The following is a 115,343-nucleotide window of genomic DNA, read 5'->3' as shown; positions in this document are numbered from 1 at the left end:
AACGTGTACCCGAACGAGGTCGAAGACGTCATCGCGATGATGCCGGGCGTGCTGGAAGTCGCTGCCGTCGGTGTCCCGGACGAGAAGTCCGGCGAAGTGGTCAAGGTCGTGATCGTGAAGAAGGACCCGAACCTGACCGCGGAAATGGTCAAGGAACATGCGCGGGCAAACCTGACCGGTTACAAGCACCCCAGAATCGTAGAATTCCGAAAAGAGCTGCCGAAGACCAACGTCGGCAAGATTCTCCGTCGCGAGCTGCGTGATACGCCCGCCCAGTAAGGGTTTCCGGGCAAGCGAGCAGGACAGGGACCCCGCCGGAGACGACGGGGTCTTTTTTTTTGCCGGAACATGGCCGGTTCAGTGCTTGCGGGCGGTTCACGACGGGTGCATAGAATCAGTCGCCGCCGCACGTTCAGCTCGCCCCCTCCACTCCTCTCCGTCCGCTCTGCGGTTGGCCGGACGGTCACACGGAGAACTCCCATGTCCGCAGTACGCCCCATCATCACCCGCCCCTCGCAGCACCCTACCCTGCGCATCACCGAAGAGCCCGAGCGGGATGTCTACTGGATCCACATGCACGCCAACCTGGTCAACCAGCCGGGCCGCCCGTGCTTCGCCTCGCGCCTGGTCGATGACATCGTCGACTACCAGCACGAACTGGGCGATCGCCTCAGCGCCTCGCACGCTCTGTCACCCCATGTCGTTCTTGCCTCGGACAGTGACGTATTCAACTTGGGCGGCGACCTGGAACTGTTCTGCCGCCTGATCCGCGAAGGCGACCGCGCCCGCCTGCTCGACTATGCCCAGCGCTGCGTGCGCGGCGTGCATGCCTTCCATGCCGGCCTGGGAACCCGTGCCCACAGCATCGCCCTGGTCCAGGGCAATGCACTGGGTGGCGGCTTCGAGGCTGCACTCAGCTGCCACACCATCGTCGCCGAGGAAGGCGTGCTGATGGGCCTGCCGGAGGTGCTGTTCGACCTGTTCCCGGGCATGGGCGCCTACTCCTTCCTGTGCCAGCGGATCAGCCCACGACTGGCCGAGAAGATCATGCTGGAAGGCAACCTTTACACCGCCAGCCAGCTGAAGGAAATGGGCCTGGTCGACATCGTGGTGCCGGTGGGCGAAGGCGTTGCCGCAGTCGAACAGGTGATCAAGGAAAGCCGGCGCATTCCGCACGCGTGGGCGGCGATGCGTGAGGTCAACGAGATCGCCACCATGGTGCCGCTGCATGAAATGATGCGGATCACCGAGATCTGGGTGGACACCGCCATGCAGCTGGGCGAGAAGTCCCTGCGCACCATGGATCGGCTGGTACGGGCGCAGGCCCGGCGCAATGGCGACCCGGCCTGATCGTCTGGCGGGTCAGGACGGGCTGCGCTCGCTGTCGTCGCGGTGTGGTGCCCCCGCACTACGGGCGGCCAACGCATTCCTGCCGTTGCGCAGCGCGGTCGCCAGGTTGCCGAGGCGGGAGCTCCATTCACCCTTAAGCTGCCAGTCCGCCATGCGCATGATTTCGCCACTGGAGGCGGCAACCTGGACAAGCCCCAGGTTGCTCGCCACGCCACGCAGCGCGTGGGCGTGCTCGCGGAAATCCTCCCACGCCTGGCGCTCGCCGCAGCCCTGCAGCTGGCCCATGCTCGCGTCCACGTCCGCCAGGCACTGGTCGATGAACTTGCGTTCGAAGCCATCGCCCATGCCCAGTGATGCCAACTCATCCAGTACAGCGGTATCGAGCACGCCATCGCCGACCGGCAGTGCCGGCACCGACTGGATGCCGGACTCGGCGCGGGTGTTGGCGGCAACATCGGCCAGCACTTCCAGCAGGCGGGTGGCCACCACGGGCTTGGCAAGGAAGGCGCGGGCACCGGCCTGCTCGCAACGCAGGATCGATTCGGGGGTGACGTCCGCGCTCAGCACCATGACCGGCACGTAAGGCATGCCACTGGCCTGCATCACCCGCAGCTGCTTGAGCAGGTCGAGTCCGCTCATGCCGGGCATGTGCAGATCGACGATCGCGGCGTCGTAACTGGCCTGCTCCAACGCATCGAGCACTTCGGCACCGCCATTGACGCAGGTAACCTTGTGGCCGGCCTTCTCCAGCAACCGCTGCAGCACCATGCGGTTGGCTTCATGGTCGTCGGCCACCAGAACCCGCAGGCTGCGCACCCGTGCGCGATGGCGCAGGAAGGGGTTGGAAAACGCGATGACATTGCCGGCTTCAGCCACCTCGGACGGAACCGTCGGGGCTGAAGAGGTGTCTGCGACGTCCAGTGTGATCTCGACCCAGAACACGCTGCCGCGCGGGCTGTTCGGCGCATAGCCGACCTGCCCGCCCATCGATTCCACCAGGCCCTTGGCAATGGCGGTGCCCAGACCGGTGCCTTCATGGCGTCGGGCAAGGCCGACATCGCCCTGTTCGAAGGCATTGAACAGGCGCCCGCGCAACGCCACAGGTACGCCGATGCCGGTATCGACGATCTCGAATCGCAGCCGCATCCGCTCGCTGCCCAGCGCATCGGGGCTGGACACGCGCAGATGCACGTAACCGCTGTCGGTGAACTTGACCGCATTGCCCATCAGGTTCAGCAGGATCTGCTGCAGATGCCCGGCATCACCCAGCAGGCGCGGCGGCACGTTGTCGTCCACCTGCACGCGATAATCGAGCGACTTGGAACGGGTCTGCGGGGTCAGGATCAGGTTGATTGCCTGCAGCACGTCGGCCAGCGCGAACTCGTGCCACTCCACGCGCACCTTGCCGGCTTCGATCGCGGAGATGTCCAGCACCTCTTCCACCAGCGCCAGCAGGCTGCGGGTCGAAGCCTGGATGGTGTTCAGGCACTCGCGCTGTTCGTCGTCCAGGCGGGTGGTGGCCAGCACTTCGGTCATGCCGGCCAGCCCGTTCAACGGCGTGCGGAACTCATGGCTCATGTTGGCCAGGAAGCGGCTCTTGGCTTCGTTGGCTTGGCGTGCCTCGGCCACCGCCCGGGTCAAGGCATGCAGCAGCGAATCGAAGTACAGCGGAATCGCGCCCAGGCCCAGCAGCAGGCCCCAGCCCAGATAATCGTGGCTACGCCAGTACGGCGACAGCATCACCGTACACAGGAAGGCGAGGCAGCCCATGGCCGTGGCCACACGCAGGTAGGTGCTGCCGTAGCGCATGCCGTTGCCGATCGTCACCCACAGCATCACCGCATACAGCGGCGCGGCCGGCTCGCCCTGGATCGTCATGATCCAGGCCATGCAGGTGTAGTCGGTCAGCATGCCGATCACCCGGCGCACATGCGACACGCCCGGATTGACCAGGATCGCGGTCAGCAGGCCGGCGGAGATGGTCAGCTCGAAAGCGAGGATCAGCCAGGTCGCCGTCAGCGCCTCACCGCCACCACTCAGCGAGCGCCAGCCGAGATAGCTGATGAACAGCGCCGTGATGATGATGCGGATCAGGTTCTGCGCGTGCTCGCTGTCCTCGCGCCCGGACAGGCGCTGCTTGAAGCGGGCCAGCAGCGAGCGCTTGTCGGAGCCAGCGGCGGGAGTCGTATCCATGGTCGGATGTCGCATCCTTCGGCGCAGCAGGGAGGAGCAGCACAACGGTACTGCCAGCAACCCCAACCACAGGGAAATGGCCAGGCCCAGGTTGGCCTGCCAGTAAGGGGTCAACAGCACGGTAGTGCCGAAACTGACCATCGCCAGCACGATGGCAGCGGCCAGGTAACGCGACCCGAAGCGCAGGCCGTTGCCCACCGTGACCCACATCACCACCGCATACACCCACGCCAGCGGTTCGCCCATCTGGATCATGCCGACTGCGATCAGGCCATAGTCGGCCAGCATCCCGATGGCCCGCCGTGGATCGGAGCGGTCAGGCTTCCACAGCAGCCAGCCGAACAGCAGCAGCGACAGGCCCATCCCGGTCAACACCGTTGCCAGCACGCCCTGGTACTGCTCCAGGCGGTGCAGTCGAGCGCCCGACAGGAGCACATAGACCAGGATCAGCGAGATCAGCGCCACTCGCACGATCGCCTGGCCATGCTCCGAATCCGGACGCTGCGCCAACCGGCGCTTCACGCGTGCGAACAGGTCCTGCACGTCACCCACCCGGTCGCGTCGATGCCGTCGAGTGCTGGGCGCAGATATCCATCAACTGCTGGTGGCCGCGCATCAGCGCATCCACGCAACGTGGATCGAACAGGCGGCCACGCTGGGCGTACAGATAAGCCAGTGTGGCTTCCATGGTCCATGCTTCCTTGTACGGACGGGGCGAAATCAGGGCATCAAAAACGTCGGCGACGGCGACGATGCGCGCTTCCAGCGGGATCGCCTCACCGACCAGGCCATCAGGATAGCCACTGCCGTCATAGCGCTCGTGGTGGCGCAGCGCGATCAGCGCACCGACCTGGATGAAACGGTTCTGGCTGCCACTGAGCAGCTCATGGCCAATCCGCGGGTGCCGGCGCATGATCGCCAGCTCCTCGTCGTTGAGCTTGCCCTGCTTGAGCAGCACCGCATCGGGAATGGCGATCTTGCCCATGTCGTGCAGCGGCGCCGCCATCTCGATCAGGCGGACGTCGTCTTCGGGCAGGCCGAGCTGTTCGGCAATCAACCCCGCCACGCGTGCCATGCGCTCAAGGTAGGCGCTGGTGCCGGCATCACGGAACTCGATCGCCCGCGCCAATCGCGACAGGGTCTCGCGTTCGCGTTCCTCGACCTCGTGCATGCTCGCCAGCAGGCGCTGCTCCAGCGACAACGCCCGCTGCTTCACGTTCTCGGTCTGCTGGCGCAGCTGCAGCAGGTTGTAGCAGCGCGCACGCAGTTCGCGTGGGCGGATCGGCTTGACCAGAAAATCAATGACGCCCGCTTCCAGCGCGGCCTGCCGGATCGGCTCATCGCCGACCACGGTGATCAGGATCACCGGAATGTCCCGGTGCTTGGGCAGACGGCGGAAACGACGGGCAAATTCCAGCCCGTCCATCTCCGGCATGCGGTAATCGAGCAGCAGCAGGTCGACCGGATGCGCCTCGCACCAGGCCAATGCGGTCAGCGGATCACCGAAGTCATACACGCTCAGTTCGGGCGCGATGTCCTCGATGACGTGACGCAGCATCGTCCGGGCGGACGTCTGGTCGTCAACAATGACGATGTTCAACGCGTACTCTGCCTGGTTTCTCGACCATGCTGGATCATCAGCAGGCGAGGATACCCTGCCGCTGCGAACGCTCGCACCCTGCATCGGCCTGACTCCCGTGTCATGCGTCCCGGTTCATGATCGTCATCACATTGTGAAGCGGACTCTCCACAGTGCGCACTCCCCCTGACGCCGATCAAGCCACAACAGACGTCAAGGTAGTGCATTAACGATACGCCGAGTGCGGGAGGCGTCAATCGCGCCGTCTCATTTCGCGACGGCGCGCACAAACAGGAGTCAAAAAGACGACTTACTGCTCCGGACGCATGTACGGGAACAGCAGCACGTCACGGATCGAGCTGCTACCGGTCAGCAGCATCACCAGGCGATCGACACCGATGCCGAGGCCGCCGGTCGGAGCCATGCCGTACTCCAGCGCACGGATGTAGTCGGCGTCGTAGTGCATGGCCTCGTCGTCGCCACCTTCCTTCGCGGCCACCTGGGCCTGGAAGCGCTGGGCCTGGTCTTCCGGGTCATTCAGCTCGGAGAAGCCGTTGGCCAGTTCCTTGCCGTTGACGAACAGCTCGAAGCGGTCGGTGTAACCCGGATCATTGTCGTTGGCGCGGGCCAGCGGCGAGACTTCCACCGGATGATCGGTGATGAAGGTCGGCTGGATCAGGGTGTGCTCGACAGTGGCCTCGAAGATCTCCAGCAGCAGCTTGCCCCAGCCGTAAGACGGCTTGACGCGGATCTTCAAGCGCTCGCAATGGCGCAGCAGCGCGTCACGGTCGGTGCAGTCCGCGGCGGAGATTTCCGGATTGTGATGGCGCACCGCCTCGTCCATGCGCCAGCGGCGGAATGCCGGGCCCAGGTCGATCTTCGAGCCGTCCCATTCGACCTCGGTGCCACCGTTGACGGCCTTGGCAACGTCACGGATCACGCCTTCGGTCAGGTCCATGATCTCGTTGTACGTGGCGTAGGCCTCGTACAGCTCCATCATGGTGAATTCCGGGTTGTGGCGGGTGCTGACGCCTTCATTGCGGAAGTTGCGGTTGATCTCGTACACGCGCTCCAGGCCACCCACGGTCAGGCGCTTGAGGTAAAGCTCAGGCGCCACGCGCAGGTACAGGTCCAGGTCCAGCGCGTTGTGGTGGGTGGTGAACGGCTTGGCCGCCGCGCCGCCGGGGATGTAATGCATCATCGGCGTCTCGACTTCCAGGAAGTCGCGGTTGTCCAGCCACGCGCGCATGGCGCGGATGATCTTCGAGCGCTTGATGAAGACCGCGCGCGACTCCGGGGTCACGATCAGGTCGACGTAACGCTGGCGGTAACGCTGCTCGACGTCGGCCAGGCCATGCCACTTGTCCGGCAGCGGGCGCAGCGACTTGGTCAGCAGGCGGATCGATTCGGCCTTGACCGACAGCTCGCCGGTCTTGGTACGGGTCAGGCCGCCTTCGACGGCGATGATGTCGCCCACGTCCCAGCCCTTGAAGGCGGTATAGGCATCGCCCAGCACCGTGCCCTGCAGGAACAGCTGGATGCGGCCGGACTCGTCCTGGATCTGCGCGAAGCTGGCCTTGCCCATGATGCGCTTGGCCATCAGGCGGCCCGCCATTTTCACCTGGCGGCCGTTGCCTTCCAGGGCCTCGGCGGTCCACTGTTCGGCATCGGCGAATTCATCCTGCAGGCGGCCGGCGAAGTCCTCGCGACGGAAGTCGTTCGGGTACGCGATGCCCTGCCCACGCAGCGCTTTGAGTTTCTCACGGCGCTCGGCGATCAACTTGTTTTCGTCGACGGGGGGGGGTATCGGTAGCTTCGCTCATGGATCTGCGGGAATCGTGTAGTGAGGGGGGATGCTGCGCCCGGCACAGCCGGTTGCCCAGCATACCAAAACCGCCCTGCCCCGGCCCTGGGCCGGACCCGCCCAGATGGCCGCCAACCTTGGTTGGCGGTCCGTGGGTCGACCAAGGTCGACACCTACCGGATTCCGGGGAACCGATGCCCCGGCAGGCGCCTGCCTTGGCCGGCGGTCCGTCGACCAAGGTCGGCACCCACAGGAGCACCTGGTCCGGCGTCAGCCGTTGCCGGGAAACGCCTGCCGCAGCTCGTCCACCAGCACCCGCTGGTTTTCCGAGTAATCGACCGGCACCGACACCAGGTGCACCCCTCCCTCGTTGAAGGCCGCCTCCAGCGTCGGGATGAACTGCTCGATGGCCGTCACCTCATGCCCCTTGCAGCCATAGGCCTCGGCATACTTCACGAAATCGGGATTGCTGAAGGTCATGCCGTAGTCGGTGAAGCCATCCACCGCCTGCTTCCAGCGGATCATGCCGTAGGCGCCGTCGTTGAGGATCAGCACCACCAGGTTCAGACCCAGCCGACGCGCCGTTTCCAGCTCCTGACTGTTCATCATGAAACCGCCATCACCGCACACCGCCAGCACCCGCCGCTGCGGATACAGGATCGAGGCCATGATCGCCGACGGCAGGCCCGCACCCATGGTCGCCAGCGCGTTGTCCAGCAGCAGCGTGTTGGCCACCTGGGTGCGGTAATTGCGCGCAAACCAGATCTTGTACATGCCGTTGTCCAGCGCCACGATGCCGTCCGGCGGCATCACCTGGCGCACGTCGTGCACCAGCCGCTGCGGGGTGAATCCAGCTTCCTCGGCACGGTCAGCCAGGTGTTCCAGAATGGTCGCGCGCAGCGGCAGCAGCGCGTCAGCATTCGGCACCGCGCCTTCGATACGGTCGGCCAGCTGGGTCAGCGCGCGGCCGATATCACCGATCACTTCCACCTGCGGGAAGTACACCTGCTCCACCGCCGCCTGCGAATAGCCGATATGGATCACGGTCGGCCCCCCCGGGCGCATCACGAACGGCGGCTTCTCGGTGACCTCATGGCCGATGGTCACGATCACGTCGGCCTGGTCGATGGCCATGTGCACGTAGTCGCGCTCGGTCAGCGCCGCAGTGCCCATGTACAGGCCCGATCCACCGGCCACCGCGCCCTTGCCCATCTGCGTGGTGAAGAACGGAATACCGGCACGCAGCACGAACGCCGACAGCGCTTCGCTGGACTGCGGCCGCGACGCCGCAGAAGCGATCATCAACAACGGTCGCTTGGCGTTGCGGATGATCTCCGCCGCGCGGTCCAGCGCCTCCGGACTGGCAATGGGACGATCCACCGCGTGCGGCGGAATCAGCGCTACGTCCCCGACCTCATCGGCCGCGATGTCTTCGGGCAGCTCCAGCAGCACCGGGCCCGGGCGCTCTTCCAGCGCGGTACGGAATGCCTCGCGGACGATCGTCGGGATGGTGCGCGCGGAGACGATCTGCCGCGCCTGCTTGGTCAGCGGCTTCATGGTGCTGACGATGTCGACGATCTGGAAGCGCGCCTGCTTGCTGGCGACGATGCCCTTCTGGCCGGTGATCATGATGACCGGCCATGCACCGAGCAGCGCATAGGCCGCGCCCGTGGTGAAGTTGAGCGCGCCCGGGCCGAGCGTGGCCAGGCACACGCCGGGCTTGCCGGTCAGGCGGCCATAGGTGGCTGCCATGAACACCGCCGCCTGTTCGTGGCGGGTGATGACCAGCTCGATGCTGGAATGGCGCAGCGACTCGACCACGTCGAGATTCTCTTCGCCGGGAATGCCGAAAATGCGCTCGACGCCTTCGTTCTCAAGCGCGGCGACAAGCAGATCTGAACCCTTGGACATTGGAATGCCGTCCTTTTCGCTGGACTGGTGATGGATCGTTGCAGGAAGGATGGAAGCTGCGCGTCAACGCTTGTCGAACCACACCGTCTGCGCGTTGACGAATTCGCGGACGCCGAAGTGCGAGAGTTCGCGGCCGAAGCCGCTCTTCTTCACGCCGCCGATCGGCACGCGCGGGTCGGAGGCGGAGAAACCGTTGACGAACACGCCACCGGTCTGCAGCCGGCGCGCCAGCTGCATCGCACGGGCGCGGTCGCCGGTCCACAGGTTGCCGCTGAGGCCGAACTCACTCTGGTTGGCCAGCTCCACCGCATGGTCGGCATCGCGTGCGCGGCTGATCGAGGCCACCGGACCGAACGTTTCGGTGTCGAAGGCCTGCATGCCCGGCTCCACGTCCGCCAGCACGGTGGGGGCATAGAAAGCGCCCGGGCGATCCAGCTGATGGCCACCGACCAGCAGCTTCGCGCCCGCGTCCACCGAAGCGCGCACCTGCGCGTCCAGCTGTTCCAGCAGGTCCTGGCGGGCCATCGGGCCAATGCGGTTGCCCGCTTCACGGCCATCACCGATGGTCAGCGCCTGCACCTTCTGGCAGAACTGCGCCACGAAACGGTCGTATATCGCGTCTTCAACGATGATGCGCTTGCCGGCGATGCACACCTGCCCGGTGTTCTGGAAGCGCGAAGCCACGGCCGCATCGACGGCAGCGTCCAGATCGGCGTCGGCCAGCACGATGAACGGGTCCGAGCCGCCCAGTTCCAGCACCACCTTCTTCAGCGCCTGCCCGGCCTGGGCGGCGATGCTGCGGCCGGCAACCACGCTGCCCGTCAGGGTCACCGCCGCGATGCGGTCATCGGCAATGGCACGGCTGGTGCCCTCGCGGCTGATGTTCGCGGCGATGAAGGTACCTTCCGGCAACCCAGCGTCGCGCCAGGCGGCGTCGAGCAGCTGCGCGGTACCGACGATGTTCTCGGCCGGCTTCAACAGGAAGCCGTTGCCCCCCATCAGGATCGGCACCGCCGCGCGCATCACCTGCCAGTACGGGAAGTTCCACGGCATGATGCCCAGCACTACGCCCAGCGGCAGGTAGGACACATAAGCCTTGTCGTCGGGCACCTGGGCCGGTTCGTCGCGCAGGAACTGGGCACCGTTGTCGGCGTACCAGTCGCACAGCACGGCGCATTTCTCGATTTCGGCCAGGGATTCGGCCTGGACCTTGCCCATTTCGGCGGTAGCCAGCGCAGCCAGCTTTTCACGGTCGCGGCGCAGTACCGCCGCCATCGCACGCAGTACATCTGCGCGCTGTTCGAGGCTCTTGGCACTCCAGGCCGCGAAACCGACCTGGCCGCGGTCGAGGATTGTTTCCAGTTCGGCGTCGGTGACGAAGGGATGGCTGGCGATCTGTTCACCGGTGGCCGGATCGCGCGAAATGGCAGTGCTGGGGGCAGCGGACATGCAGGGCTCCTGTTGTCTCGACAACGGGCGGTGGCCCGTCTCCTGCACAGGAATGTGGACCCGATTGGCGGAGGCAACAAGGCGTCTGCTTATCCTGTGACCTGCACTTACCTGCCTGAATGGGGTTTTCGGCAGGGCTGCGCCCTGCACCCGCTACGGTCCAGAGCAACAGCAACAGCAACAGCAGAAGCTGGTTCCCTGAGGGATGGCGGGGTGGGTCCGGTTGCGGGAGACGCCGTAAACCCTTCCATGGGGGCTTGGCCGCGGCATCCATGCCGCGGACACTCCCGCAACCGGACCCACCCCGCCTTCGACAGAGTTCTGCGATCTGTCGGGACGGCGCTCTGCGTTGCTGTTGGTGGGTGTCGACCTTGGTCGACACAGTAGACCCACGCCATGCGTGGATGACTCATTCGATATCTGAGAGAAAAATCGTGTCGACCAAGGTCGACACCTACCAACAGCCGCGCGGAACAAAGCCGCAGTTGCCAACAGCCGCGTGAACCTGTCGAAGGTGGGGCGGTGTCGGCGTGCGGGGTGTCAGCCGCATGGATGCGGCTGCCAAGCCTACACGGACGTACTTGCGGCGTCCCCGCACTCCGACACCGCCCCGCCAAACCACGGAACCTAGCTCTGGCTCTGGCTCTGGCCGTTGCATTGAGCAGGTGCAGGGCTGCAAGCCCTGCCGAACACCCCCTACTTCCGCGGCAGGTAGGTCACCAGGGAAAGATCGTGCCGGCTCTCCGGCACCAGCGCCACGTACTGCAGGTCCAGCAGCCCGCGCGTGGGGTGGTTGAGCTTCTTCGCCCCTTCGTCGAACCGCCGCACATCGTGCTCCGGCCACCATTGGCGGAACTCTTCGCTGTGCGCGGCGATGTCTTCCACCAGCGCCAGGAACGGCGCCTTGTCCGGCGCCTGCGCCATCGCCGCACGGAAACCCGCCAGCAGGCCGCGGGTCATTTCTTCCCAGTTGAGAATCAGCGTGCGGTACGGCGGGTACAGGAACATCAGCCGCAGCGTATTGCGCTCATGCGGCGCCAGCCGGCTGTAGTCCACGAACAGCTCGGCGATGGCCGGGTTCCAGGCCAGGATGTCGAAGCGGGTATTGCGCACGTAGGCCGGGATCGGCTGCATCGCCTCCACCAGCTGGCGCAGGCCGTCGGTCACGCTCTCGTCCGGCGATTCCAGAGGCACGCCGTAGCCGGACAGCGCGAATGCATAGGCGCGCTCGTCGTCGCTCATGCGCAACACCTGCGCAAGGCGCTCCAGCACTTCGGGCGAGGCGCGCACTTCGCGGCCCTGCTCGATCCAGGTGTACCAGCTGACGCTGACCCCGATCGCCAACGCCACTTCCTCGCGCTTCAGGCCCGGGGTGCGCCGGCGCCCGCCCGGCAGGCCGAGCGTGGCGGGGTCGACACGGGCGCGGCAGGCCTTGAGGAAGCCGCCGAGTTCCTTGCGTTCACTTTCGCTGCGCATCATCGCTAACGCCGTACCCGTTCTAGCGTCGAGCCATGCTCGACGCATCTGCTACTGCGCCAACAGCAGCCGAGCATGGGCTCGGCTCTACCGGAAGCGTGATCAGCCACCCTCGGCGTTGCGCACGAGGGTGACGATATCCGCGCAGGCGCGTCGATCAGGCATCGACGCGCTTGGAGCCCACGGCCAGGCCGGCCTTCAGGCTGGCTTCGACGAATTCGTCGAGGTCGCCGTCGAGCACCTTCTGCGTATCCGAACGTTCGATGCCGGTGCGCAGGTCCTTGATACGGCTCTGGTCGAGCACGTAGTTGCGGATCTGGCTGCCCCAGCCGATATCGGACTTGGTGGCTTCCACCGCGTCCTTCTCGGCGTTGCGCTTCTGGATCTCCAGCTCGTACAGCTTGGCGGCCAGCATCTTCATCGCGTTGTCGCGGTTCTGGTGCTGGCTGCGGCCGGTCTGGCAGGCCACAACGATGTTGGTCGGGATGTGGGTGATTCGCACCGCCGACTCGGTCTTGTTCACGTGCTGGCCACCGGCGCCGGACGAACGGTACACGTCGGTGCGCAGGTCGGCCGGGTTGATGGTGATGTCGATGTTGTCATCGATCTCCGGCGACACGAACACCGAGGTGAAGCTGGTGTGGCGGCGGTTGTCCGAGTCGAACGGCGACTTGCGCACCAGGCGGTGCACGCCGGTCTCGGTCTTCAGCCAGCCGTAGGCATAGTCGCCTTCCACGCGCAGCGTGGCCGACTTGATACCGGCGACGTCGCCACCGGAGACTTCCATCAGCTCGGTCTTCCAGCCGCGCGATTCACACCAGCGCAGGTACATGCGCAGCAGGATCTCGGCCCAGTCCTGGGCTTCGGTGCCACCAGCACCGGCCTGGATGTCGACGAACGCGGCGGCATTGTCCATCTCGCCGGAGAACATGCGCTGGAATTCCAGCTTCTCGACGTGCGCCTGGTGCTTGTCCAGGTCGGCGACCACCGCCAGTGCGGTGTCCTCGTCCTGCTCGGACTCGGCCAGCTCGAGCAGTTCGGTGGCGTCGTTCAGGCCATCCAGCACCGAGGCGATGCCGCCCACGGTCTTTTCCAGGCTGGAACGCTCGCGGCCCAGGTTCTGGGCATACTCGGCGTTGTTCCAGACGTCGGGGCTTTCCAGCTCCCGCGTTACTTCTTCAAGACGCTCTTTCTTGGCGTCGTAGTCAAAGATACCCCCGAAGCGACAGCACGCGATCGGTCAGATCGGTGATGCGCTGGCGGACAGGATTCAGTTCGATCATGTCGGCGGTTATGCATTCAAAAGATGACTGGTAATGATACCGCAGGCGGGCGACTCCCGGCATGAGGCCCGCCCCCCGCCCGCCCGCGCCTCGGTAGAGTCGACTGTCAGTCGACTATCGCGCGCAGCGCAGGCTTCACCAGAATCTGAACGAACAGCAGTCGACTGACAGTCGACGCTACCCTCCGCCCAGCGCCTGCCGCAGCAGCGGCAGCTGCCGCCGGCTGCAGGGCACCTTCGCCCCGTCGGCCATGTGCAGCAGGGCCTCGCCCCCGTCCAGCGGCTCGATCGAGCGCAGCTGGTCACGGTGGATCAGCCAGCTGCGGTGCGGGCGCAGGAACACTGCCGGATCGAGCCGCTGCTCCAGCACCGCCATGGTGATCCGCAACGGGTAATCGTGGCCGCGCACCCGCAGGTTCACGTAGTTGCCCGCCGCCTGCGCGTATTCCACGTCGGCCGTGGCAACCAGGAACTCCTTGCCCAGCTTGCGCACCAGAAAGTGCTGGGGGCGCTCGACCGGCTCCACTGGCGGGCCAACGTCGGGCTCGGCCAGCAGGCTCGCCTCACCCTGCCTGCGCCGGCCGAACCAGCTGGCAAAGTGCTCCAGTGCCACGAACATCGCAAACGTGCGCACATCCTTCAGGTATTCGTAGGCAAAACGCTCCAGCCAGCCGGCATCGTCCTGGTAGCGGTGGCCCAGCGACGCATAGGCCAGGTGCCGCAGCAGCATCATCCCCACCACATGCAACAGCGACCAGCCGACGCTGGCCAGCAGGTACAGCGGCAATCGCCGCTTCCAGGTATCGGCATGCAGCGGCCAGCGCTCGCAGCCCCACCACAGCAGCGGCAGGGTCAACAGGATCAGACCGAGGCTGCTGAACTCCCAGATCATCGGCTCCCACAAGCCGAGATCGGCGCCGCGGCGACTGGCATCCATCACTTCCACCAGCGCATTGGTCACCGCTGAAGCCGACAGGATCGCCGCCCATACCAGCAGGCGGGTCGAAGTACGCCAGCGCGGTGGTCGGCCCTGGGTCATTGCTGCATCCATGTCGTTGCGGTGCTCCAGCCTGCCTCAAGGGACCAAGGGTAGCGGCTCCATTGGTCCCGCCACCCCCGCCATTGGTCACTGCGCGGGTTCCGGCGGCCCCTCGGCAGTGGCTGCACGGGCCGGGCGGCGTCACGTTGGCTCGACCTTCCGGCACACCACCACCATGACCCGACGCCACGACATCGACGCCCTGCGCGTGTTCGCCTTCGCCCTGCTGATCCTCTACCACACCGGCATGGCCTATGTGGACGACTGGGATTTCCACCTCAAGAGCGTGCATACCGCCGAATGGCTGCAGTGGCCGATGCTGTTCGTCAACCGCTGGCGGATGTCGCTGCTGTTCCTGATCTCGGGTATCGCCATCGCCCTGATGCGGCCGGAAGGCAGGCTGCTGCGCTTTGCCGGCCTGCGCACGTGGCGGCTGCTGCTGCCGCTGCTGTTCGGCATGTTCGTGATCGTGCCGATCCAGCCCTACTGCGAAGGGGTGGCCAACGGCCACGTGGCACCCGGCTTCGGCCACTTCCTGCTGCGCTATTGGCAGGTGCGGCCGTGGCCGGAAGGGAGTTTCGCCGGCTGGCAGTACGGCATCACCTGGAACCACTTGTGGTACCTGGCCTATCTGTGGAATTACACGCTGGCCCTGGCCCTGTTAATGCCATTGCTGGGAAGGCCGGTGGTGCGCCGCGCGGTGGCGTTCTGCGCTGCATCGCCGATGCTGCTGATCGGCCTGCCGTCCGCCCTGCTGCTGGCCTGGGTGATCTGGCTGGAGCCGATCTATCCGTCCACCAATGCCCTGCTTGGCGACTGGTACCAGCACGCCAAATACCCAACGGTGTTCCTGGCAGGCTACCTGCTCGGTCGCGAGCCGGTGTTCTGGCAGCGTGTGGTCGCCCTGCGCCGCACCACGCTATGGCTGGCGCTGGCCGCGATCGCCTGGTATCTGGGGTTGCGCATCCTCGGCCAGGTACTGCCGGCTGACTCCTCGCTGCGGCAATGGCCCGAAGCGTTCTGGGATCTGCAGGGCAGGACCAGCCAGTCGCTGTACGTCTGGACCGCGCTGCTGACCATCCTGGGCTGGGGCAAGGTCGTCCTCGACCGCCCGTTCCGCTGGCTGCCGTACTGCACCGAGGCGATCTATCCCTGGTACATGCTGCACCAAAGCCTGATCATCGTGCTGTTGTTCTGGCTCAAGCCGCTACAGCTGGGGCCGTGGGCCGAACCGGCCCTGCTGCTCGGCGGTACCGTCGGCGGCTGCCTGCTGATCCATGAACTGCTGATCCGTCGTTCGCGCTGGCTGCGGCCCCTGTTCGGCCTGCGTGCCGATCCACCTGCGGCGCCGATCGCGCGCGCCGCGGTAGTGTAGAGCCGAGCCCACGCTCGGCTGCCTCTGCCATGAGCCGAGCATGGGCCCGGCTCTGCATCAAGGCAGTCGAGCCAGCTCGACTCTACACGGGTGTCCGAGCGTTCAACGCACCTCGAACTCGCCCACCAGCACGGTTTCGGCGCGATCCTTCAACCGCATCGTCACCATCTGGTCCTTCTGCTTTGCCGTGCCCCAATGGGTGGTCAGGCGCAGCATCAGGGTCGTGGCACCGGTCACCAACTGCTGGCGGCTGCCGAAGTAATTCGCTTCCACCTTGTACTTGCCGGGCTTGGCGTTGCGCAGCGAGAACTGCTCGGGACCATAACCGCCGGTGAAGTCCTGCGACATCTGCCCGCCCTGGTAAGTCAGGCGGTTGCCGTAATACGCGCGCTCGCCGTTCGGGTCGGTCACCCACAGGTCCATGTCACTGTTGTCGGCATCCCACGACAGCACCACGCGCAGGTCCAGCGGCATCGCCTGCAGCAGGCGCGGGTCGATGCCGGTGGTATCCAGCCGGGGCGTGCTGCGGGCCACCAGGTTGGTCAGCTCATCCAGTGCGATCAGGGCGATGCCATCGAAGCGGCTGTCCCACGGCCGCACCACCACCTGGTACAGCGGCGCAAGCGCCTGCTGCGGCTTGCCGGCCGCCGCCAGCGCCAGGCCAAGATCGCGGAAGCTCTGCGGCTCTTCCTGGCCCATCACCAGCACCTGCTCGAACACCGGCACCGCCAATGCGGGGGCATGAGCCTGCATCAGGCGGTAGCCGAGCACGCGCAGCAGGTGACGATTGTCCAGGTCCATCTCTGCCAGATTCGACAACACGCGCAGCGCCAGGTCGCGTTGGCCCTGCTCCAGCAGCAGGTCGGCCACATCGAGGAAGAATGCGCTGCTGTCGGCGTGGGCATCGCGCTCGGCCAGATAGCGGTCATACAACTGCGACGGCGGCCCCTCGCGCAGGCGCTTGGCGATGGCCGAGTCCGGCTGCCAGGCCGCCAACTGGATGCCGAGCTCGCCCTCGTTGGCGGCAGCGGGCGCAGCGACACGGCCACCAGTGACCGTGATTGAATCGAGGGCCATGTTCGATGCAGGTGCTGAGCGACGCGCACGCGCGCTGCTGGCTTCCATGCGCTGCTCGGCGGCGGCGGCCATCGGTGCCGGGGCGGGTGGTGCCGCCGGGGCCGGTGCGGCGAGCATCGCCACCGGCGCTGATTCCATCGCGTGGTCCGCGGAGGCCACTTCCAGTGCCCCGCCCTTTGCCTGCGGCGGCATTCCCTTCGGCCAGCTGCGGTTCCACCACTGCTGGCGCTCCTTCCAGCGTGCCGCCACCTCATCCAGGCGCTGGCGATCAGCAGCGGCGCGATCTCTTACCTGCACTGCGAACCTGGCGTCGTACTCGGCGCGCAGCGTGCCCGAAGGGCGGATCGCATAGCGCAGGTAGTCCTCCAGTGTCTCCAGCACGATCAGCGAGGTATCCGGCCCGACCAGGCCAAACTGTTGAGACAGGCGCTGCATCGCCTCGCGGTTGCCACGGCGATCGGCGGCCAGCTGCTGCAGGCGCGCCTGCGCCCACAAGCCCGCCAGCAGTTCTCCGTCGTTGCTCTTCTGCGTGGCGGGCAGCGCCTGCCATTCGCCGCCACCCACGCGCACCCGCATCGGCACACCGTCGGCCGCCAGTCGTGCATGCAGCCACAACCAGCCCTGGGCTTCACTGCGACGATCGATCACCACGTCCTGCACGCCGCGTCCTGCATCGACCTGCACATCCAGCGGCGACGACAGCAGCTCACGGGCGGCCAATTCGACATCCTTCCCCAGCGCGACGAAGCGACCACCATGCGCTTGGCTCCAGCCACGCAGTCGCACGGCATCGGTGCGCGCACCGGCGCAGCTGACCGCGAACAGGCGTTGGTCCGGCGCCATCGCCGGCAGCTGTTCCGGCCCATAGGTCAGCAGGCCATCGCTGACCAGCAGGTATTCCTTCACGCCCGGCTGCGGCTGCCACTGCGCCAGCGCGCTGGCACCGTCCGGGCGTACGGCCTGCAATGCCGCACGCAGCTCACTCCAGTTACCGGCGCGGATGCGGAAGCGCCTTACCGGCTCGGCGCGATCGCGCAGCACGGTCAAGGCCACGGTGCCGTCGCCCATCGCGGCGAAGTAGTGATCCAGCAGTGCGAACTCACGCGTGCGATCGCGCTGCCCCGCCGAACCGGAGCCGTCCCACAGCAGGCCGATCTCGCTGGGCAGCGTACGGGGCCTGCTGCTGGCCGCCACCGGCAGTTGCGCCAGCAGGTAATGGCCATCCTCCCAGGGCGCCACCTGCACCTGCGCCTGGCGGGCTGCCGGCAGGCTCCACTGCAGCTGCTTCGGCAACTGCGCGCCCTTGCCCTGCCACTGCATCTGGCCCGCGCTGATGCGGAATGGCGCGGTACCTGCAGTGGTCGCGCCGGGCGCCTGCAGCTTCAGTTCAACCGAGGCTGCACCGGCGGCGAACTGCAGCGGCAGCGTCCACTGCCAGCCTTGGCCGGTGAAGGCCAACGGCTCGCGAATCACCAGCTGTACACGCCGGCTGCCACCGGCCGGCAGCGGGTAGATGCGCAGCCGGAACTGGTTGCCGGCGGTCTGTTCCAGCAGGCCCGGGTCGACGCCGCGGCGGGCGATCTCCTCGAACACCTGGCGGCCGCGGTCCTTGGGCACCGGCACCGCGTCACGCATCTCGCCGTTGATATCCAGCGCGAAGCCGCTGATCTGCTGGCCGTCGCCCAGCGGGAACTGCAACTCGCCCTCCAGCACGCGCCGGTTCGGATTGTGGAATTCCAGGGTGATCCGGGTCTGGGCGACGCCGGCCTGGACTTCGCCCTCGATGCGGGCACGCTGCAGTTGCACCGGTTGTTCGGCAGCGTGCGCGATCAGGAGAGGCGTGGCGGCCTGCGGCCGGGAGATCGGCGGCGACTGCGCGCCAGCGGGCCAGGCCGCGAGGGCCAGCAACAACACGGTGCAGCTACGGGCGAAGACCATGACCGGACTCCAGTGGGATCGTGAACCGTTGAACGCACGAGCTACCGGAACGGGGTTGGCGGGACCCCAAAAAGGGGACGGAGGGGATTAAGTCGCAATTGGCAAACAAGGCAGAAACGGCTTAATCCCCTCCGTCCCCCTTTTCTAGGCGGGCAGGCAGTGCTCGACTATCAGCTGGATGGCGCTGCCACCACGATAGTCGTCGCAGGCGAGACGATAGGCGAGATGCACGTGGCGACCCGGCGCGTTGCCATGCCAGCCGCCGAAGTGGATCGCGTTGATGGTGCCGGGCACGCCCGGCAGGCGCAGTTCCAGCTTGAGGTGGCGCTCCTTCAGCACGCGCCAGTTGGCCACTTCGAAGTGGCCGTCGAACAGCGGCTCGGGGAAGCCCTGGCCCCATGGGCCTGCCAGACGCAGCGCATCAGCGTGGCGATGGTCGAGTTCGTCCGCGGCCAGTTCGCCGTCGCTGAGGACCTGCTGCTGCAGTGCCGCCGGGTCGAGCATTTCCAGTACCACGGCGACGAAGGCGGCCTTGAAGTCATCGACGTGATCCAGCCGCAGGCTCAGTCCAGCCGCCATGGCATGGCCACCGAAACGTTCGATCAAGCCCGGATGACGCGCGTCGACCAGCGCCAGTGCGTCACGGATGTGCAGGCCGGGAATCGAGCGGGCTGAGCCACGCAGGGTGTCGGCGCCGGGTTCGGCCGGGGCGAAGGCGATCACCGGGCGATGCAGGCGATCCTTCATCTTCGACGCGACCAGGCCGACCACGCCCGGATGCCAGTCCGCATCGAACAGGCAGGCCGCCACCGGGCGCTGGCCGGCCATGTCCAGCACCACGCGGGTCAATGCCTGCTCGGCGTCGTCGGTCATCGACTGCTGCACGGCGCGCCGTTCCGAATTGATCTGCTCCAGCGTCTGCGCGATCTCGCGCGCCTGGCGCGGGTCTTCGGTCAGCAGCAGCGCAATGCCCAGCGCCATGTCTTCCAGCCGGCCCGCCGCGTTCAGGCGTGGGCCGAGTGCGAAGCCGATATCGGTGGCCGTCAGCCGCGCGGCATCACGGCCGCTGGCTTCGATCAGTGCACGCAGGCCGACGCAGCCCTGCCCTGCACGCAGCCGGCGCAGGCCCGCGCTGACCAGCGCCCGATTGTTCGGGTCCAGCGCTACCAGGTCGGCGACGGTGCCAACCGCCACCAGGTCCAGCAGCGTGGTCAGGTCCGGCCCCTTGCCATCGGCAAAAACGCCGGCCTCGCGCATCTGCCGGCGCAGCGCCATCAACACGTAGAAGATCACACCGACGCCTGCCAGCGACTTGCTGGGGAAGGCATCGCCGTCCAGATTGGGATCGACGATGACATCGGCCGGCGGCAACTGCGGACCGGGAAGATGGTGATCGGTGACCAGCACCTGCCAGCCACGCGCCTTGGCCGCGATGACACCGGCGTGGCAGGCAATGCCGTGGTCAACCGTGACCAGCAGGTCCGGCTTCAGCGCGGCCAGCTCGTCCACGAGTGACGGCGACAGGCCGTAGCCGTGCACCATGCGGTTGGGCACCGCGTGGAAGACATGCCGTGCGCCGAGCATGCGCAGGCCGCGCACGCCGACCGCACAGGCGGTGGCGCCATCGCAGTCGAAATCGCCAACCACCAGGATGCGCTTGTCGTTGACGATGGCCTCAACCAACAGGCCCACCGCATCGTCGATGCCGGTCAGCAGCTCAGGGGCATGCAGATTGCCCAGCTTCGGCTGCGCCAACTCCGGTGTACCTGCGCCACGGCTGGCATAGAGACGCGCCAGCAACGGCAGCGTGCCCTCCGGCCAGCTGCCGGGCGCGACCGCATCGCGGCGGCGGATCGTCGGCGTATCAGAGGCGGGCTGCACAGCATCGGCGGCAAGGGACATCGGCATCGCCGGGTTACGGAAGACCCGGGCATGATACCCCGCCCGGCTGGTCCGGCTCTTCCCGGGCTTGGCGCAGAGGTGGCGATCGCCCATGCTTGTTCGCTTCTGAAACGGAACTCGCCATGCATCGCCCGCTGTCCGCACTGATTGTCGGCCTGTTGCTGCCACTCGCCTCCCACGCTGGAAACACGCTGGTCACCCCCGGTATCGAGTTCGCGCACCACGACTGGTTCCTGGCCTGCGACAACACCGGCACCTGCCGAGCCGCGGGTTATGGCCCGGAAAACGCAGACAGCCTGCTGGGCCTCATGCTGGAACGTGCAGGCGGCCCCGGTACGGCAGTGAAGGCGCGGCTGCGGGTGGGCGAGGGTGGCGAAAGCGCGATGCCTGAAGGCGCGCTGCGCCTGCAGGTGAACGGCCGTGATCTGGGCCCGGTGCAGGACACCGGTGCTGACGAGGCCGTGACGCTGCGGCCGGCGCAGGTTGAAGCACTGCTTGCCGCCCTGCCCGGCCAGGCCCGCATCGAGGTCATCGACAGCAACGGCACGCGCTGGCCGATTTCCGACCGTGGGGCTGCCGCCGTACTGCTGAAGATGGACGAGGCACAAGGGCGGATCGGAACACCCGGCGCCCTGGTGCGGCCTGGCACGCGTGCCGAAACGACTGTGCCGGCTGCGCGTGCCAAGCCGGTGATCGTGAGCGCGGCGCTGGCGACGCCACGTTCCGGAGACAGCGAACTGGGAAGCAGCGAAGCGCTGCGCGACGCCCTGATCGCCACGCTCGGCGACAGTGACGACTGTCCGCGCCTGATCGAGTACACGGGCACCCCGGAAATGGTGATCGAGCGGCTGGACGAGCACCACGTACTGGTGCAGGCGCTGTGCCAGATGGGCGCGTACAACTACAGCAATGGCTTCTGGATCGCACGCGACCGGCCCCCGTTCGCCCCGCAGACGGTCACGATGGAAGCAGAGGGCTTCTCGCGCGTCGAACGCACGCTCTACGCGCGCTACAAGGGCCGCGGCATCGGCGACTGCGTTTCCGGCTCGGACTGGGCATGGGATGGCCAGAGATTCCAGCCCAGCAGTGCGTTCAGTACCGGCCTGTGCCGTGGCATGCCGGGCGGGCACTGGATGCTGCCAACCCTGCTCAGTGAGGTGCGCTGAATGCATGCATCTTCACTGTCATGCACGCCGCTGCTGCTTGCGTCGCTGACGATGGCCTCGGTTGCCCCGGCTGCCGAACCGGCTGGCACGTCGTTGGTGGAGGGCGACGGCGTGATGGCCTGCGACAACACCCGCACCTGCCGGCTGGCAGCCTACGGTCCACTGGCGCCGTTGATGCTGAGCGCGCTGATCGAACGCAGCGGCGGGCCGCGCACGGCGGTCACCGCCCGGCTGTCCATGGCCGAGGGCGGAGAGGACGCGCCTGCGACCCCTGCGGCGGTGGCCCCTGAAGGAACGTTGCGACTGCACGTGGACGGAAAGGACCTCGGTGCCATCGGCCACAGCGAAGCGCTCGACCCTGCCCTGGAGCTGCCCACCCGCTACGTGACCGCCATGATTGAAGCACTGCTGGCGGGCAAGCGCGTCGAGATGAGCGATGCCTCGGGCCACGCGTGGCCGCTGTCCGATCGCGGTATCCGTACGCTGCTGCTGAAGATGGACGAAGCCCAAGGTCGGCTGGATACGCCCGGCGCACTAGTGCGCAAGGGCTCACAGCCGGAGTCGAAGGTCCCGGCTGCGGTTGCCGCGCCGCCCCTGAAGGCACCGCCGCTTCTGGTCGAAGCACAGGAAAGCGATGCGCAACTGGCCGAGCGGGCGGATCTGCTGCAGCAGTTGCAACCGGTGGCCGCTGCGGGAAACGCGTGCGACCGGATGTCGTCACACCAACTCTGCATCGAACGGGTGGATGCCAGCCATGTCCTGGCCCTGTTGAACTGCGCAACCGACCGCAACATCGTGCCGGCGGGCACCTGATTGATCCGCGATCGTCCACCGTTTGCGCCCACGCTGATCACCCCAAGCACGCTGTTTCCGCTCTACCCGCATGCCGTATTTCTTGAAGAAGGCGTTGTGACCGCTACCAATGCGTGCGGCACGAACCGGCATTGGGCGTGGGACGGCTCGCGCCTGGTCCTGAGCGCGACGTATCTGGGTGATGACTGCTCAACCCGGAGCCGCAGGCACTGGGCGTTGCCGACCTACGTTACGGACGTCCAGTAGTGATGAAGCCGAGCGTGGGCTCGGCTCTACAGGGAAATCACTCGTGAAGCTGGCGCGGCTTCTTCCAGAACTGCCAGCGCTGGCCACGGTCCAGCTGGAATTGCAGGCCGTCTTCGAAATCCAGCACCAGCCGTTGCAGCTCGCCACGCTTGAGCGCGGCCAGCAGCGGACGGATCGCATCAGTGCCGAGCTGCTGCAGGGAGCGCAGCTGGCGCAGGTCGACCAGTGCATCCACCGCCTGCTCGCCATCCACGGCTACGCCAGCCGCCAGAGCCAGGCCCTGCAGCAAGGCATCGCGGCTGCGCACCTGTGCGTGCGGCGTGCTGACCGACACCGGCATCACGCCACCGCCCCAGAACCACAGCGAATTGATCGGCTGCTGTCCCTGCGAGGCGCGCTGCTGGTTCCAGGAATGGTTGTGCAGCAGCACCTGCGCCTCGGTCATCAGCGCCCGCCAACGACGGCCGCCCTCGCCTTCCGGCAGGTGCGAGAACAGATCATCGCCGAGAACCTCGTCCGGACTGTCGAAGTCCGGCAGGGCCAGGTCGATCGGCAGGCGCAGGTACCAGCGCGAAGGATCGGGTGCATCGAGCACGAACCCGGCATCGGCGAACAGCGGCTGCAGCACCGGCAACAGGGCCAGGCAGTCCGCCAAGGTCGGCCGCAGCGTTTCGCCGTAGGCCATCATCCTCGCGCCGTGCATGTCCGGCACCATGCAGGCCGGATCGGCACGCAGCCAGCTGGCGCCGGCGGCATCGCCGACGTCGCGCTGGCGGGTCAACGCGGCCACCGGCCAGTGCGGCGCGGCAACCGTGAAATGGCGCTGCAGCTGTGCCCGCTCTCCGGCTTCAAACTGCGAGGCGCTGGCACGGCCCAGGGCACGCGCCACGTCATCAGGCAGCGCAGCCGCGGCAAGGCGGCTGCGTGCCGGCAACAGCAGGGTCGCCGTTGCCACCGGGTCAGTCCACGTAGCTGACGCTGACGATCTCGTACTCGCGCTGGCCGGCCGGGGCATCGATCACGATCGAATCGCCTTCCAGCTTGCCGATCATCGCGCGTGCCACCGGCGAGGAAATCGCGATCAGGCCCAGCTTGATGTCCGCTTCCAGGTCACCGACGATCTGGTACTTCTTCTCCTCGTCGGTTTCCACGTCGGCCAGCGTCACGCTGGCGCCGAACACTACCTTGGAGCCTGCGTTGAGCTTGCTCACGTCGATGATCTCGGCGTGCGACAGCTCGCCTTCCAGCTGCTTGATGCGGCCTTCGATGAAGCCCTGCTCCTCGCGCGCGGCGTGGTACTCGGCGTTCTCCTTCAGGTCGCCGTGCTCACGCGCTTCGGCGATCGCGGCGATCACCTTCGGGCGCTTGACCGACTTCAGGTGATCCAGTTCATCGCGCAGACGCTGCGCGCCCTTCATCGTGATGGGGGCTCTCATGCATTCAACTCCTTGTGCAGCTCCTGCAGCGACCAGACGGGGCCGGTGCCGCGGAATTCCAGTGAATCCACCAGCGCCTTGGCGCCGGCAATGGTGGTCGAGTAGGTGACGCGATGCTGCAGCGCCTCGCGGCGGATCGAGAACGAGTCGTTGATCGCCGAACGACCTTCGGTCGTATTGACGATGTAGACGATCTCGCCGTTCTTGATCGAGTCGACGATGTGCGGACGGCCTTCGACCACCTTGTTGATGATCTCGCAGTCCATGCCGTGCTGCTGCAGCCACGCGGCGGTGCCACGGGTGGCGACCAGGCTGTAGCCTCGCGCCAGCAGCGCCTTGGCCACCGGCAGCACGCGCTTCTTGTCCGGATCACGCACCGAGACGAAGGCCTTGCCGACCGGCGGGGCCTTGATGCCACCGGCTTCCTGCGCACGCGCAAAGGCGGCGTTGAAGGTGCGGCCCACGCCCATCACCTCACCGGTGGAGCGCATCTCCGGCCCGAGGATCGGATCGACGCCCTGGAACTTGGCAAACGGGAAGATCGCTTCCTTCACCGAGTAATAGTCCGGCACGATTTCCTTGGTTGCGCCCTGCTCGGCCAGGCTCTTGCCAGCCATGCAACGGGCGGCGATCTTGGCCAGCGGCATGCCGGTGGCCTTGGACACGAACGGCACGGTGCGCGAGGCACGCGGGTTCACTTCCAGCAGGTAGATGGTGTCGGCACCTTCGTCACTGGTCTGGATCGCGAACTGGGTGTTCATCAGGCCGACCACGTTCAGGGCCTTGGCCAGTTCCACCACCTGACGACGCAGTTCGGCCTGGGTCTCAGCCGACAGCGAGTACGGCGGCAGCGAGCAGGAGGAATCGCCCGAGTGCACGCCGGCTTCTTCGATGTGCTCCATCACGCCACCGATCAGGACGTTGCCCTCCTTGTCGGCGATGATGTCGACGTCGCACTCGACGGCGTTGTCGAGGAAGCGGTCCAGCAGCACCGGCGAGTCGTTGGACACCTTCACCGCGTCGCGCACGTAGCGGGCCAGGTCGGCTTCGCCGTAGACGATTTCCATCGCACGGCCGCCCAGCACGTAGCTCGGGCGCACCACCAGCGGGTAGCCGATCTCGCGGGCCAGCAGCAGGGCTTCCTGGTCGTTGCGGGCGATGCGGTTCGGCGGCTGCTTCAGGCCGAGCTTGTCGACCAGCTGCTGGAAGCGCTCGCGGTCTTCGGCCAGGTCGATCGAGTCCGGGCTGGTGCCGATCACCGGCACGCCATTGGCTTCCAGCGCGCGCGCCAGCTTCAGCGGGGTCTGGCCGCCGTACTGCACGATCACGCCCTTCGGCTGTTCCAGTTCGACGATTTCCAGCACGTCTTCCAGGGTCAGCGGTTCGAAGTACAGGCGGTCGGAGGTATCGTAGTCGGTCGACACGGTTTCCGGGTTGCAGTTGACCATGATGGTTTCATAGCCATCCTCGCGCAGCGCCAGTGCCGCGTGCACGCAGCAGTAGTCGAACTCGATGCCCTGGCCGATGCGGTTCGGGCCACCACCCAGGATCATGATCTTGTCGCGGTTGCTCGGTGCAGCCTCGCACTCGTCCTCGTAGGTCGAGTACAGGTAGGCGGTACCGGTGGAGAATTCACCGGCACAGGAGTCCACGCGCTTGTAGACCGGACGCACCTTGTGCGCACGGCGCAGCGCGCGGATGGCGGCTTCGTTGGTGCCGGTCAGCTGTGCCAGGCGCGCGTCGGAGAAGCCAGCGCGCTTCAGCTTGCGCAGGCGTGCGGCGTCCAGCGCGTCGATGCCACCGGCAGCGACTTCGCCTTCTGCAGCGATGATTTCCTCGATCTGGTCCAGGAACCAGTGGTCGATGAACGACAGTGCGTAGATCTCTTCCACGCTCATGCCGGCGCGGAACGCGTCGGCGACGAAGAACAGGCGCTCCGGGCCCGGCGCCTTCAGCTCGCGACGCAGGGTCTGCAGGTCTTCTTCGTTGGCCAGGTCCAGGCCGGTCGGGTCGAAGCCGACCTTGCCGGTTTCCAGACCACGCAGGGCCTTCTGCACCGACTCCTGGAAAGTGCGGCCCATCGCCATCACCTCGCCCACCGACTTCATCTGGGTGGTCAGGCGGGCATCGGCGGCCGGGAACTTCTCGAAGGCGAAGCGCGGGATCTTGGTGACGACGTAATCGATGGACGGCTCGAACGAGGCCGGGGTCAGGCCACCGGTGATCTCGTTCTTCAGTTCGTCCAGGGTGTAGCCCACGGCCAGCTTGGCGGCGACCTTGGCGATCGGGAAGCCAGTGGCCTTGGAAGCCAGCGCCGAGGAACGCGACACGCGCGGATTCATCTCGATGACGACCACGCGGCCGGTCTTCGGGTTGATGCCGAACTGCACGTTCGAGCCACCGGTATCGACGCCGATCTTGCGCAGCACGGCGATGGAGGCATCGCGCAGGCGCTGGTATTCCTTGTCGGTCAGGGTCTGCGCCGGGGCCACGGTGATCGAGTCACCGGTGTGCACGCCCATCGGGTCAAGGTTTTCGATCGAGCAGACGATGATGCAGTTGTCCGCGGTATCGCGGACCACTTCCATCTCGAATTCCTTCCAGCCCAGCACCGACTCTTCCACCAGCACTTCGGTGGTCGGCGACAGTTCCAGGCCGCGGCTGACGATGTCGACCAGCTCTTCGCGGTTGTAGGCGATGCCGCCACCGCTGCCGCCCAGGGTGAAGCTGGGGCGGATGATGGTCGGGTAGCCGACGCGGGTCTGGATCTCCAGCGCTTCGTCCAGGGTGTGGGCGACGGCGGCGGTCGGGCATTCCAGGCCGATCTCACCCATGGCGACGCGGAACAGCTCGCGGTCTTCGGCCATGCGGATCGCTTCGCGCTTGGCGCCGATCAGTTCGACGTTGTACTTCTCCAGCACGCCGTGGTCGGCCAGGTCCAGCGCGCAGTTCAGCGCGGTCTGGCCACCCATGGTCGGCAGCAGCGCATCGGGCTTTTCCTTGGCGATGATCTTCTCGACCGTCTGCCAGTTGATCGGCTCGATGTAGACGGCGTCGGCCATCTCCGGGTCGGTCATGATCGTGGCCGGGTTGCTGTTGACCAGCACCACGCGGTAACCCTCGTCACGCAGGGCCTTGCAGGCCTGGGCGCCGGAGTAGTCGAACTCGCAGGCCTGGCCGATGACGATCGGGCCAGCACCGATGATGAGGATGGTCTTGAGGTCAGTGCGCTTGGGCATTTTCTTCTCTAAGTCAGTACAGCGTGACAAGGGGGGTGATCGCACGCTGTCGATCAGGAATCTTGATCCGCAGCGCCGCGCCAGAGGCAGCAGCGTTGCGGCGGTTTACGGTCCATCGCGACGCCACCGGGGGGCCGGCGGCGTACTGATCACGCCTTGGCCTGCTCCATCAGCACCACGAAGCGGTCGAACAGCGGACCGACATCGGTCGGGCCCGGCGACGCTTCCGGGTGGCCCTGGAACGAGAACGCCGGCACGTCGGTGCGGGCCACGCCCTGGTTGGTGCCATCGAACAGCGAACGGTGGGTCACGCGCAGGGTCGGCGGCAGGGTCGCTTCATCGATCGCGAAGCCGTGGTTCTGCGAGGTGATCATCACCCGGCCGCTGTCCAGGTCCTGCACCGGGTGGTTGGCACCGTGGTGGCCGTGGCCCATCTTCATGGTCTGCGCGCCCGAGGCCAGGCCCAGCAGCTGGTGGCCCAGGCAGATGCCGAAGGTCGGGATCTTCACGTCGATGAAGGTCTTGATCGCTTCGATGGCGTAGTCGCACGGTTCCGGGTCACCCGGGCCGTTGGACAGGAACACCCCATCCGGCTTCAGCGCCAGTACTTCGGCGGCCGGGGTCTGCGCCGGCACCACGGTCACTTCGCAACCACGCTCGGCCAGCATGCGCAGGATGTTGGTCTTCACGCCGAAGTCGTAGGCCACGACCTTGAACCGGGCCGGCACGCTGACGAAGGCGTTGGCATCCAGGTCCAGCTGGCCCTCGGTCCAGGTGTAGGTCTTCTCGGTAGTGACGACCTTGGCCAGATCCATGCCCTTCAGCCCCGGGAACTTGCGGGCGGCTTCCAGTGCCTTTTCCACGTCGATGTCACCGGCCATCAGCGCACCGTTCTGCGCGCCCTTCTCGCGCAGGATGCGGGTCAGCTTGCGGGTGTCGATGCCGGCGATGGCGACCACGCCACGCTGGATCAGCCAATCCTGCAGCGACACCTGGCTGCGCCAGTTGCTGGGACGACGGGGAACGTCGCGCACGATCAGACCGGCCGACCACACCTTGGACGCTTCATTGTCCTGGTCGGTCATGCCGGTGTTACCGATATGCGGATAGGTCAGCGTGACCATCTGCCGGGCGTAGGACGGGTCGGTCAGCACTTCCTGGTAGCCGGTCATGGCGGTGTTGAACACCACCTCACCGACGGACAGGCCGGGCGCGCCTACGGATTCGCCCTCGAATACGGTGCCGTCTTCGAGGACGAGGATTGCGGCTTGGGTCACGGGAATCTCACTTTGGCTACCGAGGGGGCTGCCGAAGTCACGCCTGCGCTTCACGGAAATCCGGTTGCAAAAAAGCGCGGACGTACGGTCTGGGACCGGTCCGGCTTTCGTGATTCGGCGAGTGCGAATTGTAGCGCTGCCGGGCCGCTCGCGCCAGCGGTTATCGCACTTGATGAACGGGCGATTGCGCATTCATTTCAATCCGGCGGCGTATGCGGGGTACGCCACCCGGTAGTGCCGGCCGCTGGCCGGCACTACCGACTTACTGCAGCAGGTCCCTTACCCGATAGCTGCCCGGGGCCCGGCCCTGCAGCTGGCGGGCGGCGAACAGGGCGCCGCGGGCGAAGATGTCGCGGTTGGTGGCCCGATGCACCAGTTCAATGCGCTCGCCCAGCCCGGTGAACTGCACCAGGTGCTCGCCGACGATGTCACCGGCACGCAGGCTGGCGTAATGCGGTTCCGCCCCGCCCCGCTGCGCGGCCGCACCCAGGGTCAGTGCGGTACCCGACGGCGCGTCCTTCTTCTGGGTGTGGTGAGACTCGACGATGTCGCAGCCCCAGCCTGGCAGCGCCTGCGCCGCGCGCTCGACCAGTTCGTCCAGCACCGCCACGCCCAGACTGAAGTTCGAGGCCCAGACCAGCGGGATCTTCGCCGCCGCAGCCTCCAGCGCCTGGCGCTGCGTGCTGGAGATGCCGGTGGTCCCCGACACAAGTCCTGCCCCCCGCTCCACGCACAACGCCAGCAGCGGGTCGAAGCCCTCCGGCAGGCTGAAGTCGATCGCCACATCGAACACCGGCGCGCCGGGCAGCTCGCTGGCACCGAAGAACGGCACGCCGTCGACCACGCGCTGCGCCGGCGCACGGCCGGTCACTGCGGCCACGATCTGCAGGGTTTCGGGATGTTCGGCGGCCAGCCGCAGCAGGGCCTGGCCCATGCGCCCGGAGGCACCGTGAATGAGCAATCGCAGGGGAGTCTGGTTCATGCCTGCAGGCTAGCGGCAGCACGCCCGCTCCGGCAAGCGCCATCGCTGCTACGCTGCATGCCCTTTCATGCAATGGATGGCAGCTCCCTCATGCAGATCAGCGAACAGCTGGTGCTGGTCACCGGCGCCGGCCGCGGCCTTGGCCAGCACATCGCCCGCGCGTTCGCTGCGCAGGGTGCGCGCGTCATCGTCAACTATCACCGCAGCGAAGGCGCCGCACGGGCGCTGGCCACCGAGCTGGGCGGACAGGCAATCGCACTGCCGGCCGACGTCACTGATCGCAGCCAGGTCGATGCGATGCTGCAGCATGCCCTGGCCCACTTCGGCCAGGGCGTCACCACGGTGGTCAACAACGCACTCGCTGCGTTCTCGTTCAATGGTGATGCCCGCGACGGCGCCGCCGCTATCGGCTGGCCGGCCTTCCAGGCGCAGTTCGAGGGCAGCGTGCGCGGCGCGCTGAACACCGTGCAGGCCGCACTGCCCGGCATGCAGGCCCGCCGCTTCGGCCGCGTGATCAACATCGGCACCAACCTGTTCCAGAACCCGGTGGTGCCCTACCACGACTACACCGCGGCCAAAGCCGCCCTGTTGGCACTGACCCGCACGCTGGCCGGTGACCTCGGCCCGCATGGCATCACCGTGAACATGCTGTCCGGCGGCCTGCTGCGTACCACCGATGCCAGTGCTGCCACGCCGGAAGCGGTGTTCGACTACATCGCCGCCAACACCCCGCTGCGCAGCGTCACCACCCCGGCCGAGTTCGCCGATACCGCACTGTTCTTCGCCAGCCCCTGGTCGCGCGCGGTGACCGGCCAGAATCTGGTGGTCGATGGCGGACTGGTGCGGGACTGAGCCGATGCGCATCTCCGAAGTCAGCCGCCTGACCGGCGCCAGTGCCAAGGCCATCCGCCTGTACGAAGCACGCGGCCTGCTTCCGCCGGTGCCGCGCCTGAACCGATATCGCGACTACAGCGAACAGGACGTGGCCTGGGTGCAGCTGATCCGCCAGGCGCTGGGGCTGGGTATCACGCTTGCGTCGATCTCACGCCTGCAGGGCCGCGACGGGCGGCTCGACTGGCCAGCGGTGCTGGCCTTGCTGGAGCAGCAGCGCGGCCGCGTTGCCAGCGAACGGGCACGGCTTGCACAGGTCGAGCGCGATCTGCAGCAGGTCAGCGACGAACTTCAGCGGTGGCTGCACTCCGGCAGCGGCGACTGCGTACTGGAACCCGGCGGCTGCACCACCGGGGTTTGACTCTGCCCCAGGGGCAGACCGCAGTCTCGCGCACTTTCCATTGCCCGAGGTTGCGCGTGTCCCGTTCCATCCTGATCCTGCTCGGCCATCCTGACCGTGACAGCCTGTGCGGCGCCCTCGCCCAGCGCTATGCCACGGCCGCCGAGAACGCCGGCCACCGAGTGCGCCTGATCGCACTGGGAGATCTCGAATTCGATCCGGTTCTGCGCCACGGCTACCGCCAGATCCAGCCGCTGGAGGCCGATCTGCAGGACGCCGCCGAGGCGATTCAAGCCTGCGATCACCTGGTCCTGGTCTATCCCACCTGGTGGGGCGCGATGCCGGCGCTGCTGAAGGGCTTCTTCGATCGCGTGCTGTTGCCGGGATACGCCTTCCGCTACCGGCGCGATTCGGTGTGGTGGGACCGCCTGCTCGCCGGGCGCAGCGCGCGGGTGATCACCACGCTGGACACGCCGCCCTGGTACTACCGCTGGATCTACCGCGACCCGGGCATCACCCAGATCCGCGCCACCATCCTGGAGTTCTGCGGCATCCGCCCGGTGCGGGTCAGCCGCGTGGGCGCGGTGCGCAGCAGCACCCCGGCGCAGCGCAGCAAGTGGCTGGCGCTGGCAGCGGAGCTGGGAGCGCGGGCCGGCTAGATCCAGGCCACGGGCAAGGCGTGCGAACCAAGGTTCGCACCCACTTGGGGCGCTCGTTGCGCGTGTCGCATTTGCCAATTGACCTGAAATCACTGCGCCTCAAGGCTGTGGACCCTTCGTCCGGCCCAGGCAGAACGCATGAAATCCGCGACAGTCTTCAGCAGATGTGCCAGGAAAACAGGCTTTGCCGGAACAACGACCACACGCTACCGGTTGCTGGACGGCGCTTCGCTTGTCGTAAATCACCAGGCCGCCAGTCACGGCAGGGGCTTCTATGTAAATGCCGGGCTCTACTTTGCGGAGCTGCTTGAGCACCCGCTTGAACCGTGCGACCTCGAGAAGGCCTTCAGGTACCGCACCATCATTCCCACCCCCCATGTGGACTGGCGGATCGAAGAGACGCCAGGGCTGCGCCGGGTCTTCACCCAACAGGACCTTCATGACCTGCTCGAAGCTGGCGATCGCAACGCGATGAAGCGCCTGCTGCTCAATGCCCTTGCCGACGTGGCGGGCTTCGCGGCAATCCATGGGAACCGCGCTTCGGTACGGCGGATGCAGCAGGAGGGACGCTTTCGCGCGATCATCCGCAAAGAGGTCTGAACCCCGGGATCGTGCGAATCAAGGTTCGCACCCACCGGACGGCCGCGGTCGAGCATGGCTCGACGCTACTTCTTCGTCGGCCCGCAGCTGTCGCAACCGCCACAGGCGCCACCACCCCCGCTCGCCGGCGGCGCGACCTTCCGCCCCAGCGCCTGCAGCCAGGCAGCGCGGCCCGGCTTAAGCAGCGCCAGCGCCAATACCCCACGCAGCTTGCGCACGGTGCCGGGAAACTGCTTCTTCAGCACCACCCAGACACTGACCAGCACGGCCACCGCGATGATCAGGTACTGGATCAGCAGGCCGGTATCCATCAGCCGCCTCCCAGCGCCTTGGTCACCTGGTAGGTGATCAGCGCCGCCACGTAGGCTGCGGCAAACAGGTAGAACGCAGCAAAGCCCATCTGCTTCCACGAGTTGGTCTCGCGCTTGATGGTGGCCAGCGTCGAGATGCACATCGGGGCGTAGATGTACCAGACCAGCAGCGAAAGAGCCGTCGCCAGCGACCAGCCATCGCTGATCAACGGGGTCAGCGCCTGGCTGGCCGCATCGTCATCGGCGGCCGACAGTGCATACACGGTGGCCAGCGAAGACACCGCCACCTCGCGCGCGGCCAGGCCCGGAATCAACGCGATGCAGATCTGCCAGTTGAAGCCCAGCGGCGCGAAGAACACCGCCATCGCATGGCCGATCTGGCCGGCGTAACTGTAATCAATGGCTGGCATCGTGGCGTCGGCCGGTGCCGCCGGGAACGACAGCAGCACCCACAACAGGATGGTCAGCGCCAGGATGATGCCACCGACGCGCTTGAGGAAGATCATGCCGCGCTCGTACAGCCCCACCGCCAGGTCGCGCACGTGCGGCAACCGGTACGACGGCAGCTCCAGCATCAGCGGATGCTCGCTCTTGTCGCGGCGCCACTTCTTCATGATCCACGACATCGCCAGCGCGCTGAGGATGCCCGCCGCGTACAAGCCGAACAGGACCAGGCCCTGCTGGTTGAACACGCCCCACACCGTCTTCTGCGGGATGAACGCACCGATCAGCAGCGCGTACACCGGCAGGCGTGCGGAACAGGTCATCAGCGGCGCCACCAGGATCGTGGCCAGGCGGTCACGCGGGTCCTGGATGCTGCGCGTGGACATGATGCCCGGCACCGCGCAGGCGAAGCTGGACAGCAGCGGGATGAACGAGCGGCCGGACAGGCCGGCGGCCGCCATCATGCGGTCGAGCAGGAACGCCGCACGCGGCAGATAGCCGGATTCCTCCAGCACCAGAATGAAGAAGAACAGGATCAGGATCTGCGGCAGGAACACCACAACGCCACCGACACCGGCGATGATGCCGTCGGTCAGCAGGCTGGCCAGCGGGCCTTCCGGCAGCACGCTGCCAACGAAGGTGCCCAACCAGGCAAAGCCGGCCTCGATGCCATCCATCAACGGCGTCGCCCAGGCGTACACCGCCTGGAAGATCAGGAACATCACCACCGCCAGGCTGACCAGGCCGAACACCGGATGCAGCAGCCAGCGGTCCAGCGCGTCGTCGATCTTCGCGGTCCGCGCCGGCATGCGCACGGCCACCGACAGGATCTCGCGCACCTTGGCGTGGTAGTCGATGCCACCTTCCGGGCCCGGCACCGGCGCATCCAGGTGCGGCACCATCGCATCGAGGCGTTCGACCAGGGCCTTGGCGCCCTGCTTGCGCACCGCCACGGTTTCCACTACCGGGACGCCCAGCTCGCGCTCCAGCGCGGCCACATCCACCTGGATGCCACGGCGCTGGGCCGCATCAACCATGTTCAGCGCCACCACCATCGGCTTGCCCAGCTCGCGCAGTTCCAGCGCGAAACGCAGGTGCAAGCGCAGGTTGGTGGCGTCGATCACGCACAGCAGCACGTCCGGCGCGGCTTCGCCCGGGTAGAAGCCCCGGCACAGGTCACGGGTGATCGCCTCGTCCAGGCTGGCCGGATGCAGGCTGTAGGCGCCCGGCAGGTCGAGCACCGCGAATTCACGGCCGGACGGCGCACGCAGGCGGCCTTCCTTGCGCTCGACGGTGACGCCGGTGTAGTTGGCAACCTTCTGCCGGCTGCCGGTCAGCTGGTTGAACAATGCGGTCTTGCCGCTGTTGGGGTTACCGACCAGCGCAACGCGCAGCGGGGCGGTAGTGGCAGTAGCAGTCATGCGCGTCGTTCCTGGCTGGCGGCGTCGACCACGATCCGCTTGGCTTCACTGATCCGCAGCGCGAAACGGGTGAACCCGACCTGCACCAGCAGCGGCTCGCCCCCCACCGGACCCTTGGCCACCAGGCGTACTTCCTCGCCCTTCACGAAGCCCAGCTCGCGCAGGCGACGGGCAATGGCATCGTTGGCATGCAGGTCCTGCACGGACTCGACCACGGCCGAGGTGTGCAGCGGCAGTTCGGACAGCGTCATCTAGCGTGTTCTCTGCTGGATGTAAATGGTTCTCGATTCTAACATTCCCGCGTCGCGTCATGGCCCATGACCAATGGCCCGCTATGATCCATACAGGTATGGAGTGACCCTGGAATCCCATGAACGATGCTTTGCAGATCGAGCGCAGCGGCGCCGTCCTCACCCTCTGGCTGAACCGGCCGGAGCTGCACAACGCCTTTGACGCCGGGCTGATCGCCCGGCTGACCGCCGCACTGGAGGCCGCCGGCCACGATGATTCGGTGCGCGCGGTGGTAGTGGCCGGCCACGGCGCCTCCTTCTCGGCCGGCGCCGACATGCAGTGGATGCGCGGCATGGCTGCGGCCAGCGAGGCCGACAACCGCGAGGACTCACTGGCGCTGGCGCGGCTGATGCGCACCCTGGACGAGCTGCCCAAGCCGACCCTGGCCCGGGTCCACGGTGCGGCCTTCGGCGGCGGCGTCGGCCTGGTCGCCTGCTGCGACATCGCCATCGCCAGCACCTCGGCCCGCTTCGGCCTGACCGAAAGCCGCCTCGGCCTGCTGCCGGCGGTGATCTCGCCCTATGTGATCGAGGCCATCGGCCCGCGCCAGGCCCGCCGCTGGTTCGCCACCGGCGAGCATTTCGACGCCGACACCGCGCTGCGCATCGGCCTGGTCCACCAGCTGGTCGAGCCCGAACGCCTGGACGAGGCACTGCAACGCCAGCTGGCCCTGCTCGACAAGGCCGGCCCGATCGCCTCGTCCAGCGCCAAGCAACTGGTGCGGCAGGTCCGCGACAGCCATGACCGCGACACGCTGGATCGCGATAATGCCGCCCTGATCGCGCGCCTGCGGGTGTCCGCCGAGGGCCAGGAAGGCCTCGGCGCCTTCCTTGACAAGCGCGCCCCCCATTGGGTCACGGAAGCCTGAACATGCTCGATCATCTTGGTTTGACCAGCGCCGACCTGGCGCGCAGCAAGACCTTCTTTCTGCAGGCGCTGGCGCCGCTGCAGATCGGCGTGGTGATGGAAGTGACCGCCGAACAGACCGGCGCCCACGACCACATCGGCTTCGGCAGCGATGGCAAGCCATTCTTCTGGCTCGGCAATGGCGGCACCGCCAGCCACGGCGTGCACGTGGCCTTCGCCTGCACCAGCCGCGACCAGGTGGACGCCTTCCATGCCGCCGCCCTCGCCGCCGGCGGCCGCGACAACGGCGCGCCGGGCCTGCGCCCGTGGTACCACCCCGACTACTACGCCGCCTTCGTGCTCGATCCGGACGGCAACAACATCGAGGCGGTCTGCCACCACCCCGCCGCCGGGGTGGCCGCATGAGCGACTACGTCCGCATCGTCGAGGTCGGCCCGCGTGACGGCCTGCAGAACGAAAAGCAGTCGGTCTCCACCGCCGACAAGGTCGAACTGATCAACCGCCTGTCGGCTACCGGCCTGCGCAGCATCGAAGCGACCAGTTTCGTCAGCCCGAAGTGGATCCCGCAGCTGGCCGACGCCGCCGAGGTCTATGCCGGCATCCAGCGCCGGCCCGGCATCCATTACCCGGTACTGGTGCCGAACGAACAGGGCTACGACCGCGCCCGTGCGGTGGGCGTGGAGGAAGTAGCGGTGTTCACCGCCGCGTCCGAGGCGTTCAACCGCACCAACACCAATGCCGGCATCGACGAGTCGCTGGCCCGCTTTGAACCGATCCTGCGCCGCGCCGCCGCCGATGGCGTGCGCGTGCGCGGCTACGTCTCGACCGTGCTCGGCTGCCCCTACCAGGGCGAAGTGCCGCTGGCCGACGTGGTGCGTGTTGCACGCGCCCTGCACCAGATGGGCTGTTACGAAATCTCGCTGGGCGACACCATCGGTGTCGGCACCCCGCGCAAGGCACGCGCGATGCTGCAGGCGGTGGCGGCCGAGATTCCGATGGCGGCGTTGGCCGTGCACTTCCACGACACTTACGGCCAGGCCATCGCCAACATCGCCACCTGCCTGGAGGAAGGCGTGCGCGTGGTCGACAGCGCCGTCTCCGGCGCCGGTGGCTGCCCGTATGCCAAGGGCGCCAGCGGCAATGTGGCCAGCGAAGACGTGGTCTACCTGCTGCAGGGCCTGGGGCTGGACAGCGGCGTGGACCTGCTGGCACTGGCCGAGACCGGCCGTTGGCTGGCCGGCCTGCTCGGACGCGCCACCGCCAGCCGTACCGGGCAGGCGCTGGCCGCGGCCGGTTGACCACCGCACTGCGCCGCCCCGCAAAGGCGGCGCAGTGCACAACAGCGGCGGTCGCGGCTTCCGTTAGAATCGGCGGTTCTCGAACCTGCAGGACCGTTCAATGCAGCTGTCTTCCGTACGTGCCGTGATCACTGGCGGCGTCTCCGGCCTCGGCCTGGCCGTGGCCCAGCACCTCGTCGCCCAGGGCGGCAAGGTAGCCCTGTTCGACCTCAACGACGACAAGGGCGCAGCCGCCGTTGCCGGGCTGGGTGCCGACAAGGCCCGCTATTTCAACGTCAACGTCAGCGATGAGGCGGCCGTGGCTGCGGCCATCGACCAGGCCCACGATTTCCTCGGCGGCCTGAACGTGGCGATGAACTGCGCCGGCATCCTCGGCGCCGGCCGCGTGCTCGGCAAGGAAGGCCCGATGCCGCTGGCCGGCTTCCAGGGCACGGTGATGGTCAACCTGGTCGGCAGCTTCAACGTCGCCAAGGCTGCGGCCAACCGCATGCAGCACAACGAAGCCGGCACCGACGGCGAGCGCGGCGTGATCATCAACACCGCCAGCATCGCCGCCTATGAAGGCCAGATCGGCCAGGCCGCATATGCCGCCAGCAAGGGCGGCGTGGTGTCGATGACGCTGCCGATGGCACGCGAACTGTCGCGGTTCGGCATCCGCGTCAATACCATCGCTCCGGGCGTGTTCTGGACACCGATGGTCGACGGCATGCCCGAAGCCGTGCAGCAGTCGCTGGCCGCCTCGATTCCGTTCCCGTCGCGCCTGGGCAAGCCGGAAGACTTCGCCAGCCTGGTCGGCTTCATCCTCGGCAACACCTACCTCAACGGCGAGACCATCCGCCTGGACGGCGCTACCCGCCTCGCTCCGAAGTGATTCCCCACGGGCGCCGGGACGGCGCCCTCCCCCAACGACCTAGATCACCATGAAAGCCAACGACATCAAGAAGGGCAACGTCGTCGAGTACAACAACGGCGTGTACCAGATCCGCGACATCGAGCGCAGCTCGCCGCAGGGTCGCGGCGGCAACGTCCGCTTCCGCTTCATCATGTACAGCGTGCCGGGCGGCAACAAGCTCGACGCCAGCTTCGATGCCGACGACAACCTGGTCGAGGTCGAACTGCTGCGCCGCCAGTCCACCTATTCGTACAAGGACGGCGACGCGTTCGTGTTCCTCGATGACGAGGACTACACCCCCTACACCCTGGACGCAGACGTGATCGGCGACGACGCCGGCTACATCACCGACGGCCTGACCGGCATCTACGTGCAGGTGATCGACGAGCAGCCGGTGGCGATCCAGCTGCCGGCCTCGGTGGTGCTGGAAGTGATCGAAACGCCGCCGGAACTGAAGGGTGGCACCGCCACCAAGCGCCCGAAGCCGGCCAAGCTCAACACCGGCATCGAGATCATGGTGCCGGAGTACATCGTCAACGGCGAGCGCGTGCTGGTGAACACCGCGACCGGTGAATTCGCGGGCCGTGCCGACTAAGCGCCTCGCGCTGATCGGCTGGCTGTCCCTGCTTGCGGCGTGTTCGCCGCAGGCAGCGGACAGCGCATCGGATGCAGCGATCGTGTAGAGCCGAGCGTGGGCTCGGCTCTACAGAAGGCTTACGGCTGCTTCGCGCCGAAATTGCCACAACCGTGGTACTGGCGGGTGCCGATGGTCAGATTCACCTTGGCTTCGAATGCCTCGCCGCTCATGTCATCCTGGCAGGTGGTGCGTTGGAAGCTGAGCTTGACGTCGGTGCCATCGGACGCCTTGCCACTCCAACCGTCAGCACCTTCGGTGGGCGTGGCGACGTCGAAGCGACGCTCGCCATAGTCAACTTCCACCTGCAGGCCCGGCGCGTCGCCATCGACAACCGCCAGCCAGCCGGGCTCATTGCCGGTGGCACGGAACGCGGCCTTGCCGGCACTGCCATCGCCTTCGGTGGGTTCGACCGCGTGGCACTCGCGATCGGCCTCGCCCTTCAGGCTCAACAGGCCGTCATCGCTGCCCTTGGTCCAGAAGCTGTTGCCCTGGCCATCGCCATACTTGGCGCCGGATGCCGCGCGTTCGGAAGTCATGGCGAAGGTACGCTCGCCGATCACCACCGTGGCTGCATCCTCGCCATTGAAGGTCGCGCGCACGCTCAGATCACCACACTGGTAGGCGGTCTCGCTGCCACCTTCGGTGCCGGCCCTCGGCGGCGGCGTGGCACGCGGGGCATCATTGCCACCCGCGGCGGGCGGCTGGGCTGGCTGGCACGCGGCGAGCACCAAGCCGAGGGAGGCTGCCAACAGACTGGGAACTACACGCATGGCTCGACTCCTTGTCGACACTACTGAGACCATCGACCCTACCACCTGCCGGTGAGTGGGGCCTGAAAGGGGCCTGACCGCGCTCACGCGGCCAGCACCGCCATCGACAGCAGCTGTGCGCCACCGTCGCCGGAACTGCAGGTCCATACCCGCAGCAGGCGCAGCTTCACCATGCGCTCCTGGCCCTGCTGCAACACTGACAGCCGCACATCGCTGGACAGCAGTGCCAGGCGGCCACACAACAGCGTTTCAACCACGTGCAGCTGCAGGCTTCGTACCTGCAGACCACCAGCCAGCCAATCGCCCAGCCACGGCAGATCGAGCATGCGGCCGCCGTGGCCATCCATCATGAACAAGGCCGGCGATACCAGCGCGGTCAGCGCATCGTGATCATTTTCCAGCAGGGCCGCGCACAGGCGCTGCTCCAGCACCATCAACTGTTGCTCGTGCAGATCTTCAACGATGTTCCGTTCCATCCACGGTTCCTCCCGGCATCGGCCGGCGCCTGCGCAGGCGTTGCGCGATCCACTGCCGCGCGCCCTGCACCACTACATAGAAAACCGGTACGAAGAACACCGCCAGCACGGTCGCACTGACCATGCCGCCGAACACACCGGTTCCAATCGCCTGCTGGGTTTCCTTCGACGCGCCCTGCGCCAGCATCAGTGGCACCACGCCCAGCGCGAACGCCAGCGAGGTCATCACGATCGGCCGCAGGCGCAGCCGCGCGGCCTCCAGCGCCGCTTCAACCAGGCCGCGACCCTGCTGCTGCAGCTGGCGCGCGAACTCGACGATGAGGATCGCGTTCTTCGCCGACAACCCGATCACGGTGATCATGCCGACCTTGAAGAACACATCGTTGGGCATGCCACGCAACAACACCGCCGCAACCGCACCGAGCAGGCCGAGTGGCACCACCAGCATCACCGCCAGCGGGATCGACCAGCTCTCGTACAGCGCCGCCAGCACCAGGAACACCACCAGCATCGACAGCAGCAACAGCCACGGTGCCTGCGCGCCCGATTCGCGTTCCTGCAGCGACTGGCTGGTCCACTGCAGGGCAAACCCAGATGGCAGCTTCCCGGCCAACCGCTCCATCTCCGCCATGGCCTGACCGGTCGACACGCCGGTGGCCGGCGCGCCGGACAGGTTCAGCGCCGGGAAGCCGAGATAACGCTGCAGCTGCAGTGGCGCCTCGGTCCAGTGCGGGGTAACCAGCTCGGACAGCGCCACCATGCCGCCTTCGCTGTTGCGCACGTACAGCTTCAGCACGTCCTCCAGCTCCATACGGTACGGCGCATCTGCCTGCAGGATCACCTGCTGCAACCGGCCCTTGTTGGGGAAGTCGTTGACGTACTGCGAGCCCATCGCCGCTGACAGCGTGCTGCTGATCTGCTCGAAGCCCACGCCCATTGCCTCGGCCTTGGCGCGGTCGATGTCCAGCCGCACGCTGGTGCCTGCCGGCAGGCCATCGGCGTGCACCTCGGACAGCAGCGGGCTGGCCTCGGCCAGCTTCAGCAGCTGCTGCAGGGCCGCGCGCAGTTCGGCCTGGCTCTGCCCGGTACGCGCCTGCAGCGCCAGCGAGAAACCGGAAGAACGGCCCAGGCTGTCGATGGCCGGCGGCATCACGCTCATCACCTCGCCCTCGGCAACCGTGGCCATCGCCTTCTGCGCGGCCTCCACTTCGCCGGCTGCGGTGGCGCCTGCACGCTCGCCCCAGTCCTTCAGCATGGTGTAGGTCAGCGCCGCACTCGGGCCCGAACCGGAGAAGCTGTAGCCGAGGATGGCCTGGTTGGAACCGATGCCCGGGCGCGAGGCCACATGCCGCTCGTACGCTTCCACCACCGCCAGTGTGCGTTCGGCGGTGGCTTCGGCCGGCAGCTGGATCGAGGTCATGAAGTAGCCCTGGTCCTCTTCCGGCAGGAAGGCGCCCGGCAGCCAGTGCAGGCCCAGCAGCAGCGCCGCCACCAGCGCGGCAAACACGCCCATGACCCGCCCGCTCCGCTGCAGCACCGACGCCACACCACGCTGGTAACGCCCGGTCATCCGCTCGAAGCCACGGTTGAAGGCGCCGAACAGCCCGCCACGACCATGATGGCCATGGGTGTTCGGGCGCAGCAGGGTCGCGCACAGCGCCGGGGTGAGGCTCAATGCCAGCAGCGCCGAGAACAGGATCGACACCGCCATCGCCACGGTGAACTGGCGGTAGATCGCGCCCACCGAGCCGCTGGCCAAGGCCATCGGGATGAACACCGCGGTCAGCACCAGGGTGATGCCGATCACTGCGCCGGTCAGCTCACGCATCGCCTTGATGGTCGCCTCCCGCGGTGGCAGCCCTTCTTCGGCCATGATCCGTTCCACGCCTTCGACCACCACGATCGCGTCGTCGACGATGATGCCGATTGCCAGCACCATGCCGAACATGGTCAGCACGTTGATCGAGAAGCCCAGCGCCAGCATCACCGCGAAGGTGCCCAGCAGCGCGATCGGTGCGACCAGCGCCGGAATCAGCGTGTAGCGCCAGTTCTGCAGGAACAGGTACATCACCGCGAACACCAGCAGCATCGCTTCCAGCAGCGTCTGCACCACCTTCTGGATCGAGATCTTCACAAACGGCGCGGTGTCGAACGGAATGCTCGATTCCACACCGCGCGGCAGCAGCGGCGCCAACTCAGCCATGCGCTCACGCACTGCCGACGCGGTACGCACCGCATTCGCGCCCGGGCGCAGCTGCACACCGGCGGCGGTGGCCGGATGGCCATCCTCACGGGTGCCCCAGGCATAGCTCTGCGCGCCCAGCTCGACGCGGGCGACGTCGCCCAGCAGCACCCGCGAACCGTCGACCCCGGCACGCAGCACAATGGCGGCGAACTGTTCCGGCGTGGACAGCTGGCCATCGGCGCTCAACGGCACGGTGATGCGCTGGCCCGGCACACCTGGCGAATCGCCGATGCGCCCTGGTGAGATCTCCAGGTTCTGCTGCTCGATGGCAGCCGCCACGTCACCCATGGTCAGCCCGTAGCCGGTCAACCGGGTCGGGTCCAGCCACACGCGCATCGCCTGCTCGGCACCGAACAGCTGCACGCGGCCGACGCCATCGATGCGGCGCAGCTCCTCGATGATGTTGCGCGCCATGAAGTCGCCTAGTGCGGCCTCGCTGACGCTGGCGTCCGGCGAACGCAGGCCGACCAGCATCAGGAAACCCGAATCAGCGGCCTCCACAAACAGGCCGTTCTGGCGCACGCTGCGCGGCAGGCGCGGCTCGATCGCCTTGATCCGGTTCTGCACGTCCACCTGCGCCAGCTCCGGGTTGGTACCCGGCTTGAAGGTCGCAGTAATCGAGGCTTCGCCGGAGGTGTCCACCGACGACTCGAAGTACAGCAGGTGCTTGACGCTGGACAGCTCGCGCTCGATCAGGCCGACCACCGCGTCATTCAGCGTCTGCGGGCTGGCGCCCGGGTAGCTGGCGTAGATGCTGACGCTGGGCGGCGCGACCGCCGGATAGCGCTCCACCGCCAGCCGCGGGATCGCCAGCACGCCGGCCAGAATGATGAAGATCGCCAGCACCCAGGCGAACACCGGGCGATCGATGAAGAAACGTGCCATGTTGGATTTTCCTGGAGGGACCGGCCCGGGAAAGGCTCAGCCCTTGCTGCCGGCCTGCACTGCACCGGCGCTGGCGACCGGCATCTGCCAGTCGCGCGCATCGACCACCACGCCTTCCTGCAGGCGTTCCTGGCCCTCGACCACCACCTTCTCGCCCACCTTCAGGCCCGTACGCACCAGCCACTGGCGATCAACGCTGCCATCGACCTCCAGCGTGCGGATCACCGCCTTGCCATCGCCACCGATCACCCAGGCATAGGCCTGGCCACCGGCGCTGCGCAGCACGGCCTGCTGCGGCACGGTCAGTGCACTGGCCGGCGCGCCACGCGGCACCTTCGCGCGCACGTACATGCCGGGCAGCAGCTGGCGCTGCGGGTTGTCGACCAGGATGCGCAGGATCACATCACCAGTACGCGCATCGACGTTGATGCCGGAGAACAGCATCTGGCCTCGCTCGGACAACGGCTTGCCGCCCGCACCGATGATCGTCACCGGCAGCTCGCCGCCGCCGGCAGCACTGCGCTGCAGCGACTCCAGCTGCGCGGCCGGCTGGCGCACATCGACGTAGACCTGGTCGATCTGCTGCACCACCGCCATCGGCTCGGCATCGGCCACGCCGACCAGTGCGCCTTCGGTCACCAGCGCCTGGTCGATGCGGCCGGCAATCGGTGCACTGACCGTGGCATAGCGCAGGTCGAGCTGTCGGCGGGCCAGGATCGCGCGCGCCTCGTTCACTGCCGCACGGGCCTGTTCGTACTCGGCACTGGCATCGTCGCGATGCTGCTGGCTGACGGCCTGTGCGGCGGCCAGTGCATGCAGGCGCTGCGACTGCACGCGGCTGCGGCCCAAGGCTGCCTCACTGCGCTGCAGCGCGGCCAGTGCCGAATCAACATCGGCACGGAAGGCCGCCGGATCGATCTGGAACAGGGCCTGGCCGGCACTCACTTCCGCACCCTGGTCAAACAGGCGGCGCTGCACGATGCCTCCCACCTGGGCACGGATCTGTGCGGTGCGCACGGCGGCCACGCGGCCGGGCAGTTCGTCATCGCGCTGCACCACCTGCGGGCCGACGGTGATCACGCTGACGCGTGGCGTGGCTTCGGGGGTGGCCTCGGGGGCGGAGCAGGCCGTCATGGCCAGGGCGAGGGTCGCGATCAGCGCGGCCGGAGTCCTGAAGGTTCTCATTGCTGTGCACAATGCCGCGCAAGCGGCTGATAGGTTCTGAAGCGTGGAGTGTGCGTGGCGATGATGGGGTTTCGATGGAGGAACTGTGGAGATACGATGGAGGCAAGCACCTTAAGGCCCCGCCCCTGCATGCATGCCGCCCCTGCCCTCGCCGCCCTCGTCCTGATCGTCGAGGATGAGGCCGAGATCGCCGATATTCTCACCGCCTATCTGGAACGCGAAGGACTGCGTACGCTGCGCGCCGCCGACGGCCACAGCGCCCTGGACCTGCACCGCAGCGCCCGCCCCGACCTGGTCCTGCTGGATGTGCAGCTGCCCCGCCTGGATGGCTGGAGCGTGCTGACCCAGCTGCGCCAGCGCGGTGAAACACCGGTGATCATGCTGACCGCACTGGACCAGGACCTGGACAAACTGACCGCGCTGCGCATGGGCGCCGACGACTACGTGGTCAAGCCGTTCAATCCAGCGGAGGTGGCAGCACGCGTGCGCGCCGTGCTGCGGCGCACGTTGCGCGCATCACGCGTGGACGCACCGACCGCGCTGCGGGCGGGCCCGCTGCTGATCGACTCGGCTACCCATGCCGTGCATGTGGAGGGCGAAGGCTACAGCCACGAAGTGCTGCTCACGCTCACCGAGTTCAAGCTGCTGCACTGCATGGCGCTGGCGCCGACGCGCATCTTCAGCCGCAGCGAACTGATGCACGAATGCCTGCCGGAAAGCGAAGCGCTGGAACGCACCGTCGACAGCCACGTCAGCAAGCTGCGCCGCAAGCTGGACGAAGTGGGCATGGTCAATGTTCCGGCCAGCGTGCGCGGTGTCGGCTACCGGCTGATGGCCGACCGCTGATGGCCCGCCTGCGCCGCTCCGGGCTCAGCCGCCACATCATCGTCTCGATGTCGCTGATGGTGATCGGCGTCATCGTGATGATGATCCTGTCGTCGTGGCTGCTGTACGCGGTGCTGGTCGAGTTCTTCCCCGGCAGTGCCGAAGAGCCGGAAAGCTGGCTGCCGACCGGGCCGGAGCTGGCGTGGATGGTCGGGGTGATCCTGACCGGCCTGGCCTTGGCCATCGCCGCCTCGTTCCGCCTTGCCCATCGCATCCTGTCGCCCTTGAATTCACTGGTGGACAGCGTGCGCGCACTCGCCGGCGGCGACCTCGGTGCGCGCGCCAGCGTCGAGGAAAACTCACCGGGCGAAGTGGCAACCCTGGTCGAGGATTTCAATGCGATGGCGCGGCGCCTGCAGCACATGGAGAGCGAGCGCGCGATGTGGCATGCGGCCATCGCCCATGAACTGCGTACTCCAGTGACCATCCTGCGCGGGCGCCTGCAGGGGCTGGCCGAGGGCGTGTTCCAGCCGGACGAATCCCAGTTCCGCAGCCTGCTGGCGCAGGTCGAGGGCCTGTCGCGCCTGATCGAGGATCTGCGCGTGCTGAGCCTGTCCGACAACGCGCGGTTGGATGTACGCCGGGCCCGCACCGATGTAGTTGCCGAGGTGCATTCGGTGATGACGTTGGTCGACCCGCAGTTCCGCGCCGCCGGCTTCGTGCTGGAACTGGAGACCAGCCGCGAGGAACACAACGCGCACTGCGACCCGACCCGCCTGCGCCAGGCCCTGCTGGCGCTGCTGGAGAACGCGCGGCGCTATGCCAGCCCCGGCAAGGTGCGGATCGCCGTGCACGACACACCCGGCCACGTACAGGTGTCGATCGAGGACGAAGGTCCGGGCATCGACCCGGAACTGCACGCGGATATCTTCACCCCGTTCATGCGCGCCGATGGTTCGCGTTCGCGCCAGGGCGGTGGCAGCGGGCTCGGCCTGGCGGTGGTCAAGGCCATTGCCGATGCGCACGGCGGTCGCGTCTACTGCATCCCGGGCAGCACCGGCGGCAGCCGCTTCGTCATCGAACTGCCGCGCCAGTAGCCGGGCTGGCTGCCTGCGTGCGCAGGTGTGCACCCAGTGCGGCCAGATTGGCATCGATCGCATCCATTTCGTTGCGCTGCTTCACCGGCAGCTGCTTACGCAGCTGCACGCGCAGCGCCTGCCACGCCGGGACCGCCTGCGCACTGGCCGTGGCCACGGCTTCAGACAACAGCGACCGCTCGTCGGCCAGCGGCAGCCCATAGCCCCCCTCCCGCAGCAGCGTGCCTGGGCGCAACCATTGCCCGCTCTGTTCCAGCAACCCACGCAGGCTGCGCGTTTCAGCGCTGTCCGGTGCGCCCAGCAGCTGCCGCTTGAGCACATCGCGCGCACGCAGCTCGGCGCGCCGCTGCGCGGCCTGTTCCAGCAGCAACAGGCCGGCGCTGGCGCGCAGGTCGCCCTTCAGCAGCCACGGTGCCCGTTGCTCTGCAGGCAGCTTCAACCAGCCGCGCACATCGCGTGCGGGCAATGCCAGCTGGGCTGCGGCCACGCCGAACAACTGCTGGTAGTGGTCGCGTGCCGAGGCGAAGTAATACCCCTGTGCCTGCGCTGCGCTGCGGTCGGCCAGCACCTGCTGGTCGAGCGCGTCCAGCCGCACCAGTCGCCGCTTCAGGCCGCGCGGGCTCAGCTGGGCCAACCCGGCCTCGCCCAGCCGCGGCACCCCCGCCTGCAGCAGCTTTGCGGTTTCCACCGCGCAGTTGTTGCTGACGAAGTAATAGCGCCCGTCATAGCTCCAGTGCACTTGTGCAGTGCGCTCGAGCAGGCTGGCGATCTCGTCGCGTTGCAGCCGCAACGGCAGTGACTGCAACCCGCGCAGTTCTACCTTGGTGTATTCGTCCACCACCTGCTGCAGCGGAAGCACGAACAGGCGTGACGGGTAGCCGCCGGTCAGGCCGCGCCAGTTGGAAATCTGCACGTCGCCGACGAACGCGCGGAACGACAGCACTCGGTGATACTCAAGGTCCAGGCGACAGTCCGGCCCTGGTGCGCGGCCCGGCCGGCAGATCACCAGCCGCAGCATGCTGTGCCCCCAGCGACTCATCGGCTGCGCACTGCCTTCGGCGAACAGGTAGTCCACGGCGTAGACGCGCGCCGGGTCGAGTTGCAGCAGCGATGCTGCGCCTTCTTCCGATTCGGCCTGAAGCAAGGGCAGCGTCGTAGCGCACTGCGGCTGTGGCAGCGACGGCGGTGCTCCGAAATGGGCCTGGTACCACTGCGCCAGCGCCGGGCGCCGGCAGGCAAACTCGCCATCGAGCACGAAATGCTCAGCGTTCACCGCCAGGTACTCGGCCGGGTCCTTCAGCTCATAGGCATCCGGGCTGCGGTCATGGAAGTCATTGCCGCCGCGACCGAGATGCCAGGGCTTGCGCTGCCATCCGGCCAGGTCGCGCCAGCGCGCACTGCGCGACCAGTTCGCCCCCGTACGGTCGGCAACATGGGTCAGTTCGTGCACCAGCGCACTGCGGCGTGCCCGGCGTGCACCGGGCACGTCATCATCCAGAAGATCGCGGCGCAACGTGATGCGACCGGCGAAGGCGCGGCCATGCACATCAGCCGGCAGGTCATCACTCCAGTGCACCTGAACCTGTGCCGGCAACGCGCGCCGCAGGCCCTCAGGAAGCAGTGACTGCACGTCGGCCAGGGTCTGGCTGGCGAGCTGCTGCTGCGCCGGATCGAGACCGGCGGGATCGAGCTGCAGGCGATCAGCCGCGTGGGCGGAAGGGATGAGCAGCCACGCCAATGCGGCGATCCACCCGCACCGCCCGCTGTGCCTCTGTGGAGCCGAGCCATGCTCGGCTGCTGTTGCGATCCGCATGCGCCGGGCATCCAGCCGAGCATGGCTCGGCTCTATAGAAAGCGATGACGCCGAGGTCATGCAGCCCGGATCAACGTGCGAGCAGCGCGCGAGCCAGTTCCAGATCGCTCTGCTGCTGTGCGGCAGCGCTTTGCTCACGCAGGTGGACCAGCGCGGCCTGCAGGCGGGCGCCACGGATCTGGCCGTCGCTGGCAACGAACGCAGCGGCATCGTCGCGTGCAGCCAGCACCACCTTGTCATCACCCGAGCTGCTGCCCGAGGAACCGGAGGAAGCACCCGTGGCCGAACCGGCCGACGTGCCGGCGAAGCTGGAAGCGAAGCCGGCCAGCGGCAGGGACAGCAGGGCGAGCAGCAGAAGCGGACGGGTCATCGGTTCGAAGCCGGTTGTGAGGATCCGTGGAGCGTAACGGGTGCGTGAAGGTTTTGCCCGGCTCAAACGTCGAACAGCTTGCCGGGATTCAGCCGCGCTTGGGGATCGAACGCGCGTTTGACCGACTTCATCAGGGCAATCTCGGCCGGGCCACGGGTGCTGTCCAGGTAGCCCTTCTTGACCAGGCCGATGCCGTGCTCGGCCGAGATGCTGCCGTCGAAGCGCGCCAGCACCTGCGCCAGCAGCTTGGTCACCTGCTCGCACTGCGACACGAAATCGGCGTCGCTGGTGTCATCGGGCTTGAGCACGTTGATGTGCAGGTTGCCGTCGCCGATATGGCCGAACCAGACCACGTCGAAGTGCGGATAGGCCTGCCCGATCAGTGCCTGGGTCTCGGCCAGGAACGCCGGCATCGCGGAGATCCGCACCGAGACGTCGTTCTTGTAGGGCTTGTAGCGCGCCAGCGATTCGGTGATGCCTTCGCGCAGGCGCCACAACTGGGCCGCCTGGGCATCGCTGGCACTGATCACGCCATCGCTGACCCAGCCGTTGCCCATGCAGTCTTCAAAGGCGGCCATCGCCGCCGCTTCCTGCGCTTCGTCGTTGGCGGCGAACTCGGTGACCACGTAATACGGATGCACCTCGTCGAACGGCGCCTGCGCACCGTGCGCCAGCACATGTTCCAGCGCGCGGTCGGTGAAGAACTCGAAGGCCTGCAGCTGCAGGCGCGCGCGGAACGCAGCAAACACCTGCATCAGCACTTCGAAACTGGGCAGTGCCAGCAGCATCACGTTGCTGGCCGGCGGCGGATCGGTCAGCTTCACCGTGGCTTCGACGATCACGCCCAGCGTGCCCTCCGAGCCGATCAGCAGCTGGCGGAAGTCATAGCCGCTGGAATTCTTGATCAGGCCCTTGTTGAGCTCCAGCAGCTCGCCGCTGGCGGTGACCACCTTCAGCCCGGCGATCCATTCGCGGGTATTGCCGTAGCGGATCACACGGATGCCACCGGCATTGGTGGCGATGTTGCCGCCGATCGTGCACGACCCGCGCGCGGCGAAATCCACCGGGTAGATCAGGCCGTGGTCCAGCGCAGCGTTGTGCACGGCTTCCAGCGGCATGCCGGCCTGCACCACCAACGTGCGATCGACCGCATCGTAGGCCAGTGCCTTGTTCATCCGTTCCAGGCTGAGCACCAGCTCGCCGTTGGCAGCCACCGCGCCACCGGAAAGGCCGGTACGGCCGCCGGATGGCACTACGGCCACGCCCTCGCCGGCGCTCCAGCGCATCACCGCCTGCACCTCCTCGACCGTGGCCGGCAGTGCGATCGCCAGCGGCGCCGGCGTCCAGCGCCGGGTCCAGTCGCGCCCGTAATGCTCCAGGTCGGCCGGGTCGGTCTTCAGCTTCAGGCCGGGACAGGCCTGCTGCAGCGAGGCAATGCGGGAATCGGTCATGACGGTCCAGCGCGGTGCGTGAAGAACGGGCAAGCGTGCCAGCGGCACGCGTCAGCGTCCAGCCCCCGCAGCCGTACAGATAGCTACGGATGCAACCAATTGCGCACTGCACCATGGCCGCTGCGATCTGGCATAGTGGTCAGCCCCTGTCCCACTGGCCGTGTCGCCCCATGTCGCCGAAGAAGACCTCGTTCCCGAAGCAGGATATCCGCGTGCTGTTGCTGGAGGGGGTCAGCCAGACCGCCGTGGAGGTGTTCAGCGCCGCCGGCTACAGCCAGATCGAAGCGCACACCAAGGCACTGCCCGAGGACGAACTGAAGGCGCGCATCGCCGAGGCGCACATCGTCGGCATCCGTTCGCGCACCCAGCTCAGCGCCGAGGTGCTGGCCGAGGCCAAGCGCCTGATCGCGGTGGGCTGCTTCTGCATCGGCACCAACCAGGTCGATCTGGACGCGGCCGAGCTGGCCGGCATCCCGGTGTTCAACGCGCCCTATTCCAACACCCGCAGCGTGGCCGAGCTGGTCATCGCCGAAGCGATCATGCTGACCCGTGGCATTCCGCAGAAAAATGCCGAATGCCATCGCGGCGGCTGGTCGAAGTCGGCCAGCGGCAGCCATGAAGTGCGCGGCAAGACCCTGGGCATCATCGGTTACGGCCACATCGGCACCCAGGTCGGCGTGCTGGCCGAATCGCTGGGCATGCAGGTGATCTTCCACGACGTGGAAACCAAGCTGGCGCTGGGCAATGCCCGTGCAGCGGCCAGCCTGGACGACCTGCTGGCGCGGGCCGACATCGTCACCCTGCACGTGCCGGAGACCCCGTCCACGCAGTGGATGATCGGCAGCACCGAGCTGGCGAAGATGCGCAAGGGCGCGCACCTGATCAACGCCGCGCGCGGCACCGTGGTCGACATCGATGCACTGGACGCGGCCCTGGCCAGCGGCCACGTCGGTGGCGCCGCGCTGGACGTGTTCCCGGTCGAACCGAAGGGCAACGGCGATATCTTCGAATCGCCGCTGACCCGCCACGACAACGTGATCCTGACCCCGCACGTGGGCGGCAGCACCCTGGAAGCACAGGACAACATCGGCATCGAAGTGGCGGCCAAGCTGGTGCGCTACAGCGACAACGGCAGCACCCTGTCGGCAGTCAACTTCCCGGAAGTGACCCTGCCCGAACACGCAGACAGCCTGCGCCTGCTGCACATCCACCAGAACGTGCCGGGCGTGCTGTCCAGGGTCAACGAGATCTTCTCGCGCCACAACGTCAACATCGACGGCCAGTTCCTGCGCACCGACCCGAAGGTGGGCTACGTGGTGATCGACATCACCGCCAGCGAGGCCCAGGCCGCCGCCGTGCGCGACGAGCTGGCCGCGATTGCGGGCACGCTGCGCACGCGCATTCTGTATTGACGCGGATCCCGCCATGCACTTGTAGAGCCGAGCCCATGCTCGGCTGCGGTTCCGGCCCGCAGTGAGCCGAGCATCGGCTCGGCTCCACAGGTTGCTAGCGCGCCAACCACCGGCGCGCCATGCGCTGCATCGATTCATCCGATTCCGGATCGGCGGCGACCTCGGCCACCGGCCGCCAGGCCAGGTCAAGTGACTCCTCGCTGAGCACGAAGGCCTCGCCCCCCAGCGCCCGGATCACGAAACGCACGTCGTAGTGCCAGTGCCCCGGCACGTCCTTGCGCTCCGGAATCCAATGCTTGTCCAGATCGAAGATGGCCGGGTCTTCCAGCACCAGGCCGGTCAGGCCAGACTCTTCCTCGGCTTCCTTCAGCGCCACCCGGGCCAGGTCGCGGTCGCCGTCGGCGTGGCCGCCCAGCTGCAGCCAGCGCTGCAGCTTGCGGTGGTGGGTCAGCAGCAGGCGCTGGCCGTCGGCACTGACCAGCCAGCAGCTGGCGGTGAAGTGCCCGGCCAGCCTTTCGCGCCGGAACGGATCCTCCGGATCGTCCAGCAATGTGCCGAATTCGGCAGCCAGTGCGTCGTGGGCGGGCTCGCGGCGGGCGTAGTCCCGCAGCAGGCCGCGCAGGCGATCGTCAAGCACGGCAAGGGTTTCGGCGGTCTGGCTCATGAATGGGCGGCGTTTGAAAAAATACTGCTCATTATCGCCGTTCATTGTTGCGATTGCGCTTGTGCGTTGGCTTCAGCTTTGGCTAAGGTACAGCGGGCCGTTCGCGCGGCCTTCACCATTCCAGGGTTACCGGCAACGTATCGGCGGCCCACCCAATCCGATCACTAGGAAGTACTGCATGCTGAAAGCTCTGTTGAGGGTCAAGCCGGTCCAGCCGGCCGGGCACGTCGATGCCGGCGAACCCATCGAAGGCAGCCTGGACGGCGAAGCCACGTTGAAACGGACCCTCACGGCTAAACACCTCATCCTGCTTGGCGTGGGTGCGGTGATCGGCGCTGGTATCTTCGTGCTGACCGGCCAGGCCGCAGCCAACCACGCGGGCCCGGCAGTGATGCTGTCGTTCGTCATCGCTGGTTTCGCCTGCGCCCTGGCGGGCCTGTGCTACGCCGAGTTCGCAGCGATGATGCCGGTCTCCGGCAGTGCCTACTCCTACTCCTACGCCACTCTCGGCGAAGGCATGGCCTGGTTCATCGGCTGGTGCCTGGTGCTGGAATACCTGTTCGCCTCGGCCTCGGTCGCGGTGGGCTGGTCGGCGTACCTGATCAGCTTCATCACCACCACGCTGCACATGCCGTTCCCGGATGCACTCAGCGCAGCTCCCATTGCCTGGACCGGCAGCGAGTTCATCGCCTCCGGCAAGCTGTTCAACCTGCCGGCGGTGCTGATCGTGGCGGCGGTGTCCGGCCTGCTGTACGTGGGCGTGACCCAGTCGGCCTTCGTCAACGCGATCATCGTGGCGATCAAGGTCACCGTGATCTGCCTGTTCATCGGCATCGGCGCGGCCCACATCGACCCGGCCAACTGGCAGCCGTTCATTCCGGAAAACACCGGCGTGCCGGGTGAATTCGGCTGGAGCGGCGTGTTCCGCGCGGCCACCATCGTGTTCTTCGCCTACATCGGCTTCGATGCGGTCTCCACCGCCGCCGGCGAAACCAAGGACCCGCAGCGCAACATGCCGATTGGCCTGCTCGGTTCGCTGGCGGTGTGCACCATCGTCTACATCATCGTCTGTGCGGTGCTGACCGGCATGATGCCGTACCACCTGCTGGGCACCGACAAGCCGGTGGCCACCGCGCTGGAGCCCTACCCGACCCTGTCCTGGCTGAAGACCCTGGTCGAGATCGGCGCCATCGCCGGCCTGTCCTCGGTGGTGCTGGTGATGATGATGGGCCAGACCCGCATCGCCTACACCATCTCCCGCGACGGCCTGCTGCCGAAGTTCTTCGGCAAGGTCCACGCGCGATTCCGCACCCCGTACGTCGCCACCATCGTGGTCGGCGTGATCGCCGCCGCGCTGGCCGGCCTGGTGCCGCTGAACGTGCTGGGCGAACTGGTCTCGATGGGCACCCTGCTGGCGTTCGCCACGGTCTGCATCGGCGTGCTGGTGCTGCGCTACTCCAAGCCGGAGATCCATCGCCCGTTCCGCGTACCAGCAGTGTGGATCATCTGCCCGCTGGGCGCGGCCACCTGCCTGTTCCTGTTCTGGCAGGCGTTCGTGGTCCACTGGCACCTGTTCGTGGGCTGGACGCTGCTCGGCCTGTTGATCTACCTGGGCTACGGCATCCGCAACAGCAAGCTGGCCAAGTCGCCCTGATCCGCCTACGGGCCGGCCTCGCGCCGGCCCGTCCGTTTTCCCCGCGCGCCGCCCGTGGCGCGCTTCGACAAGACCACCACACATGTTCAAGCAACTGTGGGCCACCAAGCACCCGCATGCCGCCCATGAAGACGCCAACGGCCTCAGCCTGCGCCGCCACCTCGGCCCCTGGGGCCTGACCGCCCTGGGTATCGGCGCGGTGATCGGCGGCGGCATCTTCGTCATCACCGGCCAGGCCGCCGCCAACCACGCCGGCCCGGCGATCATGCTGTCCTTCGTACTGGCCGCCATCTGCTGCGCCTTCTGCGCGCTGGCCTACGCCGAATTTGCCTCGATGGTGCCGGTCTCCGGCAGCGCCTACACCTACACCTACGCCACCTTCGGTGAGCTCTCGGCCTGGTTCATCGGCTGGATGCTGGTGCTCGAATACGGCGTCTCCGCCTCGGCGGTGGCGGTCAGCTGGACCGGCTACTTCCTCAGCCTGCTCAGCCAGTTCGACATCCATCTACCGGCCGCGCTGGTCAGTGCCCCGCTCGACGCACAGCTGCGCCCGACCGGCGCGATCGCCAACCTGCCTGCTGCGGCCCTGGTGCTGCTGCTGACCTGGCTGTGCTACGTCGGCATCAGCAAGTCCTCGGCGATGAACATGGCGATGGTCGTGCTCAAGACCGGCCTGATCGTGCTGGTCATCGTGGTCGGCTGGAAGTACGTGGACACCAGCAACTGGACGCCCTTCATCCCGGCCAACGAAGGTCCCGGCAAGTACGGCATGGAAGGCGTACTGCGCGGCGCGGCGATGGTGTTCTTCGCCTACATCGGTTTCGAGGCGGTGTCGGTGGCGGCACAGGAGTCGAAGAATCCGCAGCGCGATATGCCGTTCGGCATGATGCTGTCGCTGGTGATCTGCACCGTGCTGTACATCGCGATGGCCGCGGTGATGACCGGCCTGGTGCCGTTCCAGCTGCTGGGCACCGATGAGCCGGTGGTGACTGCCGTGGCGGCGCACCCGCAGCTGGACTGGCTGCGCTGGGTGGTCGAGGTCGGCGCGCTGGTCGGCCTGTCCTCGGTGGTGCTGGTGATGATCATCGGCCAGCCGCGCATCTTCATGATCATGGGTCGCGACGGCCTGCTGCCGCCGGTGTTCACCAAGATTCATCCGAAGTACCGCACCCCGCACATCAACACCGTGATCACCGGCATCGGCATCGCCTTGCTGGCGGCGCTGTTCCCGCTGGACATCCTCGGCGAGCTGACCTCGATGGGCACGCTGATCGCATTCGCGGCGGTGTGCGCCGGCGTGCTGATCCTGCGCCGCACCCAGCCCGACCTGCCGCGGCCGTTCCGCATGCCGATGGCGTGGCTGATCTGCAGCCTGGGCGTGCTGAGCTGCCTGGCGCTGTTGTCGGCGATGACGATGCACAACTGGATGCTGATGGGTGTATGGACGTTCGTCGGCTTCGTGATCTATTTCTGCTACGGGTTCCGGCACAGCCGCCTGCGCGCGAAATAAAGGGATTGCAGGGCCTGCGGCCCTGCACCCGCCGGAGCCGGAGCAACTTCCAGAGCAACAGCTGGGTTGAGGGTTTGGCGGGGAGGCATGGGTTAGCGGGGGACGCCGTGAATCCATCCCTGGAGGCTTGGCCGCGGCATCCATGCCGCGGACACCCCCGCGAACCCATGCCTCCCCGCCCCTGACACTTTCCCGGCACGTCCGGTAGATCCACGCCATGCGTGGATGATGGTCATTCCCAGCGACCAAGGCGCCCGACGATGATCATCTGCGGCCAAACCAGATGGTCTTCTGTATCCAGCCTGCGCCGCCCATGCAGCCCATGAAGTGCTCGTGATTCTCCTTGGCGTTGACGTCCACGGTGTAGCGCTCGGCCTTTGGCATCAGCATCTTCTTGCATTTGCCATCCACGTCGCATGTCTCGCCTTCCTTGCAGACGGTCAGCACCTCGATCTCCTCGGTGCGCTCGACAACCTCCATCTTCTCCGGCCACTTCTCGTTGGCCTCTGCCCTGCAGCGCCAACGCGACTCATCCAGCGGATCGGCATGGTCGCTGAAGCGTGCCCATTCGGTCGCACAACCGCCGGTCAACAGCGCAAGCCCCGCAGCCACGGCCATTCGCATATACCCATCTCCATCATCCTTTCCCTGCCATATCGCGGTGTTAACGCGCCGCTTCCGGTTCCGGTTGCCCCGGCCAGCGCTCCTGTTACGACCGGTTCCCAGTTCCACATGCTGCAGGTGCGTGCGCCACGGTAGCGGCCCTGGTTCACGTCCAGGACGCCGCTCTCGATTTCCGGCCGCTGCACGCGCTCATACTTTCCATCCACGTCGTACGTGTTCTTGTCCTGCTCCCTGCTCGTCTCCAGCCTCAACGCCTAAACGGTTCGCACAGCCACGTCATTCTCCGCTGGCCACTGTTGCCTCGAGTCCGTTGAGCAGCAACCTGTCGAGCAGCCGTCGTCCGCTGCGCCGGCCCCGCCTAGCGGCGATTGAACCAGATGAGCTGCTGCTGCCAGCCGGCACCGGCCATGCAGGCATTGAACTCGCTGCTGCGGTCGGACGCATTGACGTCCACGATGTAACTCTCCTCTTTCGGCATGGGTACCATGTTGTACTTGCCGTCAATGGCGCAGACTTCATCAAGCCTGCAGGGCACCCGCTGGTCCTCGTAGACCGTGCGCGTGGCCACTTCGTTCCGCACCGGCCAGTGCTCGCCGGCCTGGGCCCGGCAGCCCGCGTGGGTGGCACCGAACGGCGGCGCCGCTGCATCCATCCTCACCCATTCCATCGCGCAGCCACTGCTGGCCAGCACGACACTGATCACCCCCAGAAACACCATCGCGCGCGTGATCATCGTAGTTCACCTGTCCTTGATGCTCGCCCGGAACTCCTGCGGCACTCCGATGGTGTTTGCCGACAGCAAGACTGTCCACGACCGGAATCGCTTCCAGCGCGAACGCTAACCTCCCCATTCAGCCAGCGCTTGGCCTGCCTCGATCCAAACCCAACCCGCTCCCTTCCAGCACACTGCGCGGCCTCGCGCGTGCAGCAGACCAACAGCTTTCGAGCAGGCCCAGCTACGGGCCGGATCACGTAAAATGGCGGCCATGGACACCCCCACCTTCCCGTACGACACCGCGCGCCTGAGCGAACTGGCCCAGCTGCTGATCGACAACGTCCGCGAACTGGCCCACGCCGGCTGGACCCCGGCCACAAGCAGCAACTTCTCCCACCGCCTGGACGACCGCCACGCGGCGATCACCGTCTCGGGCAAGGACAAGGGCCGCCTGATCGAGGACGACATCATGGTGGTGGACTTCGACGGCCAGGCCGTCGGCCGCCCGCTGCGCCCGTCCGCCGAAACCCTGCTGCACACCCAGCTGTACCGCCGCTTCCCCGAAGTGGGTTGCGTGCTGCACACCCATTCGCCGGTGCAGACCATCGCCTCGCGCCTGTATGCGCCGCAGGGCCACATCCGCCTGGAAGGCTATGAACTGCTGAAGGCCTTTGCCGGCAACAGCACCCATGAGATGGCCATCGACGTGCCGGTGTTCGCCAACACCCAGGACATGAACGCGCTCTCGGCGCAGGTCGATGACCTGCTCGATCGCCAGCCGCTCTGGGGCTACCTGATCGACGGCCACGGCCTGTACGCCTGGGGCCGTGACATGGCCGAAGCACGCCGCCACCTGGAAGCGTTCGAGTTCCTGTTCCACTGCGAACTGGAACTGCGCAAGCTGCGCGGCTGAACCCGCGCGCATGCGCAGATGCCGATCCGGAATCTGCGCCTCGCCCCCACCCTGCTACCCTGTCTTCCCCCCGAGACGTTCAAGCTGCCGCCATGAGCCGACTGCGCATCTACGACGACACCCGCCCCGAATCGCCGCTGCTGGACACCCAGGACGGCGCGGTCATCGCTGCCGAACTGCAGAAGATCGGCGTCACCTTCGAGCGCTGGCAGGCCACCGCGCCGGTTGCGCCGGGCGCCAGCCAGGATGAAGTGTTCGCTGCCTACCGTGCGGACATCGACCGTCTGGTCGCCGAGCGCGGCTTCAAGAGCGTGGACGTCGCCTCGATCGCGCCGGACAACCCCAACCGCGCCGAACTGCGCAAGAAGTTCCTCGACGAGCACTTCCACAAGGAAGACGAGGTGCGCTTCTTCGTCGCAGGCTCCGGCCTGTTCACCCTGCACGTAGGCGACAAGGTCTATGAGATCGAGTGTGTGAAGGACGATCTGATCGCGGTGCCCGACGGCACCACCCACTGGTTTGACATGGGCGATGAGCCGAGCTTCGTGGCGATCCGCTTCTTCACCGAGCCGGACGGCTGGGTCGGCCATTTCACTGGCACCGACATCGCGCAGAAATTCCCCCGTTACGTACCTACCCAGGCGTCCTGATCCATGCAGCCCCGCGTCATCCTGACCGACATCGAAGGCACCACCAGCAGCATCTCATTCGTCAAGAACGTGCTGTTCCCCTATGCCCGCAAGGCCTTGCCGGCGTTCGTCTCCGAACATGGCCAGCAGCCGGAGGTCCGCCGCTGGCTGGATGCGGTGGCTACCGAGATCGGCGGCGCCTGCCAGGACAGCCTGGTCGCCGAGACGCTGCAGGGCTGGATCGACCAGGACCGCAAGCACACCGCACTGAAGGCACTGCAGGGCCTGATCTGGGACGAAGGCTACCGTCGCGGCGATTACACCGCGCACTTCTACCCGGAAGTGGCGCCGGTGCTGAAGGGCTGGCACGCTGCCGGCCTGCCGCTATACGTGTACTCCTCCGGCTCGGTGCCGGCGCAGAAGCTGTTCTTCGGTTTCAGCGATGCCGGTGACCTCAGCCCGCTGGTGTCGGGCTGGTTCGATACCGAGATCGGCGGCAAGCGAGAGGCCGACAGCTACCGCCGCATCGTGCGGGCAATCGGCGTGCCGGCCGGCGAGATCCTGTTCCTGTCCGATGTGGTGGAGGAATTGGACGCCGCCCGCGAAGCCGGCCTGCAGACCCGCCTGATCGATCGCCTGGATGATTACCCGATGCCGCGCATCGGCCAGGCCGCCAACGGCCATGAGCGGGTCGAGAATTTCCAGCAGATCCAGTTGTAAAGCGACGGGTAGATGCCAACCTTGGTTGGCATGTTCCGGGTGTGCCAACCAAGGTTGGCACCCACCAATGCGGGATGCGCCGCCCTCAACGATCGTTGAGGGTCTTCAGCTTCATTGCTTCGCGCAGGGTCGTAAGGTCCACCGGGCCACGCACCGCGATATCGCGGGTTTCGCCGGGCAACAGGTCCAGCAGGTTGTCTTCGACCTGCACATCCAGCGCACCAAAATCGATCCACGTCGCGCGCACGTAGGCCGCGCTTTCCAGCCGCAGTCGATAGTGGTCGCCTTCGGTGGACAAGGTGGCCTTGAGCTTCTGCCGCAGCAGCACCTGGTCCTTGGCCTCGACGAAACCGACCACCTGGCGCGCACTGACCTTGCCATCCTGCAGCAACTCGAATACCGCCACGGTGCGCTTCGGATCGGCACCGGCCAGCAGCTCGGCATCGCGGAAATCACCGATGGAGGTGACGCCCTCCGCTTTCAACGTCACCGCTTGCTCGCGACGGCGCAGCACCTTGCCGTCCACGTCCAGCACCTGCAGCCGCCAGCGTGCATCCAGCGCGGCACCGTCGTTGAGCAACCGCACCCGTGTGCTGCCCTCGTCGCGCAGCACGGCCACCGTCACCGGCGCAAAGAAGCGCCGGGCCGCGAAGTGCAACGCCTTCCAGCGACCGAAGTAGTCCACGCTGGACCATGAAGCACCCGGCCAGACGTCGTTGAGCTGCCAGTACAGCGAGCCCATCGTGTACGGCCGCGAGGCACGATGATGCAGCGCGGCCAACGCGATGCCATCGGCCTGCATCACCTGGCTGAGGTAGACGAAGTCCTCGAAGTCCTTCGGCGTGCCGTACCCCAGCTCGATGTAGTGCAGCAGGCGGCTGTTGCCCTCGCCGGCCATGAACTTCTGGTGCGCACGGATCACCGGGCTGTCGATGCGCTGCTCGGCGCGGGTGGCGATCTGGTCCACCGTCGCCACCGACGGCCACGCCTGCAGCCCGTACTCGGACATGAAGCGCGGCGTCTCACGCAGGTAGGCCTGCACCGGCAGTGCCGGATTGCCCCAGACCTGCCAGTAATGCTTGTCGCCGCGGGTGGAATCGTTGGCCTTCTCATCCAGATCATTGCTGGGCGAGCTGGACCAGTACGGCACGCCCAGCGCCTCCTCACCCACCACCTGGCGCAGGTCGTTGCCGAACAGGTCGACATAGCCCTGCCACACCTTCGCTGCAAACGCCGGGTCGGCCGCCTTCAGGTCGCGACCGTGGCCCCAGTCCTTCCAGGCGGTTTCTTCCTCGTTGTTGCCACACCACAGCACGATGCTGGGGTGATGGCGCAGGCGGCGCACGTTGTCGCGCGCCTCGGCCACCACGCTGGCACGGAAGGCTGGATCGTAACCCGGCTGCATGCCGCCGCCGAACATGAAGTCCTGCCAGACCAGCAGGCCCAGCTCGTCGGCGATGTCGAAGAACGCATCGTCCTCGTAGTAGCCACCGCCCCAGTTGCGCAGCATGTTCATGTTGGCGTCGCGTGCGGCGGTCAGCACCTGGCGCAGGCGTGCGGCATCGACGCGTGCGGGGAACGCATCGAACGGAATGACGTTGGCGCCCTTGGCGAAGATCTCCACACCGTTGATGACGAAGGCGAAGCCCTGTCCACCCTTGCCGTCTTCCTCACGGCGCAGCTCAACCGTGCGCAGGCCGATGCGCTGCTCGCGCACCCGCGTTGCATCGGCGCCATCATCCAGGCGGGCCTGCACGGTGTAGCGGTCCTGTGCACCGTGGCCGACCGGCCACCAGCGCTGCGGCTTGACCAGTTCGACCGGTACTTCGACAGCATTCTGGCCGGGCTTCAGCAGCACCGTGCGCTGCACCTGGGCCACGCTGCGGCCTTGCGGATCGCGCACGTCCACGTTCACCACGTTCACCACGGCCGAGCCGGCCGCCGCGCCCTGCTCCACCTGCAGCAGCACCGTCAGCTTCGCCTGTTCCGCGCTTAATGCATCGGTGCGCACGGCAAGATCGGTCAAGCGGTGCGTATCCCAGGCCTGCAGGTCGACCCCGCGCCACACGCCGGCGGTGACATAGCGCGGGCCCCAGTCCCAGCCGAAGTGATAGGCCGGCTTGCGCGCGAAGTTGCCGACCATCGCGTCTTTGGGCTCATCCCCATAGGGCGAAGGATAGTTGCCGGCGATCTTGTGCGGCATCGCCTGCACGCCCGGCAGCAGGGAGCGGATGGGCGATCGGAACACGATCTGCAGTTCGTTGTCGTTCGCGCGCAGACGCCCTTCTACGCGCGCACGCCACGTGCGGTGCGCGTTGTCTGCACGCAGCAGCGGCTTGCCGTTGAGGCTGACCTCGGCATAGGTATCCAGCCCGTCGAAGCGAAGCTCGGCATTCGGCTTGGCCAGCGTCGCCGCATCCACGTCGAAGCGGGCCCGGTATTCCCAGGCCGCCAGGCCGATCCACTGCAGCTCGGCCTCGGGCGCACCGACATACGGGTCGCGGATCAGTGCATGCGCCAGCAGGTCGGTGTGCACGCTGCCCGGCACCTTCGCCGCACGCCATTGCTGCAGGCCCGGATGGGCAGCACCCTGGGAATCGCCAGGCAGCATGCGGAATTGCCATTGCGCCTGCAAAGGCGCCGCCGTTGCCGGAAAAGCGGACGCTGCAATCAGCAGCAGGAGCAGACGGACAACGAGGGAAAGACGATGCACGCGGAGCTCCTGTTTTTCCGCCGGGTGTCGCCCGGCGCTACCGATTTCGGATTGCCAGGCATGGCCTGGCACTACTGCATTCGAACGATCTTCAGCGCACCACGTTCAACACTTCGTAGCACGCGCCCATGGTGTGGTAATCCACCTTGCCGGCCGGGCTCTTCTCGTCGCTGTACTTGCGGTTGTCGGCATCGAGGATGCGGAACCAGGCGCCGTACTGGTGATCGACGAAGTGTTCCCACGAATACGCCCAGATGCGTTCGTACCACTGCCAGTAGCGGTCATCGCCGGTGCGCTTGGCCATCAGTGCGGCGGTCGCCAGCGTCTCCGCCTGCACCCAGAAGTACTTGTCGTCGTCGCAGACGAAGCTGTCGCCGCCGATCGGGGCGCCATCCATGCCCGGCTGCCGGCGCGATTCCGGCGCGAAACCGTAGTACAAGCCGCCCCGGGCGTCGTCCCAGCTGCGCGCCACGGCCACATCGAACAAGTGCTGCGCGGTCGGCACCAGCCAGTCCGCCTGCACGTGGCGATCGAGGATCAGCAACAGCTTGGCCCATTCGGTCTGATGGCCCGGCTGGAAGCCCCACGGGCGGAACAGGTGCTTGGGGTCGTCCAGGTTGTAGTCCCAGTCGATCTCCCAGTTCACATCGTAGTGTTCCCAGACCAGGCCACCGGCCTTGGCGGCCTGGCGGCGGGTCATGTTGTCAGCCAGCTGCAACGCGCGCTCGACATAGCGCTGCTCGCCACTGGCCTCGAACGCCGCCAGCATCGCCTCGCACATGTGCATGTTGGCGTTCTGACCGCGGTAGCCGGTGAAGTTCCACTGGCCATCGGCCTCGTCCTTGTACAGGCCGTACTGTGGCTCCCAGAAGCGCGCTTCCAGCAGCTGCCAGGTCTCGTCCATCCACACACGCGCCTGTTCGATACCGGCCTTCAGCGCGCAACTGTAGGCCAGCAGCACGAACGCCATGCCGTAGCAGTGGTTCATGTCGTCCTCGACCTTGCCATCGCGCAGGGTCCAGGCATAGCCGCCGGTGGCCGGGTTGCGGTGCACCTCGCGCAGGTAGCGCACGCCGTGCTCGACGGCCTCGCGGTATTCGGCATTGCCGAACTCGCGGTAGGCCATCGCGTAGTTGAAGACGAAACGGGTGCTGCTCACCAGGTGGCGGTGGCTGGCATCGTAGATGCTGCCGTCATCACGGAAGTAGTGGAAGAAGCCACCGTCCGGATCGATGCAGCGCGGGTGGTAGAACGCCATCGTGTCGGCGATATGAGCGCGCAGGAACGCGGGCGAACGGAAATCGGGCGAGGTGCTCATGCGGTAATGTCCTGGGCCTGCAGCAGCTGCTGCACTTCATCGAGCGAGGGCATCGCGGCGAACGCGCCCTTGCGGGTAACAGCCAGCGCTCCCACGGCGGCGCCGAAGCGCAGCGTGGCGGTGATCGCCTCCGGGTCCTGGCAGAACGCGGCGAAACCAGCGCCCGCCCCACCGCGCTCCAGCAGGCCGACCAGCACGCCACCGACGAAGGCATCGCCAGCAGCCGTGGTGTCGACCGTGGCCACGCGGAAACTGGTGACCGTGCCGTGGTTGTCGCGGGTGTACCAATGCAGCGTAGCCGCACCGTCGGTAACGATGACCCAGCGCGCCTGCGCGGCCAGCAGGCGCCGCAGCACCGTCGCCTCGCCATCAGCGCCCAGCGGCGCGGCCAGGTAGTCCAGCTCCTCGCGCGACAGTTTGACCAGGTCCGCGCGCTCCAGCGCCTGCCACAGGCGCGGCGTCGGGTCCTCGTTGGCCGGCCACAGGGCGGGACGCAGGTTGAGGTCCAGGCTGACCACCGCACCGGCCGCACGGGCACGATCCATGCCGGCGAAGGTCGCCTCGGCGATGGCCGGCTCGGTCAGGCTGTTGGAGCAGACGTGGAAGCACTGCGCGCTGTCGAGGCAGGCAGCCTGGAAATCGCTGTCACGGAACAGCAGGTCTGCCGCTGGCGGGCGGTAGAAGCTGAAGCTGCGCTCGCCACTGGCGTCAAGGGCGACGAAGGCCAGCGCGGTCTTCGCCTCATCGGTACGCACGATGTAATCCGTGCCCACGCCGTGCTCGACCAGGCTGTCGGCCAGGAAGTCACCGAACATGTCACGGCCGAGCATGCCGACGAACTGGGTCTTGGCGCCCAGTCGCGCTGCCGCCACGGCAACGTTGGCCGGCGCCCCGCCGGCGTACTGCAGGAACGCGCGCGGCGTATCGTCCGAGGCCGGCGGCTGCGCTAGTAGATCGATCAAAATTTCGCCGAAGCAAACGATGGAACCCATTCCGGACTCAGCCTCCCTGCGTGCGGACAGCCGGCGGGCGCGAGCCCACAAGACCGTAGAAAATGATGTAGACGTAGCAGATCACCGGCAGCACGAAGCTCAGGTGCAGGCCGATGCGGTCGGCCAGCATGCCCTGTAGCAGCGGGATGATCGCGCCGCCGACGATGGCCATGATCAAGAGGCTGGAGGCCTTGTTGGTCAACGGTCCCAGGCGTTCGATGGCCAGCGAGAAGATGGTCGGGAACATGATGGAGTTGAACAGACCGGTCGCCACGATGCCGTACAGCGCGACTTTGCCGCCCGACGTCAGGGTGACGACCAGCAGCACCACGTTGGCAGCGGCGAAACCGGCCAGCAGGCGGCGCGGCGAGAATTTGGCCAGCAGCCACGCGCCGGCGAAACGGCCGACCATGGCGCAGCCCCAGTAGGCCGACACGTAGTTCGTGGCCTGCTGTTCGGTCATGCCGCCAATCTCCGGCAGCGCCAGGTAGTTCACCATCAGGCTGCCGATGGACACTTCGGCGCCGACGTAGAAGAAGATGGCCAGCACGCCGAACAGCACGTGCGGGTGCTTGAGGGCATCCAGCAGCGTGTGGTGGCCGCTGTCGGCCTGCTCGGTCGACTCAGTCAGGCTGGGCAGGCGGAACAGGTAGACGAAGACCGCCAGCAGCACCAGCGCGATGGCCAGGCCCACGTACGGGCCCTGCACCGACTGCGCCTCGGCGGCACGGTAGGCCATCTGCTCGGCCACCGGCATCGCGTCGATCTCATCGCCGCTCTTCACTGCGGTGCTGAGGATCAGGAAGCCACCAAACAGCGGTGCCAGCGTGGTGCCCAGCGAATTGAGCGCCTGCGCCAGGGTCAGACGGCTCGATGCGGTCTGTTCCGGGCCAAGCAGCGCGACGTAAGGATTGGCAGCGACCTGCAGCACGGTGATGCCGCTGGCCAGCACGAACAGCGATGCAAGGAAGGCTTCGTAGGTGCGCAGCGCGGCCGACGGCCAGAAGCCCAGCGCGCCCACGCCTGCGATCAGCAGGCCCGCGATGATGCCCTTCTTGTAGCCCAGACGGGCCACCAGCCGACCGGCCGGCACCGACATCAGGAAGTACGCGCCGAAGAAGGTGAACTGCACCAGCATCGCGCGGGTGTAGTTCAGCTCGAACACCGCCTTCAGATGCGGGATCAGCACGTCGTTGAGGCTTGTCAGGAAGCCCCACATGAAGAAGATGGTGGTGGCGACCGCCAGAGCAGCACGGGCATTCATGACCGGTGCCTGGCTGCTGGAGGAACCCGGTGGACGGGGCGTTGCGGAGATCGGCATGCGGTACGCGCCTCGATGCGCGGAAGGTCGTTGTTGCGTGGAAGGGGTGTATGGAAGGAATCAGTTCGGCCGTGCGGCACTGCTTTCGCGGATGCGCAGCTGCACCGGTGCGACCGTGCGCCGTGGCGGCGCGTCCGGTTCGTCCAGTCGTTGCAGCAGCAGCGCCGCGGCTTGGCGGCCACGCTCGCGCGGATCGGCGGTGAGCGTGGTCAACGGCGGCACCGCCACCGCAGCCTCGGAAATATCGTCGAAACCGGTAACGGCAAAATCGCCGCCCGGACGGATGCCACGTGAATTCAGGCCCAGCATCAGGCCCAGCGCGACGGTGTCGTTGTAGCAGACCGCCGCACTCGGGCGATGGCCGTCGGCAAACAACTCATCGGTGCGCGCGGCGGCTTCCAGACGGTTCGGTGCAGATTCGATCATCCAGCCCGGCGGCAGCGACAGACCGGCCTCGGCCAGCGCCTGCTGGAAACCGGCACGGCGCTGGTGGCACGAACTCGATGCGGCGTGGCCGCCGAAGAAAGCAATCTGGCGATGGCCGCGCTCGATCAGGTGGCGCGTGGCGAGATAGGCGCCGTGCTGGTTGTCGAGGGTGAGGAAATCCCAGTCAGCCCCTTCAAGCTCGCGGTTGAACAGCAGCACGTTGGCATTGGCGCCCAACGCCTGCCGCAACTGCGCGGTATCGCTGCCCTCGGCCGGTGACAGGATCAGGCCGGCCGGGGTGTGCTCCATCAGCGTGGACAGCACCGCCTGCTGGCGCTCCGGCGATTCACCGGTACTGCCCAGCAGGGTCACGTAACCGCGTCCACCCAGCGCCTCGTCCACACCGGAGGCGAACTCGGCGAAGAACGGGTTGGACAGATCGTTGATCACCAGCGCGATGCTTGATGACGTGCGCCGGCGCAGGTTGGCCGCCGCGCGGTTGTAGACATAACGCTGGCGGCGCAGTTCGGCCTCGACCTTGGCGCGGGTATCGACGTTGACCAGTGGGCTGCCGCGCAGCACCAGCGACACGGTTGCCCGTGACACGCCGATGGCACGCGCGATGTCGGTCACCGTCACCGCCTTGCCGGCGCGCTTGCTGGGACTGCTGCCGTTGTCGTTCATCGTCTTCCCGGACTCCGCTGGATGCTCAAGCCTAATGGATCAGGGCCCTGTCATGCCGTGCCGTTCGCTGGGTCACCGCGAACGGCACAGTCCGTCTCAGCGCAGCTGGCTGCCCGGTGCCGCGCACCAGGACACCGGCAGGTCCTTCACCGCCGTGCCCCAGCCCTGCTCCGGCGCCTTCGCGTCGAGCGCGAACTGCAGCCGCGGGCCCTGCTGCAGCCGGTTCCAGTCCAGCCACACCGGTGCATGCGCCTGGCCATCGACCTGCACGCCCTGTACGTACTGCAGGCGGCGGCCATCGGCACCCGGCGCATCGATGCGCAGCGTGCGGCCATTGCCCATGTCCACTTCCACCTTGCTGAAGCGCGGGGTGTGCAGCAGGAACTGGCCGCTGCCCGGCACCGCCGGGTACACGCCGATGGCGCTGAACAGGTACCAGGCCGACATCGTGCCGAGGTCATCGTTGCCGGTTACGCCGTTGGGCGCATTGGTGAACAACTGCTGCGCGGCGCGCACCACGGCCGCGGTCTTCCACGGCTGGCCGATCAGCGTGTACAGCCACGGCGAGTGCAGGTCCGGCTCGTTGTTCGGGTTGTAGCGGAACTGGTTGTAATAGCTGTACGGCCCGACCACCCACTCCTTGCGGGCGGCATTGAGCGGGTCGGCCTGCAGCGCGTCCATCGCGAAGAAGGCATCGAGGCGGCGGCCGGCCTGTTCGCGGCCGTCCATCGCTTCGACCAGGCCCGGCACGTCCTGCTGCGCCAGCCACTGGTACTGCCACGCCGTGCCTTCATGGAAACCGTGATGCGAGCGCGGGCTGTAGTGGCCATCGGCCGGCGTGTACCACTGGCCATCTTCGGTGCGCGGGCGCGGGAAACCGGTGAAGCCGGTCTCGGCGTCGCGCACCTGAGGGTCCCACACCTTGCGCCAGTTGCGGCCGCGCTCACGCAGCGTCGCCGCGTCCTGCGCGTGGCCGAGGCCATCGGCCATCTGCGAGAGCGCGCAATCCGCCAGCGCGTATTCCAGCGTCGCCGAACCGCCGTGATGCGGATCGACGTCCATGCCCTTGGACGGGAACGCGCGGTCGTAGACCACGTAGCCCTTGTCCAGATAGGTCGGGTTGCCGGAGCGGCCAGCCATGCGCGAGTTCAGCGGCGGCGTGCCGAACGCGTTGCGGCGCAGCGCATCCCAGGCCTGCGATTCACGGCCCTTGAGCGCGCCGAAGCGCCACAGATCGACCATGAACGGCGTAACCGGATCGCCGGTCATGATGTTGGTCTCGAAATTGGCATAGCCCCAGCGCGGCAGCCAACCGCCCTGCTCGTCGATCGCCAGCAGGGTACGGCCGATGTCACGCGCCACGTCCGGGCGGGTCAGTGCCAGCCACTGGTTCTGCGCGCGGTAGGTATCCCACAGCGAGAAGTACTCGTAGTAGGTCCAGCCGTCGGCACGATGGATGCCATCGTCATAGCCACGGTAGCGGCCGTCGGCGTCGTTGCCGGTCATCGGCTGCAGCAGCGCGTGGTAGACCGCGCTGTAGAACACGGCGCGGTCGTCGGCGTTGCCGCCCTGCACACGCACCCGGCCCAGCTGCTCACGCCACGACTGCTGCGACAACGCACGCATGCGGTCGAAACCGAGCAGCGCTCCACCCTGCATGCCATCTGCGCGCAGATTGATGCGCGCGCCTTCGGCATCCACGTGCGAGATTGCGCTGACCGCCGTCACCGACTGGCCCTTGGCCAGGTCGAAGGTCAGCCAGGCACCGTTCGGCTTCTGCTCGCCTTCCATGCTGTGCCGCGCACCCGGCAGGCCACCGCCCTCGCCCCAGGTGCCATGCGCCTTGAACGGACGGTCGAACTCGATGCGGAACCAGGTGGTGTACTGGTGCCCGCCACAGAAGCTCTTGGTGACCAGCTTGCCTTCCACCACGCGGTCGCCGACCACATCGACCACGCTGCCGATCACCGAGTGGCGTTCGTTGGCTTGGCCGACATTGACCAGCACGTGGCCATCGCCTTGGCGCTGGCTGAAGGTGTAGCGCTCGGCTGCGGCGCGCGTACGCGCGGTGGTCTCAGCATCGATGCCGCCGTAGCTGGTCAGCCGCACCTTGTAATAGCCCGCTTGGCCGATCTCGCCGTCGTGGGTGTACGACGAGGCATACGCCTTGTGGTCGAACTGCTTGGCGTTGCCGGTATCGAAATCACCGCCCGGACCGATCAAGCCGGTCACCGGCAGCACCGACACTTGGCCGCCTTGCTCCCAGCAGCCTGCGCCGGAGATGAAGGAGTGGCCGAAACCGCGGATCTTCTCATCGTCATAGCGCCAGCCCGAGTAGTGGCTGCCGATCGGGCTGACCTGGATCAGGCCGAACGGCGCCGACGCGCCCGGGAACGTATTGCCATCGTCCTTGCTGCCGATGAAGGTATTGACCTCCCGCTCCAACGCTGCCGGTGCGGCCTGCAGCAGCATCGGCGACGCCGACAGTGCGAGCAGGCAGGCCAGGCGCGCCAGCGGACGCGAAGACAATGGGACGGCGGGAGCGGACGGCACTGGACGCATGTCGGGTTCCTGTAGTCGATGACGCGGAGGCAGACGGCGCGGATCGCCCGGCGTCGTTCCGCTGAGCTCCACCATGACTGGCAGAAAGCTCCCCCTGGAATGACGCCCGACCCACCAGACCGTGAATTTAGATCGATTCAAGTAGAGCATGCAGGTTCAGCCGAATGCATTCTGCGGCGCAGCATGAGAGGGGTGTTCGCAGGGCTGCGCCCTGCACCTGCCGATGCCGATGCCGAAGCCGAATCCGAAGCAACAGCAAAAGCCGGCTATCCGTGGGATGGCGGGGTGGGTCCGGTTGCGGGGGACGCCGTAAACCCGTCCATGGGGGCTTGGCCGCGGCATCCATGCCGCGGACACCACCGCAACCGGACCCACCCCGCCTTCGACAGATTTCCGCGATCTGTGGATCCACGCCATGCGTGGATGAATCTCTGTCAGATAACGAAATCGATTGGGGTCAGATCCGTTTTCCAAAGGAAAACGGATCTGACCCCACGCCCCCATGTCGTTCCAGGATCAGTCCAACCGTCACCGGGAAACTGTCGAAGGCGGGGCGGTGTCGGATTGCGGGGTGTCCGCGGCATGGATGCCGCGGCCAAGCCCCCATGGACGGGTTTACGGCGTCCCCGCAATCCGACAACGCCCCGCCCAACCCACAGAAAACCAGAGCCGTTCTGGCTTTGGCCTTGGCGTCGAGCAGGTGCAGGGCGCAGCCCTGCCGCCCCCCCCTCCCCTGCGCACGAAAACGATTTCACTGTTTTCAGCAAACCGTCATCCCTTCGCCACGCCAGTACCATATTGCGGAGCAGCATGCGCCCGCGGGCGACCCATGCTAAAAAAACGCCCGCCCATCGCTTAGATCGATCCAAGACGACGCTGCGATGGCCGGGAGTTGGGGGAGCGGCAACAGGACGTACCAGGCCACGTGCACGGTGCAACTGCCACTGCATGGCGATAGCGACAATGTCACTTCAAATTAGATCGATTCAAGTTGTCCGTGCCACGTCACCGGATCAATCCAGGAGAGAGGGAGAGATGGGAATGAAGCATTCAACACGTACGCATGGCCAGGACGCATTGTCGTTGGCCGTCGCGCTGGCCCTGGCCGCCGCCGTCGCTCCGGCCGGCGCCGCCGCGCAGCAGGCAACCACCACCGGCTCGCAGGACGCCACCAACCTGGACAGCGTCCAGGTCACCGGCTACCGCTACGCCATCGAAAAGAGCCTTGAGCAGAAGCGCGACGCCAACGCCGTTGTCGAAGTGATCACCGCCGAGGACGTCGGCAAGTTCCCCGACAAGAACGTGGCCGACGCACTGCAGCGCGTGCCCGGCGTGGTCATCACCCGCAGCGGTGGTGAAGGCAAGAGTGTCAGCGTGCGCGGCCTTGCGCCGGACCTGACCCTGACCCAGTTGAATGGCAACTACGTGGCCACGTCGGAAACCAACGACGAAGCCACCCGTTCGTTCAACTACACCCTGCTGCCGTCGAACATGCTGTCCAGCGCCGAGCTATTCAAGTCGCCGGAAGCACGCATCGACGAAGGCGGCATCGGCGGCACGGTCATCCTGCACACCCGTCGTCCGCTGGACATGGAGTCCAACTCGGGCTTCGTCACGCTCGAGGGTACCTCTTCCGATACCCACCACGATATCGACCCGCAGGCCTCGGCCCTGTATTCGTGGCACAGCAAGGATGAGCGTTTCGGCGTGCTGGTCGGCGTGACCCAGCAGAAGCGCACCACCCGCACCATGGAAGCCAGCACCGAGGACTACCAGTGGTACGGCGCCGGCAGGGCACGCGACGCCTATGGCAACGTGCAGCAGCAGGATGGCATCCACTACTGGTGGGGCAAGTCCGGTTTCAACAACCAGACCGGCGGCAACTACAGCGACTTCTTCATGCCGACCTCGGTCAACTTCGCGGTGAAGGAAGAAAAGCGCGAGCGCAAGGGCGGCCAGCTGACCTTCCAGTTCAAGCCGGTCGACAACGTCACGATGACCGCCAACTACTTCCGCTTCGAGCTGCAGGGTGACTACACCCAGAACATGCTGAAGATTCCGGAATGGAGCATGGCGCGCTACAACCAGGACGGCAACTGGGCCGGAGGCCGCCTGCTCAATGGCCTGGACTTCGATGCCAGCGGCAACACCGTCACCGGTGCCCAGTTCGAAAAGCTGGCTGGAAAGACCTACTACTGCAGCGAAGACCAGGCCAAGGCCGCCGGCCTCAAGCCCGGCGGCTGGGGCCCGGACGACTGCACGATTCCGACACCGCAGCTGACCGGTGGCTACAGCAAGGAAAAGGCGCTGTCGCAGACCGCCGACCTGACCATCGACTGGGACATCAGCCCGCTGTGGAAGGCCTCGTTCACCGGTGGCCGCACCTGGTCCGAAGGTGGTCCGTCGATGAATTTCCGCATGTCGGCCAAGCCGCGCCGCAAGGTCGGCAACGACTACCTGTCCGGTAACCAGTACAGCGCATGGGACCTGACTGGCACGCCGTCTGCCACCTTCTCGCCCGACCTGCAGCAGCAGTTGATGAACGGCATCGCCGAAGTCGACACCGGCTCGACCGATTCGTCGTGGAAGCGCACCGAGGTCAAGCAGAACTACTTCCAGGCCGACGTGACCAAGCTGTTTGAGTCCGGTTGGCTGGATTCGATCCAGTTCGGTGCCAAGTACCGTGACGGCAAGGTCCACCGCAACACCGGCAACACCTACTGGGTGTGCCCCGGCCGTGACCCGGCCGACTATGACAACAGCCGCTACCAGAGTGGCTGCGATCCGACTGCCGGCGATGCGCAGCCCGGCTTCTTCCTGTCCAATCCGATCAGCAACATTGCCGGTGGCTTCAATGCCAACGTGTTCCCGGGCATCAACTACCCGGCGTACATCGACTATCTGAACAAGACCTACGGTGGTTCGCACAACCGTACCGAGGAAGACTTCGTCTACAACGTCAACGAGAAGATCTACTCCGGCTACTTCCAGGCCAACTTCCGCACCGAGCGCGTGCGCGGCAATGTCGGCGTGCGCGTGGTGCGCACCAAGCAGTTCGCGCAGTCTTCCGACTCGATCGAGAAGTTCAACGACTACTTCCTGGACAACGCATCCGGTGCGCCGATGGCGTGCACCGATCCAGCTGCTGCGGCCTACCCGACCTACAGCTGCGAGAGCGGCTTCGTGCGCCTGCCGCATGACCTGGCGCAGAGCAAGACCTACAGCCTGATCGGCGTGGACCGCACCTACACCGACGTGCTGCCGAGTTTCAACATTGCATGGGACATCACCGACACGCTGGTGCTGCGTGGTGCCGCATCGAAGGTGATCGCCCGCCCTGGCTACACCGACATCGCAGCACCGGGCGCACTGAGCTACTACAGCGAGGAGTACGTCAATGATCGCCGCGTTGCCGGCGGCGCATCGACGGCAGGCTGGGTCGGCCAGGGCAGCAACAAGCAGCTGGAGCCGTTCAAGGCCACCCAGTTCGACCTGGGCCTGGAGTGGTACTTCCAGCCGGGCGCGGTGGCCGGCGTCGGCCTGTTCCGCAAGAACGTGGACAACTTCACCCTGCCGGTGGTGCGCGACACGCCGATGGTCATCAACGGTGAAGCGGTGAACGTGCAGCGCTACGAGACCCAGGCCAATGGCCGCGATGGTGTGTCGCAGGGCGTCGAGCTGTATGGCCAGTACACGTTCGGTTTCGGCTTTGGCGTGCAGGCCAACTACACCTACAACGACACCAACCTGGCTTCCATTGTTCTGGACGGGCAGGAAATCGGCTCCTCGCCGCTGGTCGGCAGCGCCAAGAACCAGGCCAACGTGACGGTCTTCTACGAGAACGAGAAGTTCCTCGCACGCGCCTCGTTCAACCGTCGCGGGCAGGTAGTCGGCGGGCTCAACAATGGCCTCACCGTCTACACCGAGCCGTATGACCAGCTGGATCTGAACGTGGCCTACAACCTGACCCCGGACTGGACGCTGACCGCCTCGGTGATCAATGCCACCAAGTCCGAGCAGCGCGTGCACCTGGGCAGCGACACCAAGGCACGCCTGATCTCCAATACCTATGCGGGCCGCCAGCTGTACTTCGGCGCTACCTGGAAGTTCTAAGGCAACACCGGGTTGCCCGGGCGCGCCCCGGTGCAACCCACGCCCCGCCCTGGCGGGGACGTTCCTCCACGGCAGCCACGCTGGTACAGGTGGCTGCCGTTTTTTGTCGGCGCCTTGCCTGTCGTTCAGCCCGGCGCTTGACCCTGCCATCGTTGGAAGGTGCACACTGACTCCACCCCAAGAGCACCGAAGGAGCTACAGATGGAATTCCATGTTGAAGGCATGACCTGCGGCGGCTGCGCGCGCAGCGTGACCAAGGCGATTGAAGGCGTGGACCCGCAGGCCAGCGTGCAGGCTGACCCCGCCAGCCGTCGCGTGCAGGTACAGACCTCGGCCAGCGAAGCGCAGATCGTGGCAGCGCTGAACGACGCAGGTTTCCCACCGCGCACGGCCTGATCCCCTGCCCTGTCTCACACTGAAAAGCCCGCCCGGTGCTGCTGCATCCGGCGGGCTTTTCAATGCATGCGATATCGAGTCAATGCTTGTGCGTACGCCGCCGCACCGCACCGGTCTTCGCGGCATCGAACGGCGCCGGCGCCTCATCGTCCTCCCCCAGCCGCTGCAGGATCGGGCACTCCGGGCGCTCATCGCCCGCGCAGCAGCTGATCAGCGACTTCAGCGTGTCGGCCATCTGCCGCATGTGCTCGATGCGTTGCTCCAGATCGGCGATGTGCTGCTCGGCCAGGTGCTTGACGTCGGCACTGTGCCGCGAGGTGTCATTCCAGAGGCCCAGAAGATCAGTGATCTCGGCCACCTGGAAGCCCAGATCGCGTGCGCGGCGGATGAAACGCAGGCGGTGGATGTCCGCCTGCGAATACGCCCGGTAGCCCGACTCGGTTCTATCAGCGGCGGGAATCAGGCCGATCTGTTCGTAGTAGCGGATCATCTTCGCCGAAACGCTGGAGGCCTTGGCAGCTTCACCGATGTTCATGCGGATCTCCTTCAGTGGGTGGCCGCGGTGGCATCCGCCATCGGCGGCTGGAAGCGACGCAGACGCAGCGCGTTGCCCAGCACGAACACGCTGGACAGGGCCATCGCACCGGCCGCGAACACCGGCGACAGCAGCACGCCCCAGACCGGGTACAGCACGCCGGCCGCTACCGGAATCAACGCGGTGTTGTAGGCGAAGGCCCAGAACAGGTTCTGCCGGATGTTGCCCAGCGTCGCCTTCGACAACGCAATGGCATTCGGCACGCCCTGCAGGTTGCCCGACATCAGCACCACATCGGCCGATTCCACCGCAATATCGGTACCGGTTCCGATCGCCAGGCCGACATCGGCCTCGGCCAGTGCCGGCGCATCGTTGATGCCGTCGCCGACGAAGGCGACATGGCCATGTGTGGTCTTCAAGCGGCGCACCGCCTCGACCTTGCCTTCCGGCAGCACCTCGGCCACCACTTCGTCGATGCCGAGCTGGCGCGCGATCGCCTGCGCGGTACCAGCGTTGTCACCGGTGATCATCGCCACCTTCAGGCCAAGCTGATGCAGTGCCGCGATTGCGGCCGGCGTGCTCGGCTTGATCGGATCGGATACCGCGATGATTGCGGCCAGGCGACCGTCAATGGCGGCATACAGCGGCGACTTGCCCTGGGTGCCCAGCTCTGCCGCCAGCGTCGCAAACAAAGTGATGTCCACGCCCAGATCGCGCATGAAGCGATCGGCACCGACCTCCACCCGCGCACCATCAACGCTGGCACGCACGCCCATGCCGGTGACCGATTCGAAATCGACCATCGACGGCAGTGCAATGCCCTGTTCAGTGGCTGCATCGACGATGGCGCGGGCGATCGGATGTTCAGAGCGCGATTCCACTGCGGCAACCGCCGCCAGCACGGTGCTGCGATTGAAACCGTCCGTGATCTCGAAGTCGGTCAGGCGCGGGCGGCCTTCGGTCAGCGTGCCGGTCTTGTCCACCGCCACCACCTTCGCGTCCTTCAGCAGCTGCAGTGCTTCGCCCTTGCGGAACAGCACGCCCATTTCGGCGCCGCGGCCGGTACCGACCATGATCGAGGTCGGCGTGGCCAGCCCCATCGCGCAGGGGCAGGCAATGATCAGCACCGCTACCGCGTTGACCAGCGCGAAGCTCAGGGCTGGCGACGGGCCGAAGATCAGCCAGACTGCGAAGGTCGCCAGCGCGGCCAGCATCACTGCCGGCACGAACCACAGCGTGACCTTGTCAACCACCGCCTGGATCGGCAGCTTCGAGCCCTGTGCCTGTTCGACCATGCGGATGATCTGCGCCAGCATGGTCTGCGCGCCCACCGCCGTCGCACGTACCGTCAGTGCGCCCTTCTGGTTGACCGTACCGCCCACCACGCTGCTGCCCGGCTGCTTCTCAACCGGGATCGGCTCGCCGCTGATCATCGATTCGTCGATGTAGCTGCGGCCTTCAACCACCTCGCCATCGACCGGCACACGCTCGCCTGGCCGCACTTCCACCACGTCGCCGCTCTGCACTTCATTGACCGGGATATCGACGGTGCGGCCGTCACGGATCACGTGGGCGACCTTGGCCTGCAGGTTGACCAGACGCTTGATCGCCTCCGAGGTGCGGCCCTTGGCGCGCGCTTCGAGGAAGCGGCCGAGCAGGATCAGCGCAACGATCACCGCGGCCGCTTCGTAGTAGACGTTCACCGTGCCCGGCGGCAGCAGCCGCGGTGCAAAGGTCGCCACCACCGAATAACCGAACGCTGCGGCGGTGCCCACCGCCACCAGCGAATTCATGTCCGGCGCCAACCGCAGCAGCGCCGGGAAGCCCTTCTGGTAGAAACGACGACCGGGGATGGCCAGCACCAGGAGGGTCAGTGCGAACTGCAGATACCAGCTGGTCTGCATGCCGATGTGGGCCATCACCCATTCGTGCATGCCGGGAATCAGGTGCGAACCCATCTCCAGCACGAACACCGGCAGCGCCAGCGCGGACGCCACGATCAGGTCGCGCTTCAGCTCAGCGCGCTCGGCATCCTTCTTTTCTGCGGCCTCCTCATCGGACTGCACGCCGGCCTCGATCGGGTGTGCGGCGTAGCCGACCTTGTCGATGGCCGCAACCAAGGCGGCCGTATCAGCCACGCCGCGCACGGTCGCACGCTCCGTGGCCAGGTTCACGCTGGCCTGGCTCACGCCTGGCACCGCCAGCAGCGCGCGCTCCACGCGGCCCACGCAGGAGGCGCAGGTCATGCCTTCCACGGCCAGTTCAACGGTGGCGGGGGGCACGTCGTAGCCCACCCGCTCCACCGCCTGGATCAACGCGGCCCGATCGACCGGACCGGACGGGCGGATATCCGCGCGCTCGGTGGCCAGATTGACCGAAACACTGCCCACACCTTCGACCTTGGACAGTGCCGCCTCGACCCGGCCCACACAGCTGGCGCAGGTCATGCCCTCGATGGGTAGACTGATGGTGGAGGGGCTGGCGGAGACAGCAGCGGCGCGCGGCGTGCTCATGATCGGATTCCCGGGATTCCTTCTGGATGCGGACAGGCTAAACCTTGCCATCGTGGGAAGGTCAAATCCAGCCTGTCCGCATTTCCTGAATGGGCACCCGGCGTCCACGTCCACGCATGGCGCGGATCTACCGCCAGAGGTAGGTCTCCTCAGAAGGTGAATACATACTCCAACGCGAACTCGCGGCCGACCGCGCCCAGCAACCGGGTCGGGGCGAAATCGTAGTCCAGCTTGTACGGGTCCTTGTGGTTCCAGCTGGCGGAGTTGAAGGCGTTGTTGACGTACACGTTTACCTTCGCGTGTTCGGTCACCTGGTAGCCCACGTTGAAGTTCCAGGTGATGAACGGCCCGACCCGGCCGAAATAGCGCGCAGTCTGCTGGCCTGCATTCGGGTTCGGGTTCGGCGAGCCATCCGGACGTGTTGCCGGCTCCAGGCAGTTCAGCGACGGGCTGTCGCTGGGCACGTAGCCATCGGCGAACGGCAGGCAGCCACCGGGGTTGTCCAGGCGGTCGGTGCCCCAGTGGTAGCGCACGCCCGGCACCGAGCCCACGCGGTCGGCATAGACATTGGCGTTCCAGTTGCCGCGCTGCCAGGCCAGGCTCGCGCGCAGCTTGCTGCGCAGGTCGCGGTCGCGGCGTTCCGGGTTCGGGTCGTTGGCGTAGCGCTGTTCCTTGGTGGAGATCTGGTTGGTGTAGTTCACACCCAGCTGGAAGCTGCCCCACTGCGCGGTTTCCAGGCGATAGCGTGCGGTCAGATCGATGCCGCGCACTTCCCGGCTGGCCAGGTTGAACGGGCCACGCTCGATCGATACCAGGCGGCCGTTGCTGTCACGGTTCACGCGGGCCAGGATGCCGGCGCAGTATTCGCCACCGGCCGGGTTGGCCCATGGCGTGCCATCGATGTTCTTCCCGGTCAGGCAACCGGCCTCGCTGGCCAGCACCTCATCGGCGCCGACGTCGACGATCATGTCTTCCAGCTTGATCGCCCAGTAGTCGGCACTGACCGACAGGTTCGGCATCACGTCCCAGACGAAACCGACCGTCCACGAATCGCCGGTTTCCGAGCGCAGCAGCGGCGTGCCACGGCGGTTCACGTCGAACGTGTACCAGACATCGGTGTTGCCCACACCGCAGTTGTTGACCAGGTACGCGCCACTCTGGATGCAGCGCAGGCGGTCATAGGTCTGCACTTCCGAACTGCTCGGCTGGCCCAGCAGGTAATGCATGTCCGGCGCATGGAAGCTGGTGGCGTACGAGCCACGCACCAGCAGCGATTCGACCGGGCGCCATTCCAGACCGACGTTCCAGGTGGTTTCCTTCTGGCTGCCGATGTCCAGCGCTTCGCTGCTGTCGTCGGCCTTGTAGTTGCCATAGCGGTCATAGCGCGCGGCCGCAGTGGCGGTCACGCTGTCCAGCAGCGGGATCTTGAACTCGACGCCGGCCGAATAGCGGGTGCGCTCGCCGCCACCGCGATCGACGTTCTGCAGGTCAAAGTCGATGCCGGCGCGTGGGTCGGGGCTGAGGTGATAACCCTGCTGCGCGACTTCAGCTACCGCGGCGAACGAGATCGGGCCGGCCCAGCCCTGGAACAGTTCGCCGGTGATATCCGCCGAGGCCTGGTTGACCCATGAGGACGCACGGTTCTTCGCCACCGTGCCCATCTGCCAGTACTCGTCCGGCGTGAGCGGGTTCCACCAGCGCGATTCGTTCAAGGCGTAGATCGCCTCGCCATCGGCCGTGGTACCCAGCTTCGGGCCGAGGAAGTAGTCGTACGACTTCTGCTTGTCGACCACGTTCTGCCGCTCTTCCACGCGGTAGTAGGAACGCCCCACCGTGGCGCTCCAGTCGAAGCGGTCGGCCAAGCGCCCTCGCAGGCCCGCGCTCCAATCCCAGGACAGTTCGCGGTTGGTATTGCGCAGCGTATCCAGGCCGCCCACCTCGTTCGGGGTGAACTGGCGCACGCCCAGGATCGGACGGTTGCGGTTGGCATCCCAGTAGTAGCCGTTGTCATCGTCGATCAGCGACACGCTGGGCGGATTGGTGCCCCAGATCGCTTCGGAGCGGTACACCGCCAGGTTGGTCCAGGCCTGCAGGTCGTTGCTGAAGTCGAAGGTGGCATACAGGTTGCCGGACACGTTCTCGGCACCGCCGGTGAGCAGCCAGTTGGCGTAGTCGGCGCTCATACCGCACAGGCGGCCGGTGTTGGTGATGGTGTTGGCGGCGTAGTTGTAGACCAGTCGATCAGCGGTGTAGTACTCGCCGTTGAACTTCTCGCAGGTGCCGGTGGGCGGTGCCAGACGCTGGCCCGTGGTCGGATCGATCAGCGCCAGACCAGCGGTGGGTCGGAAGCCGACCTTGCGTTGCTCCATGTTCCAGGACGGATACGGTGCATCATCGGCGTCGTCCATCTGCGGACGATCACGCCCGAACAGCGGATCACGCTTGGTGTACTGCAGCGCGTAGGTCACGCTCCAGTTGTCGCCGGTCTTGCCGCCGGCCCAGGACAAGTCCCAGGTATCGCGGCCACCCTCGGTGGAGGTACCACCACGCACGCGCACTTCGTCGCCGTCGTAGTTGGTTTTCAGGATGACGTTGACCACGCCGGCAATCGCATCCGAACCATAGATGGCCGAGGCGCCACCGGTCAGCACTTCGATGCGCTCCACCGCCGCGGCCGGAATGTTGCCGTAGTTGGAGAAGTTGGTTTCACCGCCATACGGCAGCGGGTAGTCCGCCACGCGACGGCCGTTGACCAGCAGCAGCGAGCGGTTCGGGCCCATCCCGCGCAGGTTCAGGCCGCTGGCATTGGGCGTATGCGAGCCCCACTGCGAAGCGGCTTCAACAGTGCCGGTGGCCTCGGTGAGGGTCTTCAGCGCGTCGTACACGCTGACAAAGCCTTCTTTCTGGATCTGCGCAGCGGTGATCACGTTGACCGGTGCCGGGCCTTCGACGGCGGCGCGCTTGATGCGTGAACCGGTGACGGTGACTGCGTCCAGATCCTTGGTGGACGCACTGGCAGCTTCCTGTGCACTGGCAGCCAGCGGCAAGAGGGCGAGGATCAGGGCCTGGGACAGCAGGTGACGGCGCTTGCGAACGGACTGAGCCATGGGTGGTTGCTCTTCGAAAGTGTGGACGCACGGACGGGTGATGGCGCGGCACTACGGCTGATCCGGGCTCCTGGATCGGTTCAGGACCGACGCGGCGCCCCCTCCTGTGGATCGATCCAAACTAAAGCACAGCTGAACCACGCCCGGCATGCGGCAACGCAGCAACACCCGAGGGAATGCTGCTATCGGCTGCCGGCATCCAGAAAAATCAAAAGGTTGCGAAACATCGCTGAGAGAACGGCGCACGAAGCAGTGACACGATCACGACAACCGCGCGCGGAACGGTTTTGTCCGCGTGGTCGCGTTCGGCCGGTAGCGGGTCGTTGTAGAGCCGAGCCTGTGCTCGGCTGCTGTTGTTCGTCGCGAAGAGCAGCCGAGCGAGGGCTCGGCTCTACAGAAGAAGCGGGTTACTGCGCGCCGTCCAGCGCCTGCCGCAGCGCGGCCACAGTGGCGGTGGCGGTCTGGCTCCAGTCCGGGTCCAGCCCTCGCAAGGCCGGGTTCTGGAACTGCATCGCCGAGCGGCGCAGGCCCTTGGCCGAGGCGTGCAGTTCGGTACAGCCGCTCCGCCGTGCGACGACGGCGATATTGGCTGGGCCCAGCCCCGCGCCGGCCATCACACTGATGCGCCCCGCCGCTTGTGTGACCAGACCCGTCAGCATATCGGCACCGGCCTCGGCGCTGACCTGGCCGCCCGAGGTCAGCACGCGCTGGCAGCCCAGTCCGATCACCTGTTCCAGTGCTGCTGGCAGGTCGCGGGCCGCATCAAAGGCGCGATGGAAGGTCACCTGCAACGGCCCGGCGGCCTGCACCAGTTCACGGCACAGCGCCAGGTCGATACCGCCCTGCACATCCAGCGCACCGATCACCACGCCATCGCAGCCGAGCGCGCGGCACTGCGCGATGTCACGCAGCATCAGTTCGGTTTCCAGCGCGTCGTAGTGGAAGTCGCCCGGGCGTGGCCGCACCAGCACGAACAGCGGAATCGACAGGCGCTCGCGGGCCATCGCGATGCTGGCGAACGACGGCGTGGTGCCGCCCTCGGCCAGGTTGTCGAACAGCTCGATGCGGTCGGCACCGCCGGCTTGGGCGGCCAGCGCCGAGGCCAGCGAGTTGCTGGCGATTTCCAGAGTCAGCCGCGTGCTCACGTTTGGGTGCTCGTGTAGATCGACGGCGAGTCGCGCAGGTCATCCTGGCGCTGTCCATCGCACACGGCGTAGACGAAGCCGCGATGCAACGCGTAGGCACCCACCTCACCCCGCTTGTTCATGGCCAGGAAGCACACCTGCAATGTTCTGCTCGCTTCGGGGCGCTTGCGCACCACGCGGTCGATGGCTTCGCGGCAGGCCTGCGCCGGCGAGCGCCCCTGGCGCATCAGCTCGACCACCAGGAACGAAGCGGCGTTGCGGATCATCTCCTCACCCACGCCCGACGCGGTGGCCGCACCCACGTCGTTGTCGACATACAGGCCGGCACCGATGATTGGGCTGTCGCCAACCCGGCCGTGCAGTTTCCAGGCCATCCCGCTGGTTGTGCAGGCACCGGCCAGATGGCCCTTGGCATCCAGCGCCAGCATGCCGATGGTGTCGTGGTTGTCGCTGTTGCCGGGAATACCACGGCGCTCGGCATTGATCTGCGGCTGGTACTTCTCGGTCTTCAGCCACTCGCGCCAGGCCGCTTCGGCCTGCGGCGTCAGCAGGTGCTTGCGCTCGAAGCCCTGCTGCACCGCGAACTGCTGCGCGCCGTGGCCCACCAGGAGCACGTGCGGGCTGTTTTCCATCACTTTGCGGGCCACCGACACCGGATGCAGGATGTCGACCAGCGCGGCCACTGCACCGCAACGGCCATCACCATCCATGATGCTCGCGTCCAGGCTCAGCACGCCGTCGCGATCCGGATTGCCACAATGGCCGACGGTGGGGTTGCACAGCTCGCTCTCGGCCCAGCGTGCGCCTGCTTCCACCGCATCCAGCGCGCTGCCGCCCTGGGCCAGCACCTTCCATGCGGCCTGGTTGGCCGGCACGCCGAAGTCCCAGGTCGAAACCACTTTGGCCCCACCCTGCGTGCGCGCCTGCACGCCCGGTAATGCTGCGATGCCAGCGGCCAGTGCGCCGGCCTGCAGGAACTGCCTGCGATCCACCATCTTCCCCTCCCAGTCTGCAATGTGCGGCCGGCCCGATGCCGGCCGTGCCGATCAGTCGTGCGTGGGCTGTCGTGCGGCGTGCCAGACCGCTGCACCGAGCACGCCCAGCTGGCCATGCTCCACGCGCCACACCGGTACCTGGCGGAGCACCTCGGTCAGCACGCCCTTGTTGAGGAAGCGCTCGCGGAAGCGGCCATCGGCCAGGAAATCCTGCACATGCGCGGAAATGCCACCGGCCAGGTACACCGAGCGCGCGCCGACGGCGATGGCGGCGTCGCCGGCCAGGCTGCCCAGCCAGGCACAGAACACCTGCAGCGTTTCCACCGCCAGCACGTCTTCACCGCTGCGCGCGGCACCGATCAACGCTTCGGTGCTGGTCCACACCGGGGTGGCACCGCGCAGCTCGCACAGGCACGGGTACAGGTTCATCAGGCCACTACCGGACAGCACGCGCTCGTTGTCCACGTGCGCCCAGCGCTGCAGCAGCTTGCCCAGCACCTGCAGTTCCAGCGTGTTGCCGGCGCCGAGCGCGGCATGGCCGATCTCGCTGGCCAGCACCGGGCGCTCGCCATCGGCAAAGCGCAGCGCGGCGCCCAGGCCGGTGCCGGCGCCCAGCACCAGTGCCGGGAACGCCTGCGCCGGATCGGCATCGCCGTTCAAAGGCACCAGCGTGTCGGGCTGCAGGTACGGGATGGCCAGCGCCACCGCTTCGAAATCGTTGATCAGCTGCAGTTCGCCCAACCCGGACTGCGCGCGGGTGGCCGACAGCGAGACCGTCCATGGCAGGTTGGAATTGATCAGCACATCGCCATCGAGCAGGCCGGCAATGGCCACCACCGCGGTCTGCACCGGCTGGCCAAGGCCTGCGGTGAAATCGGCCAGGATCGCCGCCAGGCTGGGGTGCTCGGCGCAGGCGTAGATGCGATGGCTGCCCAGCAGCGGCGCCTGGCCAGGTTGGGTTTCAGCCAGCGCGAGGCGGGCAAAGGTGCCGCCGACATCGGCGACCACCAGACGGCGCGGAAGACCGCCGCGGGCGGAGTCGGAGGAAACCGGGGACGCTGCTGCGATGGTCACGCTGGCCTGCTTGGATCGATTGAATCGCCCCGATTCTCAGGCATCGGGGCGGCTTTGCCTAGCACGCCGGTGGTTCAGGTTGGCCTACATGCCTTCCTGTTCGGCCACCTGCACGCCGTCCACCAGCACGCGCAGGCGCTGCGGGCGGAAGCCGGCGAACAGCAGCGGCCGGGTGCGTTCTACCAGCACTTCATGGCCAGCAATGTGGCGCAGCCACGACTGTACCAGCGAGAACGAGAAGTGGGTGCCGGGATGCAGCGGATGCTGCACCCAGACCTTCTCGGTGGCGCTCTGCAGCAGCATCGCGCCGGTGAACCAGTGGCGGCTGAGGGTCACCGGCGTGGTGCCGGCCATGAAGCGGATATCCATGCGGGGTCCTTTCGCGTTGGGCAGCGGCGCCCTGGATCAGGGCTGGGCAGTCTGCAGGCTGTAGCTGGTGGTGGCGGTGAAAACCGCGCCATCGGGCTGGGTCGAACGCACTTCAACCTTGTGGCTGCCCACCGCCAGATCGGTCGGCAACGCGCCGCGCCACAGGTGCGGCGATGCGGTGGCCTCCGGCGAGCGATCGTAGCCACGCAGGTTGTTTGCAAGATCGTCGGCCACGTTCTCCACCATCAGGCGCGGATCGGGCTGGCTGACCTGCTTCATCGGCTGCCAGGCGCCGCCATCCACGCGGTACTCGACCACGCTGGCATCCTCACCCATGTAGACATTGGCGTAGACACCCCACGCCGGGTAGGCGCCCTGGCGCAGCACCTTGGGGGCATGCAGGCCGATCTGCTGGCTGGCCGGTTGGCCGGCCACGCGATACTGCAGCTTGTAGCTGCCATTGCCAGCCACGTCGAGCAGCGCATAACCCTTCGGGGTGCCATCGCTCATGGTGCTGTCCGGCACGCCGGCGGCGTCCTTCACCCCCGACCAGAACGCACCGCAGTTGGCACCCACGTTGTACTCGTGCAGCGGCTTTTCGCCGTTCCAGCCCTCGGCCTTGCCGTGGTAGACGTGCTGCTGGGTGTGGCTGTGGCCGCTGAGCACCAGCACGTTGCGGAAGTCCTTCAACAGGTCGAACAGGCGCTGGCGATCGGCATGCCGGAAGGTCTCGCGTCCCGGCGCCGCGTCGAACAGCGGGATGTGCATGCCCAGCACCAGCAGGCGATCCTTGTGCAGCCCCTTCAGGTAGCTGGCGAGGAAGGCGAACTGGTTTTCGCGCAGGCCGCCGACGTACTTCGGCCTGGCCTTGGGGTCGTACACCACGTCGTCCAGGAACACGAAACTGGCGCCGCCCTCTTCCACCGCGTAGGTGTCCGGGCCGTAGATGTTGCGCCAGCTGTCCAGCGAGTGCTCATCGCTGGCGGCATCGAAATCGAGGTCGTGGTTGCCCGGCACATGGAACCACGGCACGCCAAGTTCGGCGGTGACCTTGTTGATCGCCGGATACAGGGCCAGGTCATCGTTGACGATGTCACCGAGGGTGGTGCCCATGCGCGCCCTGGTCTGGCCGACCAGCGGCGCCACGATCGACTGCTGGTAGTAGCCGATGTCCTTCAGGCTGGCGGTCTGCGAATCGGTGAACACCAGCATCTGGAAACCACGGCGGCTGTCATGGCGGTCCGACTGCAGAGCGAAATCCCAGTTGCGGGTGACATCGCTGGTGGCGGCGATGCCGCCGTACTTCAGCGCCGGCGAGCCGTTCGGGCGGTAGTGGCGCCAGAACGACGGCAGGCCGTCGGTCGCCTTCGGGAAGGCGTAGGCATCGGGCTTGATCACGAATACGGTCTGGCCGTCGCGCACCGGCAGGCTGTAGCTGCCATCGGCGGCGGTCTTGACGAGGGTCTCGCCGTTGGAAACCTGCACCCCGGCCAGGCCCGGATCGGTCGCACCGCGACCCGGCCGGCCGTCGCGTTCCAGATAGACCTTGCCGGTGACCACGGTGTCCCCGGCCCAGGCCGGCGAGGTCAGCAACAGGCAGCACAGCCAGGCGGCAGGCAGTTTCATGGGCGGTCCGGGAAAGAAGAAGACCGCCTATTGTAGAGCCGAGCCACGCTCGGCTGCATTGCAGAGGCAGGTGCGGACCATTGGTCCCACGCCTCCCTCAACGATGGCGCTTTTCCAGCACCGCCCGCGCATCCTCCAGCGACATCCCGCGCGCGCGCAGCAGCACCAGCAGGTGGAACAACAGGTCCGACGCCTCGCCCAGCAACGCTTCATCATCCTGCGCCACGGCGGCCAATGCGGTCTCCACACCCTCCTCGCCCACCTTCTGCGCGATGCGGCGGATACCACCCTCGAACAGGCTCGTGGTGTAGCTGCCCGGTGGTCGCTGCGCCTCACGCATCGCCACCAGTTGGCCCAGCCCGCCCAGGAAGTCCTTCGGCGCGCCATCGAAGCAGCTCTCCGCACCGGTGTGACAGGTCGGCCCGGCCGGGCGCGCGATCACCAGCAGCGTGTCGGCATCGCAGTCGACACTGATCGACTGCACCACCAGCACGTTGCCGGACTGCTCGCCCTTGGTCCACAACCGCTGCTTGCTGCGACTGAAAAAGGTCATATGGCCGATGGCGAGCGTGGCCGCCAGCGATTCGGCGCTGACATAGCCCAGCATCAGCACCTGCAGGGTATCGGCATGCTGCACTACCGCCGGCAGCAGGCCTTCGCCCTTGCCCCAGTCCAGCGCCTGCAGCGCGTCCGGTGACGGCCTCACTTCAATAGACATCCCGCACCTCGATCTGCTGTCCGCGCAGGTAGCGCTTCAATTCCGGAATGGCGATGGCGCCGCTGTGGAACACGCTGGCGGCCAGCGCGCCATCGACGTCCGCCTGATCGAAAGCCTCGGCGAAGTGTTCCATCGCACCGGCGCCACCGGAAGCGATCAGCGGCACCTGGCACAGTGCCCGCGCCTGCTGCAGCTGCACGACATCGTAGCCACGGCGCACGCCATCGCTGTCCATGCAGTTCAACACGATCTCGCCAGCGCCACGCCGTTGTGCCTCGACAATCCAGTCCAGGGTGCGCAGCGGCACCGCTTGGGTCTTGTCCGGGTCGCCACTGAAACGGCGCACCCGCCACTGGCCATCGGTCTCGCGTACCGAATCGACACCGACCACCACGCACTGCACGCCGAACTCGTCGGCCAGTTCAGTGATCAGTTCGGGACGGCCCAACGCGGGCGAGTTGATCGACACCTTGTCGGCACCGGCGAACAACACGCGACGCGCGGTTTCCACGCTGTCGATGCCACCGGCCACGCAGAACGGAATGTCGATCAGCCGCGCGATGCGCTCGATCCAGGCGACGTCCACCGAGCGCGCCTCGGGGCTGGCGCCGATGTCGTAGAACACCAGCTCGTCGGCACCCTGGTCGCGGTAGCGCTGCGCCAGCTCGGCGATGTCGCCCATGTCGACATGGTCGCGGAAGCGCACACCCTTGACCACGCGACCATCGCGCACATCCAGGCACGGAATGATGCGACGGCTCAACATGCCAGCGCCTCCGCCAGGTCCATGCGCTGCTCCAGCAGCGCCTTGCCGAGGATCGCGCCGCCGCAGCCCACACGTCGCGCTTCGGCCACATCGGCCACGTCGCGGATGCCGCCGGAGGCCTGCACCGCCACGCCCGGCAGCAGCGCCGACAGGTGCTGGTAGAGACTGATGTTGGGCCCGGCCAGCATGCCGTCGCGGGCGATGTCGGTGCACAACAGATGGCGCATGCCGGCGCGCGCGTAGCGCCGGGCCAGGTCATCCAGGGTCACCCCGGCGTTCTCGGTCCAGCCGTGCACCGGCAGCTGCCACTGCCCCTGTGCGTCCTGGCGAGCGTCCAGCGCAATCGTGATGCGCTCGGCGCCGAATTCCTCAAGCCAGCCGACCACTTCATCGGGACGGCGCACCGCCAGCGAGCCCACCACCACGCGGTTGGCACCAGCATCGAGAATGCGCGACACATCATCACGACCGCGCACGCCGCCACCGGTCTGCACCCGCAATGGCGTCTGCCCGCGGATATCCGCCAGCAGCGGCGCGAGCGTGTAGCCACCGGCGCGCGCAGCGTCCAGGTCGACCAGATGCATCCACTGCGCACCCTGCGCGGCAAAGGCCTGCGCGCGCGGCAGAGGGTCATCCCCATAGGAGGTTTCCTGCGCGTAGTCGCCCTGGCGCAGCCGCACCACGCGGCCATCGCGGATATCCAGCGCGGGGTAGACAATGAAACTCATGCAGCAGTGCCCTCGAGGAAGTTGCGCAGCATCAGCGAACCGGTCTCGCCGGAGCGCTCCGGATGGAACTGTGCGCCGTAGTAACGCCCCTGCTCCACCACGGCGGTGAACAGGCCACCGTGGTCGCAGGCAGCGACGGTGTGGGTATTGAGCGGCGCCGCATAGCTGTGCACGAAGTAGGCGCTGGCGCGTTCCGGCACGCCTTGCAGCAACAGCGATTCGCGTAGCGGCAGCAGGCGGTTCCAGCCCATGTGCGGCACGCGGATGCCGCAGGCCGGTACCAGCTTGCGCACCACGCCGGGAATCAGCCCCAGCGTTTCCACGCCGGCTTCCTCGGAGCGTTCGAACAGCAGCTGCATGCCGAGGCAGATACCCATCAGCGGCACTTCCAGCCGCTGCAACGGCTCGACCAGGCCCTGCGCATGCAGGCGCTGCATGCCGGGACCGGCAGCGCCGACGCCGGGCAGGATCACCCGCTGCGCACCGGTCAGCCCATCCGCATCGCGCACCAGCCGCACCGTCGCACCCAGGCGCTCCAATGCGTAGCGCACCGAGCCCAGGTTGGCGCCGCCGGCATCGATCAGCGCAACGTCGCTCACAGCGCCCCCTTGGTGGAAGGCAGCGCCGTGCCCTGGCGGGCCAGCGCCGGACGCAGTGCGCGGGCCAAGGCCTTGAAGCAGGCTTCCACCTTGTGGTGATCGTTGTCGCCGCGTACCTGCAGGTTGAGGTTCAACCCGCTGGCGTCGCACAGCGAACGGAAGAAGTGCGGCACCAGTTCGGTCGGCATATCGCCCACGCGCTCGCGCTTGAACTCGCCCTCGAACACGAAGTACGGGCGGCCACTGAAGTCCAGCGCAGCGCTGGCCAGCGCCTCGTCCATCGGCAGGGTGAAGCCGTAGCGGCCGATGCCGCGCTTGTCGCCCAGCGCCTCGCGCAGCGCCTGGCCCAATGCGAGGCCGGTGTCCTCGATGGTGTGGTGCTCGTCGATGTGCAGGTCGCCGTCGGCCTGGATGTCCAGCGCGAACCCGCCGTGCTTGCCGATCTGTTCCAGCATGTGGTCGAAGAACGGCAGTCCGGTGGCGATGCGCGCATCACCGGCGCGGTCCAGATCCAGTTCGACGCGGATCTTCGTCTCTTTCGTGTTGCGCTGGACCACTGCGGTACGCGGCGCATCGGCCAGCACATGGGCGATGCCCGGCCAGTCCCACTCGCCTCCGAACTGTTCGGTGCGCAGCTGGAAGCCTCGGATGTTGAGGTTGTCAGCGAACTGCAGGTCGGTGATGCGGTCACCGACCATGCCCGAGCGCGCCCAGTCGATGCTGCGGTCCTGCAGGTAGGCGGTCATTAGACCGATGCCCGGCTTGCGGGTCGGCGCGTTGTCCTGCGGCCAGCTGCAGTCGATCAGCACGTCACGGAAAGTGATGCCCTGGCTTTCGAAGATCTGCAGCATCAGGTTGTTGGGGCCATCGAAGCTGGCGCGCGGGTAGCTGTCGCTGCCGAGGCCATCCTGATTGGTGACGATCACGAACTGATAGCCGGCGTCGCGCAGCTTCAGCAGCGCCGGGATCACCTGCGGCACGAAGCGCAGCTTTTCGTAGGCGTCGATCTGGAAGTCGGACGGCTCCTCGATGAGGGTACCGTCGCGGTCGATGAACAGGATCGGGGTCATGCTGCGGCCCTCCGCGCCGACAGGGCCGCAAGCACGCGGTCATTCTCTTCGGGGCTGCCGATACTGATGCGCAGTGCATCACCCAGCTGCGGCGCGGCGCGCTGGTCGCGTACCACCACGCCGGCATCCAGCAAGGTGTCGAACGCTGCCTGCGCATCAGTGAACCGGACCAGCAGGTAGTTGCCGGCCGAGGCATACACCCGGCGCACGCCAGGCAGGCCCGGCAGCGCAGCGAACAGGCGTTCGCGCTCGGCGATGACCGTCGCCACGCGCTCGGCGGTACGTGCCAGTGCGGCCGGCTGCAGCGCCTGCACGGCCAGTTCCGCGCACGGGGTCGGCACCGGGTACGGCGCCTGGCAACGGCGCAGTACGGCAATCAGTTCCGGCGCGGCGATCAGGGTGCCGATGCGCGCGGCCGCAAGCGCGTGCGCCTTCGACAGCGTGCGCAGCACTGCCAGATTGGCGTGCGCGGCCAGCAACGTGGTCGCCGACGCACGCTGCGCGTACTCGACATAGGCCTCGTCCACCACCACCAGTGCCTGCCCGCGCAACGCAACCGCCACCCGTTCGACCTCGTCCAGGGCGATATCACTGCCGGCCGGGTTCGACGGTGCGCACAGGAACACCAGCTTGGCATTGCGCGCCCTGGCGGTGTCGATCACGGCATCCAGATCAGCGCGCAGGCCGTCCTCGCTGTCCACCAGGGGCACTTCAATCAATGCGGCGCCCTGCAGGCGCGCGCAGACCGCATACATGCCGAACACCGGCGGCGTGACCAGCACGGCATCGCGGCCCGGCACGCACAGGGCGCGCACCAGCAGATCAATGGCTTCGTCGCTGCCGCGGCCGACCAGCAGCTGCGGCGGCGTCACGCCGTACAGCGCCGCCAGCCCCTCACGCAACGCCAACGGCTGCGGTTCCGGATAGCGCCGGCTGTTGCCCGTCACATCAGCCGGATTGGCCCAGGCCGACTCATTGGCGTTCAACCAGACCTCGCCCTGCACCGCCGCACTGCGCGCCGAGCTGTAGCCGGCGAACGCCCGCAGATCCGGACGCACCAGTGCCAGCACATCATCGATAGCCGCGCTCATGCAGCCACCTCCATGCGCACTGCGACCGCACGTTCATGTGCATCCAGGCCTTCGGCGCTGGCGATGATGCGCGCGCAGCCGCCGATCGCTGCCAGGCCGGCGGCGCTGGCGCTCTGCACGCTGATCAGGTTCTGGAAGCTGGCCACGCTGACACCGCTGTAGGCACGTGCGGCACCGGCGGTAGGCAGCACGTGGTTGGTGCCGCTGCAGTAGTCGCCCAGTGCCTCGGGGGTGTAATCACCCAGGAACACCGAGCCGGCCGCCTGCACCTTTTCCAGCCACGCACGCGGAACACGCAGCGCCAGGATCAGGTGCTCCGGCGCATAACGGTTGCTGATCGCGAAGGCTTCGTCCAACGAATCGACCTGGATCAGCCGCGAGGCCGACAGCGCCTGGCGTGCGATCTGCTGGCGCGGCAGCAAGGCCACCTGGCGCTCCACTTCGGCCTCGACCGCCGCCAGCATCGCGGCATCGTCGGTCAGCAGCAGAACCTGAGAATCCGGACCGTGCTCGGCCTGCGACAGCAGGTCGGCGGCGACGAACGCCGGATTGGCGCCGGCATCGGCAATTACCAGCACTTCGGAGGGGCCGGCGGGCATGTCGATGGCGGCGGCGCCGTCCTGTGCGACCTGCTGCTTGGCTTCGGTGACGAAGCTGTTGCCGGGCCCGAACAGTTTGTCGCAGGCCGGAATGCTGGCGGTGCCATAGGCCATCGCGGCGATCGCCTGCGCGCCGCCCAGCTTGAACACACGCTGCACGCCGGTCAGCCGCGCGGCCACCAGCACCGCCGGATCCGCGCTGCCATCGGCACGCGGCGGCGTGCACAGCACCACCTGCGGGCAGCCGGCCAGCCGTGCGGGAACACCCAGCATCAGCGCGGTGGACGGCAGCGGTGCGCTGCCCGCCGGCACATACAGGCCCACCCGGCCGATCGGGCGCAGCATGCGCTCGCAGACCACGCCCGGGGCGGTTTCCACCGCATAGCCCGTGCCCATGCCAGCGGCGTGGAAACGCGCGATGCGTTCGGCAGCTTCCACCATGGCTTGGCGCAACTCAGCCGGCACCGCAGCTTCGGCCGCGGCAAACTCGGCTTCGCTCACTTCAAAGGACGACAGCTCGACACCGTCGAAGCGTGCGGTGATCGCGCGCAGCGCGTCGTCGCCCTGTGTGCGCACCTGTGCAATCAGCGTCGCCACCGCGTCGCGGGTCTGCTGCGCCACGGTCTGCACCGGGCGGGTCAGCGCCGCGCTGCGCGCGGTTTCATCAAGTCGGGACCAGATCAGACGGTTCATGCCAGCGACCGCTCCACGCTCAACACCATCAGGCCCTGCGCGCCAGCGCGCTCGAGTTCTTCCATGCGCTGCCAGCTCAGCGGGCCGGGGCACATGGTCTGCAGGCGCAGCGCGCCGCCATCGGCCGGCAGCCGCACCAGCGGCTCGGCATCGGCCAGCAGCTGCGACAGCGCGTCGACGCGATCCTCGCTGGCACGGAACATCAGCAGCTTGCGGTCCTGCCGCTGTACCACGCCATCGAGGCGGCGCAGCAGCATCGCGCGCAGCGATGCACGCGCATCATCCGGCACGCGCACCGCACCGGCCAGCACCGCCTCGCTGTCGAGCAGGTTGTGCACCGGGGTCAACTGGTTGGCACGCAGGGTGGCGCCGCTGGAGACCAGGTCGCAGATCAGGTCGGCGGTACCCAGTCGCGGGGCGATTTCCACCGAACCGGACAGCTCGACCACCTGTGCATCCACACCCTGCTCGGCCAACCACTGCTTGAGGATGGCCGGGTAGCTGGTGGCGATGCGGGTGCCGGCCAGCTGCGCCGGACCCTGCCATTGCCACTCCTCCGGCACCGCCAGCATCAGCCGGCACTGTCCGAAGCCCAGCCCGCGCAGCGCCTGGTAGGCATCCGGCAGGCCGACCTGGCGACGTGCCGCGGCCTGCTCGTCCAGCTCGTTGCGACCGACGATGCCGAGGTCGCAGACGCCGTCGGCGATCAGACCGGGGATGTCGTCGTCGCGCACCAGCAGCAGGTCCACCGGAAGCGACTCGCCGTAGCAGAACAATTTGTCGCGGCTTTCGCGCCAGCTCAGGCCACAGGCGCTGAGCAGGTTGCGGGCGGGCTCGGCCAACCGGCCACTCTTCTGGATGGCGATACGCAGCCGGTCTCGTGCCGGCGCTGCCTGGGTTGCACTCATGGGGGAGGTCTCGAAGTTCGGAACGGGGCGCGGATCAGCGCGAAGCAAGGCGGTCGATGGCGGCGGCATAGCCTCGATGGCCATGCTCAAGCGTTCGCGCCACCCGTCCGGTGGTGGTCACGCTGACGCCGGTGCGCTCGTGGATCTCGCGGTACGGCACACCCTGCTGCAGCAGCGGCACCACCTTCCAGCGGTCGGCCATGGCTTCCAGTTCGGCCGGCGTGCACAGGTCGCGCAGGAAGGCGACCACCTGCTCCGGCTCGCGCAGAGCAGCAAAGGCCTCGGCGAGGGCGTCCAGGTCGGCCTTCGGGTCTTTGGCGGCAATTTCGGGGCGGGCTTTCACGGGGTCGGTTCCATGCATCAATGTAATAGCGCGTTAGTACATTAGCGCATTCTTGCGCAGTGCGTCAAATCGAGGGTTGGGTTGGGATACGGCAGGGCTGCTGCCCTGCACCCGCAGAGGCAAGAGCCAGAGCAACAGCAAAAGCTGGCTTCCCGAGGGTTGGCGGGGTGGGTCCGGTTGAGGGGGACGCTGCAAGTACGTCCATGTAAGCTCGGTCGCCGCATCCATGCGGCTCACGCCCCCTCAACCGGACCCACCCCGCCTTCGACAGTTGGCCGCGATCTGCTGGATCACGCCGGGAAAGTGATCGAGTACGGCTTTTGTAGAGTCGAGCCATGCTCGACTGCTCTTTCCCCACAAACGCAAAACGCCCACCAAGGGGCGGGCGTTCTGCTTTCAAATCAACAACCTTGCCCGACTCAGGGCGCGCAGCGCACCTCGGCCTGCAGCGCGCCGCGGCGCAGGCATTCGCCGAACAGGCTGCCCTGGTGGCTCGGCAGGGACTGGATGTTCTGCAACGCCCCTGCGCCCGCCGGGCACTTCCGCGCGGCCAGGGCCTGCAGGTCACTCTCCAGCTGCGCTCGGTCGATCACATGGCAACGATCAACCTGCAGCCGGTACTGGTCCGGACCGATGCGCGTGCTGTGCAGCGACGGGTCACTCTGGCAGCCCGCCAGCAGGAGCACGCACAGCGCCCCTGCGGCGGCCCGCATTACGCCATCGCCCTGGACTGCTCCAGCTCCACCAGCAGGGTGCTGGCCAGCTCGTCACGGGAGACTTCGAACTGCTGCTCGCGCAGCAGGTCCTTCACCGCCACCACGCCGCGCGCCAGCTCGTCTTCACCGGCCAGCACCACGAAGCGGATGCCGGCCTTGGCCGCGTACTGGAACTGCTTGCCGATCTTCTTCGGCTCCATCTGCACTTCGGTGTTGATGCCACCGGCGCGCAGGCGGCGCGCGATGTCCAGCGACTGCGGCATGCCCTGCTCGTCCATCAGGGCCACCAGCGCCTGCACGCTGCTGGCTTCGATGCCATCGATCAGGCCGGCTTCGCGCAACTGCCAGAACAGGCGCGACAGGCCGATGGAGATGCCCACGCCCGGCAGCTTCGACTTGCTGTAGTGGCTGGCCAGGTCTTCGTAGCGGCCGCCCGAGCAGATCGAGCCGATCTGCGGGTGGTCGGTCAGCGTGGTCTCGTAGACGGTGCCGGTGTAGTAGTCCAGGCCGCGCGCAATGGAGAAGTTCAGGCAATACGCGGTTTCCGGCACGCCCAGCGCCTGCACCAGCTGCAGCACTTCGCGCAGTTCAGCAACACCGGTACGCAGGATCTCCGAAGAACCGGCGTCGGCTTCCAGCGCGTCCAGCTGCACCAGCGCATCGGCATGCCCCTGCGAACGCACGGCCACGAACGCCAGGATCTTCTCGACCTGTTCGGCCGGAATGTTGAAGCCCTCGCCCACCAGCGTCTCGCGCACGTAATCGGCGCCGCGCTTGTCCAGCTTGTCCACTTCGCGCAGCACCGCCAGCTGGCGCTCACCTTCGGCCACGCCCAGGCTTTCGAAGAAGCCGCGCATCAGCTTGCGGTTGTTCAGCTGGATACTGAAGTCACCGATGCGCAGTTCCGAGAACACGGCGTGGATGACCGCCAGCACTTCGGCGTCGTATCGCACGCTCAGGCTGTCCTTGCCGATCACGTCGATGTCGCACTGGTAGAACTCGCGGAAGCGACCGCGCTGGGCGCGCTCGCCGCGATACACGCGCTGCATCTGGTAGCGGCGGAACGGGAAGGTCAGTTCGTGTTCGTGCTCGGCCACGTAGCGTGCCAGCGGCACGGTCAGGTCGAAGCGCAGCGCCATTTCCGGCAACGAACGGTCGCCCGACTCGGCCGCGTTGGCCAGCGCGCCGGTGGACTGCACGAAATACACCTGGCGCTCGGTCTCGCCACCGGACTTGGTCAGCAGCACATCGGACAGCTCGAACACCGGCGTCTCCACCGGCAGGAACCCGAAGCGCTCGTAGTTGCGGCGGATGACGTCCAGCATGCGCTGGAACGCAATCTGCTCGCGCGGCAGCAGCTCAAGGGTGCCGGGCGGGGTACGGGGCTTGATCACGGGCGGAACTCCTGCTGGAACGGGACGTGGGAGGGGGCAACATTCTAGCGCCCCCGCCTCGGGCAGGGTCGAACGGCCGCTTGAAGTATCATAAGGCCCTCCCCCGCCCGCGATACGCCCCCCGCAACATGTCACGGCCTTCCGGCGCTCCGCCCGCCACCAACGATCCCGCCGCGCCGTCCTGCATCACGCTGGACTGCCTGCACTGCTCGGTTCGCCACCTTGCGGTGTGCTCGGCGTTGTCGCCCGATGAAGTGCAGGCGCTGGAACAAGTCACGGTCTCGCAGCAGGTCAGCATGGGCAGCACGCTGGCCCGCACCGGCGAGGAACGCCAGCATGTCTATACATTGACCGCCGGCGCACTGCGCCTGGTGCGCACCCTGGCGGATGGTCGCCGCCAGATCAACGGCTTCGTGCTGCCTGGCGACTATCTGGGCCTGAGCGGCAGCGACCACCATCGTTACGACATCGAGGCGATTGCCGACAGCCGCGTGTGCCGCGTCGCACTGCCGCAGATGAAGGCGCTTCGCAGCCGCTTCCCGCATCTGGAGCGCAAGCTGCTGCAGCGGGCCTGCCAGGAACTGGATGCCGCACAGGATGCCGCGCTGGCGCTCGCACGCCTGCAGCCGGCCGAGAAGCTGGCCGATTTCCTGCTGCGCCTGGCCGCACGCGAGGCCAAGCTGGGCGGCGACGGCCTGCGCGTGTCGCTGCCGATGGGTCGTGGCGACATCGCCGATCATCTGGGCCTGACCATGGAAACGGTCAGCCGTACCTTCACCAAGCTGCGCCAGCAGGGGTTGATCGCCCTGCCCCACCTGAACGTTGTGGAGATCCTCGACGAGGACGGGCTGCGCACGCTGGCCGGTGAAGGGTTGATCTGACCGCATTGCGGTTTAGGGGGGGGGTGCCGGCCTGCGGCCGGCACTACCCGTGTTGCATCCTCCCGGTAGTGCCGGCCGCTGGCCGGCAACTGCGTCCATCTCCGATCAGCGCAGCAACACCTCACGCAAAGAAGCGTAATCCGCGGCCAACGGTTCCGCGTACGCGGGCCGCTGCAGCAACGCATCCAGCGCCGGCGGCACGGCCACTGATTCGCCAATCAGCGGCTCCACCACTGCCTCGAACTTGGCCGGATGTGCGGTAGCCACCACCGCCCAGTCGCCCCTGGCTCCGCGCGCGCGCAGGTCCTGCAGCACCTTCACCGCCGTCGCCGTGTGCGGACAGAACAATTCACCACTGCTGGCGTGCGCCGCCGCAATCGTCGCGCGGATTGTCACGTCGTCCACCGCGAACGCGCGGAAGGCAGCGCGCAGCTCGGCGTCATCTCCTTGGTAAAGCCAGCGCAGGCGCTCGAAGTTGCTGGGCGCCCCTACGTCCATTGCGTTTGCAACGGTGGCCACGCTGGCCTGCGGCTGGTAGTCGCCACCATTGAAGTACGCCGGCAGCACCGCATTGGCATTGGTGGCCAGCACGATCTGCCCGATCGGCACGCCCAGCGCGCGCGCCAGCACGGCCGCCATCGCATTGCCAAGGTTGCCGGTCGGCACCACCAGGTTGAGCCGGCGACGGTGCGTCGCGTAATGGGACAACGCCGCATGCGCGTAATAACTCATCTGCGGCAGCAGGCGTCCGAGGCTGATGCTGTTGGCCGAACTCAACGGCACCTGCGCCTGCAGTTCGCGGTCGGCCAGCGCCTGCTTGACCATCGCCTGGCAGTCGTCGAAGGCACCGGCCACGCGTAGCGCCTGGATGTTGTCGCCGAAGCAACCGAGCTGGTGCGCCTGCCGCGGCGACACGCGGCCGTCCGGATACAGCACCACCACACGCACGCCGGGCTGGCGATGGAAGGCCGCAGCAACGGCGGCACCGGTATCGCCGGAGGTGGCGACAACAATGGTCAGGTCGCGGTTCTTGCCGGCCTGCAGCCGCGACAGTGTTCCGGCCAGGAAGCGCGCACCGATATCCTTGAACGCCGCCGTTGGCCCATGGAACAGCTCCAGCACATGGTCACCGTCGCCCAGTGGCCGCAGCGGCACCGGAAAGTCGAACGCCTCACGACAGATCGATGGCAGGGCTGCCTCCAGAGCATCACCGGCGAAGAACGGTGCCAGTAGATCCGCGGCCGTATCGGCCAACGTCGCGCCGGCCCGCAGCTCACTGGCCGCGGGTAGCAACTCCGGTACATACAGTCCGCCGTCGGGCGCCAATCCTGCAGCGATCGCCGCACTGAGGCCAACAGCCGGGGACTGGCCACGGGTCGAAACAAATTGCATGGGTTGAGTATCCAGTAGAGGGGAAGGATTCAGCACAAGCGGGCTCCCGGTGCATCCAGCGGCGACACCCAGGCATCGCTGTCGAAACCGGCAGCGGCGAATGCCGCCTGCACCGGTGCGGCAGCGGCGCGGGCCTGGTCGGCATCCTCGAACCAGGCGAACACGCTCGGACCGGCACCGGAGATGCCTGCCCCCATTGCCTGTGCCGACAGCGCTGCATCGCGTGCTGCCTCGAAGCCCGCAATCAGTCCGGCCCGCCGTGGTTCCACCAGCACATCGCGTAGTCCAGCCCGCACCAGCGCCGCATCACTACGATGGCAACCACTGAGTACCAGCGCGAGGTTCGCACTCTGTGCCACGAATTCACCCAGCGCGTAGCTGCCCTGCAGCACCTGGCGTGCGCGGCGTGTTTCCAGCACCGCATGCGGATGCACCAGCAGGCTGTGCCAGGTTGCCGGCACCGGAATCGGCAGCAGGCGGTCGGCCGTGCACAGTGCAAGACCGCCCAGCAGCAGCGGCCCCACGTTGTCGCCGTGACGGCCACCGCTGGCCACAGCCTCGCCATCGAGCGCAAACGGGTACAGCGCTTCGCGCGACAGCGGCGTATCCAGCAGTGCGTTGGCGGCAACCAGCGCAGCGACGCACGACGCTGCCGAACCGCCCATGCCGGAACCGAACGGAATGCCCTTGTCGATCTCCACCGCGAAACCGAAGTCCAGGGCCAGCCCTGCGCGCAGCGACATCAATGCAGCACCCGCGGTGTTTCCAGCCGCATCCAGTGGCAGCTCGACGACGCTGCCGCGAATCGCTTCGATGCGCACCACCGGCTCATCGATGCGGCGCACGATCACGGTATCGCCAACACCGGCGATGGCATGACCAAGAATATCGAAGCCCACCGCCACGTTGGCCACCGAGGCGGGCGCGAACGCACGTGCGATCACAGGCGCGCTCCTTCGCCGGCAGCCACCCGCAGCAGGTCCGCGAACACGCCAGCCGCCGTGACTTCCGGGCCAGCCCCCGGCCCCTGCACCACCAGCGGGTTGTCGCAGTAACGGCGGGTGCGGAACTGCACCACGTTGTCGGTCAGCCGCAGGTTGGCGAAGGCGTGGTCGGCAGGCAGCTCCTGCAGGCCCACCGAGGCGCCGTCGGCACCCAGCTGTGCCACATAGCGCAGCACCGCACCACGGGCCCGCGCGTCCTGCAGGCGCTGCAGCAGGCTGGCATCGGACTCGCCCAGCCGCGCCATGAAGTCATCCACGCTGCCCTCGCGCAGCGGCGCCGGCACCAGGCTTTCCACCTGTACCTGTTCCAGGCTGAGCGCGTGGCCGGCCTCGCGGGCCAGGATCACCAGCTTGCGCGCCACGTCCACGCCCGAAAGATCATCGCGCGGGTCCGGCTCGGTGTAGCCCATCGACCGCGCCTGCGCGACCAGCTGCGAGAACGGCTGGCTGCCATCGAAGCGATTGAACAGCCAGGCCAGCGTGCCGGAGAAGATGCCTTCAATCGCCAGCACTTCATCACCGGTATCGACCAGATCACGCAGCGTGGTGATCACCGGCAGGCCTGCACCCACCGTGGCCTCGTAGCGGAAACGCGCGCCACTGGCCGCCGCGGCGGCGCGGATGCGCTGATAGCGCGGCAGCGGCCCGGCGCCGGCCTGTTTGTTCGGGGTGACCACGTGGATGCCGGCGGCCAGCCAGCCCTCGTAGCGCTCGGCCACATCGGCACTGCCACTGCAGTCAATCACCACCGCATGCGGCAGGTGCGCGGCCAGCAGGTGTTCGGTGAAGCGATCCAGATCGCTGGACTCGCCCGCGTCCTGCAATGCCTCCCGCCAGTCGGCGTGCAGACCATCCACTTCCAGGCGCATGCGTGAACGCGAGGCCAGCGCGCGCAGGCGCAGATCCACATTGGCCTTGGCCAGCAGCTGCGGACGGGCCGCCAGCAGCTGGTCCAGCAGCGCGGCACCGACATTGCCCGGCCCGATCACACCGACCGCAAACGTCTGCGGCGACAGCCAGAAGCCTGCATGCGCCGCGCGCAGCGCACGGGTGGCATCGGCACTGTCCACCGCCACCGAGATGTTGCGTTCGGACGAACCCTGCGCGATCGCCAGGATGTTCACCTGCGCACGCCCCAGTGCCTCGAACAGGCGTGCGGCCACACCGGGCTGCCCGGCCATGCCGTCACCCACCGCCGCCAAGACGCTGACGCCCTCACCGACCTGGACGCGCTGCACTTGGCCCACCGACAACTCATGCGCGAACGCGTGCAGCAATGCCTCACGGCCGCGCGCTGCTTCGGCGGCGCGCACCACGCAGCAGATCGAATGTTCCGACGAACCCTGCGAGATCATCACCACCGACACCTGCGCCAGGCGCAGGGCGGCAAACACGCGCTCGGCGGTACCGGGAACGCCGATCAGGCCGGTGCCTTCCAGGTTCAGCAGAGCCAGACCGGAACTCAGGGTCAGGCCCTTCACCGGCCCGCGCGGCGAGCGCTCGGCACTGATGCGCGTGCCCGGATGCGCCGGCTGGAAGGTATTGCGGATGAAGATCGGCAGGCCGAGGCGGATAGCCGGCGACATCGTCTGCGGGTGCACCACCTTGGCGCCGAAATAGGCCAGTTCGCAGGCCTCGTCGTAGCTCAGCGACTCCAGCTGCACCGCCTCGGGCACAAGCCGCGGGTCGGCCGACAGCACGCCGTCGACGTCGGTCCAGATGTGCAGTTCATCGGCGTTGAACAGCGCGGCGAAGATCGCGCCGGAGTAATCGCTGCCGTTGCGACCGAGCGTGGTGATGCGGTCATCGCGGTCGCGCGCGACGAAACCGGTGGCGACCAGGCGCGATTGTGGGTGCTGCAGGCGCCACTTGGCCAGGCGGTCGGCACTGGCTTCCCAGTCGACATCGACGCCCAGTTCACCGTGCCCGACCACCAGCACATCACGCGCGTCGAGCACCGCGCAGTCTTCGCCCAATGAACGCAGGTGGGTGCCAAGCAGCTGCGCGGAGAACACTTCGCCCAGCCCCTGCACGCGGTCCAGCACCTCGCGCGGCAGTTCACCGATCACCGCCAGCGCCGCCAGCACTTCGGCCAGCTGCGCGAAACGGGCGTCGATCCATTCCACGGTCTCGCCCACCTGCTCGCCCAACAGCGCCACGGCAGCGCCACGATGGCGTGCGCGCAGCGCATGCCAGGCCTCGCGCCAACTTTCGTCGCCCCTGGCCGCCAGCTGCGCCAGTTCAATCAGGGCGTCGGTGACGCCCTTCATCGCCGAGACGACAGTGACCTGCAGCGATTCGGGACGGGCCCGCAGCAGGCCGGCAACATGGCGATAGCGTTCGGCATCGGCCACCGAGGTGCCGCCGAACTTGTGCACGACAGTGGACGGCGCAGCCAGGTCGGCCGGGGCAACGGGATGAGCGGGGGCGTGGGAAGACATGCAGACCTCGGTAGGAGGCCCCGTCGCATGCAGGTGTCGAGTTTCCCCGCCACCTGTATGGTGCGGGGCCGTGGTTTCGGGAGTTACACGAAGACGACGGGCCGCACCAGGGCAGTGGTGACGGTGGTGGTGGTAATGGTGGTGGTGGCGACCGGCGCAGTCGAACGGCCCGCAATGGCGGGGGCGATCAGGCTGGCGTGGGCGGCATCAAGGACCATGGCGCACAGAAAACACTGTGCGCCGGCCCGCTGTCAAGTGCTGCGATGCAAAAAATCATTGCCGCGATCATCGCTCAACGTGCCGGCAATTGGTTGCATCTGAGACCAAGCCGGCATCAGCACGCCTGACGAGCGCATTCAGCCCGCATGTTCGGCGATCGCGCGCGGCGTGCGGTGCGCGTGCGCACACATCATCACGCCGGCCACCAGGAACACGATTGCCAGTGCTTCCAGCAGCGAAGGCCAGCGCTGTTGCCAGGCGAAGGCATACGCCAGCGCGAACAGCGTCTCGAACACGATCATCTGGCCCGTCAGGGTCAGCGGCAGGAGGCGGCTGGCGCGGTTCCAGAACGCAGTGCCAAGGATCGAGGCCACCACCGCCACGCCTGCACTGATCGCCCAGAAGCCCCCCCACTGTGCCGTCGTGTGGCTGCTGGTGTGACCGAAGAAGGCCATCGGCACCAGCAGCAGGGCCAGGCCGCCGGTGGTGACGCCGGTCAGCAGCGACCAGTCATAGCCGGACAGATCCGGCCGGCGCGCCAGCCAGCGGCTGTTGCCGATCGAGTACAGCGCCCACGAGAACAGCGCGCCGAATGCACACAGCAGGCCGATCAGGCGCTGCCGCCACGGGGTCGCCAGGTGCTCGGACATCAGCGCTTCCCAGCCAACCAGTGCCACGCCCAGCACGCACAGCCCAAGTGCCGGCAACAGCTGCTTCAGTGGTACAGCGCCCTGCTCGCGCACGCCAACCAGAGTGACCACCACCGGAATCAGGCCGACAATCAAGGACGCCGCCGCGCCACCGGCCCACTGCACCGCCGTCGCCAGCAGCAGGAAGTACACCAGATTCCCGGCCAGGCTCAACCACAGCAGGCCGATCCATTCGGCGCGACCCAGCCGCGGGGCCAGCCGCTTCCAGCGCGGCAGCAGCAGGGCTACGGCGATCAGGCCGTAGACCAGATAGCGACCTGCCGACAGTTGCAGGGCGTTGAACGACTGCAGCACGGCGGGCGCGAGGAAAACCACGCCCCACAGCGCGCCGGCGGCAACGCCATTGGCGATGCCCAGGGCCATCGGGTTGTTGCGCATTCGGGTTCTTCGGGGGGAGAGAACGGGCCGCGCAGTGTAAGCGCTGGCCGACAGGCACTCTTGACCGAGGCTACTGCCCTGTCGCGTTCTGTAGAGTCGAGCCAATGCTCGGCTGCGATTGGCCACTGTGCAGACAAGGACAGCCGAGCGTGGGCTCGGCTCTACAAGTCAGCCGCCGCCCCTGCGCCACGCGGCCGGGGTCTGGCCACACTCGCGGCGCAGCGCGCGGGTCAGTGCGCTCTGCTCGGAATAGCCTGCGGCCAGCGCGATATCGCTGATCGGCGCCGTGCTGGTTCGCAGCTGATGCTTGGCCCAGCGTAACCGGCACGCGCTCAGCCAGGCCTGCGGGCTTAGCCCAAAATCACGCTGGAACAGCGCGTGCAACCGGCTCTCGCTGACCCCGACGAATCCGGCCATGCGCGCCACCGGCCACGCCTGGCCCGGATCTTTCTGCACCGCCGCGCACAGTCCCTGCATGCGCGCGCCACTGCCGGCCGGTGCAAACAGCTGCAGCAGCTGCGGCAACAGGGCCGGCACCGGCTGCCCAGCCTGCACCTCGGCCAGGCAGCGGCGCAGCCCCAGCGGCAGATGCAGCCAGCGCTGACGGCACAGATACTCCTGCGTGCCGTCATCAAGCACGCCCGGAGGACAGTCAACGATCACGAAACCATTGGGACCATCCGCCATCTGGTCATGCGCTTCGCCAGCGGCAACAAAAGCCCCCTGCAGCAGGTCCAGCCGACCACCGCGCCCTTCCATCTCGAACTGCAGCTCGCCCTGCAGCGGCAGCACCCATTGCGCATAGTCATGCCGGTCCAGGCCAGTGGCCTGTCCGTAGTGCCGCAGGTGGAAGATGGCGCCCATCCGGGCAGTGTGCGCGTGTAACAACGGCCGTGCAAACCGCTGCTATAGTCGATCCGTCATCCAACGCAGGGAGTGCAGGACATGACCCATCAGCACGTACTCGCGGTATTGGCCGCCAGCCTCGGCCTGGCGCTTGCTGTTCCGGCCCTGTCACAGGAACGCACCCCGCCCGCCCCGCACTGCATGGACGCGGTCGGCGTGCAGGAAGTGGAACAGGCCTCGCCGCGCTCGATCGCGCTGCGCGCGGCCTCCGGCCAGGCCTACCGCATCGACTTCAGCGAGAATTGCCCCGGTGTCCGCACTGCCACCACGCTGAAGCTGGAAGCACCCGCCGGCTGGGCCTGCGGTCGTCCCAGCGAGCGCGTGGTGGTCGATGGCCGCAGCTGCGCCGTCAGTGCGGTCACCCCGGTGCAGAACCGGGACTTCGCCGGCGTGGCCCGCGACAGTGACCGCCTGCGCACAGCCACCCTGCCCGCCGTGACCATCCGCGAACGCAAGGATATCCGCCGCGGATTCGGCGGCTCGCCGTCGTACTGCTTCGCCACCCGCAACGTCCGCGCGTGGTCGTCCGACGCGCAGGGCATGCTGGTGGAGACCAATCCGCGCCGCAATGGTGGCCACCGCTACTACCGTGTCGAGCTCGGCAGCCACTGTCGCCAGCTTGATCGTGCGCCGCAGCTCAGCTTCCGCTCCGGCATGCAGAACGGCCTGATCTGTGGCAATGCCGGTGACCGCATCCTCACCGCCGATTTCGAGAACGGTGACCTGCGCAGCGATGGGCTGGCCCCGCTGCCGCAATACACGCGCGGCGCCTGCACGATCCAGGCGGTCTACCCGGCCTCCAGCCAGGCGTCGAATTAACCGTCGACGCCGAGGAAAGCAAAGGGTGCGCTGGGCACGAAGTGACCCAGCGCATCACCGGCAAAGGTGTTTCGCTGGTCCTTTCCAAGGTCGAGCTTGAGTACCTGCCCGCCGAAATCAACATTGTTCAGGTCGACCCAGAAGGTGTTCGGGGTCAATGCCGATTCGAAGAAGTACAGCCGCCGCTTGTGGTCGGCCACGGTGCGCCAACGCGTGGATGAGATGTTCGGCTCACCTGGCGTGGTGATGCCGTACGGCACCGACGCGTTGCGGATCACGCTGAACACGCTGGCCAGGGCCTCCACCGGATCCTCGGCCTTGGGAATGGCGTTGATGTAGAACGACGCGCGCGCGAAGCGGTCGGACGAGCGGTTGGTACCCGGCAGCATCACCGTGCCACCGATCTGCTGCCAGTAGCTGTTGAGTGCCAGCTGCTGCTCGAAGATCGGCGAATTGGTCATCACCTGGTAGCGGCGGTCGTGATGGATCACCTGGCGGCCGCCGATGTATTCGACAATGGCACTGTCGCCGGTCGCGTCGGACAGCGACAGATGCAGCGTTGCCTGCCGATCTTCGCCGGGCACCTTGTCGGTGACGATCGAGTATGGCTCACGCTTCAGCGCCGCCACCGCCTCGTCCACGGTCGCGAAATTATCCAGCACATACTGCGCCCACAGCGAGATCGCCAGGCCCGGCTTGTTGCCACGCTGCTGCGGATACTCCGATTCGACCAGCCACAGCAGGTTGGCCACCAAGCCCTTTTCGTTCATGCCATCGGTGGTAGACACGTCGTATCCGGTCGCCACCACGCTGCCATAGCGCGCGGTCCAGGCCAGCGACTTCGGACCGGCCTGGCCGGTGCGTGCAATACCACGCGGCAGCACGTAGAGGTTGGTCGCTACATCGACCTTCCAGTCCATCGAGCGCGCGGTGATCACATCACCGTTGTCGCCCAGGTACACCGCACGCGTGCAGGCCAGCGCCGGTGCTGCTGCGACCAGTGCAGCCGCAAGCAGTGCCATTTCCTTCCACTTCATCCGTGCCATGTCATTACGCTCCTTTCCCCGTGGTCCATGGATATGACCCCATGCGGGGTGACACAGCGGTGAAACCTCAGCGAAGCACGCGATCGTGGAGCCAGAAACCCGCAAGCATCGCCGGCACGAACCACAGCGCCTCGCGCGATCCCACCGCCAGCCCGGCGATGGCAGGGCCCGGACAATAGCCTGCCCATCCCCAGCCGATGCCGAACAACGCCGCGCCCAGCACCAGGCGCGGATCGATACCGCGCGCAGCTGGCAACTGGAAGCGCGTTGCGCACAACGGACGGGCGCGCCGCAGCACCCAGCGCTGGCCAACCGCGCTGACCAGCAGCGCAGCGGCCAGCACCCAGGCCAAAGTGGGGTCAAAATCGCCGGCGATGTCGAGGAAACCAAGGATGCGGCGAGGATCGGTCATGCCGGCCAACGCCAGGCCTGCGCCAAACAGTGCTCCTGCCGAGCCGGCAGCCACCGACACGCGGCTCATTCCAAGCCTCCACCGTGGCGGATCAGGAACGTGGTCAGCATCGCGCAGGCCATGAACACCAGCACCGCCAGCAGCGACCGCTTTGAGCCGCGGGCCAACCCGCAGACGCCGTGTCCACTGGTGCAACCATTACCCAACCGCGTACCGAAGCCGACCAGCAGGCCGGCGCCGACCAACTGCCACGCAGGCAAGGCGTCACGCAGCAGGACGCCGGGCGCTTGCCCTGGCGCGGCCTGCCACCACAGCACCAGCCCTGCAGCGGCAAGCAGGCCGAGCAGGAAGGCCCAGCGCCAACCACGCTCAGCCGGCGCGGCACGCACGCTGCCAGCGGCAATGCCACTGATGCCGGCCACCCGCCCGGTTGTGGCCAGCAACAGCACCGCCGCCGCACCGATCAACACGCCCCCCGCCACCGCGGCCCACGGCAGGGTCATGACCTGCCTCCGCCCGATGCGTTCATTCGTTTGCCTTTTGATTTAGTTTTTTCTAAATTAGCTTCTTCTAAATCAAAAGGCCAGCCATGGTCAGCACCGAGCTCGACAGCGCCGCGATGGCCGAGCATGCCGCCCAGGCCGCAGCGCTGCTCAAAAGCCTGGCCCATCCTGCGCGGCTGCGCGTGTTGTGCCGCCTTGTCGAAGGTGAGGCGCCGGTAGCGGAATTGCAAGAGTTGACCGCCCTGAGTGCATCGGCGCTTTCGCAGCATCTGGCGGTGCTGCGGGCGATGGAGATCGTTGCGACCCGGCGCGAAGCACAGGCGATCCACTACCGCGTGATTGAAGGCCCCGCACTGGGCGTGCTGCAGGCACTGCATGCCGCCTACTGCGGCCGCAGACCGCGTTGATGCTCAGCCAGCGTGCAGGAGTGGCTGCACGACGTTGTCGAGCAGATCCACCGGCGTCGGCGCTGACAGGTCCCCGTCCAACGCGCGGGTAAAACCCGACCAGTCGCTGGAAGACAGCTGGCGCAGCAGCGTTGCATCCACCGGCAACGCGCGCATCGACCAGTACGGAAACTGACGCTGACCAAGGCGGCCACGCGCGAGTTCGATGATGTCGATGTGGCTGCCGGCCTGCAGGATGCGCTCGTAGACCGAGTCGATACCGTCCGGTGGCCCCTCGATGTACTGCAGGAAACGATCGCCATCATGCAGCAGTACACCGGTCACCCCGGCCAGCTTGTTGAAGCGTGCCGCATCGTCGACCAGCGCCTGAAGGCGATCGACAGAGATCTCCGGCAACGCCTGGCTGACGTAGGCAATGGCGCGCAAAGGCATGGTGCCTCCTTGGCTGGGTGTGAACGCACGGTAGCAGTTGCGGACGAGCCCGTCTCAATTCGCCCGCACACTTCCTGAAGAATTCAGGTTGCGGTGGCGCCCGTCCCGTCCCATCGACGCGGCAGGACCGCCTCGAACACGACCTGTCCGGCCTCGTTGCGAGCCCCGATATGACCGCCGTGGGCGCGGACGAACTGGTCCACGATGTACAGGCCGAGGCCCAGGCCCTTGCTGTGGTGGAAGCTGGCCTTGAACGGTTCGAACAGCCGCGGCAGCAGCGAATCGTCGATGTGGCCGGCATTGCTCACCCGCAGCACCACGGTGCGGGCATCACGTCCATCCAGCTGCACCAGCGCTTCGCCGCCATGGGTCAACGCATTTCCGACCAGGTTGGCCGCAATCTGCCCCAGGCGATCCATATCGCCCTGCAGGCGCGTATCGCCGACGACGTCGAGGAGGATGCGCTCATGGCCATGGGCGCTGCCCGCTTCGGCGATCACCGCGTGAGTGACTTCGCGCAGGTCGCAGGCCACCGCCTCCAACCGCAGGCCGCCGCTGCGGATGCGCGAGAAATCCAGCAGCTGCTCCACCATCCGCGCCATGCGCAGGGTGCTGGCCTCGAGGAACTGCAGCGTCTGCTGCGCGCCCGTGTTGTCCTGCGGAAGCTCCAGCGCCAGCTTGTCCGCACACAGCAGGATGGCCGACAGCGGCGTACGCAGGTCGTGGGTCAGCACCGCGGCCATCGTCTCGTTGAGCTTGAGCGCACGCTCCAGCGCCTCGTTGCGCGCCTTCAGCAGCTGCCGCTGCTGGTACAGCTCGATGAAGACGTTGACCTTGCTCAGGATCACCTGCGGCGCCACCGGTTTGTGCAGGAAATCGACCGCGCCGGTTTCATAACCCTTGAACGCACGCAGCGGATCGTCCGGCGAGGCGGTCAGGAAAATGATCGGCACCGTTCGGCTGCGATGCGAACCGCGCATCAGCTCGGCCAGGGTGAAACCATCGATCTCCGGCATGTGTACGTCCAGCAGGGCCAACGCGACCTCGTGCTCGAGCAGCAGCTCAAGCGCCTGCGCGCCCGAGCCGGCCAGCAGCAGATTCACGCCCTCGCGCTGCAGCAGCGCCTGCATGGCTACCAGGTTCTGCGGCACGTCATCGACGATCAGCAGGTTGACCGGGGACTGCGACTGCGCAGGGTCCGGTGGCAACAGGTTCATGCAAACAACTCCTTCAGGCGACGACACATCAGTTCAAGGGGCAGCACGGCATCGGCACCGGCGTGCTGCAGGGCGGAGGCCGGCATCATCGATGCCTCGGCCTCCTCGGGACATTGCAGCCAGGCACGGCCACCAGCGGCGCGCACCGCAGCCACGCCTTCACTGCCATCGCTGCTGGCACCAGTCAGTAGCAGCGCCAGTACCTGCGCACCGAACACCGCTGCAGCGGAGTCGAACAGCGGGTCGATGGCCGGGCGCGAGAACAGCACGGGCGCATCCACCGACAGCGCCACCGCGCCGGCATCCTCCACCAGCAGGTGGTAGTCCGGAGGCGCGAACGTGACCGTACCCGGCTGCAGCGGCTGTTTGTCCTCCGCCTCGCGCACCGGCAGCGCGCAGTACGCCGCCAGCACCTCGGCGATGCGGCTGGTGCGATCACGCGGCAGGTGCAGCACGGCCAGTACCGGTACCGGCAGCTTCGCCGGCAGTGCACCGAGCACCGCCTGCAGGGCCGCCACGCCACCGGCAGACGCGCCGATCACCAGCACGGCAGGGCGCGCCGGCAGCGCCATCAGGCCACCTTCCGGTACAGCCGGTGCTCGCGCGAACAGACCTCGAAGGCGTCATGGTGGCACCCGAACTGCAGCGACTCCTTGCTGCCCAGGCCAAGGAAGCCTCGATGCACCAGCGCCTCACGGAACAGGCCTACCGCGCGATCCTGCAGATCGCGGTTGAAATAGATCAGCACATTGCGGCACGACACCAGGTGCACTTCGGAGAACACGGTATCGGTGGCCAGGCTGTGGTCGGCGAACACAACGTTGCGGCGCAGCTGGCGGTCGAACACCGCACCGTCGTACGCCGTGGCGTAATAGTCGGACAGTGACGCGGTGCCACCGGCCGCCAGATAGTTGCGGCTGAACTGGGCCATCCGGTCGATGCCATAGGCGCCCGCCTCGGCGGAGGCCAGCGCGGCCGGATTGATGTCGGTGGCATAGACGATGCTGCGATCAAGCAGGCCTTCCTCGTGCAGCACGATCGCCAGCGACCACACTTCCTCACCGGTGCTGCAACCGGCCACCCACAGCTTCACCGAGGGATAGGTGCGCAGTACCGGCACCACCTGCTCGCGCAGCTCACGGAAGTACGCGGGGTCACGGAACATCTCCGAGACCTGCACGGTGAAGAACTGCATGGCCTGGGCGAACAGGTCCGGCTCGTGCAGCAGCCGGTACTGCAGGTCGACCAGCCTTTCGCACTCATAGCGCTGCATCGCCTGGCGCATGCGCCGGCGCAGCGACGACACCGCATAACTGCGGAAATCGTAGTGGTAGCGCTGGTACAGCGCTTCCAGCAAGACCTTCAGTTCCAGATCGAACAGCGCCTGTTCGTTCATTGCCGCGAGCACCAGACCCGGCACAGCGAGACCAGCTTGTCGACGTCGATGGGCTTGGCGATGTAGTCGTTGGCGCCGGCCTGCAGGCAGCGCTCACGGTCATCGGGCATCGCCTTGGCGGTCAGCGCGATGATCGGCAGGTCCTGCAGGTGGCGCTGCGCGCGGATCTCGCGCATCGCGGCCAGGCCGTCCTTCTCCGGCATCATGATGTCCATCAGCACCAGATCGACCTCGCGCTCGGCCAGACGATCGACCGCTTCCTGGCCATTGCGCGCGATCTCCAGCGTGACGCCGAGCGGCTCGAGCACACTGGACAGCGCGAAGATGTTGCGCACATCGTCCTCGGCCAGCAGCACGGTACGGCCATCCAGCACGGTGTCGCGGCGGCGAGCCTCGCGCAGCAGTCGCTGCTGGTCGGTGGGCAGGCTGGCCTCGACACTGTGCAGGAACAGGGTCACTTCATCCAGCAAGCGCTCGGGCGAGCGCGCGCCCTTGATGATGATGCTCTTCGAATAGCGGCGCAGGCGCTGCTCTTCCTCGCGGCCGAGCGCGCGACCGGTATAGACGATCACCGGCGGGAAGCCGACATCATCGTTGCCGGCCATGTGCTCGAGCAGGTCGTAGCCGCTGCCGTCGGGCAGCGACAGGTCCATCACCATGCAGTCGAAGGTGACCGTGCTGAGCTGCTCCAGCGCAGCGGCCAGGGTTCCCACGGCGACGATCTGCAGCTGATCACGGCCCAGCAGCAGTTCCAGGTTGTGGCGCAGCTCGCTGTCGTCCTCGACGATCAGCAGGCGACGCACGTCGCGCTGGCTGGTCTGTTCCAGCTGTTCGATGGCCGCCACCAGTCGCTCGCGCGTGGTCGGCTTGATCGCGAAACCGATCGCGCCAAGCTCGCGCGCCACCTGGCTGCGGTCCGTTGCCGAGACCACGTGCACAGGAATGTGGCGGGTATCGGGGTTGCGCTTCAGGCGCTCCAGCACGCTCAGGCCTGACACGTCCGGCAGGCCGATATCGAGCAGGATGCCGTTCGGGCGCAGTTCGCCGGCCAGGGCCAGGGCCTCTTCGGCCGTCCCCGCCACCACGCAGTCGAAGTCCAGTTCATGGGCCAGGGCCACCAGCGCTTCGGCGAACGTGGCGTCGTCCTCGACGGCCAGGATCAGGCGGCCGGGGTGCTGGCGGCGACCGCGGTCATCAGCGATGCTGGGCGCCGTCGTCGCCGGCGCCACCGGAGCCCTTGCTGGCACCGGCATCGCCGGCGGAGCGACCTGAACCGGCGAAGGCACGGGGGCTGGGTCGATGTCAGCCGCCTTCGATGCGGGCGCACCCTGCAATGGCAGCTCCAGAATGAAGCAGCTGCCGCGGCCCGGTTCGCTGTCGACCTGGATGCTGCCGCCCATGCGCTCGGCCAGATCGCGCGAGATCGACAGCCCCAGGCCGGTGCCACCGTAACGGCGACGTGTGCTGCCATCGGCCTGGCGGAATGCTTCGAAGATTACCTGGAGCTGCTCGCGGGCAATGCCGATACCGCTGTCGCAGACCTCGAAACGGATGCGCCCCTGGCCGCCCGCGCGCACGTGCAGGCTGACCTTGCCGTGCTCGGTGAACTTCACCGCATTGGCCAGCAGGTTCTTCAGGATCTGCTGCAGGCGCTGGCTGTCGACCACCAGCTGGCTCGGCGCGAGCGCATCGGCCTCGATCTGCAGGGCCAGGCCCTTCTGCCGCGCCATCGGCTCGAAGGTCTCGCGCAGGCGCTGCAGCACGCTGTCGGTCACCACCACTTCATCGGCCAGCTCGACGTGGCCGGCCTCGATGCGCGACAGGTCCAGGATGTCATTGATCAGCGCCAGCAGATCGTTGTTGGACGACAGGATCGCGCGGGCATACTTCACCTGTTCTTCGGTGAGCGTGCCGTCCTTGTTGTCGGCCAGCAGCTTGGCCAGGATCAGCGAGCTGTTCAGCGGCGTGCGCAGTTCGTGTGACATGTTGGCCAGGAACTCGGACTTGTAGCGCGATGTCGCGGCCAGTTCGTTGCTGTTGCGCACCAGCTGGCTCTGCGCGACCAGCAGTGCCTGCTTCTGCGCCTCCAGCTCGTGGGTCCGCTCTTCCAGCTGGACGTTGCTCTGTTCCAGCTCGGCCTGCTGTTCTTCGAGATGGCTCTGCGACTGCAGCAGGCTGCGGCTCTGCTCTTCCAGTTCCTCATTGGCCACGCGCAGCTCTTCCTGCTGGGCCTGCAGCTCCTCACCCTGGCGCTGGGATTCCTCCAGCAGCACCACCAGTTGTGCGCGCAACAGCGATGCACGCAGCGCCATGCCGATGGTCTCGGCGCAGCGTTCCAGCAGTTCGATATCGAGTCGCTGCTGTTCGCCTGCGCGGGTGCGTCCCAGTTCAATGATGCCCACCACCGCACCATCGCTGCTGATCGGCGCCAGGATGCGCTCGCGCACCGGCAACCGCCCCAGGCTGGTCTGCAGCTCAAGCACCGCATCGTCACCCCCGTGCAGGTGGCGGATGCGTTCATCCCGCGCCACCTGCCCGGCCACACCCTCCTGCAATGCCAGCGACGCCGGCACGCCGGACGGCAACGCCAGGCCGCCGGTCAGCTGCAATCGCCCGCCTTCCAGGCGGTAGACCGCGGCGACGTCCGCCTGCAGCTGGGCCCCCAGGCTGGTTGCCGCCGCTTCGGCAATCTGCTCCGGCCCCAGGTCACCGCGCAGGCTCGTGGCCACCGCGTTCTCCGCCTCCTGCAGCCACAGCGCCCGCATCGCTTCGCGGCGCGCCTGGATGGCGCGGGAGACGATCAGCGCGATCATCAGGAATGCAACGCCACCGATGCTGCGGTTGACGAACGAGAACGCCGAGTTGGAGCTGGCCGGCGCGACGTTGTAGCCAATGATCAGCAGGATGCAGGCAAGGACGGCCACGATGAACGGCGCGCGCGCACTGCGCTGGAACACGGTCACGCCCACGGCCAGGAAGTACGCCAGCCATACCGCATAGCCGAGCGGCACCACCAGCTCCAATGCGATGGTCGCAGCCAGCAGCACGGCGGAGGTCATCCAGATCCAGCGGTCACGCGTAGTCGCACCAGGACGCATGCAGGTCGGTTCCAGAACACAAAAGGGGGGGTGATGGTACTCCGTGTCGTATTCAGCCGCACAGGACAAATGGCACGTGTCGCGCCTCCACGCTCCCTTCACACTTGAATGCCTAGTTTCACGTGCCTCTCAGGGGTAACACTTATTTTTACGTGGACGCTGTCGCCTCTACGACGTCCGTGCTGACGGACCCTTCCCGCCAACTGCGACTGCTGATCGACAGCGTGCGCGACCATGCGCTGTACCTGCTTGATCCTGATGGCATCGTCTGCAGCTGGAACCCCGGCGCGGAGCGGATCAAGGGCTATTCAGCCGATGAAGTGGTAGGCACGTACTTTGGTCGCTTTTACCTGGCCGCCGATCGCGAGGCCGGGGAACCACAACGCCTGCTCCGCCATGCAGCGCAGCATGGCCACGTTGCCAGTGAAGGCTGGCGGGTTCGGCGCGATGGCTCGTCCTTCCGTGCCAGTGTGGTGATCGAGCCGGTGGTTGAAGCGGGCGAGCTGCTCGGCTTCGTCAAGATCACCCGCGACATCACCGAGCAGTGGCAGGCACAGCGCCTGCTGCGTGATGCCCAGCGAGCACTGCGAAATACCCAGCAGTTCGAGACCGTCGGCCGTCTCAGCCGCGGCCTGTCGCACGAGTTCAACAACCTGCTGACCACCATCGGCAACGCACTGGACCTGCTGTCGCTGCGCGTGAACGGTGACGATGCGCGCGCCGCCGAACTGCTTGATGCGGCGCAGACCGCAACTGATCGCGGTGCGCTGCTGACCCGCCAACTGCTGGCCTTCAGCACCGGCCAGACCCTGATCCGCGAGGCTCTGGACCTCAACGCGCTGATACAGCAATGGCTGCCAGGCCTGCAACGCGCCTGTCCGCCCACGGTGGTGCTGGATGCCCAGCTGGCGCCCGGCCTGCCGGCGATCAACACCGATGCGCTGCAGCTGCAGACGGCGCTGGCCAATCTAGTCGCCAATGCTGCCGACGCTACCCTCGAAGGCGGCCGCATCCTGATCGGCACCGCGCTGGAGCATCGCCTCGACCCGGATGCAGACTCCACGCTGCAACGTCGCTATGTCACCCTCAGCGTCTGCGATGAGGGCCACGGGATGGCGGCCGACATCGCCGAACGGGCGACCGAGCCGTTCTTCACCACCAAGGACATCGGCAAAGGCAGCGGCCTCGGCCTGAGCCAGGTGTTCGGATTCACTACCCAGAGCGGCGGCTTCGTCGACGTGTCCACCACGCCCGGTGTCGGCACCACGGTCAGCCTGCTGCTCCCCGCAATGGAGGACCCTGCCGATGACCGATGACCCGATCCGCGTATTGATGGTGGAAGACCAGACCGATCTGCGTGAAATGATCGGCCTGGCCCTGCGCGACCTCGGCATCGACGTGGCCACGACCGCCGATGGCCACGAGGCAGCGGAACTGCTCAAGGGCGAAGCCCGCTTCGACGTGGTGTTCAGCGACGTCAGCATGCCCAACGGCATGTCCGGCATCGAGCTGAGCGAGCATGTGGCGCGCGAACAGCCGCAGGCACGGATGATCCTGTCGTCCGGCTACGCCCGCTCTCAGCTGCCGCCGCTGCCCGAGCAGGTCGAGTTCCTGCCCAAGCCTTATCGCCTGCGCCAGCTGGTGGAGCTGTTGAAGCAGGCGTGAGGCCTGCCCGGGCAATGCCCGGCACGTCCGTGCCGTAGAGCCGAGCCCACGCTCGGCTGCCTTCCTCAATAGCGTCCTACGAGGTTCAGATACCAGCCGCGGTGGGTGTAGTCGAACTTCGTCAGGTCATCGCTGAAGTCGGTGAAGTTGTAGCCGACGCCGACGCGGAAGTTGCGGCCGATATCGCGGTCGACACCGGCCAGCCAACCCTGCTTCGTGCCGCCGTCACGCACGTCCAGCAGGCGGTACTCCAGCAGGCCATGCCACTGGTAGTACAGGTCGTAGCGCAGCTGTCCCGAGGCAAAGCTGGTGGCTGAATCTAACCACGGGCCGGTGCCACGCCCGTAGCGCACCTCGCCTTCGCGGCGGGCGGCCTTCGCCGCCACTTCCCAGCGCTGATCGATGCGGTAGACCCCTTCCAGCGACAGCACCTGGGTGCGCTGGTCGTAGTCCACGCCGTTGACCTGGCCCAGCGTGGACAGATCGTACAGGTAGCTGTAGCGACCGAACAACGCCCAACGGTCGTTGTCCCACGGGCGGTAGGCGAAGCCGAGGTTGCCTTCGATGAAGCGCGCGCCCGCGACCGGATTGATCGCATCATCGGTATCGGCGTAGTTGAAGCGCGCCGCGATCCGCCAGCTGTCGTTGAGGCGATGGCTCAGCCGGTTGGTGCTGACCCACTGCGTGCGCCGCTCCGCGCCGGTATCGCGGCGCCACTCCAGCTTGCTCTGCCACTCGGTGCCCGGCGAGGTACGCCCGCCGGACAGGCTCACCGCCTTGCGGTCGACCTGGCCGGTGCTGGCGTCGAGCTTGCCGTTGCTCAGCGTGAAGCCCGCATTCCAGCCCACCGCTGGATAGAAATCCATGCCGAAGGTGTGCGCCAGCCCGGACTCCTGCCCGGATTTCAAGAACTGGCTTTCGTTGAACACGTTGACCTGGTCGGACAGCCGCCAGCGCTGGCCCAGGGTCCATCCATCCTGCGCATTGGGGCTGAACAACGGGTCATACTCGCTGCGGTCGGTCGACTGGGTAAACGCACCGTAGAAGCTGTGCTGCGGGGTCAGCCGGTACTCGGCGTTGATCTGCGCCGCGGTTCCGCGATCGCCATCGCTGACTTCTGCGCCGACGGTGGACAGGTTGGCAAAGGTCCAGGTGCCGCCAGCCACCACCGCATCGTTGTCGGCATAACGGCCGTGGTCGTCGTCCACGGTCAACTGGCCACCGCCATACACATCCAGCGAGGTGCCGATGCGATGGGTGTAGCGTGCGGCCGCCAGCACGCCGGCCACGTTGCCGCCACTGCCGCGATCCTCCTGCACCCGGCGCAGCTCGGCCGACAGTCGATCGTTGTCGCCGATCCGCCATTCGGCGGTTGCCTGCGCCTGGATCAGCGACTGCGCGCCACGACGTGCCTCGCTGTAGCGCGCGTACAGGCTGAAGTCGTCGGTCACATAGCCGAGCAGCTCAGCGCCCTGCTCGCGCACGCGCTGGCCGGTGTCGAAGCGCCCAACCGAGTAACCTCCGTCCACCTGCCGCCACCAGGCACCGGCGCTCCAGTCGCGCTGGGTCCAACCCAGCTCGCGCAGGTTGATGCGGGCCTCGACCGCCGTCGCCTCGCCTTCGCGCGGCCCCTCTGGATTGAGCCGGCTGAAGCTGAGTCCGCCGTTGTCGGAAAAGAACACCGGCGCACTGGTCGCCTCGCTGCGGCTGTGCTCCACCTTCAGGTAGGTACCGCGGCCCGCCTGCAGGGTCAGGTCCGCCCCCTTCAGCGAGTAGTCCTGACCGGCACGCTGTTCGTCCACGTAGGTGGCGCCCACCGCCACGTGATCACCGAACCAGTGCTTGCCACGAACGCCGGCGGTGATGTCATCACTGTCAAAGCCGGTCGGCACCCATTCGTAGTCGACAATCAGGCGCTGTTCGTAGCCGTCCAGCGGTACGTCGCGACTGATCCGGCGCAGGTTCTCGCGGCTGACCTGGGCCAGCGGCCGGGTCAGCAGGATGCGGCCCTGCAGGGCATCGATCTCGTAGTCGGCGCCGCGCACCATCGGCACGCGTTGCTCGACACGGCCGGTGGTACGGTCGCGGATCTCCAGCACCACCTGGTCCGAGCCACTGAGGATGCTGGCATGGCGCAGGTAGTACAGGCTGCCGCCGGTACCGATGAACTCGCTGTGGCCGGGCGCGGTTTCGGCCTGCGACCCGAACAGGCGCAGTTCGCTGCGCGCATCGCCCCAGGCATTGGCACCACGGGATCGCCACGACAACGCCGCACCGTACAGAGAGCGCACATACTGCGCGTACTCGGTGCCGGTCAGCCCGGTGTTGTAGTTGCCCCACAACGCCTGGTTCTTGTCCCAGTCCAGGCGCAGGTAGAAGCGCCCCATGCTGTCCACATCGCGCTGGGTCAGCGAATCATCGCCGTAGGTCGGGTAGTACAGGTCGGGGTCGAGGCTGCGGAACAGGTCGCGCGGATCGGCGGTGGTGAAGCCGGTGAACAGCTCGTCCAGCGGACGGTTCTGGGTGTCGGCCTGTGCAGTCAGCAGGTAGCGGCCACGGGTCTTGGCCTTCAGGTAGAAGGCCAGTCGACCATCGCTGAGCACGTCATCGTTACGCTCGCCGCGGGCAAGGTCCTGCCCTGCCCCGCTGGCCTTGTTCTGGTACACGGTGATGTCGGCCAGGCCGACACCGAACAGGTACCGGCCGCTGACATCCACCTCCAGCGTACGGGCGATGGCCGGTGCATCCGGCCGTTCGACG

96 protein-coding genes and 1 pseudogene (2 of these 97 cut by a window edge) are annotated in these 115,343 nt (G+C 66.9%); 29 read left to right on the top strand and 68 right to left on the bottom strand.

The genetic code is table 11. From position 1 onward, the window contains the following. Positions 1–279, top strand: partial view of a long-chain fatty acid--CoA ligase gene (locus tag FQS62_RS10310; protein ID WP_049444794.1) — the final stretch only. It extends 1,398 nt beyond the left edge of the window; 279 of the gene's 1,677 nt are visible here — the last part of the coding sequence; the start codon falls outside the window, past its left edge; the stop codon is at positions 277–279. A 201-nt stretch (positions 280–480) separates the two neighbouring features. Further along, a complete protein-coding gene (locus tag FQS62_RS10305; RefSeq protein ID WP_088479906.1) occupies positions 481–1,350 on the top strand; it encodes a diffusible signal factor synthase RpfF in 870 nt (289 codons plus the stop codon). A 12-nt stretch (positions 1,351–1,362) separates the two neighbouring features. Here the strand turns inward: FQS62_RS10305 and FQS62_RS10300 are convergent, their stop codons facing one another. From FQS62_RS10300 to FQS62_RS10265, 8 genes are all read right to left on the bottom strand, one after another. Next, entirely contained in the window at positions 1,363–4,095 is a 2,733-nt protein-coding gene (locus tag FQS62_RS10300) for a response regulator (RefSeq protein WP_100442754.1), read from the bottom strand. Next, positions 4,088–5,227, bottom strand: coding sequence for a cyclic di-GMP phosphodiesterase response regulator RpfG (locus FQS62_RS10295; protein WP_006364528.1), 1,140 nt, complete (start codon positions 5,225–5,227; stop codon positions 4,088–4,090). The genes FQS62_RS10300 and FQS62_RS10295 overlap by 8 nt, the downstream gene beginning before the upstream one ends. 205 nt (positions 5,228–5,432) lie before the next feature. After that, the gene (lysS, locus tag FQS62_RS10290) at positions 5,433–6,929 is read right to left on the bottom strand and encodes a lysine--tRNA ligase (protein ID WP_226053519.1); all 1,497 of its coding nucleotides are present in this window, start codon (positions 6,927–6,929) and stop codon (positions 5,433–5,435) included. Between the two features lie 267 nt (positions 6,930–7,196). Next, complete coding sequence (locus FQS62_RS10285) at positions 7,197–8,837, bottom strand: acetolactate synthase large subunit (RefSeq protein ID WP_088479908.1); 1,641 nt, start codon at positions 8,835–8,837, stop codon at positions 7,197–7,199. Positions 8,838–8,900: 63 nt separating this feature from the next. Next, a complete protein-coding gene (locus FQS62_RS10280) occupies positions 8,901–10,286 on the bottom strand; it encodes an NAD-dependent succinate-semialdehyde dehydrogenase (RefSeq protein WP_208044109.1) in 1,386 nt (461 codons plus the stop codon). 696 nt (positions 10,287–10,982) lie between these two features. Continuing rightward, a complete protein-coding gene (locus FQS62_RS10275; RefSeq protein WP_208043167.1) occupies positions 10,983–11,765 on the bottom strand; it encodes a helix-turn-helix transcriptional regulator in 783 nt (260 codons plus the stop codon). A gap of 154 nt (positions 11,766–11,919) precedes the next feature. Further along, a protein-coding gene (gene prfB, locus FQS62_RS10270; protein ID WP_014037064.1) for a peptide chain release factor 2 occupies positions 11,920–13,045 on the bottom strand; the annotation gives its coding sequence in 2 pieces (ribosomal slippage) (positions 11,920–12,969 and positions 12,971–13,045; 1,125 coding nt in all). Between the two features lie 177 nt (positions 13,046–13,222). Next, positions 13,223–14,083 carry a LytTR family DNA-binding domain-containing protein gene (locus FQS62_RS10265; RefSeq protein ID WP_049447100.1) on the bottom strand — a complete coding sequence of 287 codons (861 nt, stop codon included), beginning with the start codon at positions 14,081–14,083 and terminating at the stop codon, positions 13,223–13,225. Positions 14,084–14,258: 175 nt separating this feature from the next. Between FQS62_RS10265 and FQS62_RS10260 the strand changes: the two genes are divergently transcribed. Further along, positions 14,259–15,458 (top strand): acyltransferase family protein, encoded by a 1,200-nt coding sequence (locus tag FQS62_RS10260; RefSeq protein ID WP_208043168.1) that lies wholly within the window; start codon positions 14,259–14,261, stop codon positions 15,456–15,458. Positions 15,459–15,560: 102 nt separating this feature from the next. Here the strand turns inward: FQS62_RS10260 and FQS62_RS10255 are convergent, their stop codons facing one another. Together FQS62_RS10255 and recJ are read right to left on the bottom strand one after the other, a co-directional pair. Continuing rightward, positions 15,561–18,473, bottom strand: coding sequence for a DUF2135 domain-containing protein (locus tag FQS62_RS10255; protein WP_208043169.1), 2,913 nt, complete (start codon positions 18,471–18,473; stop codon positions 15,561–15,563). Positions 18,474–18,617: 144 nt separating this feature from the next. Next, a complete protein-coding gene (gene recJ, locus FQS62_RS10250; RefSeq protein ID WP_208043170.1) occupies positions 18,618–20,375 on the bottom strand; it encodes a single-stranded-DNA-specific exonuclease RecJ in 1,758 nt (585 codons plus the stop codon). 122 nt (positions 20,376–20,497) lie between these two features. Here recJ and FQS62_RS10245 point away from each other — a divergent pair, with 122 nt between their 5' ends. Together FQS62_RS10245 and FQS62_RS10240 are read left to right on the top strand one after the other, a co-directional pair. Continuing rightward, positions 20,498–21,541, top strand: a complete 1,044-nt coding sequence (locus tag FQS62_RS10245) for a DUF1176 domain-containing protein (RefSeq protein ID WP_208043171.1) — start codon at positions 20,498–20,500, stop codon at positions 21,539–21,541. Beyond that, positions 21,542–22,354 (top strand): DUF1176 domain-containing protein, encoded by an 813-nt coding sequence (locus FQS62_RS10240; RefSeq protein ID WP_208043172.1) that lies wholly within the window; start codon positions 21,542–21,544, stop codon positions 22,352–22,354. A gap of 283 nt (positions 22,355–22,637) precedes the next feature. Here the strand turns inward: FQS62_RS10240 and FQS62_RS10235 are convergent, their stop codons facing one another. From FQS62_RS10235 to dapB, 5 genes are all read right to left on the bottom strand, one after another. Further along, a complete protein-coding gene (locus FQS62_RS10235; RefSeq protein WP_208043173.1) occupies positions 22,638–23,555 on the bottom strand; it encodes a phosphoglycerate mutase in 918 nt (305 codons plus the stop codon). Between the two features lie 4 nt (positions 23,556–23,559). After that, complete coding sequence (greA, locus tag FQS62_RS10230; RefSeq protein WP_170272484.1) at positions 23,560–24,024, bottom strand: transcription elongation factor GreA; 465 nt, start codon at positions 24,022–24,024, stop codon at positions 23,560–23,562. Between the two features lie 8 nt (positions 24,025–24,032). Beyond that, positions 24,033–27,275, bottom strand: a complete 3,243-nt coding sequence (carB, locus tag FQS62_RS10225) for a carbamoyl-phosphate synthase large subunit (RefSeq protein WP_049447115.1) — start codon at positions 27,273–27,275, stop codon at positions 24,033–24,035. 149 nt (positions 27,276–27,424) lie between these two features. Beyond that, positions 27,425–28,552: a glutamine-hydrolyzing carbamoyl-phosphate synthase small subunit gene (gene carA / locus FQS62_RS10220; protein WP_014646993.1), complete on the bottom strand. Its 1,128-nt coding sequence runs from the start codon at positions 28,550–28,552 to the stop codon at positions 27,425–27,427. A 262-nt stretch (positions 28,553–28,814) separates the two neighbouring features. Further along, positions 28,815–29,534 carry a 4-hydroxy-tetrahydrodipicolinate reductase gene (dapB, locus tag FQS62_RS10215; protein WP_080354883.1) on the bottom strand — a complete coding sequence of 240 codons (720 nt, stop codon included), beginning with the start codon at positions 29,532–29,534 and terminating at the stop codon, positions 28,815–28,817. Positions 29,535–29,606: 72 nt separating this feature from the next. On the opposite strand from dapB, the gene FQS62_RS10210 reads away from it, so the two are divergent. The 4 genes from FQS62_RS10210 to FQS62_RS10195 all read left to right on the top strand — a co-directional run bounded on the left by FQS62_RS10210 (position 29,607) and on the right by FQS62_RS10195 (position 32,024). Then, complete coding sequence (locus FQS62_RS10210; protein WP_154349941.1) at positions 29,607–30,386, top strand: 3-oxoacyl-ACP reductase; 780 nt, start codon at positions 29,607–29,609, stop codon at positions 30,384–30,386. 4 nt (positions 30,387–30,390) lie between these two features. Then, positions 30,391–30,786 (top strand): MerR family transcriptional regulator, encoded by a 396-nt coding sequence (locus tag FQS62_RS10205; protein ID WP_049447120.1) that lies wholly within the window; start codon positions 30,391–30,393, stop codon positions 30,784–30,786. Between the two features lie 56 nt (positions 30,787–30,842). After that, entirely contained in the window at positions 30,843–31,424 is a 582-nt protein-coding gene (locus FQS62_RS10200) for an NAD(P)H-dependent oxidoreductase (protein WP_049447173.1), read from the top strand. Between the two features lie 138 nt (positions 31,425–31,562). After that, complete coding sequence (locus FQS62_RS10195; protein ID WP_208042912.1) at positions 31,563–32,024, top strand: DUF4304 domain-containing protein; 462 nt, start codon at positions 31,563–31,565, stop codon at positions 32,022–32,024. A 65-nt stretch (positions 32,025–32,089) separates the two neighbouring features. On the opposite strand, the gene FQS62_RS10190 is transcribed toward FQS62_RS10195, so the two are convergent. From FQS62_RS10190 to FQS62_RS10180, 3 genes are read right to left on the bottom strand one after another with little or no spacing between them, the layout of a single operon-like run. Then, entirely contained in the window at positions 32,090–32,335 is a 246-nt protein-coding gene (locus FQS62_RS10190) for a DUF6587 family protein (protein WP_049447124.1), read from the bottom strand. After that, positions 32,335–34,200 (bottom strand): ferrous iron transporter B, encoded by a 1,866-nt coding sequence (locus FQS62_RS10185; RefSeq protein ID WP_049447125.1) that lies wholly within the window; start codon positions 34,198–34,200, stop codon positions 32,335–32,337. Before FQS62_RS10185 ends, FQS62_RS10190 begins: the two co-directional genes overlap by 1 nt. Continuing rightward, on the bottom strand, positions 34,197–34,451 hold the full coding sequence (locus FQS62_RS10180; RefSeq protein ID WP_010482534.1) for a FeoA family protein: 255 nt from the start codon (positions 34,449–34,451) through the stop codon (positions 34,197–34,199). The genes FQS62_RS10185 and FQS62_RS10180 overlap by 4 nt, the downstream gene beginning before the upstream one ends. A 119-nt stretch (positions 34,452–34,570) precedes the next feature. Here FQS62_RS10180 and FQS62_RS10175 point away from each other — a divergent pair, with 119 nt between their 5' ends. The 5 genes from FQS62_RS10175 (at position 34,571) to yeiP (ending at position 38,143) form a co-directional block, all read left to right on the top strand. Next, positions 34,571–35,359 carry an enoyl-CoA hydratase/isomerase family protein gene (locus FQS62_RS10175; protein ID WP_049447128.1) on the top strand — a complete coding sequence of 263 codons (789 nt, stop codon included), beginning with the start codon at positions 34,571–34,573 and terminating at the stop codon, positions 35,357–35,359. Between the two features lie 2 nt (positions 35,360–35,361). Beyond that, positions 35,362–35,763 carry a VOC family protein gene (locus FQS62_RS10170; protein ID WP_088479916.1) on the top strand — a complete coding sequence of 134 codons (402 nt, stop codon included), beginning with the start codon at positions 35,362–35,364 and terminating at the stop codon, positions 35,761–35,763. After that, positions 35,760–36,656, top strand: a complete 897-nt coding sequence (locus FQS62_RS10165; protein ID WP_049447131.1) for a hydroxymethylglutaryl-CoA lyase — start codon at positions 35,760–35,762, stop codon at positions 36,654–36,656. Before FQS62_RS10170 ends, FQS62_RS10165 begins: the two co-directional genes overlap by 4 nt. Before the next feature lie 100 nt (positions 36,657–36,756). After that, positions 36,757–37,527 carry an SDR family oxidoreductase gene (locus FQS62_RS10160; protein ID WP_043399005.1) on the top strand — a complete coding sequence of 257 codons (771 nt, stop codon included), beginning with the start codon at positions 36,757–36,759 and terminating at the stop codon, positions 37,525–37,527. A 49-nt stretch (positions 37,528–37,576) separates the two neighbouring features. After that, on the top strand, positions 37,577–38,143 hold the full coding sequence (gene yeiP, locus FQS62_RS10155) for an elongation factor P-like protein YeiP (RefSeq protein WP_005409468.1): 567 nt from the start codon (positions 37,577–37,579) through the stop codon (positions 38,141–38,143). Between the two features lie 119 nt (positions 38,144–38,262). On the opposite strand, the gene FQS62_RS10150 is transcribed toward yeiP, so the two are convergent. The 4 genes from FQS62_RS10150 to FQS62_RS10135 all read right to left on the bottom strand — a co-directional run bounded on the left by FQS62_RS10150 (position 38,263) and on the right by FQS62_RS10135 (position 43,746). Next, positions 38,263–38,955, bottom strand: coding sequence for a COG3650 family protein (locus FQS62_RS10150; protein WP_107379530.1), 693 nt, complete (start codon positions 38,953–38,955; stop codon positions 38,263–38,265). Positions 38,956–39,038: 83 nt separating this feature from the next. Then, positions 39,039–39,431, bottom strand: a complete 393-nt coding sequence (locus tag FQS62_RS10145; RefSeq protein WP_164158826.1) for a nuclear transport factor 2 family protein — start codon at positions 39,429–39,431, stop codon at positions 39,039–39,041. Next, positions 39,412–42,561 carry a multidrug efflux RND transporter permease subunit gene (locus FQS62_RS10140; RefSeq protein WP_208042911.1) on the bottom strand — a complete coding sequence of 1,050 codons (3,150 nt, stop codon included), beginning with the start codon at positions 42,559–42,561 and terminating at the stop codon, positions 39,412–39,414. Before FQS62_RS10140 ends, FQS62_RS10145 begins: the two co-directional genes overlap by 20 nt. Before the next feature lie 36 nt (positions 42,562–42,597). Next, complete coding sequence (locus FQS62_RS10135; RefSeq protein ID WP_208042910.1) at positions 42,598–43,746, bottom strand: efflux RND transporter periplasmic adaptor subunit; 1,149 nt, start codon at positions 43,744–43,746, stop codon at positions 42,598–42,600. Between the two features lie 129 nt (positions 43,747–43,875). On the opposite strand from FQS62_RS10135, the gene FQS62_RS10130 reads away from it, so the two are divergent. Together FQS62_RS10130 and FQS62_RS10125 are read left to right on the top strand one after the other, a co-directional pair. Next, positions 43,876–44,592, top strand: a complete 717-nt coding sequence (locus tag FQS62_RS10130) for a response regulator (protein ID WP_020424480.1) — start codon at positions 43,876–43,878, stop codon at positions 44,590–44,592. After that, a complete protein-coding gene (locus tag FQS62_RS10125; RefSeq protein ID WP_049447141.1) occupies positions 44,592–45,668 on the top strand; it encodes an ATP-binding protein in 1,077 nt (358 codons plus the stop codon). The genes FQS62_RS10130 and FQS62_RS10125 overlap by 1 nt, the downstream gene beginning before the upstream one ends. Here FQS62_RS10125 and FQS62_RS10120 read toward each other — a convergent pair. The 3 genes from FQS62_RS10120 to FQS62_RS10110 all read right to left on the bottom strand — a co-directional run bounded on the left by FQS62_RS10120 (position 45,646) and on the right by FQS62_RS10110 (position 49,302). After that, positions 45,646–47,406 (bottom strand): DUF7844 domain-containing protein, encoded by a 1,761-nt coding sequence (locus FQS62_RS10120; RefSeq protein ID WP_208042909.1) that lies wholly within the window; start codon positions 47,404–47,406, stop codon positions 45,646–45,648. The genes FQS62_RS10125 and FQS62_RS10120 overlap by 23 nt on opposite strands. A gap of 145 nt (positions 47,407–47,551) precedes the next feature. After that, entirely contained in the window at positions 47,552–47,851 is a 300-nt protein-coding gene (locus tag FQS62_RS10115) for a DUF2388 domain-containing protein (RefSeq protein ID WP_049447145.1), read from the bottom strand. 62 nt (positions 47,852–47,913) lie between these two features. Beyond that, a complete protein-coding gene (locus FQS62_RS10110) occupies positions 47,914–49,302 on the bottom strand; it encodes a D-2-hydroxyglutarate dehydrogenase (protein WP_208042908.1) in 1,389 nt (462 codons plus the stop codon). Positions 49,303–49,472: 170 nt separating this feature from the next. Here FQS62_RS10110 and serA point away from each other — a divergent pair, with 170 nt between their 5' ends. Continuing rightward, positions 49,473–50,714, top strand: coding sequence for a phosphoglycerate dehydrogenase (gene serA, locus FQS62_RS10105; RefSeq protein WP_049447148.1), 1,242 nt, complete (start codon positions 49,473–49,475; stop codon positions 50,712–50,714). A gap of 94 nt (positions 50,715–50,808) precedes the next feature. Here serA and FQS62_RS10100 read toward each other — a convergent pair whose 3' ends face one another. After that, on the bottom strand, positions 50,809–51,423 hold the full coding sequence (locus FQS62_RS10100; RefSeq protein WP_099590151.1) for an NUDIX hydrolase: 615 nt from the start codon (positions 51,421–51,423) through the stop codon (positions 50,809–50,811). A 133-nt stretch (positions 51,424–51,556) separates the two neighbouring features. Here FQS62_RS10100 and FQS62_RS10095 point away from each other — a divergent pair, with 133 nt between their 5' ends. After that, positions 51,557–53,032, top strand: coding sequence for an amino acid permease (locus FQS62_RS10095; protein WP_049447152.1), 1,476 nt, complete (start codon positions 51,557–51,559; stop codon positions 53,030–53,032). Between the two features lie 82 nt (positions 53,033–53,114). Continuing rightward, on the top strand, positions 53,115–54,542 hold the full coding sequence (locus FQS62_RS10090; protein ID WP_049447153.1) for an amino acid permease: 1,428 nt from the start codon (positions 53,115–53,117) through the stop codon (positions 54,540–54,542). Positions 54,543–54,806: 264 nt separating this feature from the next. Here the strand turns inward: FQS62_RS10090 and FQS62_RS10085 are convergent, their stop codons facing one another. Both FQS62_RS10085 and FQS62_RS10080 read right to left on the bottom strand, forming a co-directional pair. Further along, positions 54,807–55,166 carry a hypothetical protein gene (locus tag FQS62_RS10085; protein ID WP_208043397.1) on the bottom strand — a complete coding sequence of 120 codons (360 nt, stop codon included), beginning with the start codon at positions 55,164–55,166 and terminating at the stop codon, positions 54,807–54,809. A gap of 358 nt (positions 55,167–55,524) precedes the next feature. Further along, positions 55,525–55,899, bottom strand: a complete 375-nt coding sequence (locus tag FQS62_RS10080) for a hypothetical protein (RefSeq protein ID WP_049447157.1) — start codon at positions 55,897–55,899, stop codon at positions 55,525–55,527. Positions 55,900–56,152: 253 nt separating this feature from the next. Here FQS62_RS10080 and FQS62_RS10075 point away from each other — a divergent pair, with 253 nt between their 5' ends. From FQS62_RS10075 to mtnC, 3 genes are all read left to right on the top strand, one after another. Then, on the top strand, positions 56,153–56,794 hold the full coding sequence (locus tag FQS62_RS10075) for a methylthioribulose 1-phosphate dehydratase (protein WP_049447175.1): 642 nt from the start codon (positions 56,153–56,155) through the stop codon (positions 56,792–56,794). A gap of 92 nt (positions 56,795–56,886) precedes the next feature. Further along, positions 56,887–57,444: a 1,2-dihydroxy-3-keto-5-methylthiopentene dioxygenase gene (locus FQS62_RS10070; protein WP_094001930.1), complete on the top strand. Its 558-nt coding sequence runs from the start codon at positions 56,887–56,889 to the stop codon at positions 57,442–57,444. A gap of 3 nt (positions 57,445–57,447) precedes the next feature. After that, positions 57,448–58,143: an acireductone synthase gene (gene mtnC / locus FQS62_RS10065; RefSeq protein ID WP_049447161.1), complete on the top strand. Its 696-nt coding sequence runs from the start codon at positions 57,448–57,450 to the stop codon at positions 58,141–58,143. An 85-nt stretch (positions 58,144–58,228) separates the two neighbouring features. Here the strand turns inward: mtnC and FQS62_RS10060 are convergent, their stop codons facing one another. From FQS62_RS10060 to FQS62_RS10035, 6 genes and pseudogenes are all read right to left on the bottom strand, one after another. Then, complete coding sequence (locus tag FQS62_RS10060; RefSeq protein WP_208043398.1) at positions 58,229–60,856, bottom strand: beta-mannosidase; 2,628 nt, start codon at positions 60,854–60,856, stop codon at positions 58,229–58,231. Positions 60,857–60,947: 91 nt separating this feature from the next. Then, complete coding sequence (locus tag FQS62_RS10055; RefSeq protein ID WP_208043399.1) at positions 60,948–62,174, bottom strand: AGE family epimerase/isomerase; 1,227 nt, start codon at positions 62,172–62,174, stop codon at positions 60,948–60,950. Continuing rightward, positions 62,171–63,166: a carbohydrate kinase family protein gene (locus FQS62_RS10050; RefSeq protein ID WP_208043400.1), complete on the bottom strand. Its 996-nt coding sequence runs from the start codon at positions 63,164–63,166 to the stop codon at positions 62,171–62,173. The genes FQS62_RS10055 and FQS62_RS10050 overlap by 4 nt, the downstream gene beginning before the upstream one ends. Before the next feature lie 7 nt (positions 63,167–63,173). Further along, the gene (gene fucP / locus FQS62_RS10045; protein WP_226053507.1) at positions 63,174–64,430 is read right to left on the bottom strand and encodes an L-fucose:H+ symporter permease; all 1,257 of its coding nucleotides are present in this window, start codon (positions 64,428–64,430) and stop codon (positions 63,174–63,176) included. Between the two features lie 117 nt (positions 64,431–64,547). After that, positions 64,548–65,597: a LacI family DNA-binding transcriptional regulator gene (locus tag FQS62_RS10040; RefSeq protein WP_049447170.1), complete on the bottom strand. Its 1,050-nt coding sequence runs from the start codon at positions 65,595–65,597 to the stop codon at positions 64,548–64,550. Between the two features lie 96 nt (positions 65,598–65,693). Continuing rightward, positions 65,694–68,033 (bottom strand): annotated as a pseudogene (locus tag FQS62_RS10035) (GH92 family glycosyl hydrolase); the annotation flags it as partial. A gap of 1,161 nt (positions 68,034–69,194) precedes the next feature. Here FQS62_RS10035 and FQS62_RS10030 point away from each other — a divergent pair. Both FQS62_RS10030 and FQS62_RS10025 read left to right on the top strand, forming a co-directional pair. Next, entirely contained in the window at positions 69,195–72,272 is a 3,078-nt protein-coding gene (locus FQS62_RS10030) for a TonB-dependent receptor (RefSeq protein ID WP_049445500.1), read from the top strand. A 201-nt stretch (positions 72,273–72,473) separates the two neighbouring features. After that, positions 72,474–72,668 (top strand): heavy-metal-associated domain-containing protein, encoded by a 195-nt coding sequence (locus FQS62_RS10025; RefSeq protein WP_049445502.1) that lies wholly within the window; start codon positions 72,474–72,476, stop codon positions 72,666–72,668. Between the two features lie 79 nt (positions 72,669–72,747). Here the strand turns inward: FQS62_RS10025 and cueR are convergent, their stop codons facing one another. The 19 genes from cueR to hisS form a co-directional block, all read right to left on the bottom strand. Continuing rightward, positions 72,748–73,203: a Cu(I)-responsive transcriptional regulator gene (gene cueR / locus FQS62_RS10020; RefSeq protein ID WP_088480649.1), complete on the bottom strand. Its 456-nt coding sequence runs from the start codon at positions 73,201–73,203 to the stop codon at positions 72,748–72,750. Between the two features lie 11 nt (positions 73,204–73,214). After that, complete coding sequence (locus FQS62_RS10015) at positions 73,215–75,716, bottom strand: heavy metal translocating P-type ATPase (protein ID WP_107379520.1); 2,502 nt, start codon at positions 75,714–75,716, stop codon at positions 73,215–73,217. Positions 75,717–75,865: 149 nt separating this feature from the next. Beyond that, on the bottom strand, positions 75,866–78,823 hold the full coding sequence (locus FQS62_RS10010; RefSeq protein ID WP_099590041.1) for a TonB-dependent receptor plug domain-containing protein: 2,958 nt from the start codon (positions 78,821–78,823) through the stop codon (positions 75,866–75,868). A gap of 407 nt (positions 78,824–79,230) precedes the next feature. Further along, positions 79,231–79,968 carry a copper homeostasis protein CutC gene (locus tag FQS62_RS10005; RefSeq protein WP_208042964.1) on the bottom strand — a complete coding sequence of 246 codons (738 nt, stop codon included), beginning with the start codon at positions 79,966–79,968 and terminating at the stop codon, positions 79,231–79,233. After that, a complete protein-coding gene (locus tag FQS62_RS10000; protein WP_208042965.1) occupies positions 79,965–80,963 on the bottom strand; it encodes a glycosylasparaginase in 999 nt (332 codons plus the stop codon). Before FQS62_RS10000 ends, FQS62_RS10005 begins: the two co-directional genes overlap by 4 nt. Positions 80,964–81,014: 51 nt before the next feature. Next, positions 81,015–82,037, bottom strand: coding sequence for a glucokinase (locus tag FQS62_RS09995; protein WP_208042966.1), 1,023 nt, complete (start codon positions 82,035–82,037; stop codon positions 81,015–81,017). An 84-nt stretch (positions 82,038–82,121) separates the two neighbouring features. Continuing rightward, positions 82,122–82,406 carry a hypothetical protein gene (locus tag FQS62_RS09990; RefSeq protein ID WP_005409434.1) on the bottom strand — a complete coding sequence of 95 codons (285 nt, stop codon included), beginning with the start codon at positions 82,404–82,406 and terminating at the stop codon, positions 82,122–82,124. A gap of 36 nt (positions 82,407–82,442) precedes the next feature. Next, positions 82,443–84,032 carry a calcineurin-like phosphoesterase C-terminal domain-containing protein gene (locus FQS62_RS09985; protein WP_208042967.1) on the bottom strand — a complete coding sequence of 530 codons (1,590 nt, stop codon included), beginning with the start codon at positions 84,030–84,032 and terminating at the stop codon, positions 82,443–82,445. A gap of 97 nt (positions 84,033–84,129) precedes the next feature. Then, the gene (hisIE, locus tag FQS62_RS09980; RefSeq protein WP_049445517.1) at positions 84,130–84,750 is read right to left on the bottom strand and encodes a bifunctional phosphoribosyl-AMP cyclohydrolase/phosphoribosyl-ATP diphosphatase HisIE; all 621 of its coding nucleotides are present in this window, start codon (positions 84,748–84,750) and stop codon (positions 84,130–84,132) included. Continuing rightward, the gene (gene hisF / locus FQS62_RS09975) at positions 84,740–85,516 is read right to left on the bottom strand and encodes an imidazole glycerol phosphate synthase subunit HisF (RefSeq protein ID WP_012480036.1); all 777 of its coding nucleotides are present in this window, start codon (positions 85,514–85,516) and stop codon (positions 84,740–84,742) included. Before hisF ends, hisIE begins: the two co-directional genes overlap by 11 nt. Further along, a complete protein-coding gene (gene hisA / locus FQS62_RS09970) occupies positions 85,510–86,244 on the bottom strand; it encodes a 1-(5-phosphoribosyl)-5-[(5-phosphoribosylamino)methylideneamino]imidazole-4-carboxamide isomerase (protein ID WP_049445520.1) in 735 nt (244 codons plus the stop codon). The genes hisF and hisA overlap by 7 nt, the downstream gene beginning before the upstream one ends. Further along, a complete protein-coding gene (gene hisH, locus FQS62_RS09965; RefSeq protein ID WP_049445522.1) occupies positions 86,241–86,843 on the bottom strand; it encodes an imidazole glycerol phosphate synthase subunit HisH in 603 nt (200 codons plus the stop codon). Before hisH ends, hisA begins: the two co-directional genes overlap by 4 nt. After that, entirely contained in the window at positions 86,840–87,913 is a 1,074-nt protein-coding gene (gene hisB / locus FQS62_RS09960) for a bifunctional histidinol-phosphatase/imidazoleglycerol-phosphate dehydratase HisB (RefSeq protein ID WP_107379517.1), read from the bottom strand. The genes hisH and hisB overlap by 4 nt, the downstream gene beginning before the upstream one ends. Then, the gene (gene hisC / locus FQS62_RS09955; protein ID WP_208042968.1) at positions 87,910–89,004 is read right to left on the bottom strand and encodes a histidinol-phosphate transaminase; all 1,095 of its coding nucleotides are present in this window, start codon (positions 89,002–89,004) and stop codon (positions 87,910–87,912) included. The genes hisB and hisC overlap by 4 nt, the downstream gene beginning before the upstream one ends. Continuing rightward, complete coding sequence (gene hisD / locus FQS62_RS09950; protein ID WP_208042969.1) at positions 89,001–90,296, bottom strand: histidinol dehydrogenase; 1,296 nt, start codon at positions 90,294–90,296, stop codon at positions 89,001–89,003. The genes hisC and hisD overlap by 4 nt, the downstream gene beginning before the upstream one ends. Next, positions 90,293–91,204, bottom strand: coding sequence for an ATP phosphoribosyltransferase (gene hisG / locus FQS62_RS09945; protein ID WP_088436200.1), 912 nt, complete (start codon positions 91,202–91,204; stop codon positions 90,293–90,295). Before hisG ends, hisD begins: the two co-directional genes overlap by 4 nt. Positions 91,205–91,238: 34 nt before the next feature. Then, on the bottom strand, positions 91,239–91,547 hold the full coding sequence (locus FQS62_RS09940; RefSeq protein ID WP_088480638.1) for a YerC/YecD family TrpR-related protein: 309 nt from the start codon (positions 91,545–91,547) through the stop codon (positions 91,239–91,241). A 419-nt stretch (positions 91,548–91,966) separates the two neighbouring features. Continuing rightward, positions 91,967–92,233 (bottom strand): hypothetical protein, encoded by a 267-nt coding sequence (locus FQS62_RS09935; protein ID WP_226053508.1) that lies wholly within the window; start codon positions 92,231–92,233, stop codon positions 91,967–91,969. Positions 92,234–92,259: 26 nt separating this feature from the next. Next, a complete protein-coding gene (gene hisS / locus FQS62_RS09930) occupies positions 92,260–93,657 on the bottom strand; it encodes a histidine--tRNA ligase (protein ID WP_088480636.1) in 1,398 nt (465 codons plus the stop codon). Positions 93,658–93,785: 128 nt separating this feature from the next. On the opposite strand from hisS, the gene FQS62_RS09925 reads away from it, so the two are divergent. Continuing rightward, entirely contained in the window at positions 93,786–94,538 is a 753-nt protein-coding gene (locus FQS62_RS09925) for a Crp/Fnr family transcriptional regulator (RefSeq protein ID WP_049445540.1), read from the top strand. Between the two features lie 105 nt (positions 94,539–94,643). On the opposite strand, the gene thrC is transcribed toward FQS62_RS09925, so the two are convergent. From thrC to FQS62_RS09895, 6 genes are all read right to left on the bottom strand, one after another. After that, complete coding sequence (gene thrC / locus FQS62_RS09920) at positions 94,644–95,930, bottom strand: threonine synthase (protein WP_208043699.1); 1,287 nt, start codon at positions 95,928–95,930, stop codon at positions 94,644–94,646. A gap of 29 nt (positions 95,931–95,959) precedes the next feature. Continuing rightward, positions 95,960–96,874: a homoserine kinase gene (locus FQS62_RS09915; RefSeq protein ID WP_049449124.1), complete on the bottom strand. Its 915-nt coding sequence runs from the start codon at positions 96,872–96,874 to the stop codon at positions 95,960–95,962. Next, positions 96,871–99,375, bottom strand: a complete 2,505-nt coding sequence (gene thrA / locus FQS62_RS09910; RefSeq protein ID WP_208043698.1) for a bifunctional aspartate kinase/homoserine dehydrogenase I — start codon at positions 99,373–99,375, stop codon at positions 96,871–96,873. Before thrA ends, FQS62_RS09915 begins: the two co-directional genes overlap by 4 nt. A gap of 83 nt (positions 99,376–99,458) precedes the next feature. After that, a complete protein-coding gene (locus FQS62_RS09905; protein ID WP_268924661.1) occupies positions 99,459–99,593 on the bottom strand; it encodes a hypothetical protein in 135 nt (44 codons plus the stop codon). Between the two features lie 138 nt (positions 99,594–99,731). Next, a complete protein-coding gene (locus FQS62_RS09900) occupies positions 99,732–100,682 on the bottom strand; it encodes a DMT family transporter (RefSeq protein ID WP_057500976.1) in 951 nt (316 codons plus the stop codon). A gap of 168 nt (positions 100,683–100,850) precedes the next feature. After that, entirely contained in the window at positions 100,851–101,546 is a 696-nt protein-coding gene (locus FQS62_RS09895) for a helix-turn-helix transcriptional regulator (protein ID WP_049449130.1), read from the bottom strand. An 81-nt stretch (positions 101,547–101,627) separates the two neighbouring features. On the opposite strand from FQS62_RS09895, the gene FQS62_RS09890 reads away from it, so the two are divergent. Continuing rightward, on the top strand, positions 101,628–102,407 hold the full coding sequence (locus tag FQS62_RS09890; RefSeq protein WP_208043697.1) for a DUF6491 family protein: 780 nt from the start codon (positions 101,628–101,630) through the stop codon (positions 102,405–102,407). Here FQS62_RS09890 and FQS62_RS09885 read toward each other — a convergent pair. The 3 genes from FQS62_RS09885 to FQS62_RS09875 form a co-directional block, all read right to left on the bottom strand. Next, positions 102,404–103,453 carry a linear amide C-N hydrolase gene (locus tag FQS62_RS09885; protein ID WP_208043696.1) on the bottom strand — a complete coding sequence of 350 codons (1,050 nt, stop codon included), beginning with the start codon at positions 103,451–103,453 and terminating at the stop codon, positions 102,404–102,406. The genes FQS62_RS09890 and FQS62_RS09885 overlap by 4 nt on opposite strands. 67 nt (positions 103,454–103,520) lie before the next feature. Further along, the gene (locus tag FQS62_RS09880) at positions 103,521–103,934 is read right to left on the bottom strand and encodes a DUF6691 family protein (RefSeq protein ID WP_154348963.1); all 414 of its coding nucleotides are present in this window, start codon (positions 103,932–103,934) and stop codon (positions 103,521–103,523) included. Next, positions 103,931–104,368: a YeeE/YedE family protein gene (locus tag FQS62_RS09875; RefSeq protein ID WP_088480632.1), complete on the bottom strand. Its 438-nt coding sequence runs from the start codon at positions 104,366–104,368 to the stop codon at positions 103,931–103,933. Before FQS62_RS09875 ends, FQS62_RS09880 begins: the two co-directional genes overlap by 4 nt. Before the next feature lie 86 nt (positions 104,369–104,454). Between FQS62_RS09875 and FQS62_RS09870 the strand changes: the two genes are divergently transcribed. Further along, positions 104,455–104,775 (top strand): ArsR/SmtB family transcription factor, encoded by a 321-nt coding sequence (locus tag FQS62_RS09870; RefSeq protein WP_099589723.1) that lies wholly within the window; start codon positions 104,455–104,457, stop codon positions 104,773–104,775. A 3-nt stretch (positions 104,776–104,778) separates the two neighbouring features. Here the strand turns inward: FQS62_RS09870 and FQS62_RS09865 are convergent, their stop codons facing one another. The 5 genes from FQS62_RS09865 to FQS62_RS09845 form a co-directional block, all read right to left on the bottom strand. Continuing rightward, positions 104,779–105,207, bottom strand: coding sequence for a BLUF domain-containing protein (locus tag FQS62_RS09865; protein ID WP_154348960.1), 429 nt, complete (start codon positions 105,205–105,207; stop codon positions 104,779–104,781). An 83-nt stretch (positions 105,208–105,290) separates the two neighbouring features. After that, positions 105,291–106,424 carry a hybrid sensor histidine kinase/response regulator gene (locus tag FQS62_RS09860; protein ID WP_208043695.1) on the bottom strand — a complete coding sequence of 378 codons (1,134 nt, stop codon included), beginning with the start codon at positions 106,422–106,424 and terminating at the stop codon, positions 105,291–105,293. After that, positions 106,421–106,996, bottom strand: a complete 576-nt coding sequence (locus FQS62_RS09855; protein ID WP_208043694.1) for a chemotaxis protein CheB — start codon at positions 106,994–106,996, stop codon at positions 106,421–106,423. The genes FQS62_RS09860 and FQS62_RS09855 overlap by 4 nt, the downstream gene beginning before the upstream one ends. Continuing rightward, entirely contained in the window at positions 106,996–107,820 is an 825-nt protein-coding gene (locus tag FQS62_RS09850; protein WP_154348957.1) for a CheR family methyltransferase, read from the bottom strand. Before FQS62_RS09850 ends, FQS62_RS09855 begins: the two co-directional genes overlap by 1 nt. Continuing rightward, a complete protein-coding gene (locus FQS62_RS09845; RefSeq protein WP_208043693.1) occupies positions 107,817–110,918 on the bottom strand; it encodes a response regulator in 3,102 nt (1,033 codons plus the stop codon). The genes FQS62_RS09850 and FQS62_RS09845 overlap by 4 nt, the downstream gene beginning before the upstream one ends. Positions 110,919–111,097: 179 nt before the next feature. On the opposite strand from FQS62_RS09845, the gene FQS62_RS09840 reads away from it, so the two are divergent. Continuing rightward, positions 111,098–112,234: a two-component system sensor histidine kinase NtrB gene (locus FQS62_RS09840; protein ID WP_208043692.1), complete on the top strand. Its 1,137-nt coding sequence runs from the start codon at positions 111,098–111,100 to the stop codon at positions 112,232–112,234. Then, positions 112,224–112,583, top strand: a complete 360-nt coding sequence (locus FQS62_RS09835; RefSeq protein WP_154348955.1) for a response regulator — start codon at positions 112,224–112,226, stop codon at positions 112,581–112,583. The genes FQS62_RS09840 and FQS62_RS09835 overlap by 11 nt, the downstream gene beginning before the upstream one ends. 65 nt (positions 112,584–112,648) lie before the next feature. On the opposite strand, the gene FQS62_RS09830 is transcribed toward FQS62_RS09835, so the two are convergent. Further along, positions 112,649–115,343: the 3' portion of a TonB-dependent receptor gene (locus FQS62_RS09830; RefSeq protein WP_208043691.1), read on the bottom strand. 995 nt of this gene lie beyond the right edge of the window; 2,695 of the gene's 3,690 nt are visible here — the last part of the coding sequence; its start codon lies off the right edge, out of view — the gene reads right to left on this strand; the stop codon is at positions 112,649–112,651.

It is taken from the genome of Stenotrophomonas sp. SBJS02 (genome assembly GCF_020428325.2).
GTDB lineage: Bacteria > Pseudomonadota > Gammaproteobacteria > Xanthomonadales > Xanthomonadaceae > Stenotrophomonas > Stenotrophomonas africana.
The sequence above is the reverse complement of the archived record's forward strand: the minus strand, read 5'-3'. Positions and strand labels throughout refer to the sequence as shown.

Coding starts and splice junctions, on each gene's coding strand:
- FQS62_RS10115 (WP_049447145.1), bottom strand. CDS start 47,851: ATGACCCGTCCGCTTCTGCTGCTCGCCCTGCTGTCCCTGCCGCTGGCC.
- FQS62_RS10265 (WP_049447100.1), bottom strand. CDS start 14,083: ATGACCCAGGGCCGACCACCGCGCTGGCGTACTTCGACCCGCCTGCTG.
- hisC (WP_208042968.1), bottom strand. CDS start 89,004: ATGAGCGCGGCTATCGATGATGTGCTGGCACTGGTGCGTCCGGATCTG.
- FQS62_RS10260 (WP_208043168.1), top strand. CDS start 14,259: ATGACCCGACGCCACGACATCGACGCCCTGCGCGTGTTCGCCTTCGCC.
- FQS62_RS10070 (WP_094001930.1), top strand. CDS start 56,887: ATGAGCCGACTGCGCATCTACGACGACACCCGCCCCGAATCGCCGCTG.
- FQS62_RS10025 (WP_049445502.1), top strand. CDS start 72,474: ATGGAATTCCATGTTGAAGGCATGACCTGCGGCGGCTGCGCGCGCAGC.
- FQS62_RS09895 (WP_049449130.1), bottom strand. CDS start 101,546: ATGGGCGCCATCTTCCACCTGCGGCACTACGGACAGGCCACTGGCCTG.
- FQS62_RS09855 (WP_208043694.1), bottom strand. CDS start 106,996: ATGGCGCTGCCGGCGCGCCCTGCCGTGCTGGTGATCGGCGCGTCTGCC.
- carB (WP_049447115.1), bottom strand. CDS start 27,275: ATGCCCAAGCGCACTGACCTCAAGACCATCCTCATCATCGGTGCTGGC.
- FQS62_RS09860 (WP_208043695.1), bottom strand. CDS start 106,424: ATGAACCTGTTGCCACCGGACCCTGCGCAGTCGCAGTCCCCGGTCAAC.
- FQS62_RS10150 (WP_107379530.1), bottom strand. CDS start 38,955: ATGCGTGTAGTTCCCAGTCTGTTGGCAGCCTCCCTCGGCTTGGTGCTC.
- FQS62_RS10000 (WP_208042965.1), bottom strand. CDS start 80,963: ATGGTGGATCGCAGGCAGTTCCTGCAGGCCGGCGCACTGGCCGCTGGC.
- FQS62_RS10050 (WP_208043400.1), bottom strand. CDS start 63,166: ATGGGTTCCATCGTTTGCTTCGGCGAAATTTTGATCGATCTACTAGCG.
- mtnC (WP_049447161.1), top strand. CDS start 57,448: ATGCAGCCCCGCGTCATCCTGACCGACATCGAAGGCACCACCAGCAGC.
- FQS62_RS10295 (WP_006364528.1), bottom strand. CDS start 5,227: ATGCAGGGTGCGAGCGTTCGCAGCGGCAGGGTATCCTCGCCTGCTGAT.
- FQS62_RS09845 (WP_208043693.1), bottom strand. CDS start 110,918: ATGCGTCCTGGTGCGACTACGCGTGACCGCTGGATCTGGATGACCTCC.
- FQS62_RS09875 (WP_088480632.1), bottom strand. CDS start 104,368: ATGACCCTGCCGTGGGCCGCGGTGGCGGGGGGCGTGTTGATCGGTGCG.
- FQS62_RS10285 (WP_088479908.1), bottom strand. CDS start 8,837: ATGTCCAAGGGTTCAGATCTGCTTGTCGCCGCGCTTGAGAACGAAGGC.
- FQS62_RS10140 (WP_208042911.1), bottom strand. CDS start 42,561: ATGGCACGTTTCTTCATCGATCGCCCGGTGTTCGCCTGGGTGCTGGCG.
- FQS62_RS09925 (WP_049445540.1), top strand. CDS start 93,786: ATGTCACGGCCTTCCGGCGCTCCGCCCGCCACCAACGATCCCGCCGCG.
- FQS62_RS10240 (WP_208043172.1), top strand. CDS start 21,542: ATGCATGCATCTTCACTGTCATGCACGCCGCTGCTGCTTGCGTCGCTG.
- FQS62_RS09835 (WP_154348955.1), top strand. CDS start 112,224: ATGACCGATGACCCGATCCGCGTATTGATGGTGGAAGACCAGACCGAT.
- FQS62_RS10015 (WP_107379520.1), bottom strand. CDS start 75,716: ATGAGCACGCCGCGCGCCGCTGCTGTCTCCGCCAGCCCCTCCACCATC.
- FQS62_RS09990 (WP_005409434.1), bottom strand. CDS start 82,406: ATGGATATCCGCTTCATGGCCGGCACCACGCCGGTGACCCTCAGCCGC.
- thrA (WP_208043698.1), bottom strand. CDS start 99,375: ATGTCTTCCCACGCCCCCGCTCATCCCGTTGCCCCGGCCGACCTGGCT.
- FQS62_RS10185 (WP_049447125.1), bottom strand. CDS start 34,200: ATGACTGCTACTGCCACTACCGCCCCGCTGCGCGTTGCGCTGGTCGGT.
- cueR (WP_088480649.1), bottom strand. CDS start 73,203: ATGAACATCGGTGAAGCTGCCAAGGCCTCCAGCGTTTCGGCGAAGATG.
- FQS62_RS10175 (WP_049447128.1), top strand. CDS start 34,571: ATGAACGATGCTTTGCAGATCGAGCGCAGCGGCGCCGTCCTCACCCTC.
- FQS62_RS09880 (WP_154348963.1), bottom strand. CDS start 103,934: ATGAGCCGCGTGTCGGTGGCTGCCGGCTCGGCAGGAGCACTGTTTGGC.
- FQS62_RS10040 (WP_049447170.1), bottom strand. CDS start 65,597: ATGAACGACAACGGCAGCAGTCCCAGCAAGCGCGCCGGCAAGGCGGTG.
- FQS62_RS10160 (WP_043399005.1), top strand. CDS start 36,757: ATGCAGCTGTCTTCCGTACGTGCCGTGATCACTGGCGGCGTCTCCGGC.
- FQS62_RS10195 (WP_208042912.1), top strand. CDS start 31,563: ATGAAATCCGCGACAGTCTTCAGCAGATGTGCCAGGAAAACAGGCTTT.
- hisG (WP_088436200.1), bottom strand. CDS start 91,204: ATGAGTGCAACCCAGGCAGCGCCGGCACGAGACCGGCTGCGTATCGCC.
- FQS62_RS10255 (WP_208043169.1), bottom strand. CDS start 18,473: ATGGTCTTCGCCCGTAGCTGCACCGTGTTGTTGCTGGCCCTCGCGGCC.
- FQS62_RS10305 (WP_088479906.1), top strand. CDS start 481: ATGTCCGCAGTACGCCCCATCATCACCCGCCCCTCGCAGCACCCTACC.
- FQS62_RS09865 (WP_154348960.1), bottom strand. CDS start 105,207: ATGCCTTTGCGCGCCATTGCCTACGTCAGCCAGGCGTTGCCGGAGATC.
- FQS62_RS10100 (WP_099590151.1), bottom strand. CDS start 51,423: ATGAACGGCGATAATGAGCAGTATTTTTTCAAACGCCGCCCATTCATG.
- FQS62_RS09885 (WP_208043696.1), bottom strand. CDS start 103,453: ATGGCACGGATGAAGTGGAAGGAAATGGCACTGCTTGCGGCTGCACTG.
- hisIE (WP_049445517.1), bottom strand. CDS start 84,750: ATGTCTATTGAAGTGAGGCCGTCACCGGACGCGCTGCAGGCGCTGGAC.
- FQS62_RS09850 (WP_154348957.1), bottom strand. CDS start 107,820: ATGAACGAACAGGCGCTGTTCGATCTGGAACTGAAGGTCTTGCTGGAA.
- thrC (WP_208043699.1), bottom strand. CDS start 95,930: ATGCAATTTGTTTCGACCCGTGGCCAGTCCCCGGCTGTTGGCCTCAGT.
- FQS62_RS09870 (WP_099589723.1), top strand. CDS start 104,455: ATGGTCAGCACCGAGCTCGACAGCGCCGCGATGGCCGAGCATGCCGCC.
- FQS62_RS09985 (WP_208042967.1), bottom strand. CDS start 84,032: ATGAAACTGCCTGCCGCCTGGCTGTGCTGCCTGTTGCTGACCTCGCCG.
- FQS62_RS10110 (WP_208042908.1), bottom strand. CDS start 49,302: ATGACCGATTCCCGCATTGCCTCGCTGCAGCAGGCCTGTCCCGGCCTG.
- FQS62_RS10085 (WP_208043397.1), bottom strand. CDS start 55,166: ATGCGAATGGCCGTGGCTGCGGGGCTTGCGCTGTTGACCGGCGGTTGT.
- hisF (WP_012480036.1), bottom strand. CDS start 85,516: ATGTTGAGCCGTCGCATCATTCCGTGCCTGGATGTGCGCGATGGTCGC.
- FQS62_RS10075 (WP_049447175.1), top strand. CDS start 56,153: ATGGACACCCCCACCTTCCCGTACGACACCGCGCGCCTGAGCGAACTG.
- FQS62_RS10275 (WP_208043167.1), bottom strand. CDS start 11,765: ATGATGCGCAGCGAAAGTGAACGCAAGGAACTCGGCGGCTTCCTCAAG.
- recJ (WP_208043170.1), bottom strand. CDS start 20,375: ATGTCCCTTGCCGCCGATGCTGTGCAGCCCGCCTCTGATACGCCGACG.
- FQS62_RS10010 (WP_099590041.1), bottom strand. CDS start 78,823: ATGGCTCAGTCCGTTCGCAAGCGCCGTCACCTGCTGTCCCAGGCCCTG.
- FQS62_RS10135 (WP_208042910.1), bottom strand. CDS start 43,746: ATGAGAACCTTCAGGACTCCGGCCGCGCTGATCGCGACCCTCGCCCTG.
- FQS62_RS10210 (WP_154349941.1), top strand. CDS start 29,607: ATGGATGGCAGCTCCCTCATGCAGATCAGCGAACAGCTGGTGCTGGTC.
- hisD (WP_208042969.1), bottom strand. CDS start 90,296: ATGAACCGTCTGATCTGGTCCCGACTTGATGAAACCGCGCGCAGCGCG.
- FQS62_RS09890 (WP_208043697.1), top strand. CDS start 101,628: ATGACCCATCAGCACGTACTCGCGGTATTGGCCGCCAGCCTCGGCCTG.
- FQS62_RS10170 (WP_088479916.1), top strand. CDS start 35,362: ATGCTCGATCATCTTGGTTTGACCAGCGCCGACCTGGCGCGCAGCAAG.
- FQS62_RS10145 (WP_164158826.1), bottom strand. CDS start 39,431: ATGGAACGGAACATCGTTGAAGATCTGCACGAGCAACAGTTGATGGTG.
- FQS62_RS09905 (WP_268924661.1), bottom strand. CDS start 99,593: ATGGTCCTTGATGCCGCCCACGCCAGCCTGATCGCCCCCGCCATTGCG.
- FQS62_RS10130 (WP_020424480.1), top strand. CDS start 43,876: ATGCATGCCGCCCCTGCCCTCGCCGCCCTCGTCCTGATCGTCGAGGAT.
- FQS62_RS10245 (WP_208043171.1), top strand. CDS start 20,498: ATGCATCGCCCGCTGTCCGCACTGATTGTCGGCCTGTTGCTGCCACTC.
- FQS62_RS10095 (WP_049447152.1), top strand. CDS start 51,557: ATGCTGAAAGCTCTGTTGAGGGTCAAGCCGGTCCAGCCGGCCGGGCAC.
- FQS62_RS10205 (WP_049447120.1), top strand. CDS start 30,391: ATGCGCATCTCCGAAGTCAGCCGCCTGACCGGCGCCAGTGCCAAGGCC.
- yeiP (WP_005409468.1), top strand. CDS start 37,577: ATGAAAGCCAACGACATCAAGAAGGGCAACGTCGTCGAGTACAACAAC.
- FQS62_RS10190 (WP_049447124.1), bottom strand. CDS start 32,335: ATGGATACCGGCCTGCTGATCCAGTACCTGATCATCGCGGTGGCCGTG.
- fucP (WP_226053507.1), bottom strand. CDS start 64,430: ATGAATGCCCGTGCTGCTCTGGCGGTCGCCACCACCATCTTCTTCATG.
- FQS62_RS10090 (WP_049447153.1), top strand. CDS start 53,115: ATGTTCAAGCAACTGTGGGCCACCAAGCACCCGCATGCCGCCCATGAA.
- FQS62_RS10165 (WP_049447131.1), top strand. CDS start 35,760: ATGAGCGACTACGTCCGCATCGTCGAGGTCGGCCCGCGTGACGGCCTG.
- FQS62_RS09900 (WP_057500976.1), bottom strand. CDS start 100,682: ATGCGCAACAACCCGATGGCCCTGGGCATCGCCAATGGCGTTGCCGCC.
- FQS62_RS10055 (WP_208043399.1), bottom strand. CDS start 62,174: ATGAGCACCTCGCCCGATTTCCGTTCGCCCGCGTTCCTGCGCGCTCAT.
- FQS62_RS10125 (WP_049447141.1), top strand. CDS start 44,592: ATGGCCCGCCTGCGCCGCTCCGGGCTCAGCCGCCACATCATCGTCTCG.
- hisA (WP_049445520.1), bottom strand. CDS start 86,244: ATGAGTTTCATTGTCTACCCCGCGCTGGATATCCGCGATGGCCGCGTG.
- serA (WP_049447148.1), top strand. CDS start 49,473: ATGTCGCCGAAGAAGACCTCGTTCCCGAAGCAGGATATCCGCGTGCTG.
- hisB (WP_107379517.1), bottom strand. CDS start 87,913: ATGACCCCGATCCTGTTCATCGACCGCGACGGTACCCTCATCGAGGAG.
- FQS62_RS10030 (WP_049445500.1), top strand. CDS start 69,195: ATGGGAATGAAGCATTCAACACGTACGCATGGCCAGGACGCATTGTCG.
- dapB (WP_080354883.1), bottom strand. CDS start 29,534: ATGAACCAGACTCCCCTGCGATTGCTCATTCACGGTGCCTCCGGGCGC.
- FQS62_RS10080 (WP_049447157.1), bottom strand. CDS start 55,899: ATGATCACGCGCGCGATGGTGTTTCTGGGGGTGATCAGTGTCGTGCTG.
- FQS62_RS10280 (WP_208044109.1), bottom strand. CDS start 10,286: ATGTCCGCTGCCCCCAGCACTGCCATTTCGCGCGATCCGGCCACCGGT.
- FQS62_RS10180 (WP_010482534.1), bottom strand. CDS start 34,451: ATGACGCTGTCCGAACTGCCGCTGCACACCTCGGCCGTGGTCGAGTCC.